The sequence below is a fragment of the Buchnera aphidicola (Cinara cf. splendens/pseudotsugae 3390) genome, from assembly GCF_900698845.1.
GTDB classification, from domain to species: Bacteria; Pseudomonadota; Gammaproteobacteria; order Enterobacterales; family Enterobacteriaceae; genus Buchnera_F; species Buchnera_F aphidicola_AM.
On record NZ_LR217692.1, the window covers coordinates 288,358 to 403,700 of the forward strand.

Consider the following 115,343-nt stretch of genomic DNA (forward strand, 5'->3'; position numbering starts at 1 on the left):
ATTTTGAAATTAAATTTTGCGTTTCTAGTATATTTTTTAACATATGCAAAACTCCATAAAAAACTTTATTCTAAATAATAATTACATAAATCTTTAAATAATTCGTAAAAAGAATTTAATTCATTAAAATACATTTTGGAATCAAAATACTAAATTCATTTATTATTCCTATCCCTAAAAATATACTATTTATTCCTGTAATTACTCGCACTAAACCTGTTTTATACATCTTTAATAAAGATATATTCATTTTTTTTTGAAAATTTTTTACATCTTCATGAAATAATTTTACTGAAGGATATTTTAAAAATATAGAACTTACAGGTAACAAAAAAGTGCGCAACATACTACGTGAATAAAAACGATATATTTGATTCACGTTTTTATTTTCAACAAAATATAAATCAGGTAATTTTACTAATTGAGATGAACAATAAGGTCCTACTTGTATTCGACGCAAAAAAACAACATGCGCGCCACATTTTAATCGCTTACCAATATCTTGAGCTAAACTACGTATATACGTTCCTTTAGAACAAGATACCGTAAACTCTAAAAAACTGTCAATATATTGAATAAAATTTAATTTATAAATTATTACCTCTCTCTTTTTAAGAGGAAGAAATATACCTAATCGAGCATACTTATATAATGGAACTCCAGAATATTTAATTGCTGAAAACATAGGTGGAACTTGTTCTATTTTTCCAATAAAACTATTTAAAATAGAACTAATTTGAGATTCCGTTACGTGCACCAATCGATTTTGTAAAATAGCTCCAGATAAATCTCCGGTAGTAGTAATTACTCCTAATTTTGCTATTACATGATATTTTTTTATTGAATTTGTTAAATATTCAGAAAACTTTGTTGCCGAACCAAATAAAATCGGTAAAATTCCCGTAGCAAAAGGATCTAAAGATCCAGTATACCCTGCTTTTCTAGCATAAAAAATTTTTTTAACATGTTGTAGTGTACAATTAGATGAAATTCCTTTTGGTTTATCTAACAACAATATTCCAGAATTATCTTTATTACTTTGATAATTCATATTTTTAACCCATATACATATCAATTCAACATTTTTATATACTAATAAAACTTACTTTTTTCAATAAGCTGAGAAATTAATATTCCCTTAGAAAAAGAAATGTCATGAATAAAGCACAAGTTAGGAACAATCCGTAAATATATATTCTTATTTATCAGTGAACGAATAAAACCTGTAGCTTTTTGTAAAATACCTAATATTAATTGTATTCTGCGTTTATCTTGATCATATAAACATGTAAAAAATATTTTAGCATAACTCAAATCTGTAGATAATTTTACTTCCACTATTGTTATCAAAGAATTTAATCTAGGATCTCTTATTTTTTGTTGAATAATTGCAGCAATTTCTTTATGTAAACTACGTTCTAACCTCATAGATCGACTAAAATCTTTTAACATATTATTTCCTACATAAAACAAATATATTTATATAAAATCACAAAAATAATTCAAAAATTTAATATAAAAAGATATCAATCATTTTTTAACCATTTGAAAAACTTCAACAATATCACCTATGCAAATATCATTATAATTTTTTACTCCTATACCACATTCCACTCCATGTCGCACTTCTAAAACATCTTCTTTGAATCTACGTAAAGATTCTAATTCCCCTTCATAAACAACAATATTATTCCGCAGTACTCGTATAGGGTTTGTTTTTTTAATAATTCCTTCTTTTACCATACATCCAGCTATTAAACCAAATTTAGGCGCTTTAAATATACTTCTAACTTCTGCTAATCCAATCACTATCTGTTTATCAGAAGGTACGGACAAACCTGAAATAAATGCTTTAATATCATTAATTAAATCATATATTATTGAATAATACCTGACATTTAAATTCTCTAATTCTATAATCTTTTTTGCGGAAATATCAGCTCTAACATTAAATCCCACTAACATTGCTGTTGTTGTCAAACTTAAACATACATCAGTTTCTGTAATTGCTCCCACTCCAGAAGTAATGATATTAACCTTAATAATGTTGTTAGACATTAAATTCAAAGAATCTGATATTGCTTCTAAAGAACCCTGAGTATCTGTTTTTAGTATAATATTTAAATTTGAATTTTTTTTCATACTAATTTTTTCAAATAAATTCTCTAGATCAATTTTTTTTTTATATGAAAATTTATTTTCTCTATATTTTAATTTACGCAATAATGATAATTTTCTAGCCTTTTTTTCATCACGAACAACAAATAGTGTATCTCCTGTTTTCGGTAATCCTGATAAACCAAAAACTTCTACTGGAATAGATGGACCGGAAGATAATATAGTTTTATGAAATTCATCTCTAAGTAATTTTATTTTTCCATACTCTAAACCACAAATAATTATGTCGTTTACTTTTAGAATACCTGTATGTACTAATATGGTAGCTACTGGACCACATTTAGAATCTAAATAGGATTCAATTACTACTCCCGTAGCCATTCCAGAATATACCGCTGTTAACTCTAACATTTCTGCTTGTAATAAAATTGCAGATAACAAATTATCAACACCTAAACCGGTTTTAGCTGAAACCAAAACAAATATATTATCTCCCCCTAATTCTTCAGAAATAATTGAATATTTCATTAACTCTTTTTTAATTTTATCTACATTAGATAGTGTTTTATCAACTTTATTAATAGCAACTATTATCGGTACCTGTGCAACATTTGCGTGTTGAATCGCTTCTATTGTTTGAGGCATAACACCATCATCTGCAGCAATTACCAGAATAACTATGTCAGTAATTTTAGTACCTCTAGCTCGCATAGCCGTAAAAGCAGCATGACCAGGAGTATCTAAAAACGTAATAATGCCTTGAGATGTTTTAACATGATAAGCCCCAATACACTGTGTAATTCCACCCGCTTCTTGAGAAGAAACCGTAGTTGATCGAATATAATCCAACAAAGAAGTTTTTCCATGATCTACATGTCCAATCATAGTTACTATTGGTGGACGAGATTTTTTCTTAGCATCTCCTAAATAACGATCTTGCATTACAGAATTTTCTAAATCGTTATCTTGATGCATATATACTGTATAACCCATTTCTTCAGCAACTAATTGAGCTGTACTTGGATCCAATATATTATTAATAGTTGATGAAATTCCTAATTTTAGTAATATTTTAGTTAAATAAGAGTGCTTTACTGCCATTTTATTAGATAATTCTAATACAGAAACAGCATTTCTAATAATTATCTTTTTGTACACAGTTCCTGCAGGTTTATTAAATTTTTGCTGTAAAATAGAGTTCTTAACTGTATATAATTTATTTTTTTTAGAATAATTTGAAAAACGTCTATCAGATCCTTTCAATGAATAAATATTATTATTTATTTTGTTTTTACGAATATTAATAATCGGAACAAATCTTTTTTTATCAACAAAATTATTTTTTTTATTTATATCCATAGTAAGAACAGAATTAATTTGTTTACTTTTTAATACATTTTTTTTGTTAAATTGATTATGATCTAATATTTTTTTATTCGTAAACTTTTTAAACGAATCACTGTTATTTTTTTTATTTAGTACTTTAGAAGAAAAATTTGACTTAACAGATTTTGAGTTTATTGGCTGTGTAAGTTTTTTTTTTAAATTTATTGATAATTTTTTTTTATCTTTCTTTAACAATCTATTATTATCATACTTATCTCTTGATTTTTTCAATTTCACCGGTAAAATTATCTCTTTATTTAAAAGTAAATTTAACTCATAATTAATATTATAAAAATTTTATTAAAAATAATATTTTAATGAATATCCAAATAAAACGATATATATAAAATTATTAATATACAAAAATTGCTTACCATAATAATATTTTTTAAAATTATCTTTTATACAAATAAAAAATTATTATTTATATATAATAAATACCTATGCAGATTAGGTATTAATCAGTAAAACTAATTACATAAATTTTATATAAAAATATAATGATTATTTTTTAAATTCATAATACGTATATAATTAATTATTTTATTTAAAATTTAGATTATTTATGTTCATTAAACCAACAAATATTACGAGCTTCCATAATTAATTGTCCAGCTTGAGCAGAAGTCAATACTGAAATATCATTTAAGTCATCAATACTTTGTTCAGCTAAGTGCTCTAAAGTATATATTTTTTTTTCTGTTAATTTTTGAATTATACACTCATCAATATTTTTTAAACGTAATAATTCTGAATTTAAAAAATTTTTTTTAAGTTTATTTGCAAATTTTTCTTGATTTTTTTTTAAAATAAATATTACTTTTCTCTGTACTCGTAGAATGATATCACTCTTGATACCTTTAACCGATAATAATGTATTTGTGGAAGCATTAGCAATATCTTGTATTGAAGAAAATCCTGAACGTAATAATAGTAAAACATCATTTTTATTCAAATTTAATTGATTTTTACAAAAACAAAAAAAATCTTTTTTCTCTATTTCATTCTGTTCATGTAAGTTACTAGAAGTCATGATGTTTAATTCCCATCCAGTTAACTGCGACGCTAATCGTACATTTTGTCCGTTTCTTCCAATAGCCTGCGCTAAATTACATGCTTCAACAGATACATTAATAGTATGAGTATAATCATCTAAGGTAATCGATGAAACATCAGCAGGAGACATTGAATTAATAACAAATTTTTCTGGATTTTTATCCCATAAAATTATATCAATTCTTTCTCCGCATAATTCATTAGATACTGCTTGTACTCTAGCTCCTCTAATACCAACGCAAGCACCTACTGGATCAATCCTATTGTCGCAAGTTGTAACAGCTATCTTAGATCTTGATCCAGGATCACGTGCAATAGCCTTAATTTCTATCAATTGATCGCTAATTTCTGGAACTTCAATTCTAAATAATTCAACTAACATCTCTGATTTAGATCGACTAATGAGCAAATATGTTCCACGTGGTTCATGCGAGATATCATATAATAAACCACGAACTCTATCATTAATTCTAAAATTTTCTCTAGGTAACATGTCTTCACGCATAACAATGCCTTCAATCTTATTACCAACATCCAAAATAATATAATCTCTATTAATTTTTTTAACTATTCCGATAATAATTCGACCTTTTTGTTTATAAAAACGATTTACTAAAATCTCATGTTCCGCTTCTCTAACTTTTTGTATAATAACTTGTTTAGCTATTTGAGTAGCGATACGATCAAAGATTACAGAATTAATACAATCTTCAACATAATCATGTAACTGTATAGTTTGATTTTCAAGACGTGCTGCATCTAGTGTGATTTCTTTAGTTGGATTAGATACGATATTTACCACTAACCATCTTCGATATGTATTATAGCTACCATCTTTACGATTTATATACACTCTAAGATTAATATCTTGACCATATTTTTTTTTAGTAGCAATTGCTAAAGCACTTTCTAAAGCTTCAAAAATTTTTTCTCTTGGAATAGATTTTTCGTGTGAAACAGCATCTACTACAGATAATATTTCTTTATTCATATCCTTTCCTTTATTCTTAAATTAAAGTGGATGTATTCAACTAAATAAAAAATTCAAAGAAAAAGAACTTTTGTCTACCTAAGTAGGTATTAGCATTTATTATTGGGAAATTTGAATATGCACTAAATGCAATAATTCTTATAATAAACAGTACTAACTAACATTTTTCATATAAAAAATTGTAACAAAAAACCCCGATTTTTTCGGGGTTAAAATATTAAATAACTGTTATAATGTAAATAATTATAATATAAAATTAAGAAAGAAAGAAAAAAGAAACACAATTCATACCGAAGGTGGGAATTGAACCCACACACCTATTTAAAATTAAGTACTATCTCCTCAAGATAGCGTGTCTACCAGTTTCACCACTTCGGTTAAAATATCATATATCAACAAAATATATAAATATATAATCATCTAAAAAAAAATAATCTTGAAAACAAACATTTTTATTATGAATAAATAATTACTATTGAAAAATAATGATATAATATAAATTAACATGATAAATTAATTTTATATAAAAATTATATCTTTAAATGATTAATGGTCCATATACTATATCTACATAATAATAAATTGACTATAAAAAATAAAGTCAACAAAAATAAAACCGTGTATGTCATAACATAACTTTTTGAATTCTCAGTAAATAATTGAGAAGAATAATCACTTGTATTAGTAGATAAATTATTTCCAGAACTAAATTGAAACATAATAATGGAAATCAAAAAAAAAGAAACAAAAATAAATGTAATCAATAAAAAAAGATGCATATAAACACCATATATATATATACTATTTAATAATTTTATATTTTATTTTATAATAAAATAACAAACTGACTTTATCATGTATACACTTAAAAATAATAAACATAGTTCTTTTATTTATATATATTATACAATTATATATAAATAAAAGCACTATGTGAAATATTTTTTATATATCTACTAAACAAACGTAATATATTAAATATATATCATAATAATAATAATTATATTATTAATATAACAAATATATATTGCTATATAAAATCCTTAAATAATAAATTTTTTCAAATAAAACATGTTAAAACATAACTTATAATAAAAAACCAAATATAATTATACATCTGTAAATTTCTAAAATAAAATTCATATACAAAATATATTCGCATATACATATTTTAATATGTATTATTAATAAAATTAAATATCACTTTTCATACAAAATACAATTTTTTTTATTTATAAAAATATTTAAAGTATAGATAAAATTTTGTTAATGATATACAGATTAAAATATCTGTTTTAAATTATAACTACAATAAAATTTACATTTATAATTATTAACTATTTACAAAAAATATAAAAAAATCAAATCTAATACAAAATCAATATTAATTATATTTATTAAAAAATCATTATACTTGATTAAACATTATCAAAATATTTTCTAAAAAATTTAATAAATAATATCTATTAAATACATATATAAAAAAATAATACAACGTGTATTACTACTACAACATATCAATGATATCTATTTGATAAAATAGATATCATTGAATTATTATCATAATAGTTGCCAATACTTAAAAATATATATAATACTTATTATAATAGTGTCTATATAAACATCTAAATTATTATTCCTGTACAAAATTTCTATTGCTTAAAAAAAAATATTAATTAAGATTAATTAAATAAAATTTAACGTAAATTCCAACCATCAGGTTCACGAACTAATTTTCTAGACATTAAATCATCAATTTGTGAAGCATTAATAGTCTCATATTTCATTAGAGCATCTTTCATGGCATGCAAAATATCTATATTTTCATGTAAAATTTTTTCTGCGCGTCGATAATTTTCTTTAACTAACAATTGTATTTCTTTATCAATAATACGAATTGTTTTATCAGAAAAATGTTTTAAATTAGACATGGATTTATCTAAAGAAAATTCTTGATTCTCTTCCGCATATAAAATAGGCCCTAATTTATCTGAAAAACCCCATTTAGTGATCATTTTTCGCGCTAAATTAGTAGCTACTTTAATGTCATGACATGCTCCAGTAGAAATTTTATTAGATCCATAAATAATTTCTTCTGCTATTCGCCCGCCATATAAAGTGGAGATCTGACTTTCTAATGTTTGACGATTGACGCTAAATACATCACCTTTCGGTAAAAATACGGTTACTCCCAAAGATTTTTCACGTGGAATAATAGTAACTTTATGAACAGGATCATGATCAGGAACTAATCTACCTACAATAGCATGTCCAGATTCGTGATAAGCAATAGATTCTTTGTGACTTTCTGTCATAATCATAGATCTTCTTTCAGAACCCATCATTATTTTATCTTTAGATTTTTCTAGATCTATCATAGAAATTATAGTCTTGTTACAACGAGCTGCTAGTAAAGCTGATTCATTTACTAAATTGGCTAAATCAGCCCCAGAAAAACCAGGAGTACCTCTCGCAATAACCATTGGAACAACATCATTCGCAATAGCTACCCTACGCATATGAATTTTTAAAATTTCTTCCCTACCAATAACATCAGGTAATGGAATTACAATTCGACGATCAAATCTACCTGGTCTTAACAAAGCTGGATCTAAGACATCTTGTCTATTAGTAGCTGCAAGTATAATAACTCCTTCATTACCTTCAAAACCATCCATTTCTACTAATATTTGATTTAATGTTTGCTCACGTTCTTCATTACCCCCGCCAACTCCTATCCCTCTTTTTCTTCCAACAGCATCAATTTCATCTATAAAAATTATACAAGGAGAATGTTGTCTAGAATTTTTAAACATGTCCCTGACACGAGCAGCCCCTACGCCGACAAACATTTCTACAAAATCAGAACCTGAAATTGTAAAAAAGGGAACATTAGCTTCCCCAGCGACTGCTTTAGCTAATAGTGTTTTTCCGGTTCCGGGAGGACCAACCAGTAGAATTCCTTTAGGAATTTTACCTCCTAATTTTTTAAACTTTTGAGGTTCTTTTAAATATTCTACTAATTCAGAAACATCTTCTTTTGCTTCATTGCAGCCTGCTACATCCAAAAAAGTAATTTTAATGGTATTATTGGATAACATTTTAGCTTTACTTTTACCAAAGAACAAAGATCCTATTCCATTACTAATTTGTGAATATTTTAAAAAACAAAAAAACAGCACTATTAATAAAAAAAAAGGAAGCCAAGATAAAAAAATAGATACCAAAAAACTTTGTTTAGCTGGAATTGTATTGGTAATTATAATATCTTTTGTAAATAAAATATCTAACGATTTGACGTTATAAACAAACATATTGGTGATATATTGATTCATATCTTTTCTCATAACTACAATTTTATTTATTAATGTATATATTAAAAATTTTATTTGTACTAATTTTAATTAAGAAAAATACCTAATTAAATTGAGCATTATATACAGTATATCTGTATAAATTTTAAAATAAAGATACCTATACAACTAAAAAAATCAAGAAAATTACATTTTAATTATATCAGTAAACAACAAACTACTTTAAATAAATATTAAAAAATCACAAATTATTTTTTAAATCTGCGAGCTATGACAAAAACTTCCCGAGAATTAAAACGAGAAGAACATGGCTTGTAAATTTTTACGAATTTAAAAACATCACAAATTTTTTTCATATACATGTTAAATCCATAACCTTGAAATAACTTCATTATCAAACATCCGTTTTTTAATAATACATGTATAGAAATTTTTAAAGCAACATCATTTAATTTAAACATATTAGCATTATCTATGATAGAAATACCGCTAATATTAGGAGACATGTCAGACATAACAACATTCCAAGAATTTTTTTTTAGATTAAAAAAAATTTTTTTTTGCATACAAATATCAGTAACATCTTCATGAAAAAAAGTAACATTTTTTAATGGGCGCATTGGTAAAATATCATATGCAAAAATAATTCCTGAATTTCCAATTTTTTGAAGAGCATATTCTGACCAACCTCCAGGATTAGATCCTAAATCTATCACTTTCATTCCAACATTAAAAATTTTTTCTGATTCATTAATTTCTTTTAATTTAAACCATGCTCTAGATCTTAAATTTTTTTTATTTCTTGCTCGTATATATGGATCTGTAAAATGTTTTCTCAACCAATTATTAGAGTTTTTTAATTTTTTTTTTACAATCATAACATTTTTTCAAAATACACAACATCAACATGTAAAAAATTACATATATTGATTTAATTTAAAATTTTTAAAATAATTTATAAATGTTTTACAAATATAAATTTTATTAAAAATATCAACATATATACCATTTATAAAAATTTTCATATAAAATATATTCATAAGAAATATAAATTTTGTGTATATAAAAAATTATTTAAATTATTAAAATATACTTTACTGTAAAAATAAATATTCAAAAAAAAAAATAACAAAAATTATATATTTTAGGATTAAAATTATATATTTTAAATATATTCAATTTTTTTAATTAAATATTCTACTGAACCTGTAGGGGTACTTACTGTAATTGTATCGTTCTTTTTTCTTCCAATTAATGCTCGAGACATAGGCGAGTAAACAGAAATTGAATATTCTTTGCAATTCGCTTCGTCATCACCAACAATAGTATACATGAAAATGTTATTGGTACATATTTGTAATACAGTTACTGTAGCTCCAAAAATAACAATACCTCGAAAAGGTATTTTGGTAACATCAATAATTTCTGAACACAATAACTTATTTTCAATTTCACAAATTTTATTTTCACAAAAACTCTGTTCTTCACGAGCTGCATGATACTCTGCATTTTCTTTTAGATCACCTAACTGTCGAGCATTAGAAATTGCTTCTACAATTGACGGTCGTGTAATATATTTTAATTTATTTAATTCAGATTTAAGTTTATTAAAACCCCGTAATGTCATTGGAACTTTTTTAAACAAGCCCATTACTCCTTTACATTAAAATAAAAAATGAAATCTAATTTATACATATAATTTGCATATTATAATGTCATTATAAAAAAACTATATAAAATGTTATAAATCATATTTAGTATATGATATTATGTTAGTATTATATAATATAATAAATAATTATATATATATTTATTCCAAATAGATTATTTTATAACATAAAAAATTATTTTTATAAAAAATACAGCATAGAAAATATAAAAAAATAATTTTTTATAAAAACAAGAATTTTTAAAAACATTTTTTCAAAAATTAAATTTATCAATAAAAATATTTTTCATAAAATATTATATATAAAAAAAGTTTTTATCAATAAAACTGAGTTAACAGTACAATAAAAAAAAGTTATAAAAATCAATAAAAATTAATTTTTATATCAACTAATATATAACTATAGAGTAATAAAAATGCATTTAGATAAAATTCAATGCGCTATTAAAAATCAATTAAATCTAAAAAAAGTATTAATATCAAACAATAATAATCATATTTTAATTACCGCTATAGGAGATTCATTTATAGGAATGAATTCGTTAAAAAGACAAAAATCTATATATAAAATATTAATGCCATATTTTTTAACTAAAGAAATCCATGCGATACAAATTCAAACATATACTATATCTGAGTGGAATAAAAAAAAATAAATCATATATATATAAAAATTTTTACAAAAAATTAATTAAAAAATAAAATTTTATATATAACATTATGTAATAAATTAAAATATTTATATAAAATATATTTTAAAAATATATGCTATGATTTATTTAAAATATAAAAAAATTTTTTTAGTAAAATATTTAATTTTGTTCAAGAAAAATAGAACATAAAAAGTTTTATGAAAAATTATGTTTATATGTTTAATGTTAAAACTATATATATAGTAATTATATTATGTGTAGAAATCAATGTGTTATCATATAATAATATAAATCATATACTTACATATATTTACATATTAAATATACATTTAAATAATAAACGCTTAAAATCATAGTAAAATATTCCTATTAATTAATTTTAACAAAAAATATTTTAACAAAAATAATTTTTATACACATTAAATTCATATCTTATATACACATAATTAACTCTATAATATAGATTTTTATAAAAATCTATATAATTTTTGTACAATTATAGTATCATTTAATTTTTAAAAATACATTTTAATTTTTATATTTTATAAAAAAAAAGATAAAAAATATTAAATACTTGAAAAGTATATCTTAATAAATAAAATTTTTCATTATTAACCTATAATATATCTAGAGAAAAAATTATGTATGTTATATTTTTAGACCGTAATACACAATATAAAGCAAAATCTGGTGACATAATTAGATTAGAAAAAATAAATATAAACATTGGAAAGACAATAATATTTGAAAAAATAATATTATTATCAGATAATGCAAAAATATCTATTGGACAACCTATACTTAATAATATTTATGTAGAGGGATTAATTCATCAACATGGAAGAGACAAAAAAATAAAAATTATAAAATTTAATCGCCGTAAACATTATAAAAAAAATCAAGGACATAGACAATATTACACAGATGTTAAAATAAAAAATATAACATATAAAAATTCTACACTATAAGGTATAAAAATGGCTCACAAGAAAGCAGGTGGTTCTTCTCGAAATGGTAGAGATTCTCATTCAAAACGATTAGGTATTAAAAGATTCGGAGGTGAACATGTGTATCCTGGAAATATCATTCTCAAACAGAGAGGAACTAAATTTCATCCAGGGTATAATGTAAAATGTGGTAAAGATCACACATTATTTTCTATTGTAAGCGGATTAGTAAAATTTGAAAAAAAAGGTTTACCAAAAAAAACATACGTAAACGTAATACAAAGATAATGTAAAAATATATATTTTAATTAAATCAACAAAATGTTTTATATTAAAACAATATTCTGTCAAAGAGAAATATAACATGAAATTTGTTGATTCAGTTGTAATTCATGTATCTGCTGGAAACGGAGGACATGGATGTACGAGTTTTAGAAGAGAAAAATTTATACCTAAGGGAGGTCCGGATGGAGGAGATGGAGGCGATGGAGGTAATATTTGGATAATATCTGATTTAAATATGAATTCACTAACTGATTATCGTATTAAAAAAATTTTCCATGCAGAAAATGGAAAAAATGGATTTAAAGCAAATAGTTCTGGAAAAAAAGGAAAGGATACATATATCCGTGTCCCTTTAGGAACTAGAATTATAGATATTGAAACTAATGAAATAGTAGCGGATATACAGCATAAAAATCAAAAAATTCTTGTTGCTAAAGGAGGTTGGCATGGTTTAGGAAATACTCGTTTTAAGTCACCTACTAATCGAACTCCTAGGAAAAATACCAAAGGTTCATTAGGCGAAAATAGACATATTTCATTAGAATTACTATTAATTGCAGATGTTGGAACATTAGGTTTTCCTAATTCTGGTAAATCTACTTTAACTAGTATGATGTCTAATGCTAAAACAAAAATAGACAGTTATCCGTTTACAACTTTACATCCAGTATTAGGAACAGTAGAAAAAAAAAAAAAAAAATTCATTATTGCTGATATACCTGGAATTATACAGGGAGCATCATCAGGAGTAGGTTTAGGAATAAAATTTTTAAAACATTTATCTCGTTGTAAATTACTACTACATATTATTGATACAAATACCATTAAAAAAAAAAATCTTAATAAAATCAGACACATTATCTTACAAGAACTTAAAAATTTTAATGAATCACTATTTCAAATACCGAGATGGTTAATCTTTAATAAAATTGATATTTTAACAAAAAAAAAAATTAATAAAATCAAAAAATATGTAAAAAACAAAATTCATCCTTGTCAAAAATATTACTTTATTTCTGCTAAAGATAATATCGGAATTAAAAATTTATCTAAAAATATTATTAAATATTTATATGGACAAAAAAAATAACATACACAAATATTTTTTAAAAATTTATTTTCTGTAAAAAGAAATAATAGAATCGCATAAAAAAATATATTTTTATGTATGTTTTGATTTTAACTATAAAGAAACCCGGATTAAAAACACCGGGATTTCTTCACTATACAAAAATCACTATCTTTTTGAAAATTGAGTCTTTTTTCTAGATTTGCGAAGACCATATTTTTTACGTTCAACTTGTCTTGAATCACGAGTTACAAAACCTTCTTTACGTAGTACTCCTCGCAATGTATTATCATACTGTATCAATGCACGAGTAATACCCTGACGAATTGCTCCTGCCTGACCAGATATTCCACCACCTTTAACAGTAATATAAAAATCAAATATATTCAACATATTTACCAAATCTAAAGGCTGTTGAACAACCATACACGCCGTTTTTCTACCAAAATATTCTTTTAAAGAACGTTTATTAATACAAATTTTTCCTGTTCCTTTACGCAAAAAAACACGTGCAGAAGAAGACTTACGACGACCTGTGCCATAATTTATATATTCAGACATTGCATATATCCTAATATTTTATGTATATTAAATATTTAAAAAAATTGGTTTTTGTGCACTTAAATTATGTTCGTGCAATGGAAATACCTTTAATTTTTTAAAAATTGATCTGCCAAGAGAACCTTTTGGTAACATTCCTTTAACAGCTCTTTCAAGTATTCTTTCTGGATGATGTAGTAACATATACTGAAAAGTATATTTCTTAATTCCACCTACATATCCAGTATGGTGATAATAAAATTTATTAATTGATTTTTTTCCCGTAACAATTATTTTTGATGCATTTATAACTATGATATAATCACCAATATCTACATGAGGAGTATACTCGGGTTTATGTTTTCCCCGCAAGACAGTAGATATTTTAGCTGCGAAGCGACCTAATATTTTGTTTGTCCCATCAACGTAATACCAAGATTTTGTAATTTTATCCGAATTAGCTGAAAAACTTTTCATAATAAATTTCACCTTAAATATATAATTTAAAAATTAAAAAATTTATTTATTTGGTATACAAAAAAAAACCATAAATATTATTTATATATATAATAAATATTTATATAATTTTATTTATAATTAAATATTTTAAACCAATTAAACGAGAGTTAATAGAATGGACAAGAAAAAGACGCTAGAATTATTAAGAAATCAAATTAACAATGTTGATCATAAAATAATCAAATTATTGTCATTTCGAGAATCTCTCTCGATAGATATTTTGCAAAATAAAATACATAACAAACTTGATATTCGAGACAAAAATCGTGAAATAGAACTATTTAATAATTTACATCAACTAAGCAAAAAAAACAAAATAAATCCAGAATTCATACAAAAAATATTTGAAATAATTGTTAATAATTCAATTCTTATTCAAAAAAAACATAAAAAAAAAATAAAAAACAATTCCAAAAAACGTTTTTGTGCCTACTTAGGTCCAATTGGTTCATATTCATCTGAAGTTTTTAATAATTTATCTAAAAACAACAAAAATTTCTTTTTTGCGCATGAACATACTAATTTTGATTCTATAATTAAATCTTTAAACGATCATTGTTGTTACGTAGCACTATTACCTTTTGAAAATAGAATATCAGGAATTATTCCAGAAGTATATGAGATACTAAAAAAACAAAATGAAATATATATAGTTAAAGAAATTTATGCGACAATTCAACATCACTTGTTTACAGCAAAAAATTGTTTTTTTTATAATATTAAAAAAGTATATAGCCATGTACAACCATTTAAACAATGTAGTATTTTTTTAGAAAAATTTCCAGAATGGAAAAAAAAATATTTTAATAGTACTTCTGAAGGTATGAAAAAACTCTCTTTAGAAAATAAAAAAAACTCCGCTGTAATTGGAAGTTCTGTAGGTGGTTCTTATTATAATTTACAAAAAATAGCAGCTAATATTTCTAATGTAAAAAATAATATTACTAGATTTATATTAATTTCTAAAAAAAAAAACAAAATAAAAAAAAAAATTTCAGTAAAAACTACCATCCTTATAACCTTAAATAATAATCAAGAAAACATCACAAAAATAAAAAAAATATTTAAAAAAAGAAAAATTAAAATTACTAATATAATTTTAGAAAAAAATATAATTAATAAAACAACAAAAACATATCTAATAGAAATAATAGAAAATTTTTTTTCTAACGTCACACAAGAAACTTTACAAATCATCAAAAAGTATGTAAAAAATATAAAAATTTTAGGCTGTTATCCTGTTGAAAAAAATATAACTAAACTATTTTAATCAATTTTAATATTTTTTTATAACTATAAATTTTGATATTATTACATTCAAATACCACTAATACAAGGATATTTACTATCATTATGTTTAATAGCCTAACAAAAAAAATAACTGATATTTTTGAAAATATTTCACATCGAAGCCACCTAAAAGAAAAAAAAATTAAGGAAACTTTGCGTAGGATAAAATCAGCATTATTAGATGCTGACGTATCATTAATAATTGTGAACGTATTTTTGAAAAAAATAAAATCAAAAATATCTGAAGCATATATAAACAAAAACTTTAGTCCTAGTCAAAATTTAATAAAAATAGTGTTATATGAATTAACTAAAATAATGGGAAGTAAAAGTTACTTATTTAATTTTTTGTTAAACCAACTAACTATTTGTACTATTATTGGTCAACCAGGATCTGGAAAAACAACAAGCACTGCCAAGTTAGCTCATTTATTATCGAAAAAATATAAAAAAAAAATATTAGTAGTTTCTATCGATATATATAGACCTGCAGCTATTCTACAGTTGAAAAGATTAATACAAAAAACTAAAGCTAATTTTTTTCAGTCTAACTGTAATCAAAAAATTATAGAAATAATTAAGTTAGCAATAATAACAGCAAAGAAAAAAAAATATGACGTGCTATTAATAGATACGGCTGGACAAATACATACCAACCACTCAAAAATAAAAGAAATGGAAAAAGTACAAAATTATATCAAACCACATGAAACATTATTCGTAATAGATTCTATGACCGGACAAGATTCTGTTAATACGATTAAAAAATTTAATAAAATCTTTACATTATCAGGAATTATATTAACAAAACTAGATAGTGATACACGAGGAGGAGTGGCATTATCAGTAAGATCTTTAACAAAAATTCCAATTAAATATATTGGTGTTGGAGAAAAGATTTATGATTTACAAATTTTTCATCCCAAAAGAATTGCTAAAAGAATTTTAGGTATGGGAGATGTACTATCTTTAATAGATGATATTAAAAATAAAATTAAAAATAAAGAACTAGATTTAATGAAAGAAACTACTAAAAAAGGAAATACTTTCAATCTAAATGATTTCCTGATACAAATTAAACAAATCAAAAAAATAGGAGGCGTTGAATCATTAATACATAAGTTACCTATTAATATTATTAACAGTAACTCTATGTTAAATAATATTGATAAAGAATCTTTCATAAAAATTGAAGCTATGATTCAATCCATGACTGAAAAAGAAAGAAAAATACCATCTATTATAAAATATTCTAGAAAAAAAAGAATTGCCAAAGGCTCTGGAATTACTATACAGGAAATTAATATTTATTTAAAAAAATTCGAAAATATGAAAAATATCATAAAAAACCTTAACAAAAACAAAAAAAACAAAATATTTGAAAAAATTAAAAATTATCTGATAAAATAATATAAATTATATTTGTTAAACTTTAAAAACAAATTGAATATTTAAAATAAATTTTTTTAATATAAGAGAAAAATTGTATGATAAAAATCAGACTAGCAAGACATGGAGCCAAAAAAAAACCATTTTATCAAATTATAGTATCTGATGTAAGATCTGCTCGAAATGGAAAATTTATTGAACGTATCGGATATTTTAATCCCTTTGCTAAAAAAAATGAAAAAAAAATACATTTATCTACTGATAGGGTTGATTTTTGGATAAAAAAAGGAGCTCAAAAATCATCACGATTTGATAAATTATTAATAGAACATGTAAAAAATGTATATCATACACAGAATGATTATAAATAATGATTATCATTGGAAAAATAGGAAATCCATATGGAATTTTAGGATGGGTACATATCCTTTCATATACAGAAAAAAAAGAAAATATTTTTTGTTACTTTCCGTGGAAATTAGAAAAATTGAATATGTATATTTATAAAAAAAATATTATTACATATAAAAACCATACAAATCATTTTTTAGTAAAAATAGATAACTTACACAACAGAACGCAGGCTTCTTCTATAGCTAACCAGAATATATTAATGAAATCTACTAAATTACCTAAATTACAAAAACATGAATACTATTGGAATAACATTTTATTATGTAAAATTTTTAACGTAGAAAAAGAAATAATAGGGTTAGTAAAACAAATATTAGATAATAAGATTTATAATATCTTAAAAATATTTAATTTTAAAAAAAAAAAAAATATATATGTTCCATTTATACAACCCAATATTATTAAAAAAATAGATATAAAAAATAAAATTATTATTATTAATTGGAATTTATGTGAATAAACATAGATTTTTTTAAGAAGATAAAAATTATGCAATTTAGTATTGTCACAATTTTTCCTAAAATGTTTGATAACATATTTCAATACGGAATCATTAGTCGAGCTATTAAAAATAAAATAATTAACATTAATATTTTTAATCTAAGAAAATTTAGTACAAATAAAAGAAGAAAAGTAGATGATAAAATTTATGGTGGAGGTCCTGGCATGTTAATTATGTTTTCACCATTATTTAAAGCGGTTACAAAAATAAAAAAAACGCATAAAACAGATAGTATAGTAATATACTTATCTCCGCAAGGAAAATTATTGAATCACAAAAACATTCAACATTTTCTTAACATAAAACACCTAATATTTATTTGTGGTCGTTATCAAGGTATTGATGAACGATTTATACGAAATCAAGTAGATGAAGAATGGTCTGTGGGTGATTATATTCTCACTGGAGGAGAGTTACCGTCTATGATATTTATTGATACCATTACACGATTACTTCCAGGAGTATTAAACAATAAAAATTCCTTATTAAATGAAACTTTTTCCAAAAATTTATTAGATTGTCCTCATTATACACGACCAAAAAAAATAAACAATATTAGTGTACCTAAAATTTTACTATCAGGAAATCATAAAAAAATAAAAAAATGGAGATTGCAAAAATCATTAAAAAATACTTTAATAAAAAAACCAAATCTTATAGATAAATAAATTTACTTTAATATTAGTGTAATAAAAATAAAAATCACTATAATCTAACTAAATAAAAATTTTACATACCAATTACATGAGATATTCAAAATATGAATAGTTATATTCACACCCTGGAAAATAAATATAAAAAAAAAAACGTTCCATATTTCAATTCAGGTGATTCTATTGTTATCAAAACATGGATATTAGAAGGTAATAAAAAACGCCTTCAGTCATTTGAAGGTATTGTAATCGCAAAAAGAAATAGAAATCTCAATTCCTCATTTACAGTTCGAAAAATATCTAATGGTGAAGGTGTAGAAAGAAAATTCTTAATACATTCACCAAATATACACGAAATAAAAGTTGTAAAAAAAGGATTAGTGAAAAAATCAAAATTATATTATTTACGATATCGAAAAGGAAAATCTGCACGAATCAAAGAGCGCTTGAATTAAAAATAATTCTATATACATATAAACTATATATTACATATGTAAAAATAATTTACTTTCATATAAATCATGCAGTCAGCATACAAAAATTGACTGCACAATATATATGTATTATATATATTTAATACGTTCCACCAATTGTTAACCGATCTATTTTAATGGTTGGTTGACCAACATTTACTGGAATATTCTGTCCATTTTTTACACAACTCCCTATTCCGTCGTCTATACATAAATTATTTCCTACCATGGATATGGATTGCATTACTTCCGTTCCTGATCCAATTAATGTAGCATCTTTGATAGGATGAATAATTTTACCATTTTTAATAAGATATGCTTCGGAAGTAGTAAAAACAAAATTTCCTGATGTGATATCTACCTGACCTCCGCTAAAATTAACAGCATAAATACCATAATCAACACTGTTTATAATATCGGTAGGAGTATCTATACCAGCTAATAAATATGTATTAGTCATACGAGGCATAGGTAAATGCGCATATGATTCTCTTCGACCATTACCTGTGCTTTTTTTATTCATAATATGTGCATTTAATTTATCTTGTAAAAATGATTTTAAAATTCCATCTTTAATTAAAACATTATATTGACTAGGCACTCCTTCATCATCTATATTTATAGAACCTCGTTTACTATTAAGTGTTCCATTATCTACGATAGTACATAAAGTAGAAGCAACTCTATGTCCTTTTTTTTTAGAAAATACAGAGGTTTTTTTTCGAATAAAATCTCCTTCTAATCCATGTCCTACTGCTTCATGAAATAAAATTCCTGGCCATCCAGGACCTAAGATAACTGGAAATAAACCAGATGGTGATGGTTTCGCAAATAAGGAAAGAAGTGCTATACGAACCGCTTCTTTAGTCCAAGTATCTATTAATGTTCCTTTATTAGTATTTTTTTTAAAAAATTCATTAATTCTAAATCTACCTCCTCCTCCGCTAGTTCCTATTTCTCTACTATTATTTTGCTCTACTGTTACTTGTATAGTAATGTGAATTAATGGTCGAATATCACTTAATACTGATCTGTCATCAGTAGATCCAATTATAATTTCTTCATATTCACATGTTAATACAGCATAAACATCAGTAACTCGACTATCTTGTTGTCTAGCTAATCGATCGATATAATTTAAAATATAAATTTTTTTTTCAATATAATCATTATTAATGGGATTAAATTGTGGATACATACTTTTAAAATCTGAATATAATTGTTTTTTTATAATGTTATTTTTAACATTGACAATCATATTACAAACCATATTAGTAAAATAAATTAAATTTTTTAACGTAATAGAGTTAGTATAAGAAAAACTAGTAGAAATATCTTTTACTGCTCGTATTCCAACACCTTTATCATAAAAATAAGATCCTTGTTTAATAATTTTGTTATCTAAAATCCATGCTTCTTGTTCTTTTAATTGAAAATATATATCTCCAAAATCAACTTTATTTTCTAACATATTATCTAACAACAAAAAAATGTCATGTTTTTTAAGATTATATTTATTTAATAAAATATTTATCATTATCAGAAATCTCTTAATATTTATATCAATTTAATGTTATGAAAATATTTTGATGATAATCTTTTAAATATATTTATAAATACATTATTTATATTTTGATTTAAAATATGATAATAATTATTATAAATAATTATTATTAAATGTTATTATATTATAAATATTATTGTTATTTTTACTAAATTTATATAAAATGAGATTAAATATGAATCAAAAATTCAAAATATTATTAATAAATGGACCTAATTTAAATTTATTAGGAACTCGAGAACCAAAAATATATGGTTCAGATACATTACCTGAAATTATAAAGAAAATAAAAAGCACAGCTAACATTTTAAATGTTAAATTATATGATTTTCAATCTAATGCAGAACATAAAATAGTAGAAAAAATACATGAAAGCAAATTGCTGAAAATACAATTTATTTTAATTAATCCAGGTGCATTTGCGCATACTAGCATCTCTATTCGGGATGCTTTATTAGCAGTACAAATTCCATTTTTTGAAATTCATATTTCCAATATTTTCTCTAGAGAAAACTTTCGTTCACATTCCTGGATATCAGATATATCATGTGGAATTATATCCGGATTTGGAACTGACGGATACATATGTGCATTAAATAAATCTGTAAATATGTTAATAAAAAAAAGTTTGTAAGAAAAAATTATAAATATATAAGATAAAATTTTTTATCTGTTACATTTTTTATTTTTATAATATAAATTAAGTTTTTTTCTTAAAGTTCCACGATTAATTCCTAAAATTAAAGCAGCTTGTGTTTGATTACCTCGAGTATATTGCATTATATTATCAAATAACGGTTTTTCTATTTCAGATAAAAATCGTTGATATAAATTATTATCATTTTTTTTAATAACCACTGAAAAATAGTTTTTTAAAGCAATCGTAATATAATTAATTAAAGGAGTATTAAATACTTCTTTATTAATAATATTTAATACAAAAAAACAACCAGAATTTCTTTTATTATTTAACATATATTTACTTAATTAATTTTATAAAAAATATTCTTAATATGATCAAAGATCAGGAATATTAACATTAAACTGTTTTATTTTAGTGATAAATGTATTTTGTAATACATAAAGTATATCACTGTAAATTATATTTGTATAATTATGTGACAAAATATATATTTATTATACCATATCTTCACAATATAATAATGTAAGCAGATGCACCATGTCTAGAGGAGGACTGGTTATCCAAGTTTTTAATTCATCGGTTACAGGGTGTACAAAGCTTAACATTCTAGAATGTAGAGACGGTCTGGAAAATCTACACAAAAAAATACATGTTTTTTTAGAATATCCCAGTGAATTATATCTTATTCCTTTAGAATATGTACTATCTCCAAATATAGGGTGAGCAATGGAAGAAAAATGTACTCTAATTTGATGCATTCTCCCTGTTTTTATTTGTACACGAACATATGTATAATTTTTGAATCTAGTAATAACTTTGTAGTGAGTAATTGCTTTTTTTCCTCCGCTACCAATTGTCATAATAGTTCGACGATAAATGTTTCTTTTAATTGGATAATTGATACTTCCATTTCGTCCAATTCTTCCAACAACAATAGCGTCGTATTCTTTAATTATTTTACGGTTTTTAAACAAACCAATTAAATAATTATATGCTAAAATTGTTTTAGCCACGACTAACAAACCTGATGTATTTTTATCTAATCTATGAACTATACCCGCTCTAGGTAAACTGGAATTACTTTTATAATGAAAAATTAAAGCGTTTAATAATGTTCCAGATATATTTCCATAACCTAAATGAACAACAAAATTAGATGGTTTATTAATTATCAATATCTCAGAATCTTCAAAAATAATATCTAATGGTATATTTTCTTTTTTTATTTTGGTGAGATTGAATTCATTATTGACGCACACAATAATTAAATCATTAAAAAAAATTTTTTTTTTGGAACAGTAACAATAACATCATTTACAGATATACATCCTGATAAAATCCATTTTTTTATACACGAACGAGATATTGGAAAAAACTTTTGAACTAAAATTTTATCCAATCTACAAGACTTTAATTTTGACACAGTAGATATAAATTTTAATTTTATTGTATTAGAAGACATATTATACTCATTAAATTTTGTATTTTTAAAAATAAAAAATAAATATTATATTTTAACATAAAAAATATTAAATTTAGATATTTTTGTATTCAAAAAATAATTAAAAATTAATTTTACACATAAAATATTATCTTAATACATTAAAAAATCAAATATTTTATCTGTATAAGATAACTATATTTTTTATTTTAATAAACATTTTTAGGGAAAAAATTATATGAAAACTGATAAAATCCGATCTTTGTTTTTACAATTTTTTAAAGAAAAAAACCATACTATTGTTAAAAGTAGTTCTTTAATACCTGCAAACGATAACACTTTATTATTTACAAATGCAGGAATGAATCAATTTAAAGAAATATACTTAGGATATAAAAGAAACCAAACATCATCATATACTAGTTCTCAATATTGTATTCGAACAGGAGGAAAGCATAATGATTTCAATAAAGTGGGATATGAACCATACCACCATACATTATTTGAAATGCTCGGAAATTTTAGTTTTGGAGAATATTTTAAAGAAACGTCTATTATATATGCATGGGAATTTTTAACTCATAAAAAATGGTTAAAAATATCAAGAAAAAAAATATGGATCACATATTATTATAAAGATATTGAAACAAAAAATATTTGGTTAAATAAAATAAAAATTCAACCTAATCACTTAATTACAATATATGACAAAAATAACATAAAATATCATTCCAATAATTTTTGGAAAATGGGTGATTCAGGTCCATGCGGTCCATGTACTGAAATTTTTTACGATACAAGAAAAAATAATAAAGAAAAAAAAAAAATTAAAAACTACAACGAACTAAAAAAATATTGTGTAGAAATTTGGAACTTAGTTTTTATGCAATTTAATCAAATTAGATCTAAAAAACTAATAAAATTACCCATTCCTTCAGTAGATACAGGTATGGGTTTAGAACGTATATCAGCAGTTTTGCAGAAAGTTTCCTCAAGCTATGAAACAGATAATTTTATTAAACTAATACAATCTATCAAAAAAACTATAAAAATCAAATCAAATAACTATATTTCATTGAGAATTATTGCAGATCACATCCGAACAGCAACTTGTCTGATTTCTGAAAATATAATACCTGGAAATGAAGGAAGAAATTATGTATTAAGAAGAATTATTAGAAGAGCATTAAGTCATGGATATTTTATAGGCTTACATAAACCTTTTTTTTATAAATTATCCGAATTTATAATCAAAAATATGACACAAATAAATGTAGATTTTAACATTTCTTCTAATATTAATGTTATAAAAAAAATACTATTGTCTGAAGAAAAACAATTTTATCAAGTATTGAAAATAGGAATGTACAAGTTAAAAAAAGAAATCATTGTCAATCAAACCAAAAAACTATGTGAAAAAAAAATATTTCATTTATATGAAACATTTGGATTACCTATAGAAATTACAAAAGATATTTGCAAAAAAAAAAAAATATCTATTAATTTTCAAAAATTAAATCAAATAATAAAATTAAATAAACAAAAACAAAAAAAAAAACATACACAAAAAAATCAACATAGTTCATGTTTAATACATATTACTAAGAAATCTATTTTTGATGGATATCATGAATATATAAAAAAATCTAAAATTACTCAAATTATTTATAAAAATAAATCTGTTTCATATTTATCTGAAAAATGCGTAGGAATATTAGTATTAAATATAACACCTTTTTATGGTGAATCTAGCGGACAAATAGGAGATTCAGGAAAAATAATCAATAAAAAAGGAACGTTTATAGTTAATAACACACAAAAAAATGGAAATTTTACTGCACACCTAGGATACCTTAAAAAAGGTATTTTATGCGTAGGAGAAAATATAGTTGCAAAAATAGATTCTAAAAAAAGAAAAAGAATACAATCTAATCATTCTGCTTCACACTTATTACATGCCGCATTAATTAAAAAATTTGGATTGAATATAGTTCAAAAAGGATCCTATATAAATAATAAATACTTCCGATTCGATTTTATGTACAACGATAACCTTACAGAAAAAGACATTCAAAAATTAGAAATTATAATAAATAAAAAAATTCAAAAAAATATCAAAATACATGCTATTATTACATCATTTTCTCGAGCACAAAAATATAATGCTATATATTTATCATCTAAAAAATATAAAAATACCGTCCGTATGATCTGTATTAATAATTTTTCTATTGAATTATGTAATGGAACTCATCATGAATCTACTGGAAAAATAGGATGTTTTAAAATTATAAAATATAAAAATATTGGAAATTCAATAAAACGTATTACTGCAATAACAGGTATACCCGTAATACATTATATTCAAAAAAAAATAAATAAAGAAAAAAAAATACAAAATTTACTAAAAAATAATTCCAATGATATATATAAATCAATAAAAAAATTAGTAAATAAAATTAGTTATATAAAAAAAGAAAAAAAAGACTTAACAAACCAAAATATTTCACAAATATCTAAAAATTTAATATCAAAAGCATATAATATTAATGATATATTAATAATAATTTCATATATATCCCATTTAAAATATACAATGCTTAAAAATATATCTGATACTATCAAACAAAAAAAAGAATCCGTTATTATTATACTAATCAATAAAAATACCTCAATAATAAGATTTTTAATTAGTGTTACTAATAATATTATTCAACATATAAATGCAATAGATGTTATGAATATAATATTTTCTATTTTATCTGGAAAAGGTGGAGGAAATAAAAATATTGTTAAAGGAAAATTAGAAAACACAAATATTATATCTGAAAAAATAAAAAAAATGAAAAAAAAAATCATAAAATATATACACGAAAATAATATATACAAATAATACTTATATTATAAAAAACAAGTTTATGAATAATATATATATTATTTTATTTATTTTAATATGTTTAAAAAAACAAAATATATATTTTGTTTCTCAAAAGGAACGAAAGAAATGCTTATTTTAACTCGTCGAATTGGCGAAACGTTAATGATCGGCGATGAAATAACTGTAACAATTTTAGGGATTAAAGGAAATCAAATTCGTGTAGGAATTAATGCTCCTAAAAAAATATCTGTACATAGAGAAGAAATATATAAAAAAATTCAGCTAGAAAAAAATTCGTGTGAAGGAGATAAAAAATAAACACTTACTGTATTTTGTGAACATTCAAAATACAGTAAAAATATCTTTACTTGTTAAAAAATTTAATTTTTTTTAACAAATATATTACTTAATATAATTAATATCATTTCATTAAGAAATCAATAAAAAATAAATATTGAATGTGACAATAAAATTTCATTTGACTTATTTTATAAAAAAAGTAATATAGTCATATATATTTTTTATATATTTAATATATTGGTGAGATGGCCGAGTGGTTTAAGGCGCTCCCCTGCTAAAGGAGTATGTATTAATCTGCATCGAGGGTTCAAATCCCTCTCTCACCAAAATAATATCATATATGCATCCGTAGCTTAGTTGGATAGAGCACTCGGCTACGAACCGAGAGGTTGAAGGTTCAAATCCTTCCGGATGCATAAATAATATTTATATATATGAATAATAATTAATTAATACCTTAATTTATGTTTTATTTTATATGAAATAGGATATTATATTTTGTATATTCCTAGAATTTATTTTAATAAATCAATAAAAGTTGACACAATTATTAAATTAAAAAAAAACATGGTACATTTTTGTGTAAATGTAATTAGATTACGTATCAATGATATAATACATTTATTTAATAATACTAATTATATATTTATCTCTAAAATATTAGACATAAAAAAAAAAAACATTTTAATAAAAATTATAAGTACACAACTAGACGATAAAGAATCCCCAATAAAAATTCATTTAGGACAATGCGTGTCTAAAAAAATGAATATAACCATTGAAAAATCAGTAGAACTAGGTATTAATACCATTACTCCTATAATATCTAAAAAAAAAAATTCTGAGAAATCAATATCTAAAAAAATATGTCATTGGGAAAAGATAATTATTTCTGCATGTGCTCAATCTCTTAGAAATATTGTACCTAAATTAAACACACCATCTACAATACATCAATGGTGTGATAGCATCACTCCAAAATCTACTAAAATTATTTTTGATCCTAGAGCTAAAAATACAATTTATAATATTCCCAATCAATACAAAAATATTTTTATATTAATAGGTTCAGAAAAAGGATTTCATGAATATGAAAAAAAATGTGCACAGGAAAAAAATTTTTTAAAAGTATCCCTAGGGCCTAGGGTACTGCGAACTGAAACAGCAAGTATTGTAGCAATAACTGCATTACAAATACACTTAGGAGATATATAAAATATATACTGTTAATCATTAATATATACAATAATATAATCTAAAATATCTATTTAGAATTTAAAGCAGAATCAATCATTTCATTCAAAACTAACATTCGTGATTTTATATGTTTAATACAATGAACAGATTTATGTTTTTCTATCTCTAGTTCATAGCAAATATTTAAAGCAGTAATAAAAATTAATTGCTCTATATTAGAAACACCTGTTTTTTCCTTTAAGTCTTCCAATCTTTTATTTAAAATATTTGCTAGATAGTATAAATCTGAAGAATTTTTGTCAGGACAATTAACACGTATAAACCGACCAAAAACTTCTATATCAATAGATTTTAATGACATAAATAATTCTCTATAAATAATCATTTTTAAAAAAAATATGTAATATTATCTAATAATCTATTTTCAAATCATACATCAATACATACATGTTATAAAGAGATTTTATCTATTTTATCAACATAACTAACCAATACCAAATCTGCTTTTCTTATACAAAATAATCCTACAGATACAACTCCGGGTATATTATTTATATATTTCTCTAAATAAATAGAATTATCCATACATAAATTGTGCATATCAATAATATAATTACCATTATCTGTAATAAAATTTTTTCTATATTCAGGTTTTCCACCTAATTTTACTACTTCTCTGGATACACTATTTAATGAAATAGGAATTACTTCTACAGGAACAGGAACATTATCAAAATTTTTTACATATTTTGATTTATCTACTATACATAAAAATTTTTTTGAAACAGAAGCTATAATTTTTTCTCTAGTTAAAGCCCCTCCGCCACCTTTTATCATTTCCAAAGAATGATTTATTTGATCTGCACTATCAATATAAATATCAAGTGATGTAAGTGTGTTTAAATTAACAATAGGTATATTAGACTTTTTTAATAAATCTTCTGATGTAGAAGAACTCGGTACAACTCCTCTAATATAACTAGAAATAGTTGATAACTCTTTAATAAAAAAATTTATTGTAGATCCTGATCCAATTCCAATTATTGAATTTTTTGGTACATAATTTATCGCAGATATAGCTACAGATTTTTTTAACGTATCAAACATATTTTCTCCATAATACATTAAAAATTATTTATCAAAAATAAAATGTTATAATGTTTTTTTTAGATAAATCAATTATAATCATGATAATAATAAAATTTAATTATTTCGTTAATTATTGTAATAACAAAACAATACATCCATTTTTACACAAAAATAATTATTAAAAAAGTATTTTCATATAAACTATTGTATAAATAATATTTTATCTGGGGTACCTGGATTCGAACCAGGGATGCCGGTATCAAAAACCGGTGCCGTAACCTCTTGGCTATACCCCAAAATTCACATTAATAAAAATTTTTAATACTATTATAATTATGCGGAAGGCGAGATTTGAACTCGCAAACTTTTCAGCGCCAGAACCTAAATCTGGTGCGTCTACCATTTTCGCCACTTCCGCTACTTAATATATATATAATTTTTATGGCTATAACGAGAATCGAACTCGTGACCTCAGCGTTATGAGTGCTGCGCTCTAACCGACTGAGCTACATAGCCAGAATATTAAAAATACTAATATTTAAATATTAATTTTACACAAATAAAATGTTTTTTACAATAAAAATTTATAAAAATTATTTTATAAAAAAATAATTTTTTATAAAAAACATGATGTTTAGAAAACATATCAAATAAAAATACAATAAAAATCATCATACATAAAATACATCAGGAATAGTTTAACAATGAAACCTACAAACAACAACAATTTCATTAGTAAAATTGTAAAATATTCAATCTTAAAAAATCCTAAAAGAAAAATAAAAACACGGTTTCCACCAGAACCTAATGGGTACTTACATATAGGACATGCAAAATCTATATATTTAAATAATAATATTGCTAATAAATATAATGGTACATGTAATCTTAGATTTGATGACACAAATCCTAGAAATGAAAATGTAAAATACATTCAAGCAATTAAAAAGGATATAAAATGGTTAGGTTTAGATTGGTATAAAGCGCCAACATATACTTCAAATTACTTTAATCAATTATACCGATATGCAATTCAGTTAATAAAAAAAAAAGCAGCATATGTAGACGAATTAAACGCAAATGATATAAAAAAATATAGAGGAACGTTAAAAAAAACTGGAAAAAATAGTCCTTTTCGTAACCGAACCGTTAAAAAAAATTTAACGTTGTTTAAAAAAATGAAAAACGGAATGTTTCCAGAAGGATCTATGTGTTTACGAGCAAAAATAGATATGAAATCATCATATATTATATTACGCGATCCTGTTTTATATAGAATCATTGTTTCTGAACATCATCAAACAAAAAAAAAATGGTGTATTTATCCCATGTATGATTTTGCACATTGTATTGCAGATGCTTTGGAAGGAATTACACACTCTTTATGTACATTAGAATTTTTAGATAATCGCCAATTATATATATGGATACTAGAAAAATTACATTTCAATAAAATACCTCCAAAACAATATGAATTTTCTAAATTAAATTTAGAATATACAATTTTATCTAAAAGAAAAATACAAAAGTTAATAAACCTTAAACTAGTAAGCGGATGGAAAGATCCAAGACTAAGTACACTATCGGGTTTACGAAAAAGAGGATATACTAAAAATTCTATTAAAACATTTTGTCAGAAAGTAGGAGTTACTAGACAACAAAGTCTAATAGAATTATCTCTACTAGAGTCTTGTATACGAAAAGATCTTAATTATTCTTCTCCTAGAAGAATGGCTGTTATTAATCCTATTAAATTAATTATAACAAATATTGATCATAATTATACAGAATACTTAGATGTTCCGAATCATCCTAATAGAAAAGAAATGGGTCACAGAAAAATTTTATTTTCCAGAGAAATATATATTGAAAAAGAAGATTTTTGTAAAAAATCTGTTATAGACTACAAAGGATTAGTATTAGGAAAAAAAGTTCGATTAAAATATGCATATACTATACGAGCAAATCAAATTATAAAAAACAAAAACAATGATATTTTATGTATTTTGTGTACTTATTACTTAAATACAAAAAAAACAAAAATCTTACCAAAAAAATCATATAATATAATTCACTGGATATCTAAAAAAAATTCTACTAAAACTCAATTCAAATTATTTAATGTTTTATTTACATGTAAAAATCCAGAAAAAGAAAAAAACATTATTCAATTATATAATCCTAATTCATGTATAATTAAAGTAGGGTATACTGAATCTATAGTAGATAATGAAGATATTCAACATGCTTACCAGTTTGAAAGAATAGGATATTTTTTAAAATTAAAAAAAAAAAATAAATATAATATTTTAGTATGTCATAGAATTGTATCTTTAAAAAATAAATATAAAAATCTAATAAATTAAATTTTATTTATTTAATTTTATTAAATATTTATTTAATTTTATAAAATTTATAATACTAACATATTAATTCATTTGATAAGAATCATTTTTTTTTTATAAAATTAACAATAACAATATATATTAATATTAGTAATTAAATTATTACTAATATTGATATAAATAAAAATACTATTTTTATAAAATAATATATATAACTATTGCATATTATACAAACATAAAAAATTTAGAATCAAATTACAATAACATCTAATAGTCTGTTTATATATAAAAGTATTAATTAAATAATCATTAATGTTGTATTTTTATAAAAATTTACACGTACGGAACAATACAATGTCAAAAATAAAAAAAATATTTGCTCGCGAAATACTGGATTCCCGGGGATATCCAACCATTGAAACTGAAGTTCATTTAACTAGCGGACATATTGGATTAGCTTCTGCTCCGTCCGGAGCATCTACTGGTTCTAAAGAGGCTTTAGAATTAAGAGACGGAGATTTTAAACGTTTTTTTGGTAAGGGAGTACAAAAGGCAGTACAGAGCGTAAATACAGAAATAAGAAGAAGTTTATTAGGTAAACAAGCGGATGAGCAAAAAGAAATAGACAATTACCTGATACGTTTAGACGGTACACCTAACAAATCAAAATTTGGTGCAAATGCAATTTTATCAGTGTCGTTAGCACTCGCAAAATCTGTTGCTGCAGAAAATAGAATTCCATTTTATTCTTATATTTCTGAGCTTAATAAATCAAACAATAAATTTTCTTTACCCCTTCCTATGATCAATATCATTAATGGAGGTATGCATGCCAATAATAATATTGATCTTCAAGAATTTATGATACAACCAATAGGAGCTATTAATATTAAAGAAGCTATTCGTATAGGATCAGAAGTATTTCATACATTGGGTACAATACTAAAAAATAAAGGATATACAACTTGTGTAGGAGACGAGGGAGGTTATGCTCCTAATTTACAGTCTAATGAAGAAGCGTTATCTATGATGAGTTTGGCTGTAGAAAAAGCAAATTACAAATTAGGAGAAGATGTGGTTTTTGCTATAGACTGCGCTGCATCAGAATTGTTCGATAAAAAAACACAAACATACAAGTTAGAAAATGAAAAAAAAACATTTAATTCGCAAGAATTTACTCATTACCTTCAGAAATTAACTAAAAAATATCCTATTTTATCAATAGAAGACGGCTTACATGAAAATGATTGGAAAGGCTTTATACATCAAACGAAAGTCTTGGGAAAAACTATACAACTAGTAGGGGATGATTTATTTGTTACAAATAAAAAAATTTTAAGTTATGGAATAAAAAATAAAGCCGCAAACGCAATTTTAGTCAAATTAAATCAAATAGGAACCTTAACAGAAACTTTAGAAACTATTCGTTTAGCTAAAAAAAATAAGTACTCTGTTATTATATCTCACCGATCTGGAGAAACAGAAGATACTAGTATTGCTGACTTATCTGTTGGTACATCTGCAGGACAAATAAAAACAGGTTCCATGTGTAGATCGGATAGAACAGCAAAATATAATAGATTAATTAGAATAGAAGAATTTATGGATCTTGATAGAAGCCTACCAAAAGAACGATTAAAAATGTTCAATCCATATAACTAAAATTATATACAATTTAGAACATATAATAAATATTGTTGTTTATAAAATAGGGGTGTAACCCCTATTAATAATAACTATTAATATGTATATAAACATATATAATATTTAAAAAATATGACTTTAATATTTATATACCAAGATAATATAATGTAACTAAATTTTTTTAATTTATATTTTATATATAGATAAATCATTGATTAAATTAATAGAAAGGATACACTACTAAATGAGTTTTACAAAATTAAAATTTTAATATCTTGAAAATAAAAAAATATCATTTATTTAAAAAATTTCTAGTATTGTACATTTTAATATTCTATATTAATGATTTATATAACTATAAGTACAGCAGAAAAAGTATGAAAAAAAAAATAATCATATTAATTGATGGAAACTATTGTTTATATCAAACATATTTTTCTTATTTAAAATTAAAAAACAAGAATGGAGATTCAACTGGAATATTATATGGATGTATTAAAATATTTAACAGGTTAATAGAAATATTTAATCCTAAAAACATCGTAATTATTTTTGATACTTCAAAAACAACATTTCGACATCAATTATACAATAAATATAAAAAACATAGAAAACCAATGCCTAGTAACTTAAAACAACAAATAAAACCTCTAAAAAAAATTATTCAATTACTAGGTATACCAATAATCAATATAAAAAATGTTGAAGCTGATGATATCATTGGTAGTTTATCTAAAAAATTTACAAAAAAAAAATATTATGTGTTTATCTATAGCGCAGACAAAGATTTAACACAGTTAGTAGATAAAAAAGTATCTATCATCCCAGGAAATTTTATCACAGAAGTATTAAATGAAAAGCATGTATACAAAAAATATGGGGTACATGCAAAATGTATAGCAGATTTTTTAGGATTAACAGGTGATTCTTCTGATAACATTCCTGGTGTTCCTGGTATAGGAAAAAAAACAGCTTCTGCGCTTTTAAAAAATTTCTCCTCTATATCAGATATATATAAAAATATAAACCGTGTTGTTCATCTTCCGATAAGGAACATAAAAAATATTACAAGTAGTTTAGAAAAAAACAAAAAAACAGCCTTTCTATCATACCGTCTTACTAAAATAAATCAAAATATTTATATAAAAGACATATCATCACATTTAAAAAAAAATAAAATAGATACACCTTTATTATTAAAATATTTTAAATATTATCAATTCAATAAATACATTGAACAAATATATACAAATCAATTTCCTATTTTAGATAAATATCATAAAAAAAAAAAAAATGTACAAATTGAAATAGTAAATACTGATGTTATATTAAAAATGATAAATATCATTATTCAAAAAAAAATATTTTCTATTGCTATAGACTTTTATATAAACAAAGAAAAAAAAACTTTTTTTTATATCTCCATATCGGTTACTAATTATATAACATGGTGGTATATTTATGATCAAAGAAAAAATAATAAATGCATGATAACTCCAAATATAATTTTAAAAAAAATAAAATTTATTCTAGAAAACGAGAATTATCACAAAATCGGTACCGATTTAAAGAAAATTTTTCATACCTTAAAAAAATTTGATATTACATTAACAGGAATATATTTTGATACATCAATTGCATTATATTACTATCAATTAAGTAACAATAAAAAAAAATATAAAAAAAATACCTTGAAAAAAAACATAACCAAGAAAAATATTTTTAATTCAAAAAAAATAATTTTTAACGTTATTCAAAAATCTTTAAATCCAATACAAAAATATTTTCAAAATATAAAATATTTAACTATTAACTCTAAAAAATCATTTAGATCTATTGACATACCTTTAATAGAAGTACTATCTACCATGGAACATACTGGTGTATTGATAAAAAAAAAAATACTAAAAAAACAAAAAAAAAAAATCAATAATACATCATTAAAACTTTCAAATAAAATATATTCTATAACTCAAGAAAAATTCAATATTAATTCTCCTAAACAATTACAAAAAATTTTATTTAAAAAATATAATTTTCCATACTTTAAAAAAACAAAAACTGGCAATATTTCCACTGACGAAACAGTTCTCTCGGAACTATCTAAAATTCATAAATTACCTAAAATTATTCTACAATATAGAATATTAAAAAAATTAAAAAATACTTATTTAAAAAAATTAATGCAATCGATAAATGGAAAAACAAAAAGAATTCACACTACATATCACCAAGACTCAACATCAACTGGTCGATTATCTTCAAGTAATCCTAATTTACAAAACATTCCAATTAAAACTAAAACAGGAAGAAAACTTCGAATAGCGTTTATTGCAAAAAAAAAATGGTTATTATTAACGGCAGATTATTCTCATATTGAATTAAGAATAATGGCACATTATTCGAATGATAAAAAAATGATAAAAGATTTATCATATACTCAAGATATACATTATAATTCAGCTAAATATATATTCAATATTAATGATAATAAAATAAAATCTTATCATAGAAATATTGCTAAAATTGTAAATTTTTCAATATTATATGGAATTAGTTCTTTTGGACTATCTCAAAAACTAAATATTCCCATCTGTAAAGCTAGAGAATATATAAAAAATTATTTTTCAACATATAAAACAATTAAAGAATATATCAAATATACATATAATTTTGCTAAAAAAAAAGAGTATGTGAAAACATTATTTGGAAGAAAAATATATATCCCCAATATTAATTCAAAAAATCAAAAATTAAAAAATAACGCAAAACGTTTTTGTATTAATGTAATTATACAAAATACTGCTTCAGATATAATTAAAACTTCTATGATTAAATTACAACATATATTTCAAAAAAAATATCCAAATGATATAAAAATAATTATGCAAATACATGATGAATTAATATTTGAAATAAAAGAAGAACAAATATCTAAATTTAGTCATTTAATTAAATATCACATGGAAAATAGTACCAAATTAATAGTTCCATTATATGTATCTATTAAAACAGGAAAAAATTGGAAAGAAATGAAATCTTGTATTTTATCTGTTCCAAAATAAATTATACCATACAGATAAATGATGCCGAATAACTAAAATATCTAATTTACTAAATTTAGAAAAAACCAAAACAGTTATGTCCATATTTAAAATAGATATTTTTTTACGAATTTGTGAAATTTGAATTATTTTTTTTTGTTTGGAAACTTTATCAGTTTTGGTTAAAACAAATAAAATTGAAACTGATCTTTTCTTCAAAATTTTTAAAATTTTTAAATCTAATAATTTTAAAGAATAACGAATATCGGATAAAATCATAACACCACGTAAACATAATCTATGACGTAAATAAAAAAATAGACTTTTAGTGATTAATTTTTTAGTTAATAAATTTATTGTAGAATATCCATATCCTGGAAAATCTATTATTCTAAAACTTGACATAACATCAAAAACATTTATAGTTCTAGTTCTCCCTGGTAATTTACTCACGCGAGCTAATTTTTTATTATTAGTTAATACATTTAGTAAACTAGATTTTCCAGAATTAGAATAACCTAAAACTGCAATTTCTATTCCAGAAAAATCTTCTAACTCACAAGTATTAATAATACTTTTTAAAAAAGATGTTTTATTAAATTTTATATTATTCATGATAAACATCATCCTTATTAATATACCATAATCAAAAATGTAAATAATTAGTTTGCAAATACTAATTCATAAATCAGAAAAATATTGTAAAATAAAAATATAATTATACACTATAAATATTGAAATTAAGAATATACCATCATATCTATTTAACATAGTATATAAATACTACCATTTTGTTAAAAAAATATTTTGTATAAAATACCTATAAATAATATTATATTACTATTTTAGATAAGAAAATTATATAATTTATAATTTTAAAAATTACATCAATAAAAAAAACAATATTTTTTCTTCCACACCGAACTTTAACTTACATATTCGTTCAATAATTAAAAAAAAATTGGTATCTATATGAATAAAATGATCAGAAATATTGCTATTATTGCTCACGTTGATCATGGAAAAACAACACTACTAGATCAATTATTACAGCAATCCGGTACGTTTCAAAAGCATGAAGAAAAAATTGATAGAATTATGGATTCTAATGAATTAGAAAAAGAAAGGGGTATAACAATACTATCTAAGCATACGTCAATAACATGGAAAAATTACCATATAAACATTATCGATACTCCAGGACATGCCGATTTTGGAGGAGAGGTAGAAAGAATTTTATCTATGGTAGATTCTGTTTTATTAGTTGTAGATGCTTTTGAAGGACCTATGCCTCAAACACGTTATGTAACTAAAAAATCATTTTTATATAAAATAAAGCCAATAGTAGTAATTAACAAAATGGATAGACCCACTATTCGACCAGATTGGGTAATAAATCAAATATTTGATTTATTTGTTAATTTATCTGCTAGTGATGAGCAATTAGATTTTCCTATAATATATACTTCAGCATTATTAGGTCAATCGGGATATGATCCTGATAATATACAAAATAACATGGTCCCTTTATTAAATTCTATCATAGAATATACTCCGATACCCAACATATCAAAAAAAAAATTTTTTCAAATGCAACTTTCACAATTAGATTTTAATAATTATTTTGGAATGATCGGAATCGGAAAAATACAACAAGGACAGTTAAAAAGTAACCAAATAGTTTCAGTATTGAGAAATAAAAAAAAAATTTACACAGGAAAAATTCAAAATATATTAAAATTCTATGGGTTAAAACAAAAAAATATAGATATAGCATATGCTGGTGATATTATTGCAGTTACAGGACTTAATAACATTAAAATATCAGACACTATTTGTGACCCAGAGTTTTTATACCCTTTACCTAACTTGAAAATTGATGAACCTACTGTAAAAATGTTATTTTGCGTTAATCAATCACCTTTTTGTGGCAGAGAAGGAAAATACATAACATCTCGTCAAATTTTAGAGCGATTAAAAAAAGAAACTATTCGTAATATTTCTTTAAATGTAGAAGAAACTAAAAATTCAAATATCTTTTCTGTTTCAGGAAGAGGAGAATTACATTTATCTATTTTATTAGAGCAACTACGTAGAGAAAATTTTGAAATAGAGGTGTCTAGACCCACGGTAATTTTTAAAAATAAAAATAACGTGTTAACTGAACCATTTGAAATAACATTATTAGATATTGAAAAAAAACATCAAGGACCATTAATACAAAAATTAGGTGAGTTAAGAGGTGAAATACAGAATATAGTGACTAGTGAATACGGAAGAATTCAAATTGAATGTATTTTATCTAGTAGATCTTTAATTGGATTCAGATCTGAATTTATGAATCTTACATCAGGAAGTGGTACTTTTTTTTCATCTATTAACCATTACGGACCATTACAGAAAAAAAAATTCGGACAAAGAAAAAACGGAGTTCTTATTTCTAAAAAAACCGGAACAGCTGTATCTTTTTCTATTTACAATCTTCAAAACAGAGGACGAATGTTTATTCGTCATGGAGAAGAAGTATATGAAGGACAAATTGTAGGAATGCATAACCGATCTAATGATTTAACTGTGAATTGTTTAACAGGAAAAAAATTAACAAACATGCGTGCTTCTGGAACTGATGAAGCTATAACTTTAACTAAGCCAATTAACATTACATTAGAATATGCTTTAAATTTCGTGAATGACGACGAACTAATAGAAGTAACCCCTCGTTCAATACGATTAAGAAAATTACTACTTAAAGAAAGTGATAGAAAAAAAATAATAAAAAATAATACTCGTGATTAGCAATCATTAATAATAAAATATATAATATACAATTCATATTGTTAACAACTACTGAAAAGAATCTTTATATCCTAAAAAGATTCTTTTTATAAAAAACACTATAAAATATAAATAAATAATTTTTAGATCATATCAATTTAAAAATTTTACTAAAAATAATAATTTTAATTGCATTTAATTTAATTAAATAAAATATTTTGTAAAATATGTTAAGCATAAATTTAATCTCAATATTTGTCTAAAATTCATTATTATAATTTTTTATATAAATTATCTAAATATTACTTTTTTAATGCTTTATTTTTAATTAATTTCTATTTTAAAAAATTATTATAAAAATTTACTATCTAGTAAATACAAAAAAATTAACAGATGGATTTGATTTTATAAAAAAAATATTTTTTTTTTTTAAAAAAATTTTTTTTATGCGAATTTGTAATAATATTTTTTTAGGATATATATATACCCATGATAAAACTACACCAACATGAAACTTATGACCTGACTTATCATCTAAATATTCAACAGATTCAAAAATCTTAGGATGAAAAAAAGAATTATTACCTATTAATGAACAAACTGTAAATTTATTAATTTTTTTATTTTCATATTTACATAATACTTCTTGTCCATAATAACAACCTTTATTAAAATCAATAGCATCCCATTTTTTTAAATCTAAAGATTGTAATATAAAATAACCAGATATTTTTTTATCAATTATAGGAAAACATGCTTCAATGTCTAAAGCTAACCATTGCATGCTAATACTCAAAAAAATTTTATACTTCATACATGTCAAAAAATTTTTTACTTTACTTTCATGCACTAAAATTAAATATCTATTAACAGGTTGATCAATTTTTAAAACAATTAAATCATCCCGCACAATTACTGAAGTATGTTGATTAAACCTTATAGATAAAACATCTTTTAATATAAAGTCTGAGTTACTACCGCACAAACCAAATAAACGAAAACTATTATCTTCAAAAATATCTACTTTAGAAAATAAAGAATATTTTTTTAATTCATACAAATGTTTCTTACAAATTGAAGAACGTACAACATACAAATAACAATCGTAATATTTAAATATGAAAAATGAAGTCCATACTTTTCCGTTAATATTACAATGAGCTCCAATTTTATAATTATGAAGATCAATTAAATTCATATCTATTGTAAATTGATTATTTAAATATTTTTTTTTATCTGATCCTAGAACACGAACTATAGACCAACCATTTAACTGCATATATATATTAGGTAAATTATTACTTAAATAAACATTTGAATTATTTTGCATAAATTACTCTCTAAGAAAGACTTTTTCAGTATTTTTTTTTTATATTATAGTCATATGATATAATACAATAATTAAAGTTTATATAAAAATTATTATATAATAATAATCACATAAAATATTACATATCAATTATTTATAATAAATTAAAAAATGAAAATTATACATATTTTAAAAAAACAAAAATTTTAAAAAATAAAATGAAAAAAATATTAAATTTATCCACTTTAATTAAAAAAATACAACTATCTAAAAAAAAAATAATATTATTAAAGAGGAATCTTTGACTATGATAACAATAAAAAAAAAATTCAATCTATTAATTCTAAATTAAAAAATTTAAAATTTTATAAAAATTCTAAATTAATATCACATCTATACAAAAAAAAGAATATTTTATCCAAAAACAAAAATGATATTATACGAATTACTAATATACTACAAGATATAGAATGTTGGATAAAAATATTTATACAAGAACCCGATAAAATTATTGAAAAAGAAATAAATATACAATATAAAAAATTAAAAAAAAAATTAAAAAAACTAGAAATATACATCATGTTTCACCATAAACACGATCATAATAATTGTTATATAGATATACAATCAGGATCAGGAGGAATTGAATCACAAGATTGGACAAAAATGTTATTAAAAATGTATCTAAAATATTCATTCAGTAAAAAATTTAAAAGTAAAATAATATCCCAATCAGTAGGAGAAACAGGTGGTATAAAATCTATTACATTAAAAATTAAAGGTGAATATGCGTTTGGTTGGTTTAGAACTGAAACAGGTATACATAGATTAGTACGAAAAAGCCCTTTTGACATAAACAACAAAAGACATACTTCATTTAGTTCTGTATTTGTATACCCCGAATTAAAAAAAAATATTCATATAGATATTAAACCGAAAAATCTAAGAATAGATGTTTACCGATCTTCAGGAGCTGGAGGACAACACGTCAATAAAACAGAATCTGCTGTACGCATTACACATATACCTACCGGTATTGTAACACAATGTCAAAATGAAAGATCTCAGCATAAAAATAAACATGCCGCTCTAAAACAATTAATATCTAAATTATATCGAATAGAAACAGAAAAAAAAAAAATAGAAAAAAAAAATACAAATACAAAAAAACCTAGTATTCGATGGGGAAACCAAATTCGTTCATATATATTAGATGATTCTAGAATAAAAGATATCCGAACAAACATAGAAAGAAATGATGTATATCAAATTTTAAATGGTGATTTGCATCAATTTATTGAAACTAGTTTAAAAATGGGATTATAAAGATAAAATATGTCAAAAAAAAATCAAGAAAAAAAAATAAAAAAATCATCAAAAAATGAAGTTAATATAAGAACAAAAAAATTATTTCAATTACGTCAATTGGGTTTTGATTTTCCTAATAATTTTATTTGCACAAATAATATCAAAAATATTTTAAATGTATATCAAAAAAATACAAAAGATGATTTAAACAAATTATGTTACATAGTTAAAATTGCTGGAAGAATTATAAAAAAAAGAATTTTAGGAAAAGCTGCATTTTTAGTAATATATGGTAATCATCATACAATTCAGATATATGTAAAAAGTAATTTATTTGCAGAAAATTACTATAAAAATCATATTCTAGAATTAGATTTAGGAGATATAATCGGAGTAAAAGGAAAACTATTTAAAACTAATACATTAGAACTATCTATTTATTGTGAAAAAATATATTTATTAACAAAATCTTTGAGACCATTACCAGACAAATACCAAGGATTAAAAAAAAAAGAATTAAAATATAGAAAAAGATACTTAGATCTTATATCTAATATTCAGACTACAAAAATTTTTGAACAAAGATTTTCTATTATTTCAAATATTCGTAAATTTATGACGCAAGAAAATTTTTTAGAAGTTGAAACGCCAATGATGCATCCTATTCCTGGAGGAGCTAACGCAAAACCATTTGTTACTTATCATAACTCCTTAAATAAAAAAATGTATTTACGAGTCTCTCCCGAACTATATTTAAAAAGACTAATTATCGGTGGTTTTAACAAAATTTTTGAAATAAATAGAAATTTTAGAAATGAAGGATTATCAAAACAACATAGTCCAGAATTTACTATGATGGAAGTTTACTTATCTTACAGTCAATATACTGACATGATGTTTTTTTTGGAAAAATTATGTATTTTTTTAATAAAAAAAATTTTTAATTCACATATTTTTACATATGGTAAATACCAGTTAAATTTTGAAAAACCAATTAAAAAAATGACTATGATACAAGCAATATTAAAATTCAATAAAAAAATTAAAAAATCTGATCTAAAAACACTAGAAAAAGTTAAAAAACTAGCACACAAACTACACTTAAACATAAATACATGTACTTCATTAGGAGAAATAATTTATTTAATTTTTGAAAAAAAAACAGAAAAAAAAATAATACAACCAACATTTATTACTGAATATCCCCTAGAAATTTCTCCTTTAGCTAAAACTAACAGTATAAATAAAAATATCACAGATAGATTTGAATTTTTTATAGCAGGTTATGAAATAGCTAATGGTTTTTCTGAATTAAATGATCCAGAAGAACAAAAAAGACGTTTCAAATTACAAAAATCACAAAAAAAAAATGTAGAATTTTTAAAAAATTTTTATTACGACCAAGATTATATTACTGCTTTAGAGCACGGATTACCACCTACATCTGGTTTAGGAGTTGGTATTGATAGATTAATCATGATTTTAACTAATCAAAAAAATATCAAAGATGTTATACTATTTCCAATTTTAAAGAATAAATTATATCAATAATTAAAATCATTAATTTTGATAAAATTAATCAAATACATAAAATAATTATTTCAATTGAAATAATAAACAATATTTAATATTTTTTAAATATAAATATTATTAATACATAAAATTATTAATATTCATTCAAATAATATATGTGGAGAAAAAATGCAAGATACATTAAATATTTCAAATAAAGTACTAACAAGAAAAAATCTTATTTATTTAATAAAAAAATACAAAACACCATTATGGGTATACAACGCAGATATTATTGTCAAACAAATCAAAAAATTAAAAAAATTTGATATCATTCGTTTTGCACAAAAATCTTGTTCTAATATACATATATTAAAAATAATGAAAGATAACAACATAAAAATAGATGCTGTTTCATTAGGAGAAATAAAAAGAGCGCTTATTGCAGGATTTAAACCACACAATAATGACATTGTATTTACATCAGATATTTTAGAAAAAAAAGTACTAAAAGAAGTAGTTCGAAAAAAAATTCCAGTTAATGCTGGATCTATTGATATGTTACATCAGTTAGGAAAAATATCTCCTAAACATCCTGTATGGATTAGAATTAATCCTAAATTTGGAGGAGGGCATCATATTAAAACAAATACAGGAGGAGATCAAAGTAAACACGGAATCTGGAATTCTATGCAAGCTATACCAATAATTGAAAAATATAATTTAAATCTTATTGGATTACACATACATATAGGATCAGGAGTGAACCTAAAAAACTTATATCAAGTATGTGAATCTATGAAAAATCATGCCATTAAACTAAATAAAAAAATACAATTCATATCTGCTGGAGGAGGACTAAGTATACCCTACAAACCAACAGATAAAGAAATCAACATAAATGAATATTTTCAAAAATGGAATAGTGTAAAAAAACAACTTACTTCTACTTTAAATTGTCCTATTAAACTAGAAATTGAACCAGGTCGATTTTTAGTAGGTCAATCTGGAATATTAATAGCAAAAGTATATTCCGTAAAAAAAACGCAAAAAAATATTTTTGTACTAATTAATGCAGGATTTAATGATTTAATGAGGCCTGTTTTATACGGTAGTTACCATGAAATAACAGTATTACATAAAAATATCAAAGATATCCAAAAAATACCCCTCATTCGAGGTATAATAGCTGGACCATTATGTGAATCTGGAGATATCTTTACAGTACAAGAAACAGGAATTATACTACCTAGAAATATTCCTGCAGTATATCCTGGAGATTATATAATTATCCACAATACTGGTGCTTACGGATCATCTATGTCCTCTAACTATAATAGTCGACCTTTTATCCCAGAAATATTATATGAAAAAAAAGTTTTTAGGTTAATAAGAAGACGTCAAACTATAAAAGAAATGCTATCATTAGAATTACCTCTATAAAAATCACATAATGATATATATCATCCTTTTACAATATATGATATCTTATAAGTCATAATCAATAACTATACATTATAAATAAAAAACTTATACAATAACATTATCAATACTTATTTTGTGTTTAAATTAATTATGAATAAAAAAATAAAAAAAAAAAAAATATATATTAAAACATGGGGTTGTCAAATGAATGAGCATGACTCCTCTATAATTGAGAACATACTGATAAAAACAAAAAATTATATTGTTACTAAAAATCCAGAAAAATCAGATATTTTAATTCTAAATACCTGTTCAATCCGAGAAAAAGCTCAAGAAAAATTATTTCACCAATTAGGTCGTTGGAAAAAATTTAAAAAAAAAAAACCCAATATACGTATAGCTGTAGGTGGATGTGTAGCTACTCAGGAAGGAAAAAAAATTCACAAACGAGCTAAATTTATTAATATTATTTTCGGACCTCAAACACTACATAAACTACCTGAATTAATAGATCAATCTTATTATACTAAAAATTTAGTTATTGATGTTACAACGTCATCTTTAAAAAAATTTAAGAATTCAGTTAATACTCAAATTAATCAAAAATTCACTTCATTCGTTACTATTATGGAAGGATGTAACAAATATTGTTCCTTTTGCATTGTACCTTATTCTAGAGGAAAAGAAATCAGTAGGCCACGTGAACATATATTATCTGAAATAAAGAAACTTTCTGATTTAGGTGTACGAGAAGTTATTTTGTTAGGGCAAAATGTAAACGCATATAAAATATATAATTCTATTAATAAACGAAAATATAATTTTTCAGATTTATTATATGAAATTTCAGAAATTCCAAAAATAAATAGAATAAGATATATAACCAGTCATCCCATGGAATTTAGTCATGATATAATACAAGCTTATAAATATATTCCTCAATTAACAAATTTTTTACACTTACCCGTACAAAGTGGATCTAATAAAATATTAAGATTAATGAAAAGAGGTTATACTGTAGAAGAATATGAGGATTTAATTAATAAATTAAAATTTATTCGACCAAATATAAGCATTAGTTCTGATTTTATTATAGGTTTTCCGGGAGAAACGCATCGAGATTTTAAAAAAACATTACAATTTGTTTCAAAAATCAATTTTGATACAAGTTATAGTTTTATTTATTCTCCCAGACCAGGTACTAGAGCTGCAAAATTAACTGATAATACTACTATTGAAGAAAAAAAAAATCGATTATATTTATTACAAAAAAAAATAATTCAACAATCATTTCAATGGAGAAGAAGAATGTTAGGTACTATCCAATCAGTACTAGTAGAAGGCTCTGTTAAAAATAATCCGAAAGAATTGTACGGAAGAACAGAAAACAATAGGATTATTTATTTTACTGGAAAATCAGAACTAATTGGAAAATTTGTACAATTAAAAGTCATAAATATTAATTATAATACATATTTAAAGGGAACAATCATTTGAAAAAAAAAATAAAATATATTTTTAATGTTTACAATAATTATATTGGTAAAATACTATGAACATATATCTACAGATTGCATGTAAAAAAAAATTTTTTTTCCCAAAAAAAAATTTTTTTTATCATGTTTAAAAAAAATTTTTAAAAAAAAAAAAGTAGAAATTACTATTAGATTAGTAGATCTTATAGAAATCCAGTTACTCAATAAAAAATATCGAAATAAAAATATACCCACAAATGTATTATCATTTCCAGCTACTAGTAATATATATATAAAACATAAATTTCGAAATTATATAGGAGATATAATACTCTGCGCTCATTACATCAACAAAGAATCTTTATTATTACGGAAAAATATATTAGAACATTGGGCACATATGATAATTCATTCTACATTACATCTATTACATTATACTCATAATACTGCTCAATCTGCAAAAAAAATGCAAACAGTAGAAAATATAATCATGAAAAAATTAGGTTTTCTTAATCCATATAACTTATACTAATAATTTAAAATAAATAATAAAATCAAAAAAAATCATTTTATATATAAACAAGAGATCACAAAGTTTATAAAATTAATTGTATTATAAATAAAATTTATTTAAATTATAAGCTGATATATAATATCTGTAATTATTAATTACAATATAAAAATAAATTTCATAAAAAATAAATTTTTAATTTAATAAAAATCTTCTAAATAGTTATTTATATAAATGTAGAAGATATAAATATTTTTAAAATTTTATAATAAAAATTGTTTCAATAAATTAATATAAACTTTTGTCTATAGGAAAGTTATGGAAGAAAATCAATATGTTCCGAAAGAAATAGAATTAATAGTACAAAAATATTGGATAAAAAATAAAACATTTTCTGTAAAAGAGGATGAGAAAAAAGAAAAATTCTATTGTTTACCTATGATGCCCTATCCATCCGGAAAATTACACATGGGTCATGTTCGTAATTATACAATTAGTGATGTGATAGCACGTTATCAAAGAATGCTTGGAAAAAATGTATTGCAGCCAATTGGATGGGATGCATTTGGTCTTCCAGCAGAAGAAACAGCTATAAAAAATAAAATTTCACCTCTAAAGTGGACTCGTCAAAATATATCTGTTATGAAGCAACAATTACAATCCTTAGGATTCAGTTATGATTGGAATAGAGAATTAACTACTTGCAAACCAGAATACTATCGATGGGAACAGTCATTTTTTATAAAATTATTTCATAAAAATCTTGTATATAAAAAAAAAACCATAGTAAATTGGTGTCCTATTGACAAAACAGTTCTTGCTAATGAACAATCTCAAAATGGTAAGTGTTGGAGATGCGGATCTACCGTTATATTAAAAAAAATATCACAATGGTTCATAAAAATTACTGCATATGCTAATGAATTATTAAAAGATTTAAAATTATTACGAAAATGGCCCAAAGAAGTTATTTCTATGCAAAAAAATTGGATTGGAAAATCCAAAGGTATACAAATAAAATGTAAAATAAATCATTTAGATTATTTTTTAAAAATATATACAACACGACCAGAAACTATAATGGGTGTAACATTTTTTGCAATATCTATATACCATCCAATAATTTCTAATATTCTTAAAAAAAACGCTAAAATTAAACAATCATTAAAAAATAATTCTAAAATATATAATGAATATCAAAAAAATGACAATCTAATAGGTATTAATACAAATTTACTAGTATTACACCCTATTACTAAAGAAAAATTACCTTTATGGATAACAAATTATGTCAAACATGATTATGCTACTGGTGCCATTATGGCTGTACCCGGTAATAGTAAAATAGACTATTCTTTTGCAAAATTATATAATATTCCTATTAAATTAATATTTTCAAAAAGCATTAGTCCCTATAAACAAGAAAATAAAATTTTAATAAATTCCTATCCATTTAATAATTTAACCGTAAAAAAAGCTCGAAAAACTTTTTCAAATATTTTAATTGATAAAAAAATAGCAAAAAAGTGTATTTATTACAAAATAAAAGATTGGTGTATTTCTCGACAAAGATACTGGGGTACTCCTATTCCTATGTATACAAACAAAAAAAATCAAATATTACCGATTCCAGAAAAAAAATTACCAGTAGATTTACCTGACTATATACATAGTAAAAAATATACTAAATCATTAAAAGCATATACTAGTTGGTTAACTACTAAAATATATGGAGAGAATGTAATTAGAGAAAGCGATACATTTGATACTTTTATGGAATCTTCTTGGTATTATGCAAGATACACAAACCCTCATTTTAATAAAGACATTTTAGATATTAAATCAGCAAAATACTGGTTACCTGTAGATCGATACATAGGAGGAATTGAACATGCAGTTATGCATTTAATATACTTTCGATTTTATCATAAACTATTACGTGATTTTGGATATGTTAATTCTCAAGAACCCGTAAAACAATTGATCTGCCAAGGAATGGTTATAGCTGAATCTTTTTATGTGCGCAATAGTGATGAAAGTAAAAAATGGTTATCACCAAATCGTTTAAATATTGTTCGTAATAAAAAAGGAGATATTATCAATGTTTCTCAAAAAAATGTATCAGGTAATATTGTTTATGCTGGAAAAATAAAGATGTCAAAATCAAAAAACAATGGAATAGAGCCTGACCATATTGTTAATCAATATGGAGCCGATACATTACGATTATTTTTAATGTTTGCAGCTCCAATAAATAAATCTCTAGAATGGAACTCCTCCAGTATTATAGGTATGCATAGATTCTTAAAGAGAATATGGAATTTTGTTCATTCTATAAAAATAAACAATTATAAAAATACAAAAAAAATTAAACCTTGCCAAAAAAATAAAATATATGAACAATTAAATAATACTATTACTACAGTAACTCGCGATATGCACAAAAAAAACTCATATAACACTGCTATTGCACATATAATGAAATTTTTTAACTTTATAATAAAATTGTATAATAAAAAAGAAGTCAATTCGCAAAACTTACTTAAACCTATAAAAATTATAATAAAAATGTTATATCCCTTTACACCACATATTTGTTTCATATTATGGAATAAAATCAACAAAAAGAAAAATTGTATTGATGTAGAAAAATGGCCTACACCAAAATCATATTTAATACTTAACCAAAAATCAAAAATAATAGTTCAAATAAACGGAAAAAAAAGAAATATTATTCAAGTAAATAATAATATCTTAAAAAAAGAAGTTATTCAATCGATCACTAACAACGATAAAAATAAAAAATATTTTTATAATAAAAAAATTCATAAAATAATTTATATACCGCTAAAAATTATTAATTTTGTATTGTTGGAGAAAAAAAAATAAAACCGTGCTTACAAATACTCTGAATTTAAAAAAAAATATTAGCAAGAAAAAAACACAAACATATATTGTTTTAGAATCTAAATATATTTTTATTAAAGAAACTCAAGAAATTATATATAAATATATCAGTAAAAAAAAATCTTGCAAAAAAACTAACATAATGATCAAAAATTATACTGATTGGGAATATATTTGTAATCAAATAAAACAACAAGATTTATTTTCTACTACACATATTTTCAATATAACTATTTATGATTCCAATATATCTACATTTTTAAAAATTAATATGAACAAACTAGAAAATTTATCTAATATTAAAGTTATTAAAATTTTTTATTTTCCTAAATTAAAATATAATTTTTTATGTAATAATTTTTTTCATAATTGTATAAAAAGTTCTATAGTATTAGTCAATAATTCCTTTTCATATACTAATAATATAAATTATTGGATAAACAAAAAAATCAAGAAAAATAACGTTAAAATCAGCTTATCTGCAAAAAGATTTTTATCAAAAAAATTCTATGTTAATATTAATTTTTACGCAAACTTACTAGAAAACATAATTTTGCTCTATCCACATACCAAAATAACGTATAAAAAATTATATATATATTATAAAACAACAAAAAAACTTGAATACTATGATTGGATAAAATCCATTATAAACTTCCAACAAAATAAAGCAATTAAGAAGTTGTATGCGTTAAAAAAACAAAAATACGATGTTACTATTTTAATTGATTCTTTTAAAACATTAATATATATAATTTTATATTATAAAAATAAAATTTTTATAAAAAAAAATTATATTAATTTTACATTATATAAAAAAAAAATAATGAAATTATCAATATGTTCTATAATTAAAAAAACTACACTTGAAAAAATACTACTAGTTTTAAAATTACTAAAAAAAATAGAACTATGTTCACAAAATAATCATAAAAAAATAGTATGGATGAATTTAAAAACATTATCTATACTTTTAATTTAAAGTTATATATTAATAAATATTATAAGTTAATACATAAAACTATCGAATTTATATACAAAAAATAACCATAAGAAATTTTTATTAAAATATATTCTTTTAAAAAAATTAATATTAAGAGATACAGATCATGCCAATCATAGTAAATTTATTAAAATTACGATGTCCAGATGTAATCATGATGTTGAGAAAAAAAACCAGAAAGTTAGAAAAAGGACAGAAAATTCTAGTCCTAACCGATGATAAATTTAGTAATACAGACATTATTTTATTCTGTAGATTTATGAAACACAAATTATTATCGAGTTCACTTAATAAAATTCCATATACATATTTAATTAAAGTTCATACCAGGTAAATATAATGTATAAATATATCAAATATAAAATTATTTTATAATGAGTTTATTAAAATATTTAACATACGACGCAAAGGTTCAGCGGCACCCCATAATAATTGATCTCCAACGGAGAAAGCGGAAAAATATTTTTTTCCGATATTTAATTTTTTAATGCGTCCGACAGGAATATCCAAGGTACCGGACACTCGCAAAGGATTTAGTTGAGCAGTAACAGAATTAAAATTATTATCAATAACTTTTACCCATGGATTATGAGATGAAATTAATGATTCAAATTCTCGAATTGAAATATCGCGATTTAATTTAATTGTAAACGATTGACTATGGCAACGTAAGACAGGTATGCGTACGCATGTACCATCAATTAAAATATTTTTTTTAGAATTTAATATTTTATTAGTTTCCGCTGATCCTTTCCATTCTTCTTTAGTTTGTCCATTTTTCATAGATACATCAATCCATGGAATTAAATTACCTAATATCGGAATTTTTGAATTATGCACAGAATTATACATGTTATTTAATGAACCAGTAAATATTTTTTCTACATCTAAAATTGATTTCGATAAAGGAAGGTGTGGAGAAATATTTTGATATACATGTTCTATTTGCTTAATTAAATTTAACATACCTTGTGAGCCACTGCCAGATACTGATTGATATGTAGATACAGAAATCCAATCAACAAGATGATTTTTAAATAAACCACCTAAAGCCATTAACATCAAACTAACAGTGCAGTTTCCACCTACAAATGTTTTAACTCCTTGTTCTATCCCTAATTGAATTGACTTTAAATTAACTGGATCTAAAACAATGATAGAATCATCATGCATTCTTAAATACGAAGATGCATCAATCCAATAACCTTTCCAACCATTTTTTTTTAATTTTGTATAAACTTGAGTCGTATATCTTTCCCCTTGACATGATACAATAATATCTAAAGTTATTAAATATTCAATGTTATATGCATCTTCTAAACGTGTAGCAATACTGTTAGTAACATGTGGGGGAGTTCCGCATAATTGTGATGTAGTAAAAAATACTGATCTAAAACCAATAAAGTCATTATTTTTTTGTAAACTATCTAACAAAACCGAACCAACCATTCCTCTCCAACCAATAAAACCAACTAATTTTTTCATAATTATTATTCTCAATTATATAAATTATATGTAATAAATGATAAAAATCATATACTCATACAACTACATTATTATATATCTCATTAAAGATAATTTAATACTTTATTATTTATTCATTACAATAAATTTTACTATAAAAATTACATTAAATTTACTAAGAAAAAATAATTTCATTACTTTATTAAAATTAATAATTTTATTATACTATAAAAATTAACAATTTGATAAAATACTTGTGGTAATTATTGTTAATGTAAATTAAATTATAAAATTACATATTTTTTAAAAAACATACAGATGTGTGTTACAAAAAATAATTATTTAAATTCATTAAAAATTTAATTATATATATCTTTAGTATTATATACACAGAATATTTTATATATAACTTAAATATATAAAAATAATTGTAATTATGAATTTTTAAAATAATATTAATTAATAAAAAAATATTTATATTTTTTATTAATCAAAAAATTAAGTATAATGATTTAACAAATATATTTCTTAAAAACAAAACAATCACAATAATATGAATTAGTAATTAATTAAACATATATTTATATTTCTCAAAATAACCTTATTACATAAATAATTTTTCATATATATATAATTTTCATAATAAATAAATTATATGTATTTATTATAAAAAATTAAAAAATTATATATAGTAAAATATATAAATAACTATAAATATTAAATATTTATATAGTCAAAAAATTGTATAAATAAATAAATGGATGAATAAAATGTTACATATGCAAGATATTGATCTAAATAATAAAAGAGTATTTATTAGATTAGATTTAAATGTTCCGTTACACAACGGAAAAATTACTTCTAGTGAACGAATTGATCGAGCAATTCCGACAATAAAATTAGCATTAAAAAAAAATGCAAAAATAATAATAGCTTCCCATTTAGGAAGACCAAAAGAAAATCAGTACGATAAAAAATTTTCTTTATTTCCTGTATTTAAATATTTACAAAAAAAATTATACGGAATAAATATAATTTTTTTACAAGACTATTTACAAGGAGTATCAATCGAGTCTAACCAGATAGCTGTATTAGAAAATGTTCGATTTAATCCAGGAGAAACAAAAAACAACGAACAATTATCCCAAAAATATGCTAATTTATGTGATATTTTTATAATGGACGCTTTTGCTACCGCTCATAGAGTAGAATCTTCTACGTATGGAATTTGTAGTTTTGTGAAAAAATCGTGCATCGGTCCATTGTTATATTCAGAAATAAAAACATTAAAACGCATATTCCATAAATCACAACATCCTATAACTACAGTAATTGGTGGAGCTAAAGTATCTACAAAATTTAAATTATTAAGTTCGTTACTAAAAATTACAGATAATATGTTAGTAGGAGGAGGAATAGCTAATACATTTATTTCTGCATTTCATTCGGTGGGAAGATCATTACATGAAAAAAATTTCAAAAAAATAGCAAAAAAACTATATGAAACAAAAAAAATATTTTTACCTATAGATTCTTTAGTTAGTACATCATATTCAATAACATCAACGGCTCAAGAAAAATTAATTTCTAATATTATGCCTAATGAAGAAATCTTAGATATAGGCAATAAAACTATTCAAAATTACACAAAAAAAATTCAAAAAGCTAAAACAATAATTTGGAATGGTCCTATGGGAGTATTTGAATTTCCAAATTTTAGAAAAGGAACTCGGGAAATTGCACAATCAATTGCAAATAGTGCTGCTTTTTCTATTGCTGGAGGAGGAGATACAATCGCAGTCATTGATTTATTTAATTTAAAAAATAAAATTTCTTATATTTCTACTGGAGGAGGTGCTTTTTTAGAATTCATAGAAAATAAAACTTTACCTATTCTAAAAAAACTAAAATACTAATAAATTATAGAGTTATAATATTTTCATTGAAGTATACCAATGATGATATTTTTATAAAATAGGAAAAATTATGTGTAAAATTTTAGACTATATTAAACCAGGCGTACTAAATTCCAAAGAAACACAAATTATTTTTTCATTAGCTAAAAAACATAAATTTGCCATACCTGCTATAAATTGTATTAGTACTGATTCAATGAATAGCGTACTAGAATCTGCTGCAAAAATGCAATCTCCAGTAATTATTCAGTTTTCTTATGGAGGAGCTTCTTTCATTAGTGGATTAGGGTTAAAAAATCATAAACCTCACTCAAATGCAATAATAGGCGCTATATCAGGAGCACAACATATTCATTTATTGGCTAAATATTATAAAATACCGGTTATATTGCATACTGATCATTGTGATATACATAATCTTGAATGGATTGACGGTTTAATTAAAGAAGGGAGTAAATTTTTTAAAAAAAATAAACGCCCACTATTTTCTTCTCATATGATTGATTTATCTAAAGAGTCAATAAAAAAAAACACAACTATTTCATCTCAGTATCTAAAAAAAATAACTAAATTGAATATGTTTTTAGAAATAGAATTAGGTTGTACCGGAGGAGAAGAGGATGGTGTAAATAACCTTAACATAAATAAAAAACTATTATATACTGACACTAAAGATATTTATTATACTTTTAAAAAATTAATCAAAATCAGTAATAATTTTATTATTGCTGCAGCATTTGGAAATACACACGGGGTATATCAACCTGGTAATATATTATTGAAACCTTCTATTTTAAAAAAAGCACAAAAATATATAAGCAAAAAAAAAAAATTACCGCATAACCCATTAAATTTTGTTTTTCATGGAGGATCAGGGACAAATAGTAGTAATATCAAAAAATCTATCAATTATGGAGTTGTAAAGTTTAACATTGACACAGATATACAATGGAGTTATTGGAAAGGGGTATTAGATTTTTATTGTAAAAATAAACAGTATTTACATAGTCAGTTAGGAAACTCCCTGGAAGCTAATCAACCAAATAAAAAATATTATGATCCTAGAGTATGGTTGCGAAGCGCACAAAATAATTTAACAAAATATTTAGAAAAAATGTTTAAACTACTAAATTCTTTCGAAAAATTATAAATAATAATAAATGTATATTCTTATTGTGAAAACATAAAATCATGATATGATGATATATCATTCGTATCATTTAAAATAAATATATGACTCTTATTAAATATTTTTAAAAAAAATATGTTATTGTATTGACAATTTTGAGTTACTCAAATATATAAATTAATTATTATTTTTTAATATTGAATAAAAATATTTATTTTTTAATACTCTTTAATACAATAAAAAATGCGCAAAAAAATTTTTGCTATAAAAAAAATAATAGAAGCATTCTATGTAATAAACTGCATAAATAACATTGGTTTATGTTTTTTATTAAACAAACAAATGTTTATATCTTATATAACAAATTTATTTTTTGCAATTATTATAATAATTATTGGTTTTTTTTTTAGTCAATTTCTTGCCAATGGAGCTCTTAAGTTGTTTTCTGCTCGTCACATAGACAATACTGTTTCTGGCTTTTTATCTACTTTAGCTCGTTACACAGTTATTACTTTTACAGGAATCATTGCTTTAGGTCAGATTGGTGTACAAACAAAATCCATAATTGCTATAATAGGAGCGTCCGGAATGGCTGTAGGATTGGCTTTACAAGGATCTCTGTCGAATTTTGCTGCAGGTGTCTTATTAATTTTATTAAGACCTCTTAGAACGAGTGAATATGTAAATTTAGGAAATGCTGCTGGAACAGTACTACATGTACACATTTTTTATACAACTTTAAAAACACTAGATGGAAAAATTATAATTATACCTAACGGAAAAATTGTTGCTGGTAATATTATTAATTATTCTCGTGAACCAATACGAAGAAATCAATTTGTGATAAACGTTGCTTATGATTCAGATGCAGATCTAGTGATTTCAGTTCTACAGGCAGTTATTGATCAAGAAGAACGTGTATTAAAACATCCAGGTAATTTTGTTGGATTAAATGAATTTTCACCTTCTTCATTAAAATTTATAGTTAAATGTTGGTGTCATACAACAGAATTAAATTCCGTATATTCTGATTTAATGTTAAATTTTAAAAAAGCTTTAGATAAACACAATATTACTATTCCATATCCAAAAATGGATATTTATTTTTATAAAAAAATAAACAAAATATTAAAAATAAGCGATATAAATAGTGTAGAGAGAAAGAAAAAGTAATACACATAAAATCTAAAATAGTATAGCGTAGAAATTTTCTACGCTATAAAATTATAATACTAAGAATGTTATTAACTATCATGTTAAAAATATATCAATCTAATCAAATGAATTTTTTAGTAACAAAGTTATGTAAAAAAATACAGTCCAAAAAAAATTTTTTCAATAAAAAAACTATTTTAATTAACAATACTTACATCAAACAATGGTTAGAAATACAAATATCCAAAAAATTAACAATTTGTATGAATACACAATATGTAGAAATTTCTAAATTTTTTATTAACTTAATAAAACAATCTGACTATAAACTGAAAACGGTAAAACCTAGCATATTTGAAGTAAAATATTTAAAATGGATTTTAATGTCTATTATTAGTAAAAAAAAAGATTGTATATTTTTAAAAGAAAATGGTATTCAATATAATAATTATGAATTTTGTTTACATATGGCAAATGTTTTTGTTAAATATATTTTTTTTCAACCAGATTTAATTTATACGTGGGAACAAGAAATAAAAAATAATATTTGGGAAAAAAAAACAATATGGCAAAAAAAATTATGGAGTGTAGTAATACAAAAAAAAAAAAATTCAGGAATTACAAGCTTTACTGAAATTATAAATAATTTTAATAGAAACATAGATAACTCTTGTTTTTTAAAATTTATACCAAAAAAAATTTTGATATTTTCAAACACATCTATAAATCCATTTATTACAACAATATTACATATCATTAAAAATATAACTTCAATATATTTATTTCAATATGCCTTTAAAAAAAAAAAAAATATACAAATACATCAATTGATTTTTTAATTAAAAAAAAAAATTTATTAATAAAACAAAAAACAAAAAAACTCTTATATTATAAAAAAAATTTTTTTTATAAAAAAATATACACAAATAATATTTTATATAAATTACAATATGATATATTTAAAAATTCGCTAGAAAGTAGCGTTTCAACAAAAATACATTATGAGAATCATCATTCCCTTTCTATAAATCAATGTAGTTCTTATCTACAAGAAATTCAAGAACTATATAAATACATCATACATATATTAAATACTAAAAAAAAAATAACACTAAATAATATTTTAATTACAGCTGATAATATAAAACCTTATATTTTTTATATTAATAACATATTTAATTCCACAAAAAAAAATAATTCTATAATTCATAGTATTTCAAAAAGTAACAAAAATAAAAAAAAAATAATTTTAACTATAAAAAATTTATTTAAAATTAAAAACAATCGTTTTAAATATTCATGGGTATTATCTCTTCTAAACACAAAGTATTTAAGAAAAAAATTTTACATTAAGTCTAGCGATATTAAAACACTATATTCCTTTATATCTGATTTATATATTCGTTTTGGATTTGATAAAAATCAATTCAAAAAAATGTCTATTCCTAAAATTAATACATATTCATGGGAATATGCAATTAGTAGAATAACAACAGGATATGGAGCACAAAAAAATTATTCAATATGGAATAATATTTCTACTTATAATGTATCTTGCAAAAAAAGTAATATACTATTAGGTAATTTTATTAATTTAATCATTACGTTAAATCAACTAAGAAAAAAATTATTAAATAAAAAAACGTTAAAAAATTGGTTTCATATTTTCACAAAAATAATAAATAAATTTTTTCATATACCTCTTAAATACAAAAAATTCTTCTTTATTCTAGAAAATAAATGGAAAAATATAGTCTCTGAAGGAATTATTATGAATTATTCAGAAAAAATATCTATTGATATTATAACGGATATTTTTTTCAAAAATAGTTATTCATTATTCAAACATGACGCATTTTTCACTGGAAAAATCAATATCACGAATCTAAAAAATGTAAGAACTATTCCGTTTAAAATGATTTGTGTTCTAGGATGTATACAAGGTAATACCCCTTCTCTAAAAAAAATAGATGGATTGAATCCTTCTAGTAAAAAAATATATCACGATAATAAAAATATATTTTTTGAAACCATTATGTCTACTCAAAAATATTTTTTTTGTAGCTTTGTTAAAACAACAGTTACAGAAAGTACATCTTATGCATCAAAATATATTATGGATATCATATTTTATCTAAAAAAAATTTTTTATATAAAAAAAAATGTGTTTACTAAAAAAAAAAAAAATTACATCAATAATATATATATTAAACATGAATATCAAACAAATCATTCATATTTTATAAATCAAAAAACAGAATATTTATTACATAAAAAAAATTTTTTTAATAACTATAAAAAAATAAAAAAAACTACTCAAAAAAATATTTCAATTAAAAAATTAATAAATTTTTGGAAAAATCCAATTCAGTACTATTTTAAAAAAATATTAAAAATACCAAAAATAGATAACACAACAGAAATTTTATCAGAAGATGAATTATTTTCTATAAATTCTCTAAATCAATATTATATTAATAAAAAAATTTTAAAAAAAAAAATTCTAAATAAAAAAACTAACTCATTATATAAAAAATTAAAATTACAAAATAAAATTCCATATGGATATGTTGGGAAAGTTTTATGGAAAAAACAAGAAAAAAAAATAAATATTTTAGCAAAAAAAATTAATGCTTTAAGAAACTCTCCAACTAAAAAAAAAATCAACATAAAAATAAAAAAATATAAGTTATCAGGAATTGTAAAAGAAATAAATGCATACGGTCTAATTAGATGGTCTGCTAGCCAAATTAACTATAAAATTATAATTTCAACGTGGATTGAACACATAATTTATTGTTCATTACATTCACGTACAAAAAGTATATTATTAGGAATTAATAATTCAAGTATAAAATTTTTACCTTTAAAAAAAAATAAAGCTAAAAAATATCTAAAAAAATATCTCCAAGGATATTTAGATGGTATAAAAAAACCTATATTAATATTAAATTCTGGAATTATTTGGCTACAATCATTATATATTCCAAAATACCGTATATTAAATACTAACACTAATGTTTATATTATTGCTAAAAGAAATTTTTTGAAAAAATGGAATGGAAATTCATTTTTTGCAGGTGAGAAAAAAAATATTTATGTTCAAAAATTAATACCATACATAAATACTACTCAAATAAAAAAAATTTGTAATACATGTAAATATTGGTTATTACCTCTTTTAAAAAATTCTAATATTAAAAAATATCATTTAAAATAAATGATATCATATTTATATAAATCTATTAACTAGAAAGATACAATATGAAATATATTTCTTTAGACATGAAAAAAATACCTGATCATGGTATTACTTTAATAGAAGCATCTGCAGGAACTGGAAAAACATTTTCTATTGTTACTTTGTATCTACGTTTACTTTTAAATCTTGGCATAAAAAATACATACAAAAGACCGTTATCTATATATGAAATATTAGTAGTTACATTCACAGAAGCATCAAAAAATGATTTAAAAAAAAGATTATACAAAAAAGTTTGTCAATTACATGCTGATTGTATCAATACTGATAGTAAAAAAAGTGAATTAATTGATATTGTTAAAGATATCAAGGACATAAAAAAAACTACTAAATTATTACAATTTGCAAAAAAAAACATTAATTCCATCATGATATATACATTACATGGTTTTTTTTTAAATACACTGTATGAGCAAAAATTTTTATGTAATCAAGTAATACCTATTAAAATTTTAAAAAATATAGAAAAAATAAAATTAGAAGCTACGAAAGATTTTTGGAGAAATAATGTATACGAAATAAATGAACATATTACTTACCTTATCATAAAAAAATGGCCTACTCCAAAAAAATTGTTTAAATACATCAATATTTTACTGAATCAAAAAAAAACAAAAGTTCACTATAGTTTTTCAAAAAAAACTAATTTAAAAAAACAATATGATAACATCATAAAAAAAATTAATAAAACTAAAAAATTCTGGAAAAAAAATAAACATGAAATACAAAAATCAATAATACATACCAATATAAATAAAACAAAAAGTAAACATGAAAAACTCAAAAAATGGTTTTATCAAATAGATCATTGGTCTGTAAAAATCACAAATAATTGTATAATTCCAAAAATATTAAAAAATATTCAATTTTGTAAAATATTATCAAACCAATTAATAAAAAAAAATTCTCAATATATCTTGTTTAAAAAAATAAAAAAAATTTTTACAAGTTATAATTTATTTTTTAAATACTTTATTTTTATGGCTTTAAAAAAAATACCTCAAATAATTCAAAAAAAAAAAAAAAAAAAAAAGGGATTAGAATTTGATGACTTAAATAAAATTATGTTAAAACAAATAAAATTAAAATCATCTACAATAAAAAAAAACATCATTAAAAAAAATACAGTCACTATAATTGATGAATGTCAAGATATAGATAATATCCAATTTAATATATTTTATGAATTATATAATAATGTGCATAATAAATCACTTATTTTATTTGGAGATCCTAAACAATCTATATACAGTTTTCGTGGAGCAAATATATTTTTATATTTAAAAATCAAAAAAAAAATAAACAAATGTTTCATTTTAGAAAAAAATTTTCGTTCATCAAAAAATATGGTAACTGGAATTAATAATTTATTCTCTCGTATACAAGCGCCATTTATATGGAAAAATATTAATTTTAATAAATCATCATCATATTCAAAAAACAAAAAAATTTACTTTTCAATTAATAAAATAAAACAATCAGCATTTAATCTTATTGTTAAATATGATGTTGAAATGAACACTGATGAATATTATTCGTGGATTTCAAAAGAATGCGCAAATTCTATCTATAACTGGTTATCAGATAAATTAAATAAAAAATCAATTCTTAAATTAAGAAATCAAAAAAAACGTTGTATTCAACCTAAAGATATAGCTATTTTAGTAAAAAATAAATATGAAGCTAGTTTAATTAAACAGGAACTACACAAAAAAAACATCAATTCCATTTATACTTCCCGTAAAAAAAATATTTTTCATACTACAGAAGCACAAGAATTAATGTTAATTATGGATGCAATAATTGATTTATCTAATAAATTAAAATTTAAAAAACTGTTAATGACAAAAATATTTAATATTAGTATAAATAATATTCAGTTAATTAATAATCAAATACATACATATTTTTATTTACTAAAAAAATTAAAAAAATATTATACAATATGGAATACTATTAACATTTCACAAATGATCGCCAAAATAATAGTTGATTTCAATTTATTAAAAAGAAATACCTTAACACAAAAAAACAACATTAATATACAAAATATTACTACTATATGTAAAATTCTAGAAAAAAAAAACCAAAGTATAACAAATAAATTTTTATTAATCACATGGTTGAAAAAAAAAATTTTACAAAAAGATATTGATAATAGTAATGTTATCTATACTGAAACAGTAAATAGCATAGAATATGCAAAATCCATTAAGATAATTACAATACACAAATCAAAAGGATTAGAATATCCTATAATATGGATTCCTTTTTTTAGTAAATTACAGATAAAAAAAAGTAATTCTATATCTTCCAAGCATATTTTATCTGAAGATTTACGTTTATTATATGTAGCTATAACTAGAAGTATAGTACACTGTAATATTGGTTTAGCAGTAATTTCTAAAAGAAAAAAAAAAAAAACAAGTTATAAAAACTACACAAATTTTCATAAAAGTAGTTTAGGATTTTTGATACAAAAAGGAAAAAAAAGTAGTCTATTGAAACTAAAAGAAGAATTATACAAACTACAAAATCCTGAAATTTTTCAAATAAAATATACATGCAAAATAAAAGAAACGATTTATAAAAAAAAAATTATACAAAGAAATGATCCAGTGTACTTAAATGTGCTAAAAAATACAATAAATCCCTGGAATAAAATTAGTTTTTCTAAAATTGTAAAAAAAAATTTGTTTTACAAAAAAAAATATATTCTATCAATTTTTCAAAAAAAAAAATCTACACTAAAAAAAAATCAATATATATTTTGTAAAAACAACATTCATCAGTTTCCTAGAGGAAAAGAATATGGATTATACTTGCATAAAGTTTTTAAAAAAATAAATTTCAAAAACACAACAAAAACAAAAAAAATTCTTAATCAATTAAATTATTTATCATTATCTGAAAAATGGATAAATAAATTATATACTTGGATATGTAATTTTATATCAAAACCATTACACAAAAACTGCTTAATTTTAAATCAGTTGAAAAATACAGAATATCAAAAAGAAGTAAAATTCACTGTACCAATAGAAAAAACTATCAATATAAAAAAATTCAACTCTATTATTAATAATTTTGACCCATTATCAAAAAAATGCACAAATATCAATTTTGAAAATGTTTCTGGTGTGCTCACTGGAGTCATAGATTTAATTTTTTTATGGAAAAAAAAATACTATATTATTGATTATAAATCCAATTGGTTAGGACCTAATTATACTTATTATACCCAAAAAAATTTTCAAAATGAAATAATTAAATATCGTTATGATATACAATATCAATTATATAGTTTAGCTATGCATCGTTATTTAAAATTAAAAATTAAAGACTACGATTATAAAATACATTTTGGAGGAATTTTTTATTTATTTGTAAGAGCATTTGATGAAAAAAATGATTCTAGAGTTTATTTTATTAAACCTGATTATTTATTAATACATAACTTGGATAATTTATTATACGGAAAATTATATGATACCTCAAAATAAAAAAAAATTTTTTAGAATAATTAACAACGCAAAAATTAATAACAAAATTCTTTGTATAAACTTTTATTTTTGTTTTAATAAAAATTTCTCGAAAATTGTTCCAGAGGTAATATTAGTGATGTTGTTTTTAAGTCAATCACTATATTCAGGACATACATGCATACCAATAAAAGTATTTAAAAAAAAAAAATTATTTTCTAAAAAAAATGATTTATTTTTTAAATTATTTCAACTAGTTAGTGAGGGTAACAAAAACTGGTTTGATGTTGTTATCAATAGTAATGTATGTAGTAATGGAGTACACAAAACCCCTTTAGTTTTAGAAAGAAAACGTTTGTATATATATAAATATTGGTATTCTGAAACAAAAATAATTGAATTTATTTACCATCAAAGTTTAAAATTTAATACCAAAAATCTAAAAAAATATAAAAAAATAATAAAAAAATATTGTTCAAAAAACGTTGATTACAATCAATCAATGGCTATTCAAAAAGCGTTATTAAATAAGATATGTTTCATTATTGGGGGACCAGGAACAGGAAAAACTAGTATATTAGCATATTTAGTCTTAGTTTTAATTAAAAAAACTAAAAAAAAAATTAATATTCAATTATCAGCATCAACAGGAAAAGCTGCTGCTAAATTAACTCAATCAATATATTGTATTTTAAATAAAAAAAAAATGAACAAAGATGAAAAAATGTCATATCCTAAAATCGGAGTCACTCTTCATAGTTTATTTAATATTCAAAAAAAAAATAATCAATGTAAAAATCTTCACATTAAAACATATAAAAAAATAGACGTATTAATTATAGATGAATGTTCTATGATAGATTTAAATATGATGGATATCATTGTCACTAATATAAAAAAAAAAACAAAAATAATATTTGTCGGAGATGTTAATCAATTACCTCCTATAGAAAACGGATCGGTTTTAAAAGAAATATGTAACGTAGAATATCAAAGATATTATAAAAATACACAATTTAAAAAATTAGATACTATAAATAATCAAAAAAAGAAAAAACAGTATATTTCTATTTTAAAAAAGAAATATAGATTTATTAAAAATTCAGGATTAAACAATCTTATTAATTTATTAGAAAAAAAAAAATACTTTAATATATCAAATTTTTATAAAGAAAAATATCCAGATATTATATGTAAATCATTACACACACAATCTGAATATCTCGATATGTTGAAAAAAATAAAAAAATATTATGAAAAATATATACAATTTCTAAAAAAAAAATCTAATCCTAAAAAAATAATTCAAAAATTTAATAAATATCAAGTTCTATGTGCAGTAAAAAAAGGAATATATGGAACAAAAAAAATAAATAAATACTTAGACCAATGTTTTTTTTACAAAAAAAAAAAAAATCCAAGAAAAAAAAATTTTTTTTATCACGGAAAACCATTATTAATCAAAAAAAACAATACTTCTTTAAAATTAATGAATGGAGATATTGGAATTTGTTTAGTCATAAAAAATAAAATTAAAGTATGTTTTATTCTTCCAAACCAAAAGATTCATATGGTTGATCCATACATTTTATTTGATTATGATTCTGCATGGTGTATAACTATCCACAAATCTCAAGGATCAGAGTACTCTTCCGTTCAAGTTATTATTCCTAATAATTCATATTCAATACTATCTAAAGAATTATTCTATACTGCCATTACCCGAGCAAAAAAAAAAATTACTATATACTCTAATAAAGAAATAATAAAATTTATGATAAAAAAAAAAAAAAAAAGATATTCTGGATTAAGTAAAAAATTTTATAATTAAAAATTATGGTTGCGGGAATTGGATTTGAACCAACGACCTTCGGGTTATGAGCCCGACGAGCTACCTGACTGCTCCATCCCGCTATCAATTTTTAATATTATAACATAATAAGAATTATGTACAACCTTTTTATAAAAATATTTCAGTTAAAATAAAATTTTTAAATTAATAATATCTATTTAAAACTAATAATATTTTAAAATATAATATTATTAGTTTTTATATTTATAATGCTTGTCAAATAATAAAAATATTTAAAAAATACAGAGAAATTCTATATGAAACCTTTAAAAAGAAGAAAAGCAAGAGAAATGGCTGTTCAAACAATTTATGCATGGCAAATTTCTAAAAATATTGTTATATCAGAAATTACAAGATACGTTGTTCATCAAAATAAAAAGTATTCATTAGATGTAATATACTTTAATCAAGTAGTTTTCGGAGTTATTAACAGTGTTCACTATTTAGATAATATTATTAAATTACATATATCTCAAACAAACTTCAGGATAAATCCAGTTGAACAATCAATATTAAGATTATCTACTCATGAAATTATGCAACGTATAGATATTCCATACAAAGTAATTATCAATGAAGGAATAGAATTAGCAAAAATATTTGGATCAAATAAAAGTCATAAATTTATTAATGGTGTTTTAGATAAAATTATGTATGAAAAAAACAAAATTAAAACTATCTAAAAATATAAAACATAAAAAAAATCAAAAATTTAAAATTATGTATATAATATTGCAAATTACTAATTATATAAATTTTATTTATACTATAAAAATTAACTATCAATTTTATAAAAAAATATTTAAAAAAAAAGATTAAAATAAATAATTATTTATAATATAAAAATTATTTCTTGATTAATATCAATAAAAAAATTCTTATGGTATCATTTATATCAATACTAAATGTATATCAATTAAATTAAATACTTTATTTATTGTATAAAAATAAAAAACATGAAAAAATGGAATAAAAAATTTGCACAATCTATTGCAGATAAACTTAAAATTAATTTAAATAAAAATCACTGGAATATTATTTTTTGTATGCGAGATTTTTATAAAAAATACAATATTACACCTTCTACTAGAATGTTGTTAACATATATGAAAAAAAAAAACATATTCTTGACTAGTCAAGATTTATTTATCCTTTTTCCTAAAGGATTCATGAAATATGCTAGTCAAATTTCTGGATTGCCGCCTAACAGTAACTGTTTTTAAAAATATATTTATTAAAAAAAATTTAAAGATAAAACAATACTAGTAAAAAAAATCACAAAAATAGACAAAAAAAACATAATTCGAGACCATTTTTTATAAGAAATAAAATAATTTTCATGTATTATGGAAAACAAAAACCAAAAAAAAACACATATATTTACATAAAAACAACTAAAAATATGCACATAATTAAAATAATACAATAACAAATTTAATAAGAAAATACTCATAATACAAATAGATATACATTTTTTTGTATATTTAAAACCATATATCGTTGGAATAGTAGGAATATTTGCATCTTGATAATCTTTATGTCGATACAATAAAATAGAATAAGCATGAGCTATTTGCCAAAAAGCAAAAATAAAAAATAAAATTACACAGCATCCGTCAATCTTATTACTTACAGCTACATAACCTATAATTGGTGGTAAAGAACCAGATACACTACCTATAAATATAGAATAACATGATTTTTTTTTTAACCATAAAGAGTAAAGAATTACATAAAAAAATATTCCTACCATCGATATTATCGTACACAAAAAACTTACATATTTCAAAAAAATATATAAACCAAAAAAACATAAAAAAACAGCTAATACGAATGAAAAAACTAACAATTTAAAATTATTATAAATACACAAAATCCTGTTTTTAGTACGATTCATTTTTTTATCTAAGTGTCTATCAATAATGTTATTAAAAATACAAGATGAAGAAATTATACAAATAATTCCTAGTATTATTTTTAAAAATAATATTTTTAATAATTTACCGCGAGAAGCTAAAAAAAAACCACCAGACAAACTAATTATATTACCTAAAACAATACCTGGTTTTATTAATTCAAATATTTGTATTATCTTATATATTTTCATAGAAAAAAAAAATTTTAATATTAGTGATGTAAATGATCGAAAATCCATAAAGACCCTATAGTAATAATACTAATAATTGTGCTTATAAATACTAAAGACAATATAATAAAAATATTTTTTTTTGAAAAACGCATACCTAAAAAATATTTAAAATAAAAAAAAATTTGCATGCTGATTAATAAAAAACAAAAATATACGTAATAATAACAAAAATAAAAAAAATTATTCAGTACAAAAAAATACGAAAAAATAAAAAAAGAAGACAAGAAAAAACCAATAAAAATTTTTTTTTTAATAAAAAACATCATAATTTTTATAAATTTATCTTTTATTTTTACAAACATCATCAATACCTCATTAATATTCAATATTTTTTATTTATTATCTTAAATATACACATGCAATCAATATTGTCCATATAATATCTAAAAAATGCCAAAATAAACAAAAACAAATCACTGAAGTATTTACAAAAAAAGAAAAATCAAAAACAAAAATCTGACCAATTAAAACTAATATCCATAATAATCCTAATATAATATGTAAACTGTGTGTTCCTAAAATAACAAAAAAAGAAGAAAGATAACCATTAGAAATAGGATAAAATCCTTTCTCTAGAATCTGTAAAAATTCTAAAAATTCCAATGCTAAAAAAATACCTCCTAAAATTAGAGTACACAATAAAGAAATTACAACATATTTTTTTGAATTTTTTTTTAAAAAATATTTAATTAAACTGCAAAAAAAAGAACTACATAACAAAATAAACGTTTCTAAAAAAATTACTGGTCTGGAAAACAAATGATTTTCTTTCAAAAAATTATTATACCCGTGTCTCGACATTATAATATGTACAACAAATAATACAGAAAAAATAATACAATCACTCATTAAATAAATCCACATACCAAAAATATTTTTATTTTCTAATGAAAAATATGAAATATTTCTTTTTTTTTTGTTCACTTATAATCCTTATATAAAGTTCATTTTCTATTCTGTATAAGTTTCACTTATTAAAAATCGTTCTTCTATTTTAAAAAAATATTATTTAGAAATAATATATCCTTTATCTATTTTGAAGGATATAAAAAAAACACTAAAAATAATACCAAACAACGAACAATATACTAACCACCAAATATGCCATACCATGGAAAAACCTAATATTGTAGTAAACATACTAATAACTATACCCATATAGGTGTTATTCGGCATATGAATAGAGTCAGAAATACCTTTTTTGATGAAAATTTTTTTTTCATGTTTTTCATACCAAAAGTTATCTATTTTTTTAACAACAGGTATATTAGAAAAATTATATACTGGAGGAGGAGAAGGAATAGACCATTCTAATGTTCTTCCATTCCAAGGATCTCCACTAATATCTTTATATTTATGAGAATGTCGATTTTTAATAGATACAATTAATTGAATTACTTGGAAAAAAATGCCCAATAAGATTATAAATGCACCCATAGTTGCAATTGTTAATAAAAAATGATACTCAGTATCAATATTTTGACTTAATCGACGAGTCATACCCATACATCCTAATATATACAAAGGAATAAATGCTACAAAAAAACCAGTAATCCAAAAAACAAAAGAAATTTTTCCCCAGTATTCATTTAACTTAAAACCAAAAATTTTAGGAAACCAATAAGTTATACCAGCAAAACAACCAAAAACAACACCCCCTATAATAACATTGTGAAAATGAGCTACTAAAAATAAGCTATTATGAAGAACAAAGTCTATTGAAGGTATTGACAATAACACTCCCGCCATGCCACCAATAGTAAAACTAATCAAAAATCCTATTGTCCATAGCATAGAAGAATGAAATCGAATTCGACCACGATACATGGTAAATAACCAGTTAAATATTTTTACGCCAGTAGGAACAGCAATGATCATGGTAGTGATACTAAAAAAAGAATTTACGTCAGCTCCTGAACCCATAGTAAAAAAATGATGCAACCATACTAAAAAAGATAAAACAGTAATAACAATAGTAGCCCATATTAAAGAAATATAACCAAACAAAGATTTTTCAGAAAATGTAGACACAATTTCTGAAAAAATACCAAATATTGGTAATATCAATATGTAAACTTCTGGATGTCCCCATATCCATATTAAATTAACATACATCATCATATTTCCACCCATATCATTAGTAAAAAAATGAAAACCAGCATATCGATCTAATGATAAAAATGTTAATGTAATAAATAAAACAGGAAAAGATATTAATATAAGAATATTAGTACATAAAGCAGTCCAAGTAAAAACTGGTAATTTAAACATTGTCATTCCAGGAGCACGAAAATTAATAATAGTTACTATAAAATTAATCGCAGTTAAAATAGTACCAAAACCTGAAATCTGTAAAATCCAAATCCAATAATCAACACCTACTCCTGGACTATATTGAATTCCCGATAAGGGAGGATAACCTAACCAACCAGTCTTAGCAAATTCACCTATTCCTAAAGATAACATCATCAAAATAACTGAACTAGCTGTTAACCAAAAACTCAAATTATTTAAAAAAGGAAAAGCTAAGTCTCGAGCTCCAATTTGTAAAGGAACAACAAAATTCATTAATCCAATAACTAATGGCATAGCAACAAAAAAAATCATAATTACACCATGAGCTGTGAATATTTGATCATAATGATTAGAAGGTAAAATACTAATATGATTCGGTAAAGAAGAAAAAAATTGCTGCAATCGCATCATTATTGCATCCGAAAACCCTCTAAAAAACATAATAAAAGCTAGTACAAAATACATCACAGCAATCTTTTTATGATCAACTGAAGTAAACCATTGATTCCATAAATAATTCCACTTTTTTAAGTATGTAATATACGCACATATAAACACTGAAACAAAAATAATCGCCATACATGTAATCATAATAATTGGTTCATGAATAGGTATAGAATGAATAGTTAATTTTCCAAACATTATTATTTACCTTCAAATATAAAATATATATTACATTAATTATTTTTTATTAAAAAATTTAAAAATTACTATTGTTTAATCGGTTAAACATATTTTTTATTTTATAAAACATAAAAGGATCCACATATGAAAAATATTGTATACAATTTTTTATATTGTCACGTGATAAATATAAAAATTGTTTTTTAGAAAATAATACGTGATGATGTGATTGTATTTTTTGAATCCATGTATTAAAGTCCTGAATATTGTCTTGCACAAAAACTTTAAATTTCATATTAGAAAAACCAGAACCACTATAATTAGAAGAAATTCCTTTATATACACCACTTTTATTAGCTATTAAGTATAAATCTGTTTGCATTCCTGCCATAGTATAAATTTGACTACCTAAATCAGGAATAAAAAAAGAATTCATAATAGATTGTGAAGTAATTTTAAAGTGTATTGGAACATTTTTAGGAAAAGATATTTCATTAAAAGTAGCTACTTTATAATGAGGATAAATAAACAACCAACGCCAATTCAAAGAAATTACTTCAATGACAATAGGTTTATTAAAATTTACCTTCAAAGATTTACTAGGATCTAATTTATGTGTAGTTAACCAAGATAAATTAGCTAAAAAAAATATTATAATGATTGGAATAATCCAACATACTGTTTCTAGTAAATACGAATGAGACCAATCCGGCAAATAATCTGAAAAAATATTAGATTTACGATAGTAAAATACAATTATTATAGTTAAAAAAATAACAGGAACCACAATAACTAACATAACTCTAAAAACTAATAATGCTAACTGTAGTTCATTTCTTAAAATATATCCATAAGCATGAACATGTATATTTTTACTTAAAAAAAATAACAGTAAAGATAAAAAACTAACAAAAAATATGGTTAAAATTTTAAACATATTATATTTATTAAATATTTTCATAAATTTAAACCTATATAATACAATATATTTATTCATTGACGTTATAAAAAATAAAAAGCAAATAAACAAAAAAATAATATATATTGTAAAAAACGTTTAATACTTCAATTAGAGTATACAATAATAATAAAGTTTAATAATTCTAAATTGACAGCTATTACAATTATATTGTATATTAAAAATAATAATATATTTATCCATATAAAATACTATCATTAACGTTAAAAACTAAAAGTATAAACATACTGATACAAAAATACAAAAAACAAACTTATTTTTAAAATGAAAATTTTTAAAATTTATAAATAATTATATCTATACATTAATAATTTAATCATTTGAAAACCAATAAATACTAAAACAGTATACTCAATAAATATTAAGAAATTTTAATTATTATAACCATAATTATAATTTTACTATAACATAGTAATCTAATAAAACTAGATCATCATGAAAAAAATCATTAAGAAAAAAATAAAATCTACATTAAATATTCTTTATTTAAAAGTAAGTAATGTTAGTAATATACATAAAAATCAAAAAAAAAATCTAAAACATTTTTTTATTGTAGTATCTGCTTACGAATTTAATAAGTTATCTTTATACAGTCAGCATAGCATTGTATATAAAATTCTTTTTAAATATATTCCACAAAAAATTTATGCAATACAATTACACACCTATACAACATATCAATGGGAAAAAATAAAAAATCCAGTATTTTTATTAACGCCATGCATATATCAGAAAAAAAAAGGTTAATTAAATTTAACTTATTAAATCAATATATATAAAATAATATAGAAAAAATTTAAGAAAAAATCATATCATATTGTATTTAATTAATTATTAACAATTTAAATTATAAAAATAATAAAAATATATTATAAGTATAATTATTATTATAAATATATATAAATATTTTATTGTATTTTTATAATAATTCTTTAGTTAAAAATATTGCAATATATTTTAAGAAAATTATAAAACATTACATACCATGTATGTATACATACATAAAAAATATAAATTTATAAATGTTTAGTTATTGTTTAATAATATAAAAGATATTTTATTATTTTTTTAAAAAATGACAAATAACTATTCATACATAAAAAAATAATTAATTATTTACATAAATTCATACATCTAGTTTTATAGAAATAAATCAACAAAAATATTTATATAAAAATATAACCATTGTTTAAAATAAGGATTACATATGAAATTTAATGACAAAAATAAACAAAAATATCATAATATGTCTTTAATACCTTTTGTAATTGATAAAAGTTATCAAGGAGAACGTTCGTATGATATTTTTTCACGATTATTAAAAGATAGAATTATTTTCATAACTGGAACTATAAATGATAACTTAGCTAGCATTATTATATCTCAAATATTATTTTTGGAAGCAGAAGATAAAAAAAAGGATATTTTTTTGTACATTAACTCTCCTGGAGGAATAATTACATCCGGTTTATCTATTTATGATACTATGCAATTTGTTAAACCAGACATCAATACAATTTGTTTGGGACAGGCTTGTTCTATGGCAGCTATATTATTATGTGCAGGAAAAAAAGGAAAAAGATTTTGTTTACCAAACGCTAGAATTATGTTACACCAACCTCTTGGTGGATTTCAAGGACAAGCATCAGACATTATAATTCATGCTCGAGAAATAAAAAAAATAAAAAAAACAATAAATTATTTATTATCTTATCATACACAACAATCTATTGAAAAGATAACACAAGATATAGAACGTGATTATTTTTTTTCTCCAAAAGAAGCAATTAAATATGGTCTTATTGACTTAATTTTAAAAAATAAAAAATAAAATTTATATAAAATCATATAATCACTGACAATAGAGAAAAACATGAATAATACGATTAATAATCAAAATTATATATTTTGTTCATTTTGTAAAAAAAAAGAAAACGAGATAGAAAAGATGATCAGCGGTCTATCTGGACATATTTGTAATCAATGTGTGGTATTGTGTTATGATATTTTAAATACAAAAAAATCACAAAAAAATAAAAAAATAATTCCATTATCTAAGCCTAATGAAATAAAAAAATACTTAGATAAATTTATCATAGGACAAAAAAAAGCTAAAAAAACAATATCAGTAGCTGTATATAATCATTATAAAAAATTAAATTATGTATTAAATAATGATAATACAATTAAATTAGAAAAAAGTAACATTTTATTAATTGGTCCTACAGGAACAGGAAAAACATTAATTGCCGAAACATTAGCAAAATATCTAAACGTACCATTTTCTATTGCAGATGCTACTTCACTTACAGAAGCGGGATATGTAGGAGAGGATGTAGAAAATATTTTACGAAAACTAATTGAAAATAGTAATTACGATATAAATGAAGCAGAAAAAGGAATCATATATATTGATGAAATTGATAAAATAACTAAAAAATCAGAAAATATTTCTATAACCCGAGATGTGTCAGGAGAAGGTGTTCAGCAATCTTTACTGAAAATAATAGAGGGAACTATTGCATCTGTACCTATAAAAGGAAATCGAAAACATCCCCAACAAGAAACTTGGAAAATTGATACTTCAAAAATTTTATTTATCTGTGGAGGATCATTTTTTGGGCTAAAAAATATTATATATAATCGTATAAATAATACCTCTAATATTGGATTTAATAAAAACATAAAAAAATCTATTTATATTAAAAGTACATCAAAAATATCAATACAACCCCAAGATCTCATTAAGTATGGACTAATACCTGAATTTATTGGAAGATTACCTATTATCGTAGAACTTGATAACTTAACCGAAAAAGATTTAATACAAGTTTTGTGTAAACCTAAAAATGCTTTAATAAAACAATATAAAAAATTATTTTCTTTAGATAACATTAAACTTAAATTTGATAATTCTGCTTTACAAGAAATTTCAAAAAAATCCATAAAAAAAAAAACTGGAGCCCGAGGTTTACGCTCAATTTTAGAGTCTCTTTTATTAAATGTAATGTATCAAGCGCCTCAGCTGAAAAACATAAAAAGTGTATATATTGATGCATCAGTTGTTAAAAAAAATAATGCTCCCAAATTATCTTTTTTTAAAAAAAAATCAGATAAAATAACATAATATGGTAGTCTATCATCAGAAAAAAGTATTTACAGTAAAATACATTCTATTTACTAACATCCCAAATAAAATATACAACTATACAAATTTTGTATATATTTAAAATACTAACAGAGAGAATATATATATGAATTCTGAGTATTCTAAAAATATTAGCATTCCAATACTGCCTTTACGAGATATTGTAGTTTATCCTTATATGGTTACTCCTTTATTTATAGGTCGAAAAAAATCAATAAAATGCATAAAATTTTCTATGCAAAATGACAAAAAAATACTATTAATAACACAAAAAGAATCTTCTGTTGAAAATCCTCGAAAAAATGATTTATTTAATGTTGGAACTGTAGCAAAAATTTTACAAATTCTAAATTTACCTGACGGAACAATAAAAATAATCATTGAAGGTAAAAAAAGAGCTAAAATAAAAAACATAGAAAAACATGATACTTATCAAATAGCAAACATAAAATATATTAAACCAACTCAAGTGAAAGAAAAAGAAAAAAAGGTACTAATTAAAATTACCATCAATCAATTCAAAAAATATATACAATTTAACAAAAAAATATCACCTGAAACACTTGGTTTATTAAAAAAAATAAGTAGCATAGAAAAATTAAGTGATATGTTGGCATATTATATACCTTTAAAAATGCAGGATAAACAATTATTATTAGAAATGTTTCATACCAACAAGCGCTTAGAGTTTTTAGTTGGAATAATGGAAGCAGAAATTGATTTATTAAAGATAGAAAAACGTATTCAAAATAGAATCAAGAAACAAACAGAAAAAAATCAAAGAGAATACTTTTTAACAGAGCAAATGAAAGCAATTCAAAAAGAACTAGGTAATTCTGATTCGTCTATTGATGAAAATGAACAATTAAACAATAAAATTACTTTAGCTAAAATGCCAAAAGAAGCAAATGAAAAAACACGATCAGAATTTAAAAAATTAAAAACAATGTCACCTATGTCAGCAGAAGCTACGGTGGTAAGAAATTACGTCGAATGGATGATACAAGTTCCGTGGAATAAAAAAAGCAAATTAAAAAAAAATCTTAACACTGCTCATAAAATTTTAAATATTGATCATTTTGGATTAAATGATGTAAAAGAAAATATTTTAGAATATTTAGCAGTACAAAATCGAACTAGAAAAATCAAAGGACCAATTTTATGCTTTGTAGGCCCACCGGGTATTGGAAAAACATCATTGGGTAAATCTATTGCTAGAGCAACAGGCAGAAAATATATTCGTATGGCTTTAGGAGGAATTAGAGATGAGGCAGAAATAAGAGGACACAGAAGAACATACATAGGCTCCATGCCTGGAAAACTAATGCAAAAAATAACTAAATCAGGGGTTAAAAATCCTTTATTTTTATTAGATGAAATAGATAAAATGGCTTTCGATATACGAATAGATCCAGCCGCTGCTTTATTAGAAGTTTTAGATCCCGAACAAAATATTTCATTCAATGATCATTATTTAGAAATAGATTATGACTTATCAGAAGTTATGTTTATTGCTACAGCTAATTCAATGAACATACCTACCCCTTTACTAGATCGTATGGAAATAATAAGATTATCAGGATACACTGAAGAAGAAAAAATACATATCGCGAAAAAATATTTGCAACCTAAACAAATGAAGGCTAACGCTTTAAAGAAAACAGAATTATCTATTCAAGATCCAGCTTTAATAAATATAATCAGATATTATACTAGAGAATCTGGAGTAAGATCTTTAGAAAGAACAATTTCAAAAATTTGTAGAAAATCTGTAAAAAAAATTCTATTAAAAAAAAATTGTGTTACTGTGGTCATTAATAAAAAAAATTTAAAAAATTATTTAGGCATCAAGAAATATACATACGGAAAAATTAACAAAACTAACCAAATTGGACAAGTAATTGGTTTAGCATGGACGGAAATGGGAGGTGATCTATTAACTATAGAATGTACTAGTATACCAGGCAAGGGTAAACTTATACAAACAGGATCTCTTGGAAAAGTAATGCAAGAATCTATACAAACAGCTCTTACGGTAGTTCGATCACAAGCTCATAAATTGAACATAAAAAAAAATTTTTATGTCAAAAAAGATATTCATATACATGTACCTGAAGGAGCAACTCCTAAAGATGGCCCTAGTGCTGGTATTACTATGTGTACAGCAATAGTATCATGTTTAACTAATAATCCTGTAAAATCAAATATTGCAATGACAGGAGAAATTACTTTACAAGGAAATATATTAAATATAGGAGGATTAAAAGAAAAACTAATAGCTGCTCATCGAGGAGGCGTTAAAACAGTATTAATACCTTATGGAAATAAAAGAGAATTATCTAAAATACCTAAAAATATTCTTTCCAACTTATATATACATTCAATAAAAAAAATAGAGGACATTTTAAAAATTGCATTAGAAAAAAATCCTTATATTAATATATAAATACATAAAAAAAGTGAAAAAAAAATTAAAGAAAATTTTACTTTATACAACATAGCTAGCAAATGTTATATTCTTGCTAGTTATGAACCTATAAAAAATCATGTACAACAATATCAGTTATCTAAAAAGGTCCTTATGGCTAATTCAGCACTAAAAAACTTTTATAAAAAAAATATTTTAATAATAATTACTACAGTAATTATACTGTCTATCATATTAAGCAATATATCAAATTTTTTTATATATAGTACTCCACTACCTGTAATAACTATTAATCAAGAAAAAATTTATCCACCAATTTTACAATTAAACTATAGAATTATGAAAAAAAATGAACAAAAAAAAATAAAAAACATACTATCTACTACAATACAAAAAAAAGAATTTGCACAATATATTTTTCAAAAAATGATCACTAAAACAATAAACGAATCGTTGTTTAAACAGTATGTAGATAAAATCCAACTAAAAATGTTAAATAAACATGCAAAAAAAATAATTTTATCTTCAAAATATTTTCAGGTTAATAACTCTTTCAGTCATGAAAAATACTTAAGATTTATTAATTTTATAATGTATTCACATAAAAAATATCTTCATGCTTTACAAAAAAAAATAGCAGTAAAATATTTAATAAAAATATTATTAACATCAACAATCGTATTAAAACATGACATACAAAAAAAATTCAAAAAAATCATAGATAAAAAAAATATAAGTATTATTAATTTTAAAATTTCTAAAAAAAATATTTTTAATAAAAGTTATACTTCTAAAATACTAAAAAATTTATATTTAAATAAAGATACTTTTCAAAAAAGTCAAATGTATGTTATAAAAACCGTAAATTTAAAAAAAAAGTCATTAAAAAATCAAAATATAAAGAATAATATTAAATTATATTCACATAAAATAAAAAAAATAATAAAAAATAAAAAATATAATTATCATTGCATACAAACAAATAATTTCAAAAAAGCATATATTTTTAAAAAAAACATGAACAATAAAACACCATTTAAAAAAATTAATAATTCTTTATTTAATGATAATAAAAATGACATTACTAATGTTAATTTAGGATGGATAAAAAAAAAAAATATACCGTTTTTAATTAAAAAATGTCAGTTAAAAAAAATAGGTGATTGTTCAAAAATTATATTTTATAAAAATAATTTTTTTATTTTTACCTTACATGATATTAAAAAAACAAAAATAAAAAATATAAATAAATTTAATCAATACATAATTAAAAAAATTCAATATAATAATTTATTTTTCAAAAATATGATTTTAAACAACAAAATAAATGGGTTGTTAAAAAAAAAAGAAGTTCAACTAGAAAAAATATTACCTGAAAAGTACACAAAAATACATACGAAAAAATTTTTAAATTATCATGATTTAACTAAGTATGTTTATATTCATACCTTAAATCCATCCTTAAAAGATTTTATTAGCTTACAAAAAAAAAATAACTTTTATACACCTATAAAAATATGTAAAAATGTAAAAAATAACATTCGTTTATTACAAATAAAATCATGCAGCAACAATATCAAGAAAAAACAACAATTTTTTAAAGAATTTATAGTTAAAAATACAAATAAAATAAATTACTTAAATATAAAAAAATTTTTATTAACTGATCACAACAAAAAAATTTTTTTTATAAAAAAACATCCAATATACAGCAGTAGTACCCAAACTATATCCTACAAAAAAAATATAGAAATAATGAATATCATAAAAAAAATTCCTAATTTAAAAAAAAACAAATCTATATATTTTTTATTAAAAAACTCTAATAATAAATATATGTTAATAATACTAAAAAAACAATTTTTTAAAAAATTCAATACTGCAAAAAAGAAAAACATTATTAAACAAATCAAACAATACATAAAAATAAAAGTTATTATGGCTATTTTACAAAATTTATACAAAACATCTAAAATAATATTTAATCCTAACATCAAATAATCTTTATAATAAAAAATTCAACTAAAAAAATTACATAATTAGTAAAAATTAAGAAAAAATATTAATTATAGTTCAAAACTATATACAAAATATTATTTCTAATATAATAAATATTTAATATTTTAAAATAAGGTACATATGTGGAATTATTTAAAGAATTACAATGGTTTTTTCTTCAAGAATGGAAAAAATATACTGGAACATTGATTATACTTACTATAATTACATTATTGCAACTACTACCATCTAAAATAACAGGAAGAACTATCGATCTAATTTTGAATCATCAATCATCTACGTCGCAAATATTACTAAATATATCAAAAATTATTTCAATATCTATTATTATTTATATATTAAAATATTTTTGGAGAATTTTATTATTTAGCGCATCAAATCAATTAACTTCTCAATTGAGAATAAAATTTTGTACAGCTTTATTAAAAAAAGATGCAACATTTTATTCAAAATATAGAACAGGTGATTTAATATCTAGAGCAACTAATGATATTGATAGAGTAGTTTTTTCAACAGGAGAAGGCATATTAACAATAATTGATTCCGTTATTTCGGGATGTTCAATAATTTTTATGATGTGCGCACAAACAAATTGGAAATTATCTCTATTTGCTTTAATACCTATGCCTATAATGGCAATTATAATGAGAAGATACGGAAAATTACTTTATAAATATTTTCAACAATCACAAAAATATTTTTCTTTTTTAAATAACCAAGCACAAGATAGTTTAAGTAATATACACATGATAAGAAATTTTGGATTAGAGAAACCTGAAATAAACAAATTTTCTATCATAGCACATAAAGTAGGAAAAAAAAATCTAAAAGTGTCCAAAATAGATGCACAATTTGATCCCATTATTCATATTTCAATTGCTCTATCTAATTTGTTCGCAATATTAGGAGGAAGTATTTTAATTACTAAAAAACAATTAACATTTGGACAATTAACAAGTTTTATATTATATTTAGGATCTATGATTTGGCCAATACTTGCTTTTGCATGGATGTTTAATATTTTAGAACGTAGTAACGTTTCATGGAAAAGAATAAAAAAAATAATTAATCACAAAAACAAAAAAAAACAATATATTAATAATATAAATCCCAAAAAACCATTAAATCTAGATATAAACATAAAAAAATTCTGTTTTCCATCTAGAACTAATAATTCATTGTATAATATAAAATTAATAATATCTAATAATACAACTTTAGGAATTTGCGGTCCAACAGGATCTGGAAAAACTACTTTAATTAGACTAATACAAAAACATTTTACATTATACAAAGGTATAATAAAATATTGTCAGAATGACATCAATCATATACAGTTAAAAAAATGGCGTTCTATTGTATCTGTAGTACATCAAACACCTTTTTTATTTTCTACAAATATATTAAAAAATATTGCATTTGGAAAACCACATGCTACCATTCAAGAAATTAAGCATGTAGCTAAGTTAGCTTGTATACATCAAGATATAAAAAATTTTCCACAAGGATATTACACAAAAATAGGAGAAAAAGGAATCAAATTATCAGGAGGTCAAAAACAAAGAATCACAATCGCTAGAGCTTTTTTAACACCATCTAAAATTTTTATTTTAGATGATCCATTATCTGCAGTAGACCACGATACAGAACATAAGATAATCAAAAATATCCATAAATATACTAAAAAAAACAACATAACTACCATAATAGTTACACATAGATTATCAATATTAGAGAAATTCAATAATATTGTTGTTTTAAAAAACGGCACTATTCTACAACAAGGATCACATGAACAATTACTACTTCAAAAAAATTGGTATTCTGAAATGTATAATTATCAAAAATTTAAATAAAAAAATTATACATAAACATACCTTTCAATTTATATAGGAAAAAATAATGGAAGAAAAGAAGTACTCTTCATGGAATATAATAAAAAGATTATTATCTTATTACTCTAAAAAAAAAAATCTACTAATATTTTCATGTATATTAATTGCATTGTCAACAATTACAGAAGTTGCTAGTCCAATTATATTAAGCAATTTTATTAATAATGTTATAAAGAATAATATTATTGAGAAAAAATCTATAATATTACTAATAATTTATTTTATAACATTACAAATATTGTCATCATTATTTAATTACCTATATAGTATTTATTTTAGCTCTCTATCCGTAGAAATAATTACTGAATTAAGAATTAAAATGATGAAAAACGCACTAAAGCAACCTATGAAAATATTTGATAAAAAACCAATAAGCTCAATCATTACTAAAATAATAACTGATACAGAATCAGTAAAAGAATTCTATGAAGTAATTGTATCATCTTTCTTAAAAAATTCCATATTATTTACTATAATTCTTACTACTATGTTTATATTAGAATGGAGGATGGCATTAATTAGTTCTATAATTACACCAATAATAATAATTATTATTATTGTCCATCAATATTATAGTAAACCTATAATCAAAAAAACAAAAAATTCACTGTCAAAACTTAACAATACTATTAATGAAATAATCAACGGAATTACAATTATTCAACAATTTAATCAAGAAAAAATTTTTATTAAAAAAATAAACATTATTAATAATAATAATTATGTTAACAAAATGAATATTCTAAAAATTGATGGATTGTTATTAAGACCATTATTAACTTTAATATCTTCTATAATTTTGTCTTCTATTATTTTGATATTACAATTATTTCCTACGGTAATAGTAAAAATTAGTATTTTACATACTTTTATAAATTATTTGCGACATCTTAATGAACCTATAATAACAATTGCTAATCAACAAACCATACTGCAACAAGCTATTGTATCATCAGAAAGAATTTTTAAATTTATAGATTCTCCTCAACAAATCTATGGAAATAATACTGAACCATTAAATAGCGGTCAAATAAAATTACATAACATATTTTTTAAATATCCAAAAACTAAAAAAAATATTTTAAAAAATATAAATATTAATATACCTGATAAAAGTTGTGTAGCATTAGTTGGAAAAACAGGAAGTGGAAAAACAACCTTATCAAATTTAATTTTAGGACATTATTCTGCAACCCAAGGTACAATATACGTAGACAATAAACCAATAAATTCATTATCACACAAAATATTACGTAAAAATATCGCTATTGTTCAACAAGAACCTACTATTTTATATGGAAATTTAATTAAAAATATTTCATTAGATAGAAAAATAGAACAAAAAAAAATCATCCAAGCATTAAAAAAAAGTCAATTACAAGAATTAATTAAAAATTTACCAGATGGTTATATGTCTATATTAGGACAACATGGTAATAATCTTTCACAGGGAGAAAAACAACTTATTGGTATTGCTAGAATATTAGTATCTAATCCTAAAATATTAATTTTTGATGAAGCAACTGCTAGTATAGATTCAGAATCTGAACAAAAAATACAAAAAATATTATTATCTATTCGAAAAAAATCTACAGTAATAATTATAGCGCATAGATTGTCTACTATCGTAGATGCTGACATAATCATTGTTTTAGACAAAGGAAAAATAGTTGAACGAGGGTCACACAAAAAATTAATTAAGAAAAAAGGATTATATTATTCAATGTATACGTATCAAAAAAATAATAAATCTATTTAATTTAAAAAAAATTATATAAAAAAATTTTTATAAATCTGTTAGAGGTAATTTAACACCTATAAAATCTAATTTGGCTGCTTCTTTCCAGATCTGACCAGATATTTAAATATATAGCGTTAAATAAAATCCTCTAACAGAAAAAAATCAATACTATATACAAATTATTTTTATATTATTAACATTAAATAACAATATATCAAAAAAGTCAAGAAAAATACATAACTTTAATAAAAAATTTATATTAATATTTTAAAATAAGAAGAAATATGGAATATCAAATATTATCTAATAAATGGCGACCACAAGATTTTGACCATGTTATAGGACATAAATACATAATTCGTATAATAAAAAATAGTCTTGATTTAAAAAGAATTCATCAATCTTGGTTATTTTCAGGAATACATGGAGTAGGAAAAACTACTATAGCAAGAATATTAGCTAAAAGTCTAAATTGTAGTACAGGAATCACATCTAAACCCTGCAGAAAATGTAATAATTGTGTCTCAATAGAAAAAGGAAAATTTTTAGATTTTATAGAACTCGATGCAGCTTCTAGAACCAGAGTTGAAGATATTAAAACAATCTTAGATTCAACAAAATATCCCCCAATTCAAGGAAGATTCAAAATTTATTTAATTGATGAAATACATATGTTATCAAAAAATAGTTTTAATGCACTATTAAAAATATTAGAAGAACCCCCAAAATATATAAAATTTATTCTAGCAACTACATATTTTAAAAAAATACCTGATACTATTATTTCTCGTTGTCTTCATGTACATTTACCAAGTATAACTTCAAAAGTTATATCAAATTATTTAAACAATAAATTAAAAAAAGAAAAAATTTATACAAATCAAGAAACATTAAATACTATTGCATACTATGCTCGAGGAAGTATTAGAAGTGCAATAAATACTCTTGAATTAGTGATCTGTTCTACACAAGGTGCATCTTTAGAAATAAAAAAAATTAATAAATTAATAGGAATATTTGACAAAAAAAATATACTGAAACTAGCTAGTAGCATTATTACTAATAATATTAATAAAACATTAAATATATTAGACTACGCGGAACAAATGAATGTACAATATACTAATATAATTACATCATTAATAACTTTCTTTCATAATTTGTCCATAGTAAAGATTACTGCATCAAAAGAAGAACAAAAAATCAATAAATTTTCAAAATACGATGTAAAAATCTATAATTTATCTAAAAAAATTTTGTTTAAAGATATACAAAATTATTGTAAAATTCTTCTTCAAGGATCTAAATATTTAAAATACGCACCTGATCCTAGAATAGGTATCGAAATAATATTTTTTCAAATCTATCAATATATACAAGAAAAAAATAATATTTTATAATATTTTTTATAAAAATGACATTTTAAAACATTTAAATATTTATTCAAAAAAGATTATTCAAATATCTAAAAATATTTATATATATAACTTTACTTACTAAAAAAGAAAAAAAATGTTTACTAATGAAAAAATTAGCGAAATCTTAAAACAAGCTAAAAATATGCAAAAAAAAATAGAAAAAATACAGAAAGACATTAATATGTCTAATGTTACAGGAAAATCTGGTATTGATTTAGTTTCCGTAATTATGAACGGAAACTATGCCTGTAAATCAGTAATTATCAGTGATGAATTGTGGAACGAAAAAAATAAAACATTACTACAAGATTTGATCACTTCAGCAATTAATGATGCTGTTAAAAAAATAAAAAAAATACAACAAAGAAAACTACTATTAAATTCTGAATTTATAAATCCAAATAATAAATCAAATAAATAATGTTTTTATATGACAAAAATCAGTTATAATATATAGTTATAAATACCTTAATAATAATTTTAAATTTATATTAAAAAATATGGAATTTACATATGAAAAATAAAAATAAAAAAGTACATGTTTTTAAGTCAGAAGTAAAAGAATTATTACATCTTATGATTCATTCTTTGTATTCAAATAAAGAAATTTTTTTAAGAGAACTAATTTCTAATTCTTCTGATGCAATAGAAAAATTGAGATTTGAAAAATTATATAATCCGGAAAAATACACAAAAAAAGTATATGTACCTAAAATACAAATATCAATAAAAAAAACAGAAAACCAAATCGTTATTTCAGATAACGGAATTGGAATGACAGAAAAAGAAGTAATAAATAATTTAGGAACTATAGCAAAATCTGGCACAAAATCTTTTTTAAATCAAATGAAGAACATAGAAAATAAAGAAAAAAATGAATTTATTGGTCAGTTTGGAGTAGGTTTTTATTCTGCCTTTATAGTATCTGAAAAAGTTTCAGTGTATACAAAACATGCATCAGAAAAAACAGAAAGTGGAATATTATGGATATCCGAAGGGAAGGGTGAATACTCAATAGAAGAGTTTGCTACGCAAGAACATGGAACAAAAATTGTCTTATCTTTAAAAACTTCAGAACAAGAATTTTTAGAAAGCTGGAAAATTAAACAAATAATAAAAAAATATTCTGATCATATTTCAATACCTATTGAAATTGATAACTATGATAAAAAAACACAGACAATTTCCTGGGAAAAAATTAATGAAGCAAAATCTTTATGGACCCAAAACAAAAATAAAATTACAAAAAAAGATTATCAGGAATTTTATAAATATATAACACATGATTCTGAAAAACCATTAACTTGGAGTCATAATACAGTTGAAGGTAATCAAGAATATACTAGTTTATTATATATTCCGAAAAAAGCAACTTGGGATATGTGGCATCGTGAGAATAAACATGGTTTAAAATTATATGTCAAGCATATATTTATCATGGATGAAGCTACACAATTTCTTCCAAATTATTTACGCTTTGTAAAAGGAATAATAGATTCACAAGATCTTCCGTTAAATATTTCTAGAGAAATATTACAAGATAGCACTATTACTAATGTTTTACGAAAAACACTTACCAAACGCATTTTAAAAATATTAAATACATTATCCTTAAATAAAAGTAAAAAATATCAAAAATTTTGGAATATATTCGGATTAGTTATTAAAGAAGGCTTAGCTGAAGATTCTGAAAATCAAAAAAATATTGCTGATTTATTAAGATTTTCTTCTATACAAACTGAATCAATAGAACAGACATTATCTTTAAAAAAATATGTCAATAATATGGTAAAAGGGCAAAATAAAATTTATTTTTTAACTTCTGATAGCTATCAATCAGCTCTAAATAGTCCACATTTAGAAATTTTCAAAGAAAAAAAAATTGATGTCTTACTACTATCAGATAGAATTGACGAATGGATGATGAACTATTTAACTGATTTTAACAATATAAAGTTTCAATCAGTAAGCAAAGCAGATGATTCTTTAAAAGAATTAATATCTAATGAAAATAAACCTGATGATAAAAATATATTTGATGATTTTATAAAAAAGACAAAAAAAATATTAACTAATAAAGTTAAAGATGTACGCATAACATATAGACTTAAAAGTACTCCTTCTATAGTCTTGACTGATACTAATGATATGAGTACTCAAATGGCTAAAATTTTCAGTTCTGCTGGACAACCTGTTCCCCAAATAAAATATATATTAGAAATTAATCCAACACATCCTTTAGTTAAAAAAATACAAAAAATAGAAAATGAATCAGAATTTTCTAATTGGATAAACATATTGTTTGAACAATCGGTATTAGCGGAAAAAGGAACTCTAGAAAATCCTCACATTTTTATTAATAGAATTAATACTTTGTTATTAAAATAAAAATATTTTACAAAACAATGTGTGACATATTTATATAAAAAAATAACAAAAACATATTTTGAGGAAAATTGTATTATGATGCGTATTATTATGCTTGGAGCTCCAGGAAGCGGAAAAGGAACACAAACACAATTATTATCAAAATATTTTTATATACCTTTTATTTCTGCTGGAGAAATATTACGCCAAGAAAGCAAAAAAAACGAAAAAACAAAAAAATATATAAAAGAAACAATAAATCAAGGGAAATTAGTAAAAAATTCTTTTATTATAAATCTAATTAAAAAAAAAATTAAAAAAAAAAATTGTTTTGATAAATTTATATTAGATGGCTTTCCAAGAACTATTAAACAAGCTGAATCATTAAAAAAACATATCAAAATGCACTTTGTTATACATTTAAAAATCAGCACTGATAACATTCTTGATAGAATTACTGGAAGGCTAATACATGAACCATCAGGAAGAACGTATCATAAGAAATTTAATCCTCCTAAAAAAAAAAACATAGATGATTTAACCGGTGAATTGTTAAGTAAAAGAAAAGATGACAAAAAAAAAATAATCATAACCCGATTAAAAGAATACAAAAAATTAACCAAACCACTAATAAAATGGTTTAAAATGGAGGATTTAAAGAAAAATATTAAATATATAGAAATAAATGCAAATAAATCTATTCATAAAATAAATAAAAAAATAATTTTATGTATACACTAAAATAAAAAATAATTAAATTTTTTGCGCTCTACAGGAATTGAACCTGTAACCTACAGCTTAGAAGGCTGTTGCTCTATCCAGATTGAGCTAAGAGCGCGGAAAAATATTAAATGTAATTATACGTAAAGTTCAATAAAAAATCAATAATTTTAAATATGTATAGAATTATGTATTGTTAAAATTATAAAATTTAAAAAATTAGTAGTATTTTTTTGTATAAATTATAAAAATATTGGTTTTTAAAAAAATTCATAAAAAATAAATCAATACCTTAAATTTTTTATTAAAAATAGCATTTATTAATTTTTATAAATAAATTTGTATGTTGAGCGTTCATGTTTGTCTTGCACAATTACTCCTAATTTTAACAACTCTTTTCTAATAATATCAGATAAATTCCATTTTTTATGCTTACGGTAAGCATCACGCATACGTACTAATTTTTTTACTATATGAATATTACTATGACTTGCAAGGATTTGATTAGTAGAAGAAAACAAAAAATTTTTAGGATCATGATGTAATAATCCTAAAATATTTCCAAAAAAAATTAAATCTTTAGATAAAGAATTATATAAAAGAATATCACTAGATTTTTTAATATTAGTAATATACTTAGATAAATTTTGCAATATTAAACATGCTTTAGGAGTATTAAAATCATCATTCATAGCAGAAAAAAATTTTTTTCTAAAAATATTTCGTAATTTTATATGATAATCACTATGTTCAGAACTAACATCAGATCCAAGTAAAGAAACATATATTTTGTTTAAAATATTTTTCGATGCATTTAAATTTTTTTCCAGAAAAATCAAAGGATGTCTGTAGTGTGTAGAAAGTATATAAAACCTAATTACTTCAGAATCATATTTTTTTAATAAATCACGAACCAGTACAGTATTAGATAAAGATTTTGACATTTTATGATTATTAATAATCACCATGCCAACGTGTATCCAAAATTCAATAGAAAAAGAACTTTTTATACTTTTTAGTTGTGCTAATTCATTTTCATGATGAGGAAATAATAAATCAATTCCTCCTCCATGAATATTAACTCCGTTTTTAAAAAACTTGTTTATAATAGCAGAACATTCAATATGCCAACCAGGTCTACCAGGACCCCACGGAGATATCCAATATGGATCAGATTTATTTACACGATGTTTCCATAAAACAAAATCGTCAGATTGATTAAAATAAAAAACAGAATTCGATTTATTTTCATTTAAACAGCATTTTTTTATCCTACGTGATAAAATTCCATAACTATTATATTTTTGAATAGAAAACAAAATATCTTTATTATCAGAAATATAAGCAAGTTTATTGTTAAATAAACTCTCTATAAATGAAATTATATCTTGCATACATCTGGTAATTCTAGGTTCATGATCAGGATTTTGTAAGTTTAAACATAAAAAATCTTCATGCATCAATTTAATCATACGTTTAACAAAAACATCAATAGATTCATTTTTTTTATTAGCTGCATAAATAATTTTATCATCTATGTCAGTAATATTTCGAACATAACAAGTCTTATATCCTAAATATTCTAAATAGCGTTTAATTATATCAAAAACAATAAAAGTACGAGCATGACCAATATGACATAAATCATACACAGTAACGCCACATACATAAATATTAATTTTTTTAGAATAAGGAAATTGAAATTTTTCTTTTTTTTTTGTTAAAGTATTAAAAATTTTCAACATATTAACACTCTTAATACATATAAAATAAAAAATATACACAAAATATATGATAAAATCATTATATATATAATTATAAAAATTGAATTTTTTTTTATTTAAAAAAACAATATATTATTTTAATTAATTATGAAAAAAAATAATATATAAACTTAAATCTAATTAACTAATAGACAAATTTATCAATTAAGAGTATAAAATGAATAATAAACTAGAAAAAATGCTGAAATTTCCATGTAACTTTACCTATAAAGTAATAGGATTAGCGCAACCAGAATTAACTAATAATATAATTAAAATTATACAAACACACATTCCAGGAGATTATGCTCCAGATATAAGATCTAGTAATAAAGGAACATATTTATCAATATCAATTACTATATGCGCAAAAAATTTCATACAAATAAAAAATTTATACAAAGAATTAAGTAAAATTCATTTAGTAAGAATGGTTTTATAAAATATTTGCGATGCGGTATTTTTAAATCCGCATCGAAAAAGCACTGATATATGTAGTATATATACGATTTTTTTTAAATAATTGTCTTATAAACTAACTACATTAGCAGCTGACGGACCTTTTGCGCCTTCGGTAATTTCAAATTCAACACTTTGACCTTCTGCCAAAGTTTTAAATCCGTTGCTTTGAATAGCAGAGAAATGAACAAAAACATCTTTGCTACCATCTTCAGGTGTAATGAAACCAAAACCTTTAGATTCATTAAACCATTTTACATTACCTTTAATCTTGGACATCTATATATTACCTTAGAATGAAAAATTTAAACTAAAACTTATACCTATAGTAAATACATTATTTATAAATAATAAATCTAATATATATTAGTAAAATCTTATATACAATATAAATATTTCATGTAAAAAATATGTGTATTAAATTAAAAAATTCAAAAACAATAGATATAAATAAGAATATAAAAAAATTTAAAATATGATAAAAATTAATTAAAAAAATAATACCTGGCAATGTCCTACTCTCACACAAGGAGACCTTGTACTACCATTGGCGTTGAAATGTTTCACTTCTGAGTTCGAAATGGATTCAGGTGGTACCATAACACTATTGTTGCCAGGTTTTATTTTTTTAGAAAAACACCTCTGGTGTTGTAAGGTTAAGCCTCTTGGGTCATTAGTACTAGTTAGCTAAACATATCACTACGCTTACACACCTAGCCTATCAACGTCGTAGTCTACAACGTCCCTTCAGTAAATATATTTTATATATTTCAGGGAAAACTAATCTTGAGGCGAGTTTCGTGTTTAGATGCTTTCAGCACTTATCTCTTCCGTATTTAGCTACCGGGCAATGCCATTGGCATGACAACCCGAACACCAGGGATACGTCCACTTCGGTCCTCTCGTACTAGAAGCAGCCCCTCTCAATTTTCCTACGCCCACGGCAGATAGGGACCGAACTGTCTCACGACGTTCTAAACCCAGCTCGCGTACCACTTTAAATGGCGAACAGCCATACCCTTGGGACCTGCTTCAGCCCCAGGATGTGATGAGCCGACATCGAGGTGCCAAACACCGCCGTCGATATGAACTCTTGGGCGGTATAAGCCTGTTATCCCCGGAGTACCTTTTATTTGTTGAGCGATGGCCTTTCCATACAGAAACCACCGGATCACTAAGACCTGCTTTCGCACCTGCTTGCATTATCATGCTTGCAGTTAAACTGGCTTATGCCTTTACACTAACCTTACGATGTCCGACCGTAATTAGCCAATCTTTGTGCTCCTCCGTTACTCTTTGGGAGGAGACCGCCCCAGTCAAACTACCCACCAGACACTGTCTCTGTACCGGATTACGATACTAGATTAGAAAAACAATTTTTATAGGGTGGTATTTCAAGGTTGACTCCATTAATACTGGCGTATCAAGTTCTATGTCTCCCACCTATCCTACACAATAAAAATCAATTCTCAATGTCAAGCTATAGTAAAGGTTCACGGGGTCTTTCCGTCTTGCCGCGGGTACACTGCATCTTCACAGCAAATTCAATTTCACTGAGTCCTGGATGGAGACAGCCTGGCCATCATTACGCCATTCGTGCAGGTCGGAACTTACCCGACAAGGAATTTCGCTACCTTAGGACCGTTATAGTTACGGCCGCCGTTTACCGGGGCTTCAGTCAAAAGCTTTAGGTTTCCCTTAACTTCATCGATTAACCTTCCGGCACCGGGCAGGCGTCACACCGTATACGTCCACTTTCGTGTTTGCACAGTGCTGTGTTTTTAATAAACAGTTGCAGCCAGCTGGTATCTGCGACTAACTTAAGCTTCTAAAGTAAATTTTTACACTTATATGTTAGCGTGCCTTCTCCCGAAGTTACGGCACTATTTTGCCTAGTTCCTTCATCCAGGTTCTCTCAAGCGCCTTAGTATGCTCTACTTAACCACCTGTGTCGGTTTCGGGTACGATTTAAAATTTACCTATATGCTTAGAGGATTTTCTTGGAAGCGTGGTATCAGTTACTTCGTCATTTACATAACTAGTATTCGTACCTCAGACTTATACAGAAAATCGGATTTTCCTAATTTTCTATCCTACATACTTAAACCGAGACTACCAACCCCCGGATAACCTAACCTTCTCCGTTTCCCCATCGCAGTAAAAAATAAGTACTAGAATATTAACTAGTTTCCCATCGACTACGCCTATCGGCCTCGCCTTAGGGGTCGACTTACCCTGCCCCGATTAACGTTGGACAGGAAACCTTAGTTTTTCGGCGAGTAGGTTTTTCACCTACTTTATCGTTACTCATGTCAGCATTCGCACTTCTGATACCTCCAACGTTCTTTTCAAAACATCTTCACAGGCTTACAGAACGCTCCCCTACCCAATAAAAAGAATATTTATTGCCATAGCTTCGGTACATAATTTAGCCCCGTTATATCTTCCGCGCAAGCCGACTAAACCAGTGAGCTATTACGCTTTCTTTAAATGATGGCTGCTTCTAAGCCAACATCCTGGCTGTTTATGCCTTCTCACATCGTTTCCCACTTAATTATGATTTAGGGACCTTAGCTGATGGTCTGGGTTGTTTCCCTTTCCACAACGAACGTTAGCACCCGCTGTGTGTCTCCCGTGATAACATTCTCCGGTATTCGGAGTTTGCGTTGATTTGGTAGGCCGGGATGGCCCCCTAGTCAAAGCAGTGCTCTACCCCCGAAGATGAGTTCACGAGGCGCTACCTAAATAGCTTTCGGGGAGAACCAGCTATCTCCCGGTTTGATTGGCCTTTCACCCCTAACCACAAGTCATCCGCTGATTTTTCAACATCAGTCGGTTCGGTCCTCCAGTTGGTTTTACCCAACCTTCAACCTGCTCATGGCTAGATCACCGGGTTTCGGGTCTGTATCTTGCAACTCTAAAAAATCGCCCATTTAAGACTCGGTTTCCCTACGGCTCCCTTATTCAGTTAACCTTGCTACAAAATACAAGTCGCTGACCCATTATACAAAAGGTACGCAGTCACTTTTAAAAATACAAGCTCCTACTGATTGTACGTATTTGGTTTCAGGATCTATTTCACTCCCCTAACCGGGGTTCTTTTCGCCTTTCCCTTACGGTACTAGTTCACTATCGGTCATTCAGGAGTATTTAGCCTTAGAGGATGGTCCCCCTATATTCAAACAAGATTTCTCGTGTCCCGTTTTACTTTCCGAATCCTAGAAAAAAAATACTTCGCATACAGGACTATCACCTTGTATCGTTAGTTTTTCCAAACTATTCTACTATATTTTTAGTCTTTTTTGATTCTGGGCTTCTCCCTTTTCGCTCGCCACTACTAAGGGAATCTCAATTGATTTCTTTTCCTCAAGGTACTTAGATGTTTCAGTTCCCTTGGTTTGCTTTATTAACCTATTTATTCAGTCAATAATGTTGTTTTAACAACGGGTTTCCCCATTCGGAAATCATCGGATGATAACGCTTCATATCAGCTCACCGACGCTTATCGCAGATTAGCACGTCCTTCTTCGCCTCTGAATGCCTAGGCATCCACCAAATACGCTTATTATGCTTAACCTTACAACCCACAGGTGTTTTTCTAAATTTTTATCATATCCAAATTTTTAAAGAACTGAAAAATTGATCTTTTTAAATCATTAAATAATTATATCATATATTTTTTTTTTAGTATACAAAATATTTTTAATTTTTGTCCTCTAGGGGATTTGAACCCCTGTTGCCGCCGTGAAAGGGCAGTGTCCTAACCTCTAGACGAAGAGGACTCTAAAAAAAACTAATTTAAATACTAATTTTTAATGTTACAGAAGGAATAAAAAGTGTCAAGTGTTTTTTGTATATTTTACAAAAAATATTTATATTTATCAATAAAATTACATGATATAAATAATTAATTCATTTAAATATAAAACATCAGTCAATAATTTATCATAATAAATTATTTAACTTTTTTATAATATTAATGTTTTTTTCAATATCAGGTAATACATTAAACCAAGAATAACATGAATATGCTGCTTGAGCAACTAACATGCCTAGACCATCAGAAATATAACGACTGCCTAATAATTTACATAAATATAAAAACGGAGTTAGCGTATTAGTGATAGAGTATGAAATATCATAACATTTTGTTTTAGAACATACTAAATTTTTAGGAAAAGAAGGAGAAATATTATATAAACTACATGAAGTCGCATTAATTATTAAATCAAAATTGTAATTATCCATATCATCAGAAAAAACAAAAATGTCACCTAGATGTTTAAATTTTTTTACTAATGTAGAAGCATAACGAACAGTTCTATTTAATACATACACAGAACACTGTTCTTTTAATAAATGATATACAATAGAATAAGCAGCACCTCCAGATCCTAATAATAATACTAAATAATTTTTTTTTATATAACGTAAACGCTTTAAATCATATATTAAACCAATACCATCGGTATTATCACCTAAAATATTATTATCTGATATTTTTTTTAGAACATTAATAGAACCAGAAATTTTTACTATTTCAGTATATCGGTTGGGAATATCAAAAGACATTCTCTTGAATGGAACAGTAATATTACATCCTAAACCATTGTTATTAAAAAAATCTATAACCGTAGAAAAAAAATTTGATTTTGTGCATAAAAAGGAGTTATAATTATAATTAATCTTTATTTCTTTAGAAAAATTACTGTGTATCATTGGAGATAAAGAGTGATTAACAGGATTACCGAATAAAGCAATAATTTTTTTTTTTTTAAAATTTTTTAAACACATATTTATTCCTCAAGAATTAAAAAAATAGCCTGATTTATTTAGTATAAATAAATCAATATATTAACTACACATAAAAAAAGTTTATGTCAATACATAATATTCTACAATTTCCTGATCATCGCTTACGAATAAAATCTAAACCTATAAAAAAAATAAATCAAAAAACAATCAATATCATAAATGATATGTTTGATACTATGTATGCTAACAACGGTCTTGGACTAGCAGCACCACAAATTAACATACCTAAACAAATTATCACTATTAGCTCTATTCCACCACATAAATCAGAATTAATTTTAATTAATCCTATAATTTTAAAAAAAAATAAAAAATATATATATACTCAAGAAGGTTGCTTATCAATTCCTAAAAAAACAGCTAAAATTAATAGATCTAGTTATATAAAAATACAAGCATTTAATCATGTTGGAAAATTATTTATACTAGAAGCTAGATCTTTACTATCTATTTGTATTCAACATGAAATAGACCATCTAACCGGAACATTATTTATAGATTATATACGTTAAAATATACTTTTCTATTAAATAAATTATTATCTTAATTCATATGTTAAAAAAAATATCAAGAATTATCTTTGCAGGTAGTAATAATTTTTCATTAGCACACTTACGCTCATTATTTTACTCTAAATACGTTATTAAAGCTGTACTAATTAAACCAGATAATCTTTTTTGCAAAAAAAAAGATCAACGGTTTTCTCCGATAAAAAAATTTGCTATACGGCATAATATTCCAGTATTACAAACAAATAACCTCCATGAAAAAAAATTTTTTATTAAAATATCAAAAATCCATGCCGATATTTTAATCGTATCATCATATGGATTAATAATACCATCTAATATTTTACAATTATTTTATTTTGGAGGTATAAATATACATGCTTCCTTATTGCCTAGATGGCAAGGAGCTGCTCCGATTCAGTGGGCAATACTATCAGGAGATAGTTACACAGGAGTCAGTGTAATAAAAATGAATTCTTCAATAGACTCTGGAAAAATAATTTATCAATTAACTTGTCCCATTGATCAATATGATAGCACAAAAACATTATCTACAAAATTAATACCAATCTCATTACAATGCATGTATCAAGCATTAAACATGCTAATATACCCACAAAAAAGAATCGAATATCTTAAAAAAAATATAATTCAAACTAATGCACCAAAAATAAAAAAAAAGGATGCAAAAATATCTTGGTCATTACCAGTAGTACACATAGATCGATTAATTAGAGCATTTAACCCGTGGCCTTGTTGTTATTTTTTAATTAATAATAATCATGTAAAAATTAAAAAATTTTCTATTACATCTTTTAAAAAGAAAAGATTCAAAAACGGAGAAATTATTAATATTAGCAAAAAAGGAATAAAAATTAACACAAAGTGCGGAGTTTTACGGATAGAGAAAATAAAAATACCAGGAAAAAAAACATTACATATAAAAGATATTTTGAATTCAAGCAAAAAATTATTTATTCAACATGAAATATTACCATAAATAAACATATACATCATATAATATTATTTAAAATATACAAAAAACAACGGCACAAACATGCCGTTTTTATTAAAATAAAATATAAAAATTCTGATTTTATCAAATAATTTTTATATATTTCGACCTACTAGTTCTACATAGGCCATAGTAGCATTGTCACCTTTCCTAAAACCACATTTTAATATACGTAGATATCCACCTGGACGAGAGTAAAAATATGGACCTAATTCATTAAATAATTTTTTAACAGTAAAAATATCACGAATACGAGAAAAAACTACTCGGCGATTAGCAATCGTATCATATTTAGACCGTGTAATAAGAGGTTCAATAAAACGTCGTAACTCCTTGGCTTTTGGTAAAGTTGTTTTAATATATTCATATTGAATTAAAGAACATGTCATATTTTTAAACATAGCTTTAATATGACTACGTGTTCTATTTAATAGTCTCCCTTTTTTTTTATGTCTCATAATTTATATATCCTTTTAACTCTATTCAAAAATTTTAAAATTATATCTTTATAAAAACTATGTTAACTAAAATATTTTATTTATCTATCAAACTATTTGGAGGCCAATTATTTAATTTCATTCCTAAAGATAAACCTTTAGAAGCTAGAATATCTTTAATTTCTGTTAATGATTTTTTACCTAAATTAGGCGTTTTTAATAATTCTACTTCAGTCTTTTGAACTAAATCACCAATATAATGAATGCTTTCGGCTTTTAAACAATTTGCAGAACGAACAGTCAATTCTAAGTCGTCTACAGGACGTAGCAGTCCTGGATCAAATTCGGGTTTTTCTTCTTTAACAACCGGCTCATGAATACCTCTTAAATCAACAAAGGATTCTAATTGCTCTGCCAAAATAGTAGCAGCTTTTCTAATAGCTTCTTCTGGATCAATTGTACCATTAGTTTCCATTTCTATTATTAACTTATCTAAATCAGTTCTTTGTTCTACTCTAGCTGCTTCAACATTATATATAATACGCTCTATAGGACTGTATGATACGTCTAGGAATAATTTTCCAATAACACGATTATCTTGTAAGAGATCTTTTTGAGATTTAGCAGTAATATATCCTCTACCGCGCATTACTTTGATTCGCATATCAATGAAGACATCTGGACAAGTAATATTACAAATAACATGTTTTGAGTTTATAATTTCTACAGAAGAATCATGACTAATGTCCGCAGCAATAACAGGTCCGATACCATATTTTTTTAAAGATATAACCACTTCATTTTTACCAAATAATTTTATTGATAAACCTTTTAAATTCAATAAAATATCTAGTATATCCTCTTTTATACCTTCTTTATGCATATATTCATGCAATATACCATTTATTTCGACTTCAGTAACAGCACAACCAGACATAGAGGATAATAAAATTCTTCTTAAAGCACTACCTAGTGTATGTCCGAAACCACGCTCTAATGGTTCTAATGTAATTTTAGCATGTTTTGCGCTGATTTGTTCAATATTAACTAGTCTAGGTTTTAAAAAATCTTCTACAAAGTCCTGCATACTACCTCTCTCCGATAATCATCATAATTATTACTTTGAATATAATTCGACTATCAAATGCTCATTAATATCAGAAGATAAATCATGACGCTCTATTGGACGTATAAACGTACCTTCCATCGTTTTATAATTAACATCTAACCAACTAGATTGTTCACGTTGTTTTATAAGTTCCATAGCAGCCTGAATTCTCAATTGTTTTTTAGAACGCTCACAAATAGAAATTTTATCTTGAACAGAAACTTGATAAGAAGGAATACTTACAGTGCTATTATTCACACAAACTGATTTGTGGTTAATTAACTGACGTGATTCCGCTCTAGTAGAAGCAAAACCCATACGATACACAATATTATCCAAACGATTTTCTAATAAAAATAACAAATTTTGACCTGTATTGCCTTTTAACTTAGAAGCTTTTTTATAATAGTTGTGAAACTGTCGCTCTAATATTCCATACAAACGTCTTATTTTTTGTTTTTCTCTTAATTGTGTTCCGTAACCTGATAAACGTAATTTTCTTAATCCATGTTGACCCGGAGAATGATCAATTTTACACTTAGATTCAATAGATCGTACGCCTGATTTTAAAAATAAATCTAATCCTTCTCGTCTACTTAATTTTAATTTAGGACCTAAATATTTTGCCATATCTCTTTTCTCTTATTTATATGTACATAAAATTATTAAACTCTACGTTTTTTAGAGGGTCGACATCCATTATGAGGAATAGGAGTAACATCTGTAATATTAGTAATTCGAAAACCTGAAGCATTTAAAGCTCGAATTGTAGATTCACGACCAGGACCAGGCCCTTTAACCATAATTTCTAAATTTTTTATTCCATAGTCTTTAACTCGATCAGCGCATTTTTCCGCTGCTACTTGGGCAGCAAAAGGAGTAGATTTTCTTGAACCACGAAAACCAGAACCTCCAGAAGTAGCCCATCCTAAAGTATTTCCTTGACGATCAGTAATAGTAACAATTGTATTATTAAACGATGCATGAATATGCGCAATACCATCCAAAACTTGTTTTTTTATATGTTTTTTAGGAATCTTTACTATTTTTTTTGACATAATCAATTATTTTCCCAAATTATCTACTTTTTATTAACTTTCTAGGACCTTTACACGTACGAGCATTTGTTTTTGTTCTTTGTCCACGTACTGGTAGGTGTTTACGATGACGTACTCCTCTATAACAACCAATATCCATTAATCTTTTTATATTAACAGTTCTTTCTCTACGCAAATCTCCTTCAATCACGAGAGTAGATATAAGTTTACGCAGTTTATCAATTTGTTGTTCACTTAATGTGTTAATTTTAATGTCATATCTAAGATTCACAGCATTACAAATTTTTTTAGACAATGATAAACCAATTCCATAAATTCCAGTTAAAGCTATTAATACATGCTTATGATCAGGAATATTAATTCCAGCAATTCTTGTCACAAAAGTATCCTCTCGATGTATAATAGATCGTGTATCTTATGCATAACTATAAAAAATAGCATTTACTAAATTATTAAAAATATTATTTTTACAAAAAAGAAATATATATAAATTCTACCCTTGTCTTTGCTTATGTTTAGGGTCATTCTTACACACAACGCGAATTACATTTTTTCGACGAATAATTTTACAACTACGACACAATTTTTTCACTGATGCACGAACTTTCATTGATACTCCAAAATAAACATTATACTGATATTATTTTAATTTTTTAAATATAAACTTGCTTTTTTTAATATTTTTTTATATCGAGTAGACATCATTAGTGTTTGTATTTGTATAATAAATTCCATAAGTACTACTACTACAATTAATAAAGAAGTACCTCCGAAATAAAAAGGAACTTTTAAACAATAATGCATAATATCTGGTATTAAACATATAAATACAGTATATATAGAACCAATTGTTGTTAACTTTAAAACAATTTTTTTAATGTATTGTTCAGTCTGTAATCCAGGTCTAATTCCAGGAATAAAAGCACCTGATTTTTTTAAATTAATAGCAGTATCTTTAGAATTAAACATTACACTAGTATAAAAAAAACAAAAAAATATTATTAATACAACATTTGTAAACACAAAAATACTATGATTAAATTTAAAAAAATCAAAAAATTTTATTAGAAATATTTTATCGTGAAAAACATGACGACAATATGTTACAATAATAGATGGAAAAAGAAGCAAACTAGATGAAAAAATAACGGGTACTACACCGGCCATATTAACTTTTAAAGGTAAATAGCTGTGATGTGATGAATGCATATTACTACCTTGATGACGACGAGCATAGCATACGATAATGTTACGTTGACTTTTTTCAAAAAATACTACTATAAAGATCACAAATAACATAACTAACAATATCAAAAAAAAATATAAATTATTAAAGTCATAAATATGCATTACAGAAAACGTTTTTTTTATAGAAACGGGTAAAGAAGATATTATTCCAAAAAAAATTATTAAAGAAATACCATTACCTATTCCTTTATCTGTAATAAATTCTCCTAACCACATCAAAAAAATAGTTCCTGTTATCATACTAATAATTGAAATTATATAAAAATAAAAATCTGTAAATACAAAAATATTTTTCATTCCAGGAATAAACGGTAGTCCAATCACGACACTAATTGATTGAATTACAGATAAAAATAATGTTAAATATTTAGTATATTGGTTAATTTTTTTTGTTCCTTCTTCTCCTTCTTTTTTTAAATTACGTAAATGCGAGCAAATCAATGTTAATAACTGCATTATAATAGAAGAAGAAATATATGGCATTACACCTAGTGTGAATATTGAAACACGATTTAAAGATCCTCCAGAAAACATATTAAACATTGTAAATAAAGAACTATTTTTATGAATAAAAAATTGTTCCACAACCTTCATATTAATACCAGGAATAGGTATAAAAGAACCAATACGAAATATCAAAATAGCGATAAATACCAAAAACATTCTTTTTTTTAAATTATATAATATAGACATAATATATTTTCTGTTAGTAGTAAAATTATTTAAATAAAAAACATTTAATTTGTAATCATTCCTCCAATTGATTCAATATATGACCGTACTCCTTTAGTAACAGATAATCCAGAAATTACTATTGGTTTTTCTATCATCCCCATCTTGATAATTTTGACATATCTAATATTTCTTTTAATTAAATTTGTTTTTTTTAAAACAGACATGTTTATTATCTTAAAATGAGAAATTCTATTCAATTCAAATAATCTGATTTCATCTATAAAAATTTTTTTTCTAGATGTAAAACCAAATTTAGGAATTCTTCTATATAAAGGTGTTTGTCCTCCTTCAAAACTTTTTCTAACCTTTCCTCCCGATCTAGATTTTTGACCTTTATGTCCTCTTCCACCCGTTTTTCCTAGACCCGAACCAATTCCTCTACATATACGTTTTCTTTTTTTTTTTATATATATAGAGTTCGACAATACATTTAGATACATAATTTTTCCTCGTTATTGACAGACACCATATAAGAAACTTTTTTAATCATACCACGAATAGATGGAGTATCTTCTCGTTGTACAGTATCACCAATATGACGTAAGCCTAATCCTTTAATTGTAGCTATGTGTTTAGGTAAACGACCAATTTTACTTTTTACTTGAGTAATAAAAATTTTTTTCATAAATAAAAATACACCATTTTATTTTAAATATTAATAGTAGATTTACTAAGTTTTTGCGCTATCATTTCTGGTGATCTAATTTTTTTTAAACCATCAATAGTAGCTCTAACTACATTAATAGGATTAGTAGATCCATATATTTTAGCTAAAATATTCTGAATTCCTACTACTTCTAATACAGACCTCATAGCACCACCAGCAATAATTCCAGTACCATCTGATGCAGGTTTCATAAATATCTTAGATCCTGTATGAGAACCATATACTGAATGTTGTATAGTATTTCGATGTAATGGAATCATAATCATATTTTTTCTCGCTCTTTCCATAGATTTTTGAATAGCTGAAGGAACTTCACGAGCTTTTCCATAACCAAAACCTACCTTTCCTTTACCATTACCCACTACTGTCAACGCGGTAAATGAAAAAATTCTTCCTCCCTTCACTGTTTTAGATACACGATTTACTATAATTAATTTTTCCTGTAAATCTAAAGATAATTTTTTATCAAAATTCATATATGTCATCCTTTTCTATTTAAAAAACCAAACCGGATATACGAGCAGATTCCGCTAATTCTTTAACTCGACCATGATATTTAAAACCAGAACGATCAAAAAAAACAATTTTTATTCCTTTTTGTAATGCTCGTTCAGCAATTAATTGTCCAATTATTTTAGCAGAATGTTTATTACCAGTATAGGTATGGTTAATGTTTAGTTTTTTAAACTCTACAGTAGAAGCACACGTAGAAACGATAGATTTTTTAGAAACTATAATTTGTGCATATATATGTTTAGACGTGCGATGTACTACTAAACGAAATAGTTGATTAGAATATTTATTTTTACGTATTTTAGTGCATCGACGAATTCGTGAATATTTTTTATTAATTTTTCCTTTCATGCTACTTTTTTTTAGCCTCCTTAATACGTATAATTTCATGCAAATAACGAATACCTTTTCCTTTATAAGGTTCAGGAACACGATACAATCGTATATTTGCTGCTACTTGTCCAACTAACTGTTTATCTATACTCTTTAAAACAATCTCATTTTGAGAAATGATTGAAACTGTTACTATTTGTGGAATTTTATAAATTACTGGATGCGAAAAACCTAAATATAATTTTAAAATATTTTCATTTTCTAGTATAACACGATACCCAACACCAAATAAATTTAATTGTTTTATAAAACCTTCCGTAACACCTAAAATCATAGAATGAACTAAAGAACGACAAGTACCAGCTTGCATCCAACCATATGATTTAGATAAATGATTATGTGAAAAAAACAAAGAACCATCTTTTTTAAGAATTTTTACACATACATGTATTATGCGCGTCAATGAACCTAAAGGTCCATTTACTGTAATTTTATAGTTAGATAAATCAACGGCTACATTATTTGGAATAATAATAGATGATTTTGCAACACGAGACATTTTTATATTCCTCTATTTAAAAATATTGATAAATTTAACTTACATAACATATAATTTCTCCACCTAATCCTTTTTTTCGTGCAATTTTATTAGTCATCATTCCTCTAGAAGTAGAAAGAACAGCGATACCTAAATTATTCATTACAACAGGTATTTTGTGTTTCGTACAGTACCGACGTAGACTTGGACGGCTAACTCTAGAAATATGTTCAATAACTGATTTTCCATTATAATATTTTAAAAAAATCTTTAATTGAGAAATATGAATATTCTGTATTTTATAATTACAAATATATCCTTCATACTTCAAAACTTTAACGATATTTTCTTTAATTTTAGAAAAAGGAACAGTTACAAAAATTTTATTAGAACGTTGACCATTACGAATAGATGTCAACATATCTGATATGGGATCTTGCATACTCATAAAATACACCTTATATCATACAATTAAGTTAATTTATAATATCTAAAAGTTACCAACTTGCTTTTGTTAAACCTGGTATTTCTCCTCGCATAGCAGATTCACGTAATTTCATACGACTCAATCCAAACTTACGAAGAAAAGCATGTGGACGTCCAGTTTGTCGACAACGATTACGTTGTCGTGATGGACTAGAATCTCTAGGAAGAGTTTGTAGTTTAAGCATAGCATTCCAACGATCTTTATCTAATGATAATTTTGATTTTATGATTTTTTTTAATTGAACACGCGCTGAATAATATTTAATTGCTAATTTAACTCTTTTAATTTCTCTAAATTTCATAGATTGTTTTGCCATTATATTTACCATTATAATTTTATTTTTGAAAAGGAAAATTAAATGCAGAAAGTAAACGCTCACATTCCTGATCAGAATTAGCGTTTGTGGTAATTGTAATATCCATACCTCTAATAGAATCAATTTTCTCATAATTAATTTCAGGAAAAATAATTTGTTCACGAATTCCTAAACTATAATTACCCGTACCATCAAACGATTTGCGTGATAAACCTCTGAAATCACGTATACGAGGTATTGCGATAGTGATTAATTTATCAAAAAAATCCCATTTTCTTGTTCCTCTTAAAGTAACTTTACATCCTATTGGATAACCTTTACGAATTTTGAAAGTTGCAATAGATTTTTTAGCAACAGTTATAACTGGTTTTTGACCAGAAATTCTCATTAAATCATTCACAGCATGTTCTAGTACTTTTTTATCTGTTATAGATTTTCCTATACCCATATTTAAAGTAATTTTTTTAATTTGAGGAACAGCCATAACAGTAGAATAATTTAATTCCTTCATTAATGTAGGAATCACATAATTCACATAATGAAGATGTAGTCTTTTCATACTTTAATTTCCTTATTTTATTTCAATAATTCTTTAGTAGATTTATATCTACGCATTTTTTTGCCATTAATCCAACAAAATTCTATTTTATCCACTTTATTAGTTTCTTTGTTAAAAATAGAAACATTAGAAATATGAATAGGCAACTCTTTTGAAATAATTCCAGCTACTTGTTGTTTTTCTGGAATTGCTTTTTGATGTTTTTTAACTAAATGAACACCTTGAACAATAACTGTTCTATTGCTATAACATATCTTTTGTACCACGCCTATTTTACCTTTATCTCTTCCTGTTAATACTATTACTACATCATGAAAACGTATTTTTGCAGCCATTATTTAGTGTCCTTATCATAATACTTCTGGAGCTAAAGAAATAATTTTCATAAAAGATTCTGTTCTTAATTCTCTTGTTACAGGACCAAATATCCGAGTCCCAATAGGCTGCCCGGTTGTATCATTTAAAATAACACATGCGTTATTATCAAAACAAATCATTGATCCGTCTGATCTACGAATTCCTTTTTTAGTACGAACAATAACTGCTTTCATAACGTCACCTTTTTTAACCTTACTACGAGGAATTGCCTCTTTAATTGCTACTTTAATTATATCACCAATTCTAGCATATCGTCGACGAGAACCTCCTAATACTTTTATGCACATAACTAACCGAGCACCAGAATTATCAGCTACATATAAAATGGTTTGTACTTGAATCATATATAATCCTATATTTTTCGTGTAAAATATAAAGTTTTAACAATATAAATATTAAAATAATATAACAGAAGACATGAAACTATCTATTCATAATTCTCATGCCTCCGTGTATAAAAATAAAAAATTTTAAATAAAAGATTTTTCTAAAACGCGCAAAAGAGCCCAGGATTTAGTCTTAGAAATTGGTCGGCATTCATAAATTTCAACTATATCACCAATTTTGCAAGAATCTTGTGGATCATGTACACATAATTTTGTTCTTTTTTTTATAAATTTTCCATAAATAACATGTTTTATTTTACGATCTATATTTACAATTACAGATTTTTGCATTTTATTACTAACAACACAACCTTTCAAAATATTTTTTTTATCGCTCATGATGTATTATTTATCCGATCTACTAAAACAGTTTTAATACGCGCAATTTCTTTTCTAATTTTTTTTATTATATGCGTTTTTTTTAGTTTTCCAGATGCTAATTGTAAACGCATATTTAATTGTTCCTTCAATAACTCTAATAATTTTTTTTTTAAATCTTGTTTACTAGTATCGTATTGTGTAATATTATGCATAATTAGAATACCGTTTTAGAAACAAAAATAGTTTTAATAGGTAATTTAGATGAGGCTAACTTAAATACAGAACGTGATTCTTGTTCAGAAATACCTTTAATTTCATATAGTATTTTTCCAGGTTGAACTAAAGCAACCCAGTATTCTACATTTCCTTTACCTTTACCCATACGTACTTCTAAAGGTTTTTGTGTAATAGGTTTATCAGGAAAAACACGAATCCACATTTTTCCTTGACGTTTAACTGATCTAGTAATTGTCTTACGAGCTGATTCAATTTGTCTGGCTGTCAGTCTACCTCTGTTAATAGCTTTTAAACCATATGTTCCAAAACTTATTTTATTATCAACCGAAAGACCTCTATTTTTTCCTTTATGCATTTTACGAAACTTAGTACGTTTTGGTTGTAACATACACACATCCCCGTAATTTTATCTACGATATTTTCGAGAAAATTTTTTCATGAAACCAAATTTTTTTTTATCTTGCAATTTATCTAAAACCATTCCACCTAATATTTCACCCTTAAAAATCCATACTTTCACACCTATAACTCCATATGTAGTATGTGCTTCTGATGCACTATATTCAATATTCGCCCTTAAAGTATGCAAAGGAACCCTACCCTCCCTGTACCATTCTCTTCGCGCAATTTCTACTCCACCTAAACGTCCGCTTACTTCAACTTTTATACCTTTTGCGCCTTGACGTATAGCATTTTGTACAGAACGTTTCATAGCTCTACGAAACATTATTCTTCTCTCTAGTTGAGATGCAATGTTATCAGCTACTAATTTAGCATCTAGTTCTGGTTTTCGAATTTCAGAAATATTAATTTGGGCTGGAACCGATGTTAACTTAGAAATTTGAATTCTTAATTTTTCAACATCTTCACCTTTTTTACCAATCACAATACCAGGTCTAGCTGTATAAATAGTTAATTTAATGCTTTTCGATAAACGTTCAATAATTATTTTCGAAACAGATGCAGTAATCAACTTTTTCATTATAAATCTACGCACTTGAAAATCACTATCTATATAATTTGAAAATTCTTTTTTACTGGCAAACCAAATAGAATTCCATGATTTAATAATACCTAATCGCATACCATTAGGATGTACTTTTTGACCCATTATAATCCTCCTCCATGACTTTTTATATCAGATAAAATAATTGTTACATGACTAGTTCTTTTTAAAATTCTATCTGCTCTACCTTTTGCTCTAGGCATCATACGTTTCATACTACTGCCACTATTAACAAAAATTTGTGAAATAGTTAATATTTTTAAATCAATATTATAATTATGTTCAGCATTAGCTAAAGCTGAATGCAGTAATTTTTTTATTAACAATGCTGATTTTTTATTTACGCTAGATAAAATTCGTAACGCCAACAATGCTTTTTTACCACGAATAACATTAGCTATTAAACGAATTTTTTGAGCAGAAGAACGAATTTGATTATATTTCGCTAATATGTTCATTTTTTTTTCTTTATTATTTATTTTAAGGTTTTTTTAATTTTTTTGTCTGCAATATGTCCTCTATAAGTTCTAGTCATAGAAAATTCTCCTAACTTATGACCAACCATTTCTTCCGTAATAAATACTGGAATATGCTGACGACCATTATGAACAGATATAGTTAAACCAATCATATTAGGAAAAATAGTAGAACGTCTAGACCAGGTACGAACTGGTTTTTTTTTTTTTTCTTTTAAAGACTTCTGAATTTTTTTTAATAAATGACCATCAATAAAAGGACCTTTCCGGAGAGAACGAGGCATATACAATTATCCTATAGTTATTTTTTTCTATGGCGTATAATAAATGATTCAGTTCGTTTATTTTTACGAGTTTTTTTACCTTTCGTATTTACACCCCATGGACTAACCGGGTGTTTACCGAAATTCCTTCCTTCACCACCACCATGTGGATGATCAATAGGATTCATAGCTGTACCGCGTACTGTAGGTCGAACACCTCGACGACGAGTAGCTCCAGCTTTACCTAACATACGTAACATATGTTCTGAATTACCTACTTCACCTATTGTAGCTCGACATTCTATATGTATTTTCCTTAATTCTCCTGAACGTAATCGAACAACAGCATACGTATCGTCTTTAGAAATTAATTGCGCATAACTACCAGCAGATCTTGCTATTTGCCCTCCTTTACCTATTTTTACTTCAATATTATGCATTACCGTTCCTATAGGAATATTTTTAATAGGTAAAGAGTTTCCAGTTTTAATTGATACTGAAGAACCTGATTCAATTACATCACCTATTTGAATACCTTTAGGTTCTAAAATATAATATCTACTACCATCTTTATATAATATAAGTGCAATATTAGACGATCGGTTTGGATCATATTCAATCCTTTGAACAACTGCTTTAATATTATCTTTGCATCGTTTGAAATCAATACAACGATACAATCTTTTATGTCCTCCACCTATATGTCTAGTAGTAATACGACCGTAATTATTTCTTCCTCCAGTTTTAACTTTAGTCTGTAAAAGAGGTGCGTACGGTTTTCCCTTATACAAACCAGGATTATTTACTTTAATTACATGACGCCTACCAGGAGATGTTGGCTTACATTTTATAATTGTCACATAAACTCCTTATCATATTCATTTAGAATGTCCTAAAAATTCTAAGTTTTGACCGGATTGTAAAATTACATAAGCTTTCTTCCAATCCATGCGCTTACATATTTTATTTTTTTGACGTTTTGTCTTTCCTTTAATAATTAAGGTATTTATTTTATATACTCGAACCTGAAAAATTTTTTCAATAGCTAATTTAATTTCTAATTTAGTAACATTTTTTTTTACTTTAACTACTACAGTATTATGTTGTTGCATAGAATTGGATGTTTTTTCAGAAACATGCGGAGATAATAGTACTTTTAATAATTTTTCTGTAAGTATCATTGAAACATATCCTCAATTTTTTTAATCGCTGATACTGTAATTAATACGGTATCATATGATATCAAACTAACAGGATTAATGGCGTTAACACTTAAAACACATACATAATACAAGTTTCTAGCAGCATAAGACAAATTTTGATTAATCGGATCCGCAATAATCAAAACACGTTTGAAATTCATAGATTGTAATTTTTTAAACAAAATTTTTGTTTTAGGAGATTCTAAAAAAAAATCCGCAAATAAAAATAAACGATTTTGTCTAATCAATTCTGAAAAAATACTTTTCAAAGCACCTTGATACATTTTTTTATTTATTTTCAAAATATACTTTTTAGGTTTAGCCGCAAAAGTTACACCACCTGATCTCCAAATAGGACTTCTTAAAGATCCTGCTCGTGCTTTACCTGTACCTTTCTGTCTCCATGGTTTTTTACCTGAACCAGATACTTCTGAACGACTTTTTTGAGCTTTACTTCCTTGTCTTTTACGAGCTAAATAGGTAACTACGATTTGATGAACGAGAGGCTCATTAAACGATACATTAAAAATCTTCTCAGATAATACATGTATTTTATTAGTATCCTGTAATATCAATTCCATACTCCACACTCCTTTATTTTTCCTTAACAGAAGGTTTTAAAACTACATCGCTTCCAATATAACCAGGAATAGATCCTTTAATTAACATTATTTTTTTAATATCATCTATTTTAATAATGCTTAAATTTTGAATGGTAATACATGTATTACCTAAATGACCAGACATTTTTTTACCCTTAAAAACACGTCCGGGAGTTTGATTTTGACCAATCGAACCTGGAACACGATGAGATAAAGAATTTCCGTGAGTAGCATCTTGCATTCTAAAATTCCAGCGCTTAACTGTACCAGAAAATCCTTTTCCTTTTGAAACACCAGTTACATCTACTTGTTTCACGTTACTAAACGAATTAATAGTTATTCTTTGACCACATTTAAATTGCAATGCTTTTTTACATCTAAATTCCCATAAACCTCTACCTACAAAGGCTTTGTGTTTTAAAAAATGACCTTTTTCTGGTTTTAAAATATTATTTTTTTTTTTTATTCCTGTAGTTACTTGAACAGATTCATAATTATCTGTTTTTAACGATTTAATCTGTACTACAAAGTTATCTAGAACTTCTATCAAAGTTACTGGTATAGATAAACTGTCCTCTGTAAAAATACGCGTAATTCCTAATTTTTTTCCTACTAAACCTATCATTTCTGATTTACCTTTATTAATTGATAAATAAAATTGTATACTAAATTACTTTTAACCTAAACTAATTTGTACATCTACACCGGCAGCAAGATCTAGTCGCATTAAAGCATCTACAGTTTTTTCAGTTGGCTGAACAATATCAATTAATCGCTTATGAGTTCTAATTTCATATTGATCACGAGCATCTTTATTAACATGTGGAGATATTAAAATAGTAAACCGTTCCTTTTTTGTAGGTAAAGGAATAGGGCCTAAAACTTTAGCACCAGTACGTTTTGCTGTATCTACAATTTCTATAGTAGATTGATCAATTAAACGATAATCAAAAGCCTTTAAACGAATACGAATTCTTTGATTCTGCATAAATACAGCACTCCTTTATTTAAATAAAAATTATCCCTATAAACTTCTCTTAAAAAAAATCAACATATTTATAAGTATGAATAATTCATTATAAAAAACGGGTTTAAAATTTTTACACACAACACAAAATATTAATTTTTAAAAGTAATTAAAATTAAATTTCTATTTATATTTTTGATATGTCAAGAAAAGAGATAAAGCTCTATTCTTGACAAAACACAAAAACATTGATATATAATAAAATTTATATTAATATTATGCAATAACTTTTATAACTACACCTGCTCCAACCGTTCTACCTCCTTCTCGAATTGCAAAGCGTAATCCTTCAGACATAGCAATAGGATGTATTAAAGTTACTGTCATTTTTATGTTGTCACCAGGCATAACCATTTCTACATTCTCTGGTAATTCAATTGATCCTGTAACATCCGTAGTACGAAAATAAAATTGAGGACGATATCCTTTAAAAAAAGGAGTATGTCTTCCTCCTTCTTCTTTAGATAATACATATACTTCAGATTCAAATTTTAAATGAGGATGAATAGTACCAGGTTTAGCTAGAACTTGTCCGCGCTCAATATCATCACGTTTAGTTCCTCTTAATAAAATGCCAACATTTTCTCCAGCACGACCTTCATCCAACAATTTACGAAACATTTCTACCCCTGTGCATATTGTTTTAACTGTCGGTTTAATTCCTACAATTTCAATTTCTTCACCAACCTTTACAATACCTCGCTCAATACGCCCAGTTACTACTGTGCCTCTACCCGAAATAGAAAATACATCTTCTATTGGTAATAGAAAAGGAGCATCAATTGCTCTTGTTGGTATAGGAATATATTTATCTAAATGATTAGACAATTCAATAATTTTGTCTTCCCAAATTTTATCACCTTCTAAAGCTTTTAAAGCAGATCCTCTAACAATTGGAATATCATCTCCTGGAAAATCATATTGTGTCAATAAATCACGTACTTCCATCTCTACTAATTCTAATAATTCTTCATCATCTACCATATCACATTTATTTAAAAAAACGATAATATGCGGAACACCAACTTGTCTACCTAATAGGATGTGCTCACGAGTTTGCGGCATAGGACCATCGGTAGCAGCTACTACTAGAATCGCTCCATCCATTTGAGCAGCTCCAGTAATCATATTCTTTATATAATCTGCATGTCCAGGACAATCAACATGAGCATAATGACGAAGTTCTGTATCATATTCAACATGCGAAGTATTAATAGTAATTCCTCTAGCTTTCTCTTCTGGAGCATTGTCAATTTGTTCAAAAGCACAAGCTTTACCACCAAATCGTTTAGATAAAACAGTCGTAATAGCTGCTGTTAAAGTAGTTTTTCCATGATCCACATGTCCAATAGTTCCCACATTAATATGTGGTTTAGAACGATTAAATTTTTCTTTTGACATCATTTATTCCTGTAGTTATTTAACTCATTTTTTAAAAACAATTACTCAAATTATTACATATTTTATAAAAAATAAGATTATCGATTAGAGATAATATCTGTACAAATTGTTTTTGGTGCTTCAGTATACTTTATAAATTCCATAGAATACGATGCTCTACCTTGTGTTTGAGAGCGTAAATCAGTTGCATATCCAAACATTTCAGACAAAGGAATGTGTGCTTTAATGTTTTTTCCACCTAAAGAATCATCTGTCATTCCTTCAATAATCCCTCTACGTCGATTAATATCTCCAATTACATCTCCCATGTATTCTCCAGGAGTTTCCACCTCTACTTGCATAATTGGTTCCAACAAAATTGGTTGTGCTTGTTTAAAAGCTGCCTTAAATGCATAAGAAGCAGCTAGCTTAAAAGCTAATTCAGAAGAATCTACATCATGATAAGAACCATCGTGTAAACGAATACCGATACCAACTACAGGATATCCTGCCAGTGGACCAGATTTTAATTGTTCTTGTATACCTTTATCAATAGAAGAAATATACTCTCCAGGAATTACTCCACCTTTAATATCATTAATAAATGAATATCCAGAACTATTAGTTTTTAAAGGAAAAATATCAATTATAACATGTCCATACTGACCACGACCACCGGACTGTTTTATATGTTTACCTTCTACACCTACTACTTTAGTTAAAATAGTTTCACGATAAGCAACTTGTGGTTTTCCAATATTTGCATCTACATTAAACTCACGCTTCATGCGATCAATTATAATCTCTAAGTGTAGTTCTCCCATACCTGCAACAATAGTTTGATTAGATTCATGATCTGTCCATACTCTAAAAGAAGGATCTTCTCTAGCCAGTCTATTTAAAGCAAGTCCCATTTTTTCTTGATCAGCTTTAGTTTTTGGTTCTACAGCAATCGATATAACTGGTTCTGGAAAATCCATCTTTTCTAATATAACTGGATTCTTTACATCACACAATGTATCTCCTGTAGTAACATTTTTTAAACCAATAGCTGCAGCAATATCACCTGAATATACTACTTTAATTTCTTCACGTTTGTTTGCATGCATTTGTACAATTCGACCAAATCTTTCAGTATGATTTTTTACAGAGTTTAAAACTACATCTCCTGATCGAACGATACCAGAATAAACACGAAAAAAAGTTAAATTTCCTACAAAAGAATCAGAAGCAATTTTAAAAGCAAGAGCAGAAAAAGGCTGTTTATCATTTAATTTACAGTTAGAAACAGAAACATCTTGGTCACGTATAAAATTTTTCATATCATGAAGATCAGCTGGTGATGGTAAATATTCAATAATTGCATCTAATAAAGCCTGTACACCTTTATTTTTAAATGCTGAACCACATGTTATTAAAGTAATTTCATTATTTAAAGCTCTCTTTCTTAATCCTAATTTAATATCATCTTCACTTAATTCTTCAGTTTGTAAATATTTTTCCATTAATTGATCATTTGCTTCAGCAGCAATTTCAACTAAATTCATGTGCCATTTTTTTGAAATAGATAATAATTCTTCCGGAATATCATAATATTTAAAAGTTACACCTTGATCTTTTTCAAGCCACTTAATAGCTTTCATTTTTATTAAATCAACTACGCCTTTAAAAGTTTCTTCTGAACCAATAGCTAATTGAATAGGTACCGCTACAGTATGTAGTCGAGTATGAATTTGATCTACTACTTTAAAAAAATCAGCACCTACTCGATCCATTTTATTTATAAAAGCAATACGAGGAACTTTATATTTATTCGCCTGTCTCCATACAGTTTCTGATTGTGGTTGTACTCCTCCTACAGCACAATAAATCATTACTACTCCATCTAATATTCTCATAGATCGTTCTACTTCAATTGTAAAGTCAACATGACCAGGAGTATCAATAATATTAATCCTGTGCGATAAAAATTGTTTAGCCATACCTGACCAAAAAGTGGTAGTTGCAGCAGAAGTAATAGTAATACCGCGTTCTTGTTCTTGAGCCATCCAATCCATTGTAGCTGCACCATCATGCACTTCGCCAATTTTATGATTAATTCCAGTATAAAACAATATACGTTCCGTTGTAGTGGTTTTACCTGCATCAATATGTGCACTAATACCAATATTCCGATACTGAGCAATCGGTGTTGTACGAGCCATAAAAATCCTCTTGCAAATCTGTTTTTTATAAAAATAAAAAATATATCGTTAAATAATGTAATTTTCAAAAAATATACACTTACCAGCGATAATGAGCAAAAGCTTTATTCGCATCTGCCATCTTATGAACTTCTTCACGTTTTCGAACCGCTGAACCTTTATTTCCTATAGCATCTAATAATTCATTAGTCAATCGAATTGACATAGATTTGTCTGTACGCTTACGAGCTGCAGCTACAATCCATCGCATAGCTAAAGCATTTTTTCTGGTTGGACGAACTTCAACTGGAACTTGATACGTCGATCCTCCTACACGACGAGATTTTACTTCTACTGATGGTTTAACATTATCTAAAGCTAAAATAAAAATATCTAATTCTTCTTTTTTTATTTTTTGAGAAACAGCTGATAAAGCTGAATAAACGATATTTTCAGCAATAGATTTTTTACCGTCAACCATTAATATATTAATAAATTTAGCTAACAAATCTGAAGAAAATTTTGGATCAGGTAAAATTTTACGCTGCCCTATTATACGACGACGAGGCATATTAACACTCCTTAATAATATTTTATACTTTTAACTTCTTAACACCGTATTTAGATCGACTTTTTTTTCTATCTTTAACACCAGAACAATCCAAGGAACCTCTAACTACATGATAACGAACACCGGGTAAATCTTTCACCCGACCACCTCGAATTAAAATCACTGAATGTTCTTGTAAATTATGTCCTTCACCCCCAATATATGCTGTAACTTCATAACCATTTGTTAATTTAACACGACATACTTTTCTTAATGCAGAATTCGGTTTTTTGGGAGTGGTTGTATATACTCGTGTACAGACACCTCTTCGTTGAGGACATCCGGATAAAGCAGGAACATTTGTTTTGATTATTTTTCGGATCCTAGGAGTACGGACCAGTTGATTAATTGTAGACATACATTCTCCAAAATACTTTATTTTAAAAATTCACTAAAAAAACCTCTAACTATATCTAAAATTAGATAAATATTACGATATTCTACTTATATAAAATAATTTATTACAATACTTACCAAGTCATATTAGAGGTATGACCATACGTTAAAAAAACAAAACTTTCATAATTTAATAAAATTAAATTATTTTTTTTATTTTTTTGTAATAATCCTCTAGCAAATAAATCATTTTCCAAGAAATAAATTAAATTAAAATTTTTATATATTTTTTTTAAATAAGAATCATTAATCACACTTAGTATTACACCATCCTGAATACATATTAAATCATCAAATTTAGAGCTAAAAGACAACAAAGAAGGTATAGATATTCGATATGGAGAATTTAATAAAATATGTAACATATTATTTGACAATCACCATTTTACAATAAAATCAAATTGATTGATTTGACTTTTAATACAAGATTTATTTAAAAATTCTACTGGTAATAAAAAGTCATCATAATCTTTAAAACCGCGTTGATAAGCTGATCTTTTACAAAAAAAAAAGTTTTTTATTCCATATAAAAGCAAAACCTTAAATGAAAGAGAATAATTATGTAGTTTAACTAATTCTGGTTTTTGATGTAATGTTAATTGAAATACACCATCATCAATAAAAAAAAGAGCAATTTTCTTGCAACTAAATGAGCAAGAAATAACAAAATCAAGCCCTTCTCTACTGAGATTATCTCCATATGGAGCACTAGAAAAAACAAAAGCTATTGATTTCATAAAAAATAAATATATTTCTAAAATTAAAATTGCACAATACGATCACAGGTATGTATAGAAAAAGATAATTCCATCAATGTTACACATTTAAAAAAAGAAGAAAAAATTTTTTGATAATTTTTGATCTTTTTGGTAGATTCATTTGACAAAATTCCTCTCCTGCAAGCAGAGCTGGGACAAATACATAGCTGAATATTGTAAGTTTTTTTCAAACTAATCCATCCATTTAAAACATTAAATTCATTACTTGGAAGATTAATCATACTATTAGAATTATATACTCCAGAAGCATAAAAAAAAATTTTGCTAACACTAAAATTTAGTTCAAGAACAGATTTTGAAAATAAAAAAGCACTTATAGAATTTTGAGTATCATAAGGAGGACCAGTAACAATTACTATGTAATTCATATTATGACCATATTAATAAACTTGTTCTTATTTATAATTAATGTAATTTACATTTTTGATACAAAAAAAATACCAAAAATAACAATAAGTTTTAATATTTAACAACAAAAATCATTATTTTAACATTTAATACAATAATTGATATTATTTCAGTTACTAAGCATATAAAAGTAATAATGTATTATACGTGAAAAAATAATTAAATATTATAATTATTTTATATAAGATAAAATTTCTTAATTCATAAATTTAAAACGCGAAAAACATTATATAATTTTTTTGAACTGTATTTTAAAGCATTTTTTTTACCATGTATTAAAATGTCAATCAAATAATCTTCATCTTTTCTGAATTTATAGTATAAAGCTTGTATTTCAGAAATAAAGTTACATACAATATCTGATAGTTTTTTTTTAAAACTAGAATATTGACAATTTTTAAATTCATTTTCTAATATTGAAATTTTTTTACTTGTAATACAAGAAAAAATAGACAATAAATTAGATACTCCTGGTTTATTAAAAATATCGTAACGAATACAATCAGAAGAATAGTCAGAATCCGTTAATGCACGTTGCAATTTCAAACGTATAGAATCAATATTCTCAAGTAAAAATATCGTGTTATTAACATTATTATCCGATTTTGACATTTTTTTTTCTGGATTCTGTAAAGCCATTATTTTATTACCTATGGGTAACATTAAAATATCTGGAATAACAAAAATATTTCCATATATAGCATTAAAACGACGAGCAATTTTTTGAACTAATTCTAAATGTTGTTTTTGATCTAAACCTACTAAAACACAATTTGTATGATATAATAAAATATCAGCAGCCATTAAAACAGGGTAACAAAACAAAGATAAATCAATAGTCGTATTTTTCAGCAAAAATCTTTGTTTAAATTGAGTCATACGGGATAACTCACCAAAATAAACAAAATTACTCAAAATCCAGTATAATTGGCTATGCGTATGTACATATGATTGCACAAAAATCGTACTACTATCAGGATCAACACCACATGATAAAAACAATGCCACCATATCTAGTATGTTAGTAGAAAAATTATTTTTTGTGCTATTTTCATTCCTATTTCTGGAGTAAGCGGTTAAAGCATGTAAATCAGCAATACAAAAGAAACATTTATATTTTTTTTGTATATATTCCCAGTGACACATAGTTCCACAGTAATTACCCAAGGTAGGCCAACCTGTAGGTTGAATTCCTGTAAACATAATATCTTTTTTTTTAGTATCTAACATATAAAAAAAACCTTAAAAATTTTTAAAAATAAATAATATTTATTGACTACGTACGCTAAAAATTAATTATCTATAATAATACCTGTTAATTTTCTTATTGTTTTTAAATAATCATCTGAATGAAAAATAGCAGAACCAACAACTACATAATCAGCACCTGATCGTATTACACTTACAACATTAGATAAGCTAATCCCTCCATCTACCGATAATAAAAT

113 protein-coding genes, 9 tRNA genes, 2 rRNA genes and 1 other RNA gene (2 of these 125 only partly in view) are annotated in these 115,343 nt (G+C 24.2%); 51 read left to right on the plus strand and 74 right to left on the minus strand.

Features of this window, described 5'->3' with window-relative positions; all coding sequences use genetic code 11:
* From rpsO to greA, 10 genes are all read right to left on the minus strand, one after another.
* Positions 1 to 43, minus strand: the 5' portion of a protein-coding gene (gene rpsO, locus BUCISPPS3390_RS01210; protein ID WP_154060838.1) for a 30S ribosomal protein S15. The gene continues 227 nt to the left of window position 1, outside the view; 43 of the gene's 270 nt are visible here — the first part of the coding sequence; it begins with the start codon at positions 41 to 43; the stop codon falls past the left edge of the window.
* 72 nt (positions 44 to 115) lie between these two features.
* Entirely contained in the window at positions 116 to 1,051 is a 936-nt protein-coding gene (truB, locus tag BUCISPPS3390_RS01215) for a tRNA pseudouridine(55) synthase TruB (protein ID WP_154060839.1), read from the minus strand.
* A gap of 41 nt (positions 1,052 to 1,092) precedes the next feature.
* Positions 1,093 to 1,452, minus strand: a complete 360-nt coding sequence (gene rbfA / locus BUCISPPS3390_RS01220; RefSeq protein ID WP_154060840.1) for a 30S ribosome-binding factor RbfA — start codon at positions 1,450 to 1,452, stop codon at positions 1,093 to 1,095.
* A 78-nt stretch (positions 1,453 to 1,530) separates the two neighbouring features.
* Positions 1,531 to 3,477 (minus strand): translation initiation factor IF-2, encoded by a 1,947-nt coding sequence (infB, locus tag BUCISPPS3390_RS01225; protein WP_232036974.1) that lies wholly within the window; start codon positions 3,475 to 3,477, stop codon positions 1,531 to 1,533.
* Positions 3,478 to 4,063: 586 nt separating this feature from the next.
* Positions 4,064 to 5,551, minus strand: coding sequence for a transcription termination factor NusA (gene nusA / locus BUCISPPS3390_RS01230; RefSeq protein ID WP_154060842.1), 1,488 nt, complete (start codon positions 5,549 to 5,551; stop codon positions 4,064 to 4,066).
* Positions 5,552 to 5,839: 288 nt separating this feature from the next.
* Positions 5,840 to 5,929, minus strand: a tRNA-Leu gene (locus BUCISPPS3390_RS01235).
* A gap of 152 nt (positions 5,930 to 6,081) precedes the next feature.
* Positions 6,082 to 6,330 (minus strand): preprotein translocase subunit SecG, encoded by a 249-nt coding sequence (gene secG / locus BUCISPPS3390_RS01240; RefSeq protein ID WP_154060843.1) that lies wholly within the window; start codon positions 6,328 to 6,330, stop codon positions 6,082 to 6,084.
* 918 nt (positions 6,331 to 7,248) lie between these two features.
* Positions 7,249 to 8,886 (minus strand): ATP-dependent zinc metalloprotease FtsH, encoded by a 1,638-nt coding sequence (gene ftsH / locus BUCISPPS3390_RS01245; RefSeq protein ID WP_420021829.1) that lies wholly within the window; start codon positions 8,884 to 8,886, stop codon positions 7,249 to 7,251.
* A 227-nt stretch (positions 8,887 to 9,113) separates the two neighbouring features.
* A complete protein-coding gene (locus BUCISPPS3390_RS01250; protein WP_154060845.1) occupies positions 9,114 to 9,743 on the minus strand; it encodes an RlmE family RNA methyltransferase in 630 nt (209 codons plus the stop codon).
* A gap of 287 nt (positions 9,744 to 10,030) precedes the next feature.
* Positions 10,031 to 10,510 carry a transcription elongation factor GreA gene (gene greA, locus BUCISPPS3390_RS01255; RefSeq protein ID WP_154060984.1) on the minus strand — a complete coding sequence of 160 codons (480 nt, stop codon included), beginning with the start codon at positions 10,508 to 10,510 and terminating at the stop codon, positions 10,031 to 10,033.
* 440 nt (positions 10,511 to 10,950) lie between these two features.
* On the opposite strand from greA, the gene BUCISPPS3390_RS01260 reads away from it, so the two are divergent.
* The 4 genes from BUCISPPS3390_RS01260 (at position 10,951) to cgtA (ending at position 13,509) form a co-directional block, all read left to right on the plus strand.
* Positions 10,951 to 11,190, plus strand: coding sequence for a BolA/IbaG family iron-sulfur metabolism protein (locus BUCISPPS3390_RS01260; protein WP_154060846.1), 240 nt, complete (start codon positions 10,951 to 10,953; stop codon positions 11,188 to 11,190).
* A gap of 638 nt (positions 11,191 to 11,828) precedes the next feature.
* Positions 11,829 to 12,155 (plus strand): 50S ribosomal protein L21, encoded by a 327-nt coding sequence (gene rplU, locus BUCISPPS3390_RS01265; protein WP_154060847.1) that lies wholly within the window; start codon positions 11,829 to 11,831, stop codon positions 12,153 to 12,155.
* Between the two features lie 9 nt (positions 12,156 to 12,164).
* Positions 12,165 to 12,422: a 50S ribosomal protein L27 gene (gene rpmA, locus BUCISPPS3390_RS01270; RefSeq protein ID WP_154060848.1), complete on the plus strand. Its 258-nt coding sequence runs from the start codon at positions 12,165 to 12,167 to the stop codon at positions 12,420 to 12,422.
* Positions 12,423 to 12,498: 76 nt separating this feature from the next.
* The gene (gene cgtA, locus BUCISPPS3390_RS01275; RefSeq protein WP_154060849.1) at positions 12,499 to 13,509 is read left to right on the plus strand and encodes an Obg family GTPase CgtA; all 1,011 of its coding nucleotides are present in this window, start codon (positions 12,499 to 12,501) and stop codon (positions 13,507 to 13,509) included.
* A 147-nt stretch (positions 13,510 to 13,656) separates the two neighbouring features.
* Here the strand turns inward: cgtA and rpsI are convergent, their stop codons facing one another.
* Together rpsI and rplM are read right to left on the minus strand one after the other, a co-directional pair.
* Entirely contained in the window at positions 13,657 to 14,049 is a 393-nt protein-coding gene (gene rpsI, locus BUCISPPS3390_RS01280; RefSeq protein ID WP_154060850.1) for a 30S ribosomal protein S9, read from the minus strand.
* Positions 14,050 to 14,076: 27 nt separating this feature from the next.
* Positions 14,077 to 14,505 (minus strand): 50S ribosomal protein L13, encoded by a 429-nt coding sequence (rplM, locus tag BUCISPPS3390_RS01285; protein WP_154060851.1) that lies wholly within the window; start codon positions 14,503 to 14,505, stop codon positions 14,077 to 14,079.
* Between the two features lie 157 nt (positions 14,506 to 14,662).
* Here rplM and BUCISPPS3390_RS01290 point away from each other — a divergent pair, with 157 nt between their 5' ends.
* The 6 genes from BUCISPPS3390_RS01290 to rplS all read left to right on the plus strand — a co-directional run bounded on the left by BUCISPPS3390_RS01290 (position 14,663) and on the right by rplS (position 19,250).
* Positions 14,663 to 15,817 carry a prephenate dehydratase domain-containing protein gene (locus tag BUCISPPS3390_RS01290; protein WP_154060852.1) on the plus strand — a complete coding sequence of 385 codons (1,155 nt, stop codon included), beginning with the start codon at positions 14,663 to 14,665 and terminating at the stop codon, positions 15,815 to 15,817.
* Positions 15,818 to 15,900: 83 nt separating this feature from the next.
* Positions 15,901 to 17,247: a signal recognition particle protein gene (locus BUCISPPS3390_RS01295; protein ID WP_154060853.1), complete on the plus strand. Its 1,347-nt coding sequence runs from the start codon at positions 15,901 to 15,903 to the stop codon at positions 17,245 to 17,247.
* Positions 17,248 to 17,324: 77 nt separating this feature from the next.
* Positions 17,325 to 17,597, plus strand: coding sequence for a 30S ribosomal protein S16 (rpsP, locus tag BUCISPPS3390_RS01300; protein ID WP_154060854.1), 273 nt, complete (start codon positions 17,325 to 17,327; stop codon positions 17,595 to 17,597).
* On the plus strand, positions 17,597 to 18,100 hold the full coding sequence (gene rimM / locus BUCISPPS3390_RS01305; protein ID WP_154060855.1) for a ribosome maturation factor RimM: 504 nt from the start codon (positions 17,597 to 17,599) through the stop codon (positions 18,098 to 18,100). Before rpsP ends, rimM begins: the two co-directional genes overlap by 1 nt.
* Positions 18,101 to 18,129: 29 nt before the next feature.
* The gene (gene trmD, locus BUCISPPS3390_RS01310; RefSeq protein WP_172599029.1) at positions 18,130 to 18,810 is read left to right on the plus strand and encodes a tRNA (guanosine(37)-N1)-methyltransferase TrmD; all 681 of its coding nucleotides are present in this window, start codon (positions 18,130 to 18,132) and stop codon (positions 18,808 to 18,810) included.
* A 92-nt stretch (positions 18,811 to 18,902) separates the two neighbouring features.
* Positions 18,903 to 19,250 (plus strand): 50S ribosomal protein L19, encoded by a 348-nt coding sequence (rplS, locus tag BUCISPPS3390_RS01315; protein WP_154060857.1) that lies wholly within the window; start codon positions 18,903 to 18,905, stop codon positions 19,248 to 19,250.
* 118 nt (positions 19,251 to 19,368) lie between these two features.
* On the opposite strand, the gene tldD is transcribed toward rplS, so the two are convergent.
* Complete coding sequence (gene tldD, locus BUCISPPS3390_RS01320) at positions 19,369 to 20,805, minus strand: metalloprotease TldD (protein ID WP_154060858.1); 1,437 nt, start codon at positions 20,803 to 20,805, stop codon at positions 19,369 to 19,371.
* A gap of 202 nt (positions 20,806 to 21,007) precedes the next feature.
* Between tldD and aroQ the strand changes: the two genes are divergently transcribed.
* Complete coding sequence (gene aroQ, locus BUCISPPS3390_RS01325) at positions 21,008 to 21,466, plus strand: type II 3-dehydroquinate dehydratase (protein WP_154060859.1); 459 nt, start codon at positions 21,008 to 21,010, stop codon at positions 21,464 to 21,466.
* Between the two features lie 32 nt (positions 21,467 to 21,498).
* Here aroQ and BUCISPPS3390_RS01330 read toward each other — a convergent pair whose 3' ends face one another.
* From BUCISPPS3390_RS01330 to BUCISPPS3390_RS02125, 3 genes are all read right to left on the minus strand, one after another.
* A complete protein-coding gene (locus BUCISPPS3390_RS01330) occupies positions 21,499 to 21,807 on the minus strand; it encodes a helix-turn-helix domain-containing protein (RefSeq protein WP_154060860.1) in 309 nt (102 codons plus the stop codon).
* Between the two features lie 162 nt (positions 21,808 to 21,969).
* Entirely contained in the window at positions 21,970 to 22,734 is a 765-nt protein-coding gene (locus BUCISPPS3390_RS01335) for an RluA family pseudouridine synthase (RefSeq protein WP_232036967.1), read from the minus strand.
* Positions 22,735 to 22,739: 5 nt separating this feature from the next.
* Positions 22,740 to 22,937, minus strand: coding sequence for a S4 domain-containing protein (locus BUCISPPS3390_RS02125; protein WP_232036968.1), 198 nt, complete (start codon positions 22,935 to 22,937; stop codon positions 22,740 to 22,742).
* Between the two features lie 217 nt (positions 22,938 to 23,154).
* Between BUCISPPS3390_RS02125 and alaS the strand changes: the two genes are divergently transcribed.
* The 5 genes from alaS to BUCISPPS3390_RS01360 all read left to right on the plus strand — a co-directional run bounded on the left by alaS (position 23,155) and on the right by BUCISPPS3390_RS01360 (position 27,309).
* The gene (alaS, locus tag BUCISPPS3390_RS01340; protein ID WP_154060861.1) at positions 23,155 to 25,809 is read left to right on the plus strand and encodes an alanine--tRNA ligase; all 2,655 of its coding nucleotides are present in this window, start codon (positions 23,155 to 23,157) and stop codon (positions 25,807 to 25,809) included.
* Positions 25,810 to 25,920: 111 nt separating this feature from the next.
* The gene (gene csrA / locus BUCISPPS3390_RS01345; RefSeq protein WP_154060862.1) at positions 25,921 to 26,112 is read left to right on the plus strand and encodes a carbon storage regulator CsrA; all 192 of its coding nucleotides are present in this window, start codon (positions 25,921 to 25,923) and stop codon (positions 26,110 to 26,112) included.
* A gap of 221 nt (positions 26,113 to 26,333) precedes the next feature.
* Positions 26,334 to 26,420: transfer RNA gene (locus tag BUCISPPS3390_RS01350), tRNA-Ser, on the plus strand.
* A 16-nt stretch (positions 26,421 to 26,436) separates the two neighbouring features.
* Positions 26,437 to 26,510 (plus strand) — tRNA-Arg (locus BUCISPPS3390_RS01355).
* Positions 26,511 to 26,592: 82 nt separating this feature from the next.
* On the plus strand, positions 26,593 to 27,309 hold the full coding sequence (locus BUCISPPS3390_RS01360) for a 16S rRNA (uracil(1498)-N(3))-methyltransferase (RefSeq protein WP_172599030.1): 717 nt from the start codon (positions 26,593 to 26,595) through the stop codon (positions 27,307 to 27,309).
* 49 nt (positions 27,310 to 27,358) lie between these two features.
* Here BUCISPPS3390_RS01360 and zapA read toward each other — a convergent pair whose 3' ends face one another.
* From zapA to BUCISPPS3390_RS01385, 5 genes are all read right to left on the minus strand, one after another.
* Positions 27,359 to 27,652 carry a cell division protein ZapA gene (zapA, locus tag BUCISPPS3390_RS01365; RefSeq protein ID WP_154060864.1) on the minus strand — a complete coding sequence of 98 codons (294 nt, stop codon included), beginning with the start codon at positions 27,650 to 27,652 and terminating at the stop codon, positions 27,359 to 27,361.
* Positions 27,653 to 27,741: 89 nt separating this feature from the next.
* The gene (gene rpiA / locus BUCISPPS3390_RS01370; protein WP_154060865.1) at positions 27,742 to 28,398 is read right to left on the minus strand and encodes a ribose-5-phosphate isomerase RpiA; all 657 of its coding nucleotides are present in this window, start codon (positions 28,396 to 28,398) and stop codon (positions 27,742 to 27,744) included.
* Positions 28,399 to 28,604: 206 nt separating this feature from the next.
* Positions 28,605 to 28,676, minus strand: a tRNA-Gln gene (locus tag BUCISPPS3390_RS01375).
* 40 nt (positions 28,677 to 28,716) lie between these two features.
* A tRNA-Leu gene (locus BUCISPPS3390_RS01380) sits at positions 28,717 to 28,798 on the minus strand.
* A gap of 24 nt (positions 28,799 to 28,822) precedes the next feature.
* Positions 28,823 to 28,896, minus strand: a tRNA-Met gene (locus BUCISPPS3390_RS01385).
* A 188-nt stretch (positions 28,897 to 29,084) separates the two neighbouring features.
* On the opposite strand from BUCISPPS3390_RS01385, the gene BUCISPPS3390_RS01390 reads away from it, so the two are divergent.
* From BUCISPPS3390_RS01390 to polA, 3 genes are all read left to right on the plus strand, one after another.
* The gene (locus tag BUCISPPS3390_RS01390) at positions 29,085 to 30,746 is read left to right on the plus strand and encodes a glutamine--tRNA ligase/YqeY domain fusion protein (protein ID WP_154060866.1); all 1,662 of its coding nucleotides are present in this window, start codon (positions 29,085 to 29,087) and stop codon (positions 30,744 to 30,746) included.
* A gap of 333 nt (positions 30,747 to 31,079) precedes the next feature.
* The gene (gene eno, locus BUCISPPS3390_RS01395) at positions 31,080 to 32,387 is read left to right on the plus strand and encodes a phosphopyruvate hydratase (RefSeq protein ID WP_154060867.1); all 1,308 of its coding nucleotides are present in this window, start codon (positions 31,080 to 31,082) and stop codon (positions 32,385 to 32,387) included.
* Positions 32,388 to 32,746: 359 nt separating this feature from the next.
* Positions 32,747 to 35,434 carry a DNA polymerase I gene (gene polA / locus BUCISPPS3390_RS01400; RefSeq protein ID WP_154060868.1) on the plus strand — a complete coding sequence of 896 codons (2,688 nt, stop codon included), beginning with the start codon at positions 32,747 to 32,749 and terminating at the stop codon, positions 35,432 to 35,434.
* On the opposite strand, the gene yihA is transcribed toward polA, so the two are convergent.
* Entirely contained in the window at positions 35,417 to 36,028 is a 612-nt protein-coding gene (gene yihA / locus BUCISPPS3390_RS01405) for a ribosome biogenesis GTP-binding protein YihA/YsxC (protein ID WP_172599031.1), read from the minus strand. The two genes, polA and yihA, sit on opposite strands and share 18 nt — an antisense overlap.
* A gap of 357 nt (positions 36,029 to 36,385) precedes the next feature.
* Between yihA and typA the strand changes: the two genes are divergently transcribed.
* Positions 36,386 to 38,209 (plus strand): translational GTPase TypA, encoded by a 1,824-nt coding sequence (gene typA, locus BUCISPPS3390_RS01410; protein ID WP_154060870.1) that lies wholly within the window; start codon positions 36,386 to 36,388, stop codon positions 38,207 to 38,209.
* A gap of 343 nt (positions 38,210 to 38,552) precedes the next feature.
* Here the strand turns inward: typA and BUCISPPS3390_RS01415 are convergent, their stop codons facing one another.
* Positions 38,553 to 39,518: a hypothetical protein gene (locus tag BUCISPPS3390_RS01415; RefSeq protein WP_154060871.1), complete on the minus strand. Its 966-nt coding sequence runs from the start codon at positions 39,516 to 39,518 to the stop codon at positions 38,553 to 38,555.
* Between the two features lie 197 nt (positions 39,519 to 39,715).
* Here BUCISPPS3390_RS01415 and prfB point away from each other — a divergent pair.
* From prfB to tusA, 8 genes are all read left to right on the plus strand, one after another.
* A protein-coding gene (prfB, locus tag BUCISPPS3390_RS01420) for a peptide chain release factor 2 (RefSeq protein WP_197729920.1) occupies positions 39,716 to 40,823 on the plus strand; the annotation gives its coding sequence in 2 pieces (ribosomal slippage) (positions 39,716 to 39,799 and positions 39,801 to 40,823; 1,107 coding nt in all).
* A 9-nt stretch (positions 40,824 to 40,832) separates the two neighbouring features.
* Positions 40,833 to 42,356 carry a lysine--tRNA ligase gene (gene lysS / locus BUCISPPS3390_RS01425; protein WP_154060872.1) on the plus strand — a complete coding sequence of 508 codons (1,524 nt, stop codon included), beginning with the start codon at positions 40,833 to 40,835 and terminating at the stop codon, positions 42,354 to 42,356.
* Positions 42,357 to 42,506: 150 nt separating this feature from the next.
* A complete protein-coding gene (gene lysA, locus BUCISPPS3390_RS01430) occupies positions 42,507 to 43,760 on the plus strand; it encodes a diaminopimelate decarboxylase (protein ID WP_154060873.1) in 1,254 nt (417 codons plus the stop codon).
* A 132-nt stretch (positions 43,761 to 43,892) separates the two neighbouring features.
* A complete protein-coding gene (miaB, locus tag BUCISPPS3390_RS01435; protein ID WP_154060874.1) occupies positions 43,893 to 45,239 on the plus strand; it encodes a tRNA (N6-isopentenyl adenosine(37)-C2)-methylthiotransferase MiaB in 1,347 nt (448 codons plus the stop codon).
* 90 nt (positions 45,240 to 45,329) lie between these two features.
* Entirely contained in the window at positions 45,330 to 45,749 is a 420-nt protein-coding gene (gene ybeY, locus BUCISPPS3390_RS01440; protein WP_154060875.1) for an rRNA maturation RNase YbeY, read from the plus strand.
* 297 nt (positions 45,750 to 46,046) lie between these two features.
* Positions 46,047 to 48,617, plus strand: a complete 2,571-nt coding sequence (leuS, locus tag BUCISPPS3390_RS01445; RefSeq protein ID WP_154060876.1) for a leucine--tRNA ligase — start codon at positions 46,047 to 46,049, stop codon at positions 48,615 to 48,617.
* A gap of 4 nt (positions 48,618 to 48,621) precedes the next feature.
* On the plus strand, positions 48,622 to 49,617 hold the full coding sequence (locus tag BUCISPPS3390_RS01450) for a hypothetical protein (RefSeq protein ID WP_154060877.1): 996 nt from the start codon (positions 48,622 to 48,624) through the stop codon (positions 49,615 to 49,617).
* A gap of 127 nt (positions 49,618 to 49,744) precedes the next feature.
* A complete protein-coding gene (gene tusA, locus BUCISPPS3390_RS01455) occupies positions 49,745 to 49,972 on the plus strand; it encodes a sulfurtransferase TusA (RefSeq protein ID WP_154060878.1) in 228 nt (75 codons plus the stop codon).
* Between the two features lie 35 nt (positions 49,973 to 50,007).
* Here tusA and asd read toward each other — a convergent pair whose 3' ends face one another.
* Entirely contained in the window at positions 50,008 to 51,123 is a 1,116-nt protein-coding gene (gene asd / locus BUCISPPS3390_RS01460; RefSeq protein ID WP_154060879.1) for an aspartate-semialdehyde dehydrogenase, read from the minus strand.
* 749 nt (positions 51,124 to 51,872) lie between these two features.
* Here asd and BUCISPPS3390_RS01465 point away from each other — a divergent pair.
* The 7 genes from BUCISPPS3390_RS01465 (at position 51,873) to recD (ending at position 63,877) form a co-directional block, all read left to right on the plus strand.
* Entirely contained in the window at positions 51,873 to 53,018 is a 1,146-nt protein-coding gene (locus BUCISPPS3390_RS01465; protein WP_154060986.1) for a phosphoglycerate kinase, read from the plus strand.
* 70 nt (positions 53,019 to 53,088) lie between these two features.
* Positions 53,089 to 54,168, plus strand: a complete 1,080-nt coding sequence (gene fbaA / locus BUCISPPS3390_RS01470) for a class II fructose-bisphosphate aldolase (protein ID WP_154060880.1) — start codon at positions 53,089 to 53,091, stop codon at positions 54,166 to 54,168.
* 255 nt (positions 54,169 to 54,423) lie between these two features.
* Positions 54,424 to 55,320 (plus strand): small-conductance mechanosensitive channel MscS, encoded by an 897-nt coding sequence (gene mscS / locus BUCISPPS3390_RS01475; protein WP_172599038.1) that lies wholly within the window; start codon positions 54,424 to 54,426, stop codon positions 55,318 to 55,320.
* 80 nt (positions 55,321 to 55,400) lie between these two features.
* The gene (locus BUCISPPS3390_RS01480; RefSeq protein WP_172599032.1) at positions 55,401 to 56,141 is read left to right on the plus strand and encodes an exodeoxyribonuclease V subunit gamma; all 741 of its coding nucleotides are present in this window, start codon (positions 55,401 to 55,403) and stop codon (positions 56,139 to 56,141) included.
* A 596-nt stretch (positions 56,142 to 56,737) separates the two neighbouring features.
* Positions 56,738 to 58,522, plus strand: coding sequence for an exodeoxyribonuclease V subunit gamma (locus BUCISPPS3390_RS01485; protein WP_172599033.1), 1,785 nt, complete (start codon positions 56,738 to 56,740; stop codon positions 58,520 to 58,522).
* Positions 58,523 to 58,566: 44 nt separating this feature from the next.
* Positions 58,567 to 62,067, plus strand: coding sequence for an exodeoxyribonuclease V subunit beta (gene recB / locus BUCISPPS3390_RS01490; RefSeq protein ID WP_154060884.1), 3,501 nt, complete (start codon positions 58,567 to 58,569; stop codon positions 62,065 to 62,067).
* Positions 62,051 to 63,877 carry an exodeoxyribonuclease V subunit alpha gene (recD, locus tag BUCISPPS3390_RS01495; protein WP_154060885.1) on the plus strand — a complete coding sequence of 609 codons (1,827 nt, stop codon included), beginning with the start codon at positions 62,051 to 62,053 and terminating at the stop codon, positions 63,875 to 63,877. The genes recB and recD overlap by 17 nt, the downstream gene beginning before the upstream one ends.
* A gap of 6 nt (positions 63,878 to 63,883) precedes the next feature.
* On the opposite strand, the gene BUCISPPS3390_RS01500 is transcribed toward recD, so the two are convergent.
* Positions 63,884 to 63,960 (minus strand) — tRNA-Met (locus BUCISPPS3390_RS01500).
* Between the two features lie 195 nt (positions 63,961 to 64,155).
* Here BUCISPPS3390_RS01500 and nusB point away from each other — a divergent pair.
* Together nusB and BUCISPPS3390_RS01510 are read left to right on the plus strand one after the other, a co-directional pair.
* On the plus strand, positions 64,156 to 64,581 hold the full coding sequence (gene nusB / locus BUCISPPS3390_RS01505) for a transcription antitermination factor NusB (protein ID WP_154060886.1): 426 nt from the start codon (positions 64,156 to 64,158) through the stop codon (positions 64,579 to 64,581).
* Positions 64,582 to 64,854: 273 nt separating this feature from the next.
* Positions 64,855 to 65,121 (plus strand): TusE/DsrC/DsvC family sulfur relay protein, encoded by a 267-nt coding sequence (locus tag BUCISPPS3390_RS01510; RefSeq protein ID WP_154060887.1) that lies wholly within the window; start codon positions 64,855 to 64,857, stop codon positions 65,119 to 65,121.
* Positions 65,122 to 65,132: 11 nt separating this feature from the next.
* Here the strand turns inward: BUCISPPS3390_RS01510 and BUCISPPS3390_RS01515 are convergent, their stop codons facing one another.
* The 4 genes from BUCISPPS3390_RS01515 to cyoA form a co-directional block, all read right to left on the minus strand.
* A complete protein-coding gene (locus BUCISPPS3390_RS01515; RefSeq protein WP_154060888.1) occupies positions 65,133 to 66,053 on the minus strand; it encodes a protoheme IX farnesyltransferase in 921 nt (306 codons plus the stop codon).
* A gap of 333 nt (positions 66,054 to 66,386) precedes the next feature.
* Positions 66,387 to 66,971 (minus strand): cytochrome c oxidase subunit 3, encoded by a 585-nt coding sequence (locus BUCISPPS3390_RS01520; RefSeq protein WP_154060889.1) that lies wholly within the window; start codon positions 66,969 to 66,971, stop codon positions 66,387 to 66,389.
* 81 nt (positions 66,972 to 67,052) lie between these two features.
* Complete coding sequence (gene cyoB, locus BUCISPPS3390_RS01525; protein WP_154060890.1) at positions 67,053 to 68,984, minus strand: cytochrome o ubiquinol oxidase subunit I; 1,932 nt, start codon at positions 68,982 to 68,984, stop codon at positions 67,053 to 67,055.
* Between the two features lie 58 nt (positions 68,985 to 69,042).
* Entirely contained in the window at positions 69,043 to 69,927 is an 885-nt protein-coding gene (cyoA, locus tag BUCISPPS3390_RS01530; protein WP_154060891.1) for a ubiquinol oxidase subunit II, read from the minus strand.
* A gap of 453 nt (positions 69,928 to 70,380) precedes the next feature.
* Here cyoA and BUCISPPS3390_RS01535 point away from each other — a divergent pair, with 453 nt between their 5' ends.
* The 7 genes from BUCISPPS3390_RS01535 (at position 70,381) to BUCISPPS3390_RS01565 (ending at position 81,194) form a co-directional block, all read left to right on the plus strand.
* The gene (locus BUCISPPS3390_RS01535) at positions 70,381 to 70,692 is read left to right on the plus strand and encodes a BolA family protein (protein ID WP_154060892.1); all 312 of its coding nucleotides are present in this window, start codon (positions 70,381 to 70,383) and stop codon (positions 70,690 to 70,692) included.
* Positions 70,693 to 71,152: 460 nt separating this feature from the next.
* Positions 71,153 to 71,776 carry an ATP-dependent Clp protease proteolytic subunit gene (locus tag BUCISPPS3390_RS01540; protein ID WP_154060893.1) on the plus strand — a complete coding sequence of 208 codons (624 nt, stop codon included), beginning with the start codon at positions 71,153 to 71,155 and terminating at the stop codon, positions 71,774 to 71,776.
* Positions 71,777 to 71,818: 42 nt separating this feature from the next.
* On the plus strand, positions 71,819 to 73,072 hold the full coding sequence (clpX, locus tag BUCISPPS3390_RS01545) for an ATP-dependent Clp protease ATP-binding subunit ClpX (protein ID WP_154060894.1): 1,254 nt from the start codon (positions 71,819 to 71,821) through the stop codon (positions 73,070 to 73,072).
* 127 nt (positions 73,073 to 73,199) lie between these two features.
* On the plus strand, positions 73,200 to 75,539 hold the full coding sequence (lon, locus tag BUCISPPS3390_RS01550; RefSeq protein WP_154060895.1) for an endopeptidase La: 2,340 nt from the start codon (positions 73,200 to 73,202) through the stop codon (positions 75,537 to 75,539).
* 135 nt (positions 75,540 to 75,674) lie between these two features.
* Positions 75,675 to 77,522 (plus strand): SurA N-terminal domain-containing protein, encoded by a 1,848-nt coding sequence (locus BUCISPPS3390_RS01555; protein ID WP_154060896.1) that lies wholly within the window; start codon positions 75,675 to 75,677, stop codon positions 77,520 to 77,522.
* Positions 77,523 to 77,662: 140 nt separating this feature from the next.
* Positions 77,663 to 79,396 carry an ABC transporter transmembrane domain-containing protein gene (locus BUCISPPS3390_RS01560; RefSeq protein WP_154060897.1) on the plus strand — a complete coding sequence of 578 codons (1,734 nt, stop codon included), beginning with the start codon at positions 77,663 to 77,665 and terminating at the stop codon, positions 79,394 to 79,396.
* Between the two features lie 46 nt (positions 79,397 to 79,442).
* Positions 79,443 to 81,194 carry an ABC transporter transmembrane domain-containing protein gene (locus tag BUCISPPS3390_RS01565; protein ID WP_154060898.1) on the plus strand — a complete coding sequence of 584 codons (1,752 nt, stop codon included), beginning with the start codon at positions 79,443 to 79,445 and terminating at the stop codon, positions 81,192 to 81,194.
* A gap of 40 nt (positions 81,195 to 81,234) precedes the next feature.
* Here the strand turns inward: BUCISPPS3390_RS01565 and ffs are convergent.
* Positions 81,235 to 81,319: signal recognition particle sRNA small type (gene ffs, locus BUCISPPS3390_RS01570), an RNA gene on the minus strand.
* A gap of 141 nt (positions 81,320 to 81,460) precedes the next feature.
* Here ffs and dnaX point away from each other — a divergent pair.
* The 4 genes from dnaX to BUCISPPS3390_RS01590 all read left to right on the plus strand — a co-directional run bounded on the left by dnaX (position 81,461) and on the right by BUCISPPS3390_RS01590 (position 85,702).
* Positions 81,461 to 82,576: a DNA polymerase III subunit gamma/tau gene (gene dnaX, locus BUCISPPS3390_RS01575; RefSeq protein ID WP_154060899.1), complete on the plus strand. Its 1,116-nt coding sequence runs from the start codon at positions 81,461 to 81,463 to the stop codon at positions 82,574 to 82,576.
* 112 nt (positions 82,577 to 82,688) lie between these two features.
* The gene (locus BUCISPPS3390_RS01580) at positions 82,689 to 83,015 is read left to right on the plus strand and encodes a YbaB/EbfC family nucleoid-associated protein (RefSeq protein WP_154060900.1); all 327 of its coding nucleotides are present in this window, start codon (positions 82,689 to 82,691) and stop codon (positions 83,013 to 83,015) included.
* A gap of 92 nt (positions 83,016 to 83,107) precedes the next feature.
* Entirely contained in the window at positions 83,108 to 84,982 is a 1,875-nt protein-coding gene (gene htpG, locus BUCISPPS3390_RS01585; RefSeq protein ID WP_154060901.1) for a molecular chaperone HtpG, read from the plus strand.
* Between the two features lie 75 nt (positions 84,983 to 85,057).
* On the plus strand, positions 85,058 to 85,702 hold the full coding sequence (locus tag BUCISPPS3390_RS01590; protein WP_232036969.1) for a nucleoside monophosphate kinase: 645 nt from the start codon (positions 85,058 to 85,060) through the stop codon (positions 85,700 to 85,702).
* 22 nt (positions 85,703 to 85,724) lie between these two features.
* On the opposite strand, the gene BUCISPPS3390_RS01595 is transcribed toward BUCISPPS3390_RS01590, so the two are convergent.
* Both BUCISPPS3390_RS01595 and cysS read right to left on the minus strand, forming a co-directional pair.
* Positions 85,725 to 85,799, minus strand: a tRNA-Arg gene (locus BUCISPPS3390_RS01595).
* Positions 85,800 to 86,001: 202 nt separating this feature from the next.
* Positions 86,002 to 87,426 (minus strand): cysteine--tRNA ligase, encoded by a 1,425-nt coding sequence (gene cysS / locus BUCISPPS3390_RS01600; RefSeq protein WP_154060902.1) that lies wholly within the window; start codon positions 87,424 to 87,426, stop codon positions 86,002 to 86,004.
* Between the two features lie 196 nt (positions 87,427 to 87,622).
* Here cysS and ybeD point away from each other — a divergent pair, with 196 nt between their 5' ends.
* The gene (gene ybeD, locus BUCISPPS3390_RS01605; RefSeq protein ID WP_154060903.1) at positions 87,623 to 87,886 is read left to right on the plus strand and encodes a DUF493 family protein YbeD; all 264 of its coding nucleotides are present in this window, start codon (positions 87,623 to 87,625) and stop codon (positions 87,884 to 87,886) included.
* A gap of 86 nt (positions 87,887 to 87,972) precedes the next feature.
* Here the strand turns inward: ybeD and cspE are convergent, their stop codons facing one another.
* The 5 genes from cspE to aroE all read right to left on the minus strand — a co-directional run bounded on the left by cspE (position 87,973) and on the right by aroE (position 92,697).
* Positions 87,973 to 88,182, minus strand: coding sequence for a transcription antiterminator/RNA stability regulator CspE (gene cspE / locus BUCISPPS3390_RS01610; protein WP_025369112.1), 210 nt, complete (start codon positions 88,180 to 88,182; stop codon positions 87,973 to 87,975).
* Positions 88,183 to 88,405: 223 nt separating this feature from the next.
* A 5S ribosomal RNA gene (gene rrf / locus BUCISPPS3390_RS01615) occupies positions 88,406 to 88,521 on the minus strand.
* A 34-nt stretch (positions 88,522 to 88,555) separates the two neighbouring features.
* Positions 88,556 to 91,480, minus strand: a 23S ribosomal RNA gene (locus BUCISPPS3390_RS01620).
* A gap of 133 nt (positions 91,481 to 91,613) precedes the next feature.
* Positions 91,614 to 91,685, minus strand: a tRNA-Glu gene (locus BUCISPPS3390_RS01625).
* Between the two features lie 163 nt (positions 91,686 to 91,848).
* The gene (gene aroE / locus BUCISPPS3390_RS01630) at positions 91,849 to 92,697 is read right to left on the minus strand and encodes a shikimate dehydrogenase (RefSeq protein WP_154060904.1); all 849 of its coding nucleotides are present in this window, start codon (positions 92,695 to 92,697) and stop codon (positions 91,849 to 91,851) included.
* An 83-nt stretch (positions 92,698 to 92,780) separates the two neighbouring features.
* Between aroE and def the strand changes: the two genes are divergently transcribed.
* Both def and fmt read left to right on the plus strand, forming a co-directional pair.
* Positions 92,781 to 93,230, plus strand: a complete 450-nt coding sequence (def, locus tag BUCISPPS3390_RS01635) for a peptide deformylase (protein ID WP_154060905.1) — start codon at positions 92,781 to 92,783, stop codon at positions 93,228 to 93,230.
* A gap of 40 nt (positions 93,231 to 93,270) precedes the next feature.
* A complete protein-coding gene (gene fmt / locus BUCISPPS3390_RS01640) occupies positions 93,271 to 94,227 on the plus strand; it encodes a methionyl-tRNA formyltransferase (RefSeq protein ID WP_154060906.1) in 957 nt (318 codons plus the stop codon).
* A 110-nt stretch (positions 94,228 to 94,337) separates the two neighbouring features.
* Here the strand turns inward: fmt and rplQ are convergent, their stop codons facing one another.
* The 37 genes from rplQ to rpe all read right to left on the minus strand — a co-directional run.
* A complete protein-coding gene (rplQ, locus tag BUCISPPS3390_RS01645; protein ID WP_154060907.1) occupies positions 94,338 to 94,700 on the minus strand; it encodes a 50S ribosomal protein L17 in 363 nt (120 codons plus the stop codon).
* 76 nt (positions 94,701 to 94,776) lie between these two features.
* Complete coding sequence (locus tag BUCISPPS3390_RS01650; protein WP_154060908.1) at positions 94,777 to 95,766, minus strand: DNA-directed RNA polymerase subunit alpha; 990 nt, start codon at positions 95,764 to 95,766, stop codon at positions 94,777 to 94,779.
* 30 nt (positions 95,767 to 95,796) lie between these two features.
* Positions 95,797 to 96,417, minus strand: coding sequence for a 30S ribosomal protein S4 (gene rpsD / locus BUCISPPS3390_RS01655; protein WP_154060909.1), 621 nt, complete (start codon positions 96,415 to 96,417; stop codon positions 95,797 to 95,799).
* A gap of 35 nt (positions 96,418 to 96,452) precedes the next feature.
* Complete coding sequence (gene rpsK / locus BUCISPPS3390_RS01660; RefSeq protein WP_154060910.1) at positions 96,453 to 96,845, minus strand: 30S ribosomal protein S11; 393 nt, start codon at positions 96,843 to 96,845, stop codon at positions 96,453 to 96,455.
* Between the two features lie 19 nt (positions 96,846 to 96,864).
* Positions 96,865 to 97,224, minus strand: coding sequence for a 30S ribosomal protein S13 (gene rpsM / locus BUCISPPS3390_RS01665; RefSeq protein ID WP_154060911.1), 360 nt, complete (start codon positions 97,222 to 97,224; stop codon positions 96,865 to 96,867).
* Positions 97,225 to 97,338: 114 nt separating this feature from the next.
* Positions 97,339 to 97,455, minus strand: coding sequence for a 50S ribosomal protein L36 (gene rpmJ, locus BUCISPPS3390_RS01670; RefSeq protein ID WP_075474868.1), 117 nt, complete (start codon positions 97,453 to 97,455; stop codon positions 97,339 to 97,341).
* Positions 97,456 to 97,490: 35 nt separating this feature from the next.
* Entirely contained in the window at positions 97,491 to 98,786 is a 1,296-nt protein-coding gene (secY, locus tag BUCISPPS3390_RS01675; protein WP_154060912.1) for a preprotein translocase subunit SecY, read from the minus strand.
* Positions 98,787 to 98,830: 44 nt separating this feature from the next.
* Positions 98,831 to 99,268 carry a 50S ribosomal protein L15 gene (gene rplO / locus BUCISPPS3390_RS01680; RefSeq protein ID WP_154060913.1) on the minus strand — a complete coding sequence of 146 codons (438 nt, stop codon included), beginning with the start codon at positions 99,266 to 99,268 and terminating at the stop codon, positions 98,831 to 98,833.
* Entirely contained in the window at positions 99,259 to 99,453 is a 195-nt protein-coding gene (gene rpmD / locus BUCISPPS3390_RS01685; RefSeq protein WP_154060914.1) for a 50S ribosomal protein L30, read from the minus strand. Before rpmD ends, rplO begins: the two co-directional genes overlap by 10 nt.
* Before the next feature lie 23 nt (positions 99,454 to 99,476).
* A complete protein-coding gene (gene rpsE, locus BUCISPPS3390_RS01690; protein WP_154060915.1) occupies positions 99,477 to 99,971 on the minus strand; it encodes a 30S ribosomal protein S5 in 495 nt (164 codons plus the stop codon).
* Positions 99,972 to 99,990: 19 nt separating this feature from the next.
* Entirely contained in the window at positions 99,991 to 100,359 is a 369-nt protein-coding gene (gene rplR, locus BUCISPPS3390_RS01695) for a 50S ribosomal protein L18 (RefSeq protein ID WP_154060988.1), read from the minus strand.
* 1 nt (position 100,360) lies between these two features.
* Positions 100,361 to 100,900 carry a 50S ribosomal protein L6 gene (rplF, locus tag BUCISPPS3390_RS01700; RefSeq protein WP_154060916.1) on the minus strand — a complete coding sequence of 180 codons (540 nt, stop codon included), beginning with the start codon at positions 100,898 to 100,900 and terminating at the stop codon, positions 100,361 to 100,363.
* A gap of 34 nt (positions 100,901 to 100,934) precedes the next feature.
* A complete protein-coding gene (gene rpsH, locus BUCISPPS3390_RS01705) occupies positions 100,935 to 101,327 on the minus strand; it encodes a 30S ribosomal protein S8 (RefSeq protein WP_154060917.1) in 393 nt (130 codons plus the stop codon).
* Between the two features lie 49 nt (positions 101,328 to 101,376).
* Entirely contained in the window at positions 101,377 to 101,682 is a 306-nt protein-coding gene (rpsN, locus tag BUCISPPS3390_RS01710) for a 30S ribosomal protein S14 (protein WP_154049003.1), read from the minus strand.
* Between the two features lie 19 nt (positions 101,683 to 101,701).
* Positions 101,702 to 102,241, minus strand: coding sequence for a 50S ribosomal protein L5 (rplE, locus tag BUCISPPS3390_RS01715; protein WP_154060918.1), 540 nt, complete (start codon positions 102,239 to 102,241; stop codon positions 101,702 to 101,704).
* A 17-nt stretch (positions 102,242 to 102,258) separates the two neighbouring features.
* Positions 102,259 to 102,576: a 50S ribosomal protein L24 gene (gene rplX, locus BUCISPPS3390_RS01720; protein ID WP_154060919.1), complete on the minus strand. Its 318-nt coding sequence runs from the start codon at positions 102,574 to 102,576 to the stop codon at positions 102,259 to 102,261.
* A 15-nt stretch (positions 102,577 to 102,591) separates the two neighbouring features.
* The gene (gene rplN / locus BUCISPPS3390_RS01725; protein WP_154060920.1) at positions 102,592 to 102,963 is read right to left on the minus strand and encodes a 50S ribosomal protein L14; all 372 of its coding nucleotides are present in this window, start codon (positions 102,961 to 102,963) and stop codon (positions 102,592 to 102,594) included.
* A gap of 126 nt (positions 102,964 to 103,089) precedes the next feature.
* Positions 103,090 to 103,344: a 30S ribosomal protein S17 gene (gene rpsQ / locus BUCISPPS3390_RS01730; protein ID WP_154060921.1), complete on the minus strand. Its 255-nt coding sequence runs from the start codon at positions 103,342 to 103,344 to the stop codon at positions 103,090 to 103,092.
* Positions 103,341 to 103,538: a 50S ribosomal protein L29 gene (gene rpmC / locus BUCISPPS3390_RS01735; RefSeq protein ID WP_154060922.1), complete on the minus strand. Its 198-nt coding sequence runs from the start codon at positions 103,536 to 103,538 to the stop codon at positions 103,341 to 103,343. The genes rpsQ and rpmC overlap by 4 nt, the downstream gene beginning before the upstream one ends.
* Positions 103,539 to 103,540: 2 nt before the next feature.
* Positions 103,541 to 103,951, minus strand: a complete 411-nt coding sequence (gene rplP / locus BUCISPPS3390_RS01740; RefSeq protein ID WP_154060923.1) for a 50S ribosomal protein L16 — start codon at positions 103,949 to 103,951, stop codon at positions 103,541 to 103,543.
* Positions 103,952 to 103,969: 18 nt separating this feature from the next.
* Positions 103,970 to 104,674 (minus strand): 30S ribosomal protein S3, encoded by a 705-nt coding sequence (gene rpsC / locus BUCISPPS3390_RS01745; protein ID WP_154060924.1) that lies wholly within the window; start codon positions 104,672 to 104,674, stop codon positions 103,970 to 103,972.
* A complete protein-coding gene (gene rplV, locus BUCISPPS3390_RS01750; protein WP_154060925.1) occupies positions 104,674 to 105,027 on the minus strand; it encodes a 50S ribosomal protein L22 in 354 nt (117 codons plus the stop codon). Before rplV ends, rpsC begins: the two co-directional genes overlap by 1 nt.
* A gap of 17 nt (positions 105,028 to 105,044) precedes the next feature.
* Positions 105,045 to 105,329 carry a 30S ribosomal protein S19 gene (gene rpsS, locus BUCISPPS3390_RS01755; protein WP_154060926.1) on the minus strand — a complete coding sequence of 95 codons (285 nt, stop codon included), beginning with the start codon at positions 105,327 to 105,329 and terminating at the stop codon, positions 105,045 to 105,047.
* A 17-nt stretch (positions 105,330 to 105,346) separates the two neighbouring features.
* Positions 105,347 to 106,168, minus strand: coding sequence for a 50S ribosomal protein L2 (gene rplB / locus BUCISPPS3390_RS01760; protein WP_154060927.1), 822 nt, complete (start codon positions 106,166 to 106,168; stop codon positions 105,347 to 105,349).
* Positions 106,169 to 106,186: 18 nt separating this feature from the next.
* On the minus strand, positions 106,187 to 106,489 hold the full coding sequence (gene rplW / locus BUCISPPS3390_RS01765) for a 50S ribosomal protein L23 (protein WP_154060928.1): 303 nt from the start codon (positions 106,487 to 106,489) through the stop codon (positions 106,187 to 106,189).
* Positions 106,486 to 107,091 (minus strand): 50S ribosomal protein L4, encoded by a 606-nt coding sequence (rplD, locus tag BUCISPPS3390_RS01770; protein WP_154060929.1) that lies wholly within the window; start codon positions 107,089 to 107,091, stop codon positions 106,486 to 106,488. The genes rplW and rplD overlap by 4 nt, the downstream gene beginning before the upstream one ends.
* A 13-nt stretch (positions 107,092 to 107,104) precedes the next feature.
* On the minus strand, positions 107,105 to 107,737 hold the full coding sequence (gene rplC / locus BUCISPPS3390_RS01775) for a 50S ribosomal protein L3 (protein WP_154060930.1): 633 nt from the start codon (positions 107,735 to 107,737) through the stop codon (positions 107,105 to 107,107).
* A 51-nt stretch (positions 107,738 to 107,788) separates the two neighbouring features.
* Complete coding sequence (gene rpsJ / locus BUCISPPS3390_RS01780) at positions 107,789 to 108,100, minus strand: 30S ribosomal protein S10 (RefSeq protein WP_154049017.1); 312 nt, start codon at positions 108,098 to 108,100, stop codon at positions 107,789 to 107,791.
* Positions 108,101 to 108,355: 255 nt separating this feature from the next.
* The gene (gene tuf / locus BUCISPPS3390_RS01785) at positions 108,356 to 109,540 is read right to left on the minus strand and encodes an elongation factor Tu (RefSeq protein WP_154060931.1); all 1,185 of its coding nucleotides are present in this window, start codon (positions 109,538 to 109,540) and stop codon (positions 108,356 to 108,358) included.
* 77 nt (positions 109,541 to 109,617) lie between these two features.
* Positions 109,618 to 111,723: an elongation factor G gene (gene fusA, locus BUCISPPS3390_RS01790; RefSeq protein WP_154060932.1), complete on the minus strand. Its 2,106-nt coding sequence runs from the start codon at positions 111,721 to 111,723 to the stop codon at positions 109,618 to 109,620.
* A 79-nt stretch (positions 111,724 to 111,802) separates the two neighbouring features.
* A complete protein-coding gene (rpsG, locus tag BUCISPPS3390_RS01795; RefSeq protein WP_154049020.1) occupies positions 111,803 to 112,273 on the minus strand; it encodes a 30S ribosomal protein S7 in 471 nt (156 codons plus the stop codon).
* A gap of 22 nt (positions 112,274 to 112,295) precedes the next feature.
* Complete coding sequence (rpsL, locus tag BUCISPPS3390_RS01800; RefSeq protein ID WP_154060933.1) at positions 112,296 to 112,670, minus strand: 30S ribosomal protein S12; 375 nt, start codon at positions 112,668 to 112,670, stop codon at positions 112,296 to 112,298.
* 112 nt (positions 112,671 to 112,782) lie between these two features.
* The gene (gene tusB / locus BUCISPPS3390_RS01805; RefSeq protein WP_154060934.1) at positions 112,783 to 113,073 is read right to left on the minus strand and encodes a sulfurtransferase complex subunit TusB; all 291 of its coding nucleotides are present in this window, start codon (positions 113,071 to 113,073) and stop codon (positions 112,783 to 112,785) included.
* 12 nt (positions 113,074 to 113,085) lie between these two features.
* A complete protein-coding gene (gene tusC / locus BUCISPPS3390_RS01810; RefSeq protein ID WP_154060935.1) occupies positions 113,086 to 113,445 on the minus strand; it encodes a sulfurtransferase complex subunit TusC in 360 nt (119 codons plus the stop codon).
* Positions 113,446 to 113,468: 23 nt separating this feature from the next.
* Positions 113,469 to 113,855 carry a sulfurtransferase complex subunit TusD gene (gene tusD, locus BUCISPPS3390_RS01815; RefSeq protein WP_154060936.1) on the minus strand — a complete coding sequence of 129 codons (387 nt, stop codon included), beginning with the start codon at positions 113,853 to 113,855 and terminating at the stop codon, positions 113,469 to 113,471.
* 241 nt (positions 113,856 to 114,096) lie between these two features.
* Positions 114,097 to 115,125 (minus strand): tryptophan--tRNA ligase, encoded by a 1,029-nt coding sequence (trpS, locus tag BUCISPPS3390_RS01820; protein ID WP_154060937.1) that lies wholly within the window; start codon positions 115,123 to 115,125, stop codon positions 114,097 to 114,099.
* Between the two features lie 62 nt (positions 115,126 to 115,187).
* A protein-coding gene (rpe, locus tag BUCISPPS3390_RS01825) for a ribulose-phosphate 3-epimerase (RefSeq protein WP_154060938.1) crosses the window boundary here: on the minus strand, positions 115,188 to 115,343 show its 3' end. 513 nt of this gene lie beyond the right edge of the window; 156 of the gene's 669 nt are visible here — the last part of the coding sequence; the start codon falls outside the window, past its right edge; its stop codon occupies positions 115,188 to 115,190.

Coding starts and splice junctions, on each gene's coding strand:
- truB (WP_154060839.1), bottom strand. CDS start 1,051: ATGAATTATCAAAGTAATAAAGATAATTCTGGAATATTGTTGTTAGAT.
- rbfA (WP_154060840.1), bottom strand. CDS start 1,452: ATGTTAAAAGATTTTAGTCGATCTATGAGGTTAGAACGTAGTTTACAT.
- infB (WP_232036974.1), bottom strand. CDS start 3,477: ATGGATATAAATAAAAAAAATAATTTTGTTGATAAAAAAAGATTTGTT.
- nusA (WP_154060842.1), bottom strand. CDS start 5,551: ATGAATAAAGAAATATTATCTGTAGTAGATGCTGTTTCACACGAAAAA.
- secG (WP_154060843.1), bottom strand. CDS start 6,330: ATGCATCTTTTTTTATTGATTACATTTATTTTTGTTTCTTTTTTTTTG.
- ftsH (WP_420021829.1), bottom strand. CDS start 8,886: ATGAATCAATATATCACCAATATGTTTGTTTATAACGTCAAATCGTTA.
- BUCISPPS3390_RS01250 (WP_154060845.1), bottom strand. CDS start 9,743: ATGATTGTAAAAAAAAAATTAAAAAACTCTAATAATTGGTTGAGAAAA.
- BUCISPPS3390_RS01260 (WP_154060846.1), top strand. CDS start 10,951: ATGCATTTAGATAAAATTCAATGCGCTATTAAAAATCAATTAAATCTA.
- rplU (WP_154060847.1), top strand. CDS start 11,829: ATGTATGTTATATTTTTAGACCGTAATACACAATATAAAGCAAAATCT.
- rpmA (WP_154060848.1), top strand. CDS start 12,165: ATGGCTCACAAGAAAGCAGGTGGTTCTTCTCGAAATGGTAGAGATTCT.
- cgtA (WP_154060849.1), top strand. CDS start 12,499: ATGAAATTTGTTGATTCAGTTGTAATTCATGTATCTGCTGGAAACGGA.
- rpsI (WP_154060850.1), bottom strand. CDS start 14,049: ATGTCTGAATATATAAATTATGGCACAGGTCGTCGTAAGTCTTCTTCT.
- rplM (WP_154060851.1), bottom strand. CDS start 14,505: ATGAAAAGTTTTTCAGCTAATTCGGATAAAATTACAAAATCTTGGTAT.
- BUCISPPS3390_RS01290 (WP_154060852.1), top strand. CDS start 14,663: ATGGACAAGAAAAAGACGCTAGAATTATTAAGAAATCAAATTAACAAT.
- BUCISPPS3390_RS01295 (WP_154060853.1), top strand. CDS start 15,901: ATGTTTAATAGCCTAACAAAAAAAATAACTGATATTTTTGAAAATATT.
- rpsP (WP_154060854.1), top strand. CDS start 17,325: ATGATAAAAATCAGACTAGCAAGACATGGAGCCAAAAAAAAACCATTT.
- rimM (WP_154060855.1), top strand. CDS start 17,597: ATGATTATCATTGGAAAAATAGGAAATCCATATGGAATTTTAGGATGG.
- trmD (WP_172599029.1), top strand. CDS start 18,130: ATGCAATTTAGTATTGTCACAATTTTTCCTAAAATGTTTGATAACATA.
- rplS (WP_154060857.1), top strand. CDS start 18,903: ATGAATAGTTATATTCACACCCTGGAAAATAAATATAAAAAAAAAAAC.
- tldD (WP_154060858.1), bottom strand. CDS start 20,805: ATGATAAATATTTTATTAAATAAATATAATCTTAAAAAACATGACATT.
- aroQ (WP_154060859.1), top strand. CDS start 21,008: ATGAATCAAAAATTCAAAATATTATTAATAAATGGACCTAATTTAAAT.
- BUCISPPS3390_RS01330 (WP_154060860.1), bottom strand. CDS start 21,807: ATGTTAAATAATAAAAGAAATTCTGGTTGTTTTTTTGTATTAAATATT.
- BUCISPPS3390_RS02125 (WP_232036968.1), bottom strand. CDS start 22,937: ATGTCTTCTAATACAATAAAATTAAAATTTATATCTACTGTGTCAAAA.
- alaS (WP_154060861.1), top strand. CDS start 23,155: ATGAAAACTGATAAAATCCGATCTTTGTTTTTACAATTTTTTAAAGAA.
- csrA (WP_154060862.1), top strand. CDS start 25,921: ATGCTTATTTTAACTCGTCGAATTGGCGAAACGTTAATGATCGGCGAT.
- zapA (WP_154060864.1), bottom strand. CDS start 27,652: ATGTCATTAAAATCTATTGATATAGAAGTTTTTGGTCGGTTTATACGT.
- rpiA (WP_154060865.1), bottom strand. CDS start 28,398: ATGTTTGATACGTTAAAAAAATCTGTAGCTATATCTGCGATAAATTAT.
- BUCISPPS3390_RS01390 (WP_154060866.1), top strand. CDS start 29,085: ATGAAACCTACAAACAACAACAATTTCATTAGTAAAATTGTAAAATAT.
- eno (WP_154060867.1), top strand. CDS start 31,080: ATGTCAAAAATAAAAAAAATATTTGCTCGCGAAATACTGGATTCCCGG.
- polA (WP_154060868.1), top strand. CDS start 32,747: ATGAAAAAAAAAATAATCATATTAATTGATGGAAACTATTGTTTATAT.
- yihA (WP_172599031.1), bottom strand. CDS start 36,028: ATGAATAATATAAAATTTAATAAAACATCTTTTTTAAAAAGTATTATT.
- typA (WP_154060870.1), top strand. CDS start 36,386: ATGAATAAAATGATCAGAAATATTGCTATTATTGCTCACGTTGATCAT.
- BUCISPPS3390_RS01415 (WP_154060871.1), bottom strand. CDS start 39,518: ATGCAAAATAATTCAAATGTTTATTTAAGTAATAATTTACCTAATATA.
- lysS (WP_154060872.1), top strand. CDS start 40,833: ATGTCAAAAAAAAATCAAGAAAAAAAAATAAAAAAATCATCAAAAAAT.
- lysA (WP_154060873.1), top strand. CDS start 42,507: ATGCAAGATACATTAAATATTTCAAATAAAGTACTAACAAGAAAAAAT.
- miaB (WP_154060874.1), top strand. CDS start 43,893: ATGAATAAAAAAATAAAAAAAAAAAAAATATATATTAAAACATGGGGT.
- leuS (WP_154060876.1), top strand. CDS start 46,047: ATGGAAGAAAATCAATATGTTCCGAAAGAAATAGAATTAATAGTACAA.
- tusA (WP_154060878.1), top strand. CDS start 49,745: ATGCCAATCATAGTAAATTTATTAAAATTACGATGTCCAGATGTAATC.
- asd (WP_154060879.1), bottom strand. CDS start 51,123: ATGAAAAAATTAGTTGGTTTTATTGGTTGGAGAGGAATGGTTGGTTCG.
- BUCISPPS3390_RS01465 (WP_154060986.1), top strand. CDS start 51,873: ATGTTACATATGCAAGATATTGATCTAAATAATAAAAGAGTATTTATT.
- fbaA (WP_154060880.1), top strand. CDS start 53,089: ATGTGTAAAATTTTAGACTATATTAAACCAGGCGTACTAAATTCCAAA.
- BUCISPPS3390_RS01480 (WP_172599032.1), top strand. CDS start 55,401: ATGTTAAAAATATATCAATCTAATCAAATGAATTTTTTAGTAACAAAG.
- BUCISPPS3390_RS01485 (WP_172599033.1), top strand. CDS start 56,738: ATGTCTATTCCTAAAATTAATACATATTCATGGGAATATGCAATTAGT.
- recB (WP_154060884.1), top strand. CDS start 58,567: ATGAAATATATTTCTTTAGACATGAAAAAAATACCTGATCATGGTATT.
- recD (WP_154060885.1), top strand. CDS start 62,051: ATGATACCTCAAAATAAAAAAAAATTTTTTAGAATAATTAACAACGCA.
- nusB (WP_154060886.1), top strand. CDS start 64,156: ATGAAACCTTTAAAAAGAAGAAAAGCAAGAGAAATGGCTGTTCAAACA.
- BUCISPPS3390_RS01510 (WP_154060887.1), top strand. CDS start 64,855: ATGAAAAAATGGAATAAAAAATTTGCACAATCTATTGCAGATAAACTT.
- BUCISPPS3390_RS01515 (WP_154060888.1), bottom strand. CDS start 66,053: ATGGATTTTCGATCATTTACATCACTAATATTAAAATTTTTTTTTTCT.
- cyoB (WP_154060890.1), bottom strand. CDS start 68,984: ATGTTTGGAAAATTAACTATTCATTCTATACCTATTCATGAACCAATT.
- cyoA (WP_154060891.1), bottom strand. CDS start 69,927: ATGAAAATATTTAATAAATATAATATGTTTAAAATTTTAACCATATTT.
- BUCISPPS3390_RS01535 (WP_154060892.1), top strand. CDS start 70,381: ATGAAAAAAATCATTAAGAAAAAAATAAAATCTACATTAAATATTCTT.
- BUCISPPS3390_RS01540 (WP_154060893.1), top strand. CDS start 71,153: ATGAAATTTAATGACAAAAATAAACAAAAATATCATAATATGTCTTTA.
- clpX (WP_154060894.1), top strand. CDS start 71,819: ATGAATAATACGATTAATAATCAAAATTATATATTTTGTTCATTTTGT.
- lon (WP_154060895.1), top strand. CDS start 73,200: ATGAATTCTGAGTATTCTAAAAATATTAGCATTCCAATACTGCCTTTA.
- BUCISPPS3390_RS01555 (WP_154060896.1), top strand. CDS start 75,675: ATGGCTAATTCAGCACTAAAAAACTTTTATAAAAAAAATATTTTAATA.
- BUCISPPS3390_RS01565 (WP_154060898.1), top strand. CDS start 79,443: ATGGAAGAAAAGAAGTACTCTTCATGGAATATAATAAAAAGATTATTA.
- dnaX (WP_154060899.1), top strand. CDS start 81,461: ATGGAATATCAAATATTATCTAATAAATGGCGACCACAAGATTTTGAC.
- BUCISPPS3390_RS01580 (WP_154060900.1), top strand. CDS start 82,689: ATGTTTACTAATGAAAAAATTAGCGAAATCTTAAAACAAGCTAAAAAT.
- htpG (WP_154060901.1), top strand. CDS start 83,108: ATGAAAAATAAAAATAAAAAAGTACATGTTTTTAAGTCAGAAGTAAAA.
- BUCISPPS3390_RS01590 (WP_232036969.1), top strand. CDS start 85,058: ATGATGCGTATTATTATGCTTGGAGCTCCAGGAAGCGGAAAAGGAACA.
- cysS (WP_154060902.1), bottom strand. CDS start 87,426: ATGTTGAAAATTTTTAATACTTTAACAAAAAAAAAAGAAAAATTTCAA.
- ybeD (WP_154060903.1), top strand. CDS start 87,623: ATGAATAATAAACTAGAAAAAATGCTGAAATTTCCATGTAACTTTACC.
- cspE (WP_025369112.1), bottom strand. CDS start 88,182: ATGTCCAAGATTAAAGGTAATGTAAAATGGTTTAATGAATCTAAAGGT.
- aroE (WP_154060904.1), bottom strand. CDS start 92,697: ATGTGTTTAAAAAATTTTAAAAAAAAAAAAATTATTGCTTTATTCGGT.
- def (WP_154060905.1), top strand. CDS start 92,781: ATGTCAATACATAATATTCTACAATTTCCTGATCATCGCTTACGAATA.
- fmt (WP_154060906.1), top strand. CDS start 93,271: ATGTTAAAAAAAATATCAAGAATTATCTTTGCAGGTAGTAATAATTTT.
- rplQ (WP_154060907.1), bottom strand. CDS start 94,700: ATGAGACATAAAAAAAAAGGGAGACTATTAAATAGAACACGTAGTCAT.
- BUCISPPS3390_RS01650 (WP_154060908.1), bottom strand. CDS start 95,766: ATGCAGGACTTTGTAGAAGATTTTTTAAAACCTAGACTAGTTAATATT.
- rpsD (WP_154060909.1), bottom strand. CDS start 96,417: ATGGCAAAATATTTAGGTCCTAAATTAAAATTAAGTAGACGAGAAGGA.
- rpsK (WP_154060910.1), bottom strand. CDS start 96,845: ATGTCAAAAAAAATAGTAAAGATTCCTAAAAAACATATAAAAAAACAA.
- rpmJ (WP_075474868.1), bottom strand. CDS start 97,455: ATGAAAGTTCGTGCATCAGTGAAAAAATTGTGTCGTAGTTGTAAAATT.
- secY (WP_154060912.1), bottom strand. CDS start 98,786: ATGTCTATATTATATAATTTAAAAAAAAGAATGTTTTTGGTATTTATC.
- rplO (WP_154060913.1), bottom strand. CDS start 99,268: ATGTATCTAAATGTATTGTCGAACTCTATATATATAAAAAAAAAAAGA.
- rpmD (WP_154060914.1), bottom strand. CDS start 99,453: ATGAAAAAAATTTTTATTACTCAAGTAAAAAGTAAAATTGGTCGTTTA.
- rpsE (WP_154060915.1), bottom strand. CDS start 99,971: ATGAATTTTGATAAAAAATTATCTTTAGATTTACAGGAAAAATTAATT.
- rplR (WP_154060988.1), bottom strand. CDS start 100,359: ATGAAAGGAAAAATTAATAAAAAATATTCACGAATTCGTCGATGCACT.
- rplF (WP_154060916.1), bottom strand. CDS start 100,900: ATGTCTCGTGTTGCAAAATCATCTATTATTATTCCAAATAATGTAGCC.
- rpsH (WP_154060917.1), bottom strand. CDS start 101,327: ATGAGTATGCAAGATCCCATATCAGATATGTTGACATCTATTCGTAAT.
- rpsN (WP_154049003.1), bottom strand. CDS start 101,682: ATGGCAAAACAATCTATGAAATTTAGAGAAATTAAAAGAGTTAAATTA.
- rplE (WP_154060918.1), bottom strand. CDS start 102,241: ATGAAAAGACTACATCTTCATTATGTGAATTATGTGATTCCTACATTA.
- rplX (WP_154060919.1), bottom strand. CDS start 102,576: ATGGCTGCAAAAATACGTTTTCATGATGTAGTAATAGTATTAACAGGA.
- rplN (WP_154060920.1), bottom strand. CDS start 102,963: ATGATTCAAGTACAAACCATTTTATATGTAGCTGATAATTCTGGTGCT.
- rpsQ (WP_154060921.1), bottom strand. CDS start 103,344: ATGAGCGATAAAAAAAATATTTTGAAAGGTTGTGTTGTTAGTAATAAA.
- rpmC (WP_154060922.1), bottom strand. CDS start 103,538: ATGCATAATATTACACAATACGATACTAGTAAACAAGATTTAAAAAAA.
- rplP (WP_154060923.1), bottom strand. CDS start 103,951: ATGTTACAACCAAAACGTACTAAGTTTCGTAAAATGCATAAAGGAAAA.
- rpsC (WP_154060924.1), bottom strand. CDS start 104,674: ATGGGTCAAAAAGTACATCCTAATGGTATGCGATTAGGTATTATTAAA.
- rplV (WP_154060925.1), bottom strand. CDS start 105,027: ATGAACATATTAGCGAAATATAATCAAATTCGTTCTTCTGCTCAAAAA.
- rpsS (WP_154060926.1), bottom strand. CDS start 105,329: ATGCCTCGTTCTCTCCGGAAAGGTCCTTTTATTGATGGTCATTTATTA.
- rplW (WP_154060928.1), bottom strand. CDS start 106,489: ATGATACTTACAGAAAAATTATTAAAAGTACTATTATCTCCGCATGTT.
- rplD (WP_154060929.1), bottom strand. CDS start 107,091: ATGGAATTGATATTACAGGATACTAATAAAATACATGTATTATCTGAG.
- rplC (WP_154060930.1), bottom strand. CDS start 107,737: ATGATAGGTTTAGTAGGAAAAAAATTAGGAATTACGCGTATTTTTACA.
- rpsJ (WP_154049017.1), bottom strand. CDS start 108,100: ATGCAGAATCAAAGAATTCGTATTCGTTTAAAGGCTTTTGATTATCGT.
- tuf (WP_154060931.1), bottom strand. CDS start 109,540: ATGTCAAAAGAAAAATTTAATCGTTCTAAACCACATATTAATGTGGGA.
- fusA (WP_154060932.1), bottom strand. CDS start 111,723: ATGGCTCGTACAACACCGATTGCTCAGTATCGGAATATTGGTATTAGT.
- rpsG (WP_154049020.1), bottom strand. CDS start 112,273: ATGCCTCGTCGTCGTATAATAGGGCAGCGTAAAATTTTACCTGATCCA.
- rpsL (WP_154060933.1), bottom strand. CDS start 112,670: ATGTCTACAATTAATCAACTGGTCCGTACTCCTAGGATCCGAAAAATA.
- tusB (WP_154060934.1), bottom strand. CDS start 113,073: ATGTTACATATTTTATTAAATTCTCCATATCGAATATCTATACCTTCT.
- tusC (WP_154060935.1), bottom strand. CDS start 113,445: ATGAAATCAATAGCTTTTGTTTTTTCTAGTGCTCCATATGGAGATAAT.
- tusD (WP_154060936.1), bottom strand. CDS start 113,855: ATGAATTACATAGTAATTGTTACTGGTCCTCCTTATGATACTCAAAAT.
- trpS (WP_154060937.1), bottom strand. CDS start 115,125: ATGTTAGATACTAAAAAAAAAGATATTATGTTTACAGGAATTCAACCT.